The organism is Paenibacillus pinistramenti, from assembly GCF_005869875.1.
GTDB lineage: Bacteria > Bacillota > Bacilli > Paenibacillales > Paenibacillaceae > Fontibacillus > Fontibacillus pinistramenti.
Genome location: NZ_VAWG01000002.1, coordinates 57672 through 173014, shown reverse-complemented (window position 1 = coordinate 173014; position 115343 = coordinate 57672). Strand labels below are relative to the sequence as shown.

The window sequence follows — 115343 nt, the reverse complement described above, 5'->3', positions numbered from 1 at the left end:
CAAAGGGCCCGTTTATCGCCATGCCTTGGGTATGCTGGGAGATCGGGGAGAGGCGGAGGACGCAGCGCAGGACATATTTGTGAAGGTCTATCAGGCCATCGGGAAGCTGGAGGATGCTTATGCTTTCTATAGCTGGCTCATGCGCATTACTTCTAATTTGTGCAAAGACAAGCTCAAGCAGCGGGCCAAACAGGTAGAAACAGATGACATGCCGGATGAGAGGCTTCCCGATCTGTTGTCTCCCGATCCCGTTCTCAGGCTCTCGATGCAAGAAGCGTTAACCCAACTGTCCGTTGACCACCGAGAGATCCTGCTGCTGCATGATGTGCAGGGCTTCCGCTATGAAGAAATCGCAGAGCTGACAGGAATTCCGATGGGAACGGTGAAGTCCCGTTTATTTTCGGCTCGAATGTCGCTTCGAAAAATCTGGAACAAAGGGGAGAGATGAGGATATGCATCCAGAAGAACAATTGTCGGCCTACCTTGACGGAGAATTGAACCCTGGAGAACGTCTGCTGGTAGAGAAGCACCTTCAGATTTGTCCTTCCTGCAGATCGCTGCTGGAGGAAATGAAAGAGCTTCAGCTTGCTTTCTCCATGGAGATGTTCAGTTTATCCGAACCAGACCATCTTGAAACGAAGATTATGCAGGCGGTTGCAGCAGCGAATACGAGAAAAGGAATTGAAAAGTTAGGAATACTGATCCCGTCCATTGCCGGCATGATCTTGATCCTGCTCGCCATTTCAGTGGGGCCAATCCTTATTCATATTCTGCAAAGAGGTTGGGTTGTCGGAAGAGCGCTGTTATATACGTTATCTCAAGCACTGAATGATATGCCTGTTATTGCAGTCTCCTCTATGATTCTCTTGCTGGCCATTATTTTGGGATCGCTATTCATGCTACGCCGGTTACTGCACGCTGCGGCCGGTTCGGAAATGAGAGGAGACTGGTGATGAAGTCATTCATCGTTTGGATCGGGCTGCTGGCTTCCATGCTGCTGTTTCTGCTACCCCAAAGCGCATCAGCCAAAAGTTTGTTTGAACATTCAAAGACAGAAGTACCAGCAGGACAGACTGCCGAAAATGTTTATGTCATAGGCGGAGATGCAGACATCAAGGGGCATATTACCGGCGTCCTTGTGGTCATTAATGGCAATCTCCATCTTCGAGCAGCTTCACGCGTTGATGGCGCTGTAGTTGTTATTGGCGGCCGGGTGGAGCAGGAACCCGGTGCATCCGCCTCGGATGAAATTTATAACTTTGCATTAGATACCGGGACGCAAACCAGCCTCCTGATTGGAGGCGGCATGATTGCGGGCTTATGGGTGATCCAGCTGTGCGGCAGCTTATTATTGATTCTGCTTCCGGTACTGGTAAGGCTGATTGGCCGAAACAAAGCGGCAAAGTGGCTGGTGAAGAGTGAGGAGACCTCCTGGAGGAAAAATATTTATCTGGGAGCGGTCAGCACAGTTGTTCTGGCAGCCTTTAGTTTGCTCTGCATCATATCTATATTCGGCATCCCCTTGTTAATCGTAGTTCTCTTTCTTCTGCTGGCCGCCTTAATTTGCGGCTTAACCTCCATGAGCTATCTAGCCGGCGGTCTCTTCCGAGAGAAATGGATTGCAAATGAGTGGATTCGGCTCATCGCTGGCGCTGTACTTCTGGCGGCACTTGCTAATGTCCCCATTATAGGGGGGATCCTACTGTTCCTGCTTATGCTGTACTCCTTAGGCGGTTTCGTGCAGTGGGCATTTGGACGGCGGAAAAGGGCATGACAAGCATTGGATTTCCTCTTGAGCGTTTGGGCTTTTTTGAGAGAACAAGGCTCCATCCACAGTAATAAGCAGGCTGCCGCGGCAGCCTGCTTCTGATTGACCTGATATTAGTTCTATCTGACCCCACAAGTCACTTAATTCAGATACAGCTTCTTCAGCTGGTCGCGTTTCTCCTTCGTCAGGCCAATCCCTTTCTCCAGGAAGGAATCGATAGACCCGTATGACTTCTCCATTTCGTTAAAAGCAGCCTCAATATATTCCTTGCGCACTTCCATAAGTGCTTTAAAGACCTCGATCGTCTTCTCATCAGTGAGGTTCATTTGCTTCACGACACTGTCAAGAGCAGCTTGGTTATAGGCTTCCCTGTAGACGTTGCTGAGCATAAAGTCATCGACGACGGTCTCTTTGGGCACACCCAGCGCCAGCAGAACGAGCGCCGATCCAAATCCTGTCCGGTCTTTGCCTGCCGTGCAGTGCTGCACAAGTCCGGCTGTATCAGGATCCAGAAGCAGATCAAACATTTCTTTAAAAGCCTCTGGGGACTGCACCATCTGGCGGTTGGCATCCTCCAGCATTTCTCCTGGTTCGCCAAGCTGATCCAGGCCGCCGCTGCTCAGCAAGGACGTAAGATCCGTTCCGCTTCCCGTATCTTTGAAGGCTGGAATATGTAAGTTGGTAACTCCTGCAATAGTAGGATCAGGTTTGGCCTCGGCTTCGCTGTCCGTCCGGTAGTCGACGACCGTCTTCAGTCCCGCCGATTGCAAATAGGCTTTGTCTTCTTCGGTCAACCCGGCAAGCTCGTCGGAACGGAACAGCTTGCCCCATTTGACGGATTGGCCGTCCGTTGTCTTGTATCCTCCGAGATCGCGGAAGTTGGTTGCCCCTTTAAGCGGCAGCTTGCGTTCCGCCGTTACGACCGTCGAGCCGTCGCCTCCCTTGATCATAAAATATACGCGGCTGCCCGGCTCCGGATCCTGGGCCACAAATCCGTTAAACCGGCTGTAGGTCTTCGCAAGCTCGGTCCAGCCTCCGTCCGGCTGGGTGCTCCAGTAGACCTTGGCAGCGCCAAGATCGTGACTCGCCGACCACTTAATAACAAGTGTACCGCTGCTGCTGCGGACCACGCTGGCATCTGTGAAGCTGGCATGCTTCAAGGCTGCCGACTGAACGCTTGAAGAAGAAGCGGAACTTCCTGCAGCTGCATAGCTGGAAAGAGGGCTGCCGATCGCCGCAGCGGCGGCGGTGAGCAGAATGGCTTTTTTCAACATAAATGATGGACCTCCGACTTAGGATTCTATTTGTATACAACTTGAGTACAACTAAAATTATAGAATCCATTTGTTTGCTGCCGGTTAACCGTATATTAAACGTCAGTTAAGATTCCGGCCTTGCTTGCAAGGAAGGACGGCTCATTTTACAATTTATTTATCTAAACTTGGTAGAATGGGGAATTGACGCCGATGACAATGACAACCTCCTCCTTGTCCGATCAGATCTATGCGGGGATGAAGCGGAAGCTCGCGCAGGGGGATTACCTGCCGGGCATGCTGCTGTCTGAGAACGAGCTTGCGGCCGAGTTCGGCATGAGCCGGACGCCGGTGCGCGCGGCGTTGTCCCGTCTGGAGAGCGACGGCTATGTTGTCTCTTTGAAGAACCGCGGCATCCTGATCAAAGAATTATCCGGCAAGGAAATTCTGGACATGTTCGAAGTGATCTCGTCCCTGCAGGTCTTTATCATGGAGGCTGCGTCTCTGGGATTCGTGACCCTCGATCTGCAGGCTTTGGAACGAGTGCTGAAAGCTCAAATCGAAGCGACGGAAGAGAAGGATTATCCAGCGTACACGGGGCATTCCTTGGAGTTTACCCGACTGCTGATCGAGGCTGCGCACAATGAGGCCATGCTGGCAATGATCGACGGCTACAAGGAAAAATTAATGTGGGCCGCTGTCGTGAATTACAAGCGCACGCCCCTGCATAAGCATTATTCCGGAACTGACGTAAATACGCTGCTGTTTGAAGCGCTGCAGGCCGGCGACTACGCATTGGCTAAACGCCGGATTTTGGAGGGCTGGGCCGCCATCCGGCAAAGGGCTTTTTCCGGGATGATCGTTTGATAATTTAGAAGGGATTGAAAGGGTGGGAACATGCAAAAAGGATTAAAACTGCAAGGCTCGGTATTTGCTGCAGAGGGCGATCTTGACAGCGACGATTTCTGGGATAAATTTATCGACTTTCTTGAGGAGAACGGCTGGGAATTTGGAGGAAGTTCGCATCCTATTAATGAAGAAGGGAACAGGATAAAGGATAATCCCTCTTAAAGGAGAACACATTTTGCCGAGTGACTAGAAAAATCATTACGTGACCTTTAACCATAATAAGTCATGGATCACGCAGTTTGATAGAACAAAAATGAAGGGCGGTTCCGATAAGGAATGCCCTTTATTTTTCGTTAATTCAACTATTCCGTAATTTCCGTAATTTCAGTATTAATAAACTCCGGCATCGTTTTATCTTGAACCAAATTGTGCAGGGTGTTGATGACAGCTTGGCCCCAGTTCTGCTCGTTCTGGGAGATGACGCTGGTGATCTGGCCGTTTGCGATGGATTGACTGACATAGGGGGTAAGACCAAGCGAGACATTATAGCGATTGAGCCCTTTAGCCTTCCAGACCAGAACAGAGCTTGAGCTCGATACGTAATCCAAGTTGATCAGCGCACTGAAATGGGGGTGAGCCGTAATCATCTGTTCCAGCTGCACAATGGCATCTCCTTCGCTGCCATCATTATGCCGGACATCAAGTATGTCTATGCCGGTGTGCTCAGCCACATAATCCTGAAATCCCTGGAGCCGCTGGGTTAATCCCAGCATATGCGGCATCCCGGTTTGGACAAGGACCATGCCCTTGCCGCCAAGCAGCGAGTCTACGGCCTGACCGATCATCGTGCCGGTCTTGTAGTTATCTGCCCCAATGAACGAGTTCCGCTCACTGGATGGTGAATCAGACTCGAAACATACGACAGGAATCCCGCTCGATACCGCTTTGTTAATTACATTAATCAGCGCCTCGGAGTCAATCGGATCAATCGCTATGCCATCAACCTCCTGCTTGATCATCATCTCCACAATCCGGATCTGCTGCTCCAGATTGGCCTCATCCGGTGCCTGAACAATGAGCTTAATGTTTTGGTCGCTGGCTGCGGCTTCGGCATTCTGCGTTACCATTTCGTAAGTGTCGTTCACCATTGGATAGATGATGCCAAACGTTAGCGGGGCTCCGTCATTTGAAGCGTGGGGGAGGGGAGCCGCCTCATTCAGCTGGTGGACGTTTCCTTCATTATCGGGTTTCAGGCTGATACTGAGAATAATGGCAGCTCCCACTATCAACACCGCCAGCTTAACGGCCCGGGCTCGGAATCGGGAAGTCACCTAAATCTGTCCTCCTTTGGCGATAGTCACTGCCGGTTCCCCTGTATGTCCGTGCTTACGGTATTCCATGGGTGTCATGCCGGTCACTTTCTTGAAGAGGTTGGAAAAATAATGCTGATCACTGTAACCTACCTGGTAAGCAATCTCGAACGTTTTGCAGCGCGTAGTTTTAAGCAGTTCTTTTGCCCTGCCGATCCGTGCGGCTGTTAAGTACTCCGTCATCGTCTGCCCGGTTTCTTGACTGAAGACTTTGCTGAGATGGCTGGAGCTGACCCCGATCTGTTTGGCAATTTCATGAAGGGAGAGCTGGTCATCATGATAATTTTCCCGGATATACAGTCTGACTCTCTCGATTAACTCTCCATATTTGTCAGATCCCTCAGACCGCCATACCCAAAGCTGCTCCAAAACCTCAAGCCAATAATCCAGACACTCCTCAACATTTGAAATTCTCCGGATCTTCTTCTGCAGCTCCTGAATCAATTCCGCCTGATTGCCATCTGAACGAAAGGTCCGCTTGGCCGTCTGGACCAGTTCGAGTGTAATGTCGTTAATCAGATAGTAGGCATACATGGAATTCCAGCTTACCTTGTGAAGTCCGGCAGCAAACTGGCGGATAAAGCCGGGAGCCTCCTGAGGAGTGCCGAGCTTGAGGAAATCAATCAACCGATTACGGTCGAGCAGCACGCTGTCTGGAGAGTGGTCGATCGAGGCCTGGATTAATGCCTCTTTGTTCTGCCTCGCCAGCATCTTTAGCATTCGTTCGTTCTCGGCTTCCTGGAAGGACAGATGAATCCCCTGAAGACGTTCGTGGATACCTCCGCGGCTTACAGACAGCTGCAGGCCGAAAGGGGGAGCTGTCTGCTCCAGCCCCGAGATCAGCATTTCGATTTTGGCAGCGATTTGATCCGGATGGCTGTCCTTTAGAAGGACTACCGTTTCGGTGCGGCTTCTCCTGAAATGAGACAGCTCGGGATACCGGGTCAGTTCATTTGCCAGTAACAGCTCGGCTGCCTGAACCTGAGACTGGGCAATTTCGGATTCGTTCAAAGCTGAGGGAACAACAGACAGAATTAAGGCCGCATAATAAGGAGCCATAAGCTGCAGACCCAGCTGAGCCGCCGCCTCGACAGCAGCCCCGGTGCCAATCAGCCCGCCGCAAAGATCCGCATACAGTTTATCCGGGGTGAAGGTGTTCTTTTGTTTCCTTCGGTGCTCTTCATCCATTTTGGCGCTGACCGTCTTCAGCATCTGAATCAGTTCTGCTGCGCTGACCGGCTTGAGGCAATAATCCTCAACGCCGAGCCGGAGTGCCGTCTGGGCATAATGAAAATCATCATGGCCGCTCAGAACGATGATTCTGATATCCGGATATTTCTGCCTGACAATGGAAGTCAGTTCAAGACCGTTCATGAAGGGCATTTTAATATCTGTAATCAGAATGTCGGGCGCTTGTTCTTCGATAAGCGGGAGTGCGAGCTCTCCATCGGGAGCATCGCCTGAGTACAAGAAGCCCTCCTTGCCCCAATCAATCGAATCCCGGATGCTCTCCCGGATCAGTATTTCATCATCGACGAGCACAACCTTCTTCATGGCGAATTCCTCCTGTTCTTAGGGATCCGTACAGAGATTGTCGTACCGGAACCTGCAGTGCTTTCCAAGCGGACTCCATATTCACTGCCAAAATAAAGCTGCAGCCGCTGATGCACATTCTGCAGCCCGAAACCGCCTCCCTGAGCTTCCTCTTCCTGAGACTGGATCGGCTGCATGATCTGATGCCTAAGCAAGGCCAGCCGGTCTTCTGAAATGCCTATACCGTTGTCCGTAACGGTAAGAATAACGGCCGAGGCTTCCGCATATCCGCTAATGACGATTAAACCTCTGCCTCTTTTATTTTTAATTCCGTGGTATAGGGCATTTTCTATTAGGGGCTGAAGCGTCATATTCAGAATCGGATATTCCATGAGCTCAGGATCGACTTCAATGCGGTATTCCAGAATATCCCGGTAGCGCATCTGCTGGATGACAAGGTAGCTTTGGGCATGAGCCAATTCCGTGCGGATCATCACCCAGTCCCGTCCTTTGTTTAAGCTGATCCGGAACAAATCTGACAGCGCTTTCACGATTTGAATGACACCCTCGCTCTTGCCTGCTTCAGCCATCCATATAATGGAGTCAAGCGTGTTGTAGAGGAAGTGCGGATTAATTTGGGCTTGAAGCGTGCGCAGCTCCGCCTTTTGCAGCTGCTGCTGTTTCCTTATGCTTTGCTCCAGCAGCTCTTTAATTTTCTCAACCATGATGTTGAAGCTCTGGCCCAAATCCGCAATTTCATCCGTCCCGACCGGCTTGACCTTGGCCTCAAGATAACCGCCGGCGGTAAGCCTCATTTTATGCTGCAGCAGCTGGATCGGGCGGGTAAGCCGCTTGGTGAGCAGATAATGAAGCGTAATCGCAAATACGATGCTGAGCACCACGCTTACAATGATCAGCTGCCTGATGCTGCTCGCTTCGGCCACAATCTCCTGCAGCGGAGCCATTCCGATAATCGTCCAGCCGGTGGCAAGAGAGGCGGTGTGGACAATGAATTTGGGCTGCCCGTGTGTCTTCAGAACGAATCCGTCCTCCCCGGACGGGCCGGAAGAGGGGAGCGCAGTCTTTCGAATGATGCTCAGGTCATCGCTGTCAATGGGCGGGACATAGATCGCGCTGCCGTTCTGGTCAAGGATGTAGAAGAAGCCTGTCTTGCCGATCTTGACCTGATCGCAGAACGTTTTTATAAAAGCATCATCCAGATCAATCGTAATAAAGCCTATGACTTCATGGGTAATCTGCTGCTTGACGGCGGCCATAATCGAAATGACACCCCGGTCTTCATAGGTGAACCCGTCGATCTGATCCAGACTGGTAATCAGCGCAGGCGGAATCCGAAGTACAGAGTCAGGGTTCTGGGCGAGTGTCTGAAAGTGCTGGTTCCGCAAAGGATTGATTTGGGTCTGAAAAATCCCTCTGCGTTCGCTGATTCCTTTACCATAAATATTAATAAGGCTGATGTTGAGCACGTTCTCATATTTGTATGTGTCCCTGTAAAGAGCGAAAGTCCGGAGAATGTCTTTGGCATCCTCGTAAGTCTCAGACTGCGAGATGAGAAAATGAATAACCACGGGGTTCTTGCTTAACTCGAGGAGCCTCTCGGTATCTTTAAACAGATTATCGATATTCGTTCCAAGCATATCCGCCTGGAGCATGCTGGAGGCTTTAGCGTGGCTGGACACCGAATTGTAGGATTTCTGATAGGAAATGACTCCCACAGTCATCAGCGGTATGGTGGTGAGTACAATAAACAAGGCCAGCAGCTTAGCCCTCAGACTGGACGAAATCCAGCGCTTGATCCTCATCAGCATGTTCCTCTCATGACTAATATGGTTCCCTTACGATGGGTCGTGCAGCTTCTAGTTTAAACCAACCAGGGCCTATTCGGAAGCTAAAAAAGAAAGCGCAGCCAAAATTCACACTTTTTAATTAAAAAAGTACACCAAAGAAACCGGAGCTGCGCCAAAATCCAAAAAAATAGAATACAAACGCCAAAGACTCCCCATGTAAAGTTATTTTGTAAGCGTTTTATAATGAGGCAACACCAGGCGATGGTGATTGATAAAGGGGAGGACAACAGGACATGAAGAGATTTGGAAGAATGGGTGCAGTGCTCATGGTAGCTTTGTCCATGATGATGGTTGCAGCTTGCGGCGGTAACAACAGCGGAGGAGGGGCTTCAGCAGGAGACAGCAGTGCCCCGTCGGAGAGCGCTGGGAATTCCGCAGCGGCGCCTGCCAAGAGCATCACCCTCGGCTTCTCGCAGGTAGGGGCAGAAAGCGGCTGGCGGACCGCGAATACGAAATCGATCCAGGATTCGGCGAAGGATGCCGGCTTTACTCTGAAATTCTCGGATGCGCAGCAGAAACAAGAGAATCAGATCAAGGCGATCCGCTCCTTCATTCAGCAGAAAGTGGATGTCATTGCTTTCTCGCCGGTTGTGGAATCCGGATGGGATACGGTGCTTAAAGAAGCTAAGGACGCAGGCATTCCGGTAGTGCTGACTGACCGTGCCGTCGACTCGAAGGACACCTCGCTCTATGTGACGTTCCTCGGTTCCGACTTTGTGGAAGAAGGCAAGAAAGCCGGTCAATGGCTGATGGACCAGTACAAGGATACATCCGAAGACGTCAATATTGTCGAACTGCAGGGAACAACAGGTTCTGCTCCGGCTAATGACCGGATGAAGGGATTCAAGGATGCCATCTCCAGCAATTCTCATCTGAAGATTATCGCTTCCCAGACCGGGGATTTCACGCGGGCCAAAGGGAAAGAAGTCATGCAGGCTTTCCTGAAAGCCCACAAGGATATTGATGTTCTTTATGCGCATAACGACGACATGGCACTGGGCGCCATTCAGGCAATCGAAGCTGCCGGACTGAAACCTGGAGTAGACATCAAGATCATATCTGTAGATGCGGTTAAGGACGGCATGCAGGCGGCCAGTGAAGGGAAAATCAACTTCATCGTTGAGTGTAACCCGCTGCTGGGACCTCAGCTCATGAAGGTGGTTCAGGATGTTGTCGACGGCAAAACGGTCGAGACCCGTATTGTGACCGAAGAAACCACGTTTACTTCCGAGCAGGCCAAGGAAGCCCTGCCGAACCGTCAATATTAAGGGACACCGCCGCTCTGCAGGCGGGGTTAGGCTGCGGAGCGGTTTCATTTACAACAAGGAGTGGATGATGATATGAGCGATGCAGCGCCCATTCTGCAAATGACCCGCATCCATAAACGGTTTCCGGGAGTTAAAGCGCTTAGTGATGTTCGCCTCCGCCTCTATCCAGGAGAGGTGCACGCGCTTATGGGAGAGAACGGCGCGGGCAAATCAACCTTGATCAAGGTGCTGACCGGCGTGTACTCCGTTGATGAGGGAACGGTTGAACTGGAAGGGGTCCCCATCACGGTGCACAGTCCGCTGGAAGCACAAGCGGCCGGGATCAGCACGGTGTATCAGGAAGTCAATCTGTGCACCAATCTGACGGTGGCAGAGAATATTTTTATCGGAAGAGAACCCCGCAGGCTGGGCCGGATCCTGTGGAAAGAAATGAACCGCCGGGCGGAAGAGCTGCTGAAGGACCGCCTGAATCTGAATATAGACGTGACGCAGCCGCTGCACATGTACTCCGTTGCAGTCCAGCAGCTTATTGCGATCGCCAGAGCACTCAATATTTCCTCGAAGGTGCTGATTCTGGACGAACCAACCTCCAGCCTGGACAAAAATGAAGTCGACCAGCTGTTCCAGGTCGTAAGGAAGCTGAAGAGTGAAGGGCTTGCCATTCTGTTCGTTACTCATTTTCTGGACCAGATGTATGAAATCTCCGACCGGGTGACCATCTTGAGAAACGGGGAATTTGCAGGCGAATATCTGGCAAAAGATTTATCCAGACTGGAGCTCGTCCAGAAAATGATCGGCAAGGACCTCAATATGCTGGAGGAGCTGCCTGTCCTCTCAGAAGGGAAGCTGGACACAGCAGGGGAGGAGCTCGTCAAAGCGGCAGGCCTTGGCCGGAAGGGAGCAATCGAGCCGTTTGATCTCTCTATCCGGAAGGGGGAAGTGGTTGGTCTTGCAGGCCTGTTGGGATCCGGCCGGACTGAAATTGCGCGGCTGCTGTTTGGAGCAGATAAGCCGGACACCGGCAAGCTGACCCTGGGTGGCGGCAGGGGAACCATACATTCGCCGCGTGATGCCATTCAGCAGCGAATTGCATTTTGTTCTGAGAACAGAAAGACGGAAGGCATTATCGGAGACCTTACGATCCGGGAAAATATGATCCTTGCCCTCCAGGCCAAACAAGGCTTGTTCAAGACCATTCCCCGGAAGCGCCAGGAAGAAATTGCGGATCAGTATATCCGGCTGCTCAATATTAATCCGCCCAATCCCGAACAGCTGATCAGGAATTTAAGCGGGGGGAACCAGCAGAAGGTGCTGCTCGCCAGATGGCTGCTCACAGAGCCGGATTTGTTCATTCTGGACGAACCGACCCGCGGGATCGATATCGGAGCGAAAGCCGAAATTCAGAAGCTGGTGCTGTCGCTGTCACACCAGGGAATGTCGTTTGTGTTTATTTCCTCCGAGCTGGAAGAGGTGCTGCGGGTCAGCGACAAAATCGCAGTGCTGCGCGACCGGCACAAGGTGAAGGAAATATCAGACAAGGATATGAGCCAGCATACTATCATGCAGGCGATAGCGGGGAGCTGAGATTTATGAAGTCCATATACAAGCATCATCTGTTCTGGCCGCTGTGCGTACTGGCTGCACTGCTGCTGTTCAATCTGTTTTATTCGCCTGATTTCTTCTCCATTACGTTCCGGGACGGGCATTTATACGGCAGTCTGATCGATATTCTCAACTTTGGCTCCCCTTTGATTCTGGTGGCGATCGGGATGACGCTCGTGGTAGCCACAAGCGGGATTGATTTGTCCGTCGGATCAATTGTGGCTATATCGGGTGCGGTGGCCTGCCTTTCTATCAGCAAAGCCTCGGATCAGAATATGCTGTCCTTGATTCTGCTGTCGGTCCTGATGGCCATCGTGCTGTCTCTTCTCCTGGGAGTATGGAATGGGCTGCTGGTGTCAGCCGCCGGCATTCAGCCGATTATTGCCACGCTGATTCTGATGGTGGCGGGGCGCGGAATAGCCCAGCTCATCACCGGCGGTCAGATTATTACAGTGACGAGTGACAAATATGCCTATATCGGCTCAGGTTCATTGGCGGCTTTGCCGTTCTCCATCTTCGTAGTCGCAGCCGTTCTAATTGCGGTAACGCTGGTTACCCGCAAAACAGCACTTGGGCTGTTCATTGAATCAGTCGGCTGCAACCCGGCAGCAAGTCTGATGTCGGGCATACGTGCCAAATGGGTCTTAATATCTGTATATATGTTCTGCGGATTGTGCGCCGGCATCGCCGGATTGCTGCTGAGTTCAAACGTATCCAGCGCAGATGGCAACAATGCCGGACTATGGTATGAGCTCGACGCCATCCTGGCAGTCGTGATCGGGGGAACCTCGTTAAACGGCGGGCGGTTCTATCTGCTCGGAACCGTTGTCGGCGCCTTGATCATCCAGACGATGACCACAACGATCTACATGATCGGCGTCCCGCCGGAGATTACGCTGGTTGTCAAAGCCTTCGTCGTGCTTGCGGTATGCTTGGTTCAGTCGTCTGCCTTCCGGGCCGCTATAGCTTCGCGCTGGAAGACGCGGCATTATCCAGGAGAGAAGGAGATTACGCGCCATGTTTCTTAAACACAAGTATGTTCCGATTCTAGTAACGATTACGCTGTTTCTGGCCATGTTTGCAGCGGGTTCTTTCCTTTATACCGGGTTCTTCTCGCTGCAGGTGCTGATGAACCTTTTCGTAGATAATGCCTTTCTGCTCATCACTGCTATCGGCATGTCCTTTGTCATCCTGTCCGGCGGTATTGATTTGTCTGTCGGCTCGATGATTGCGCTTACTACAATGGTGTCCGCAAGCCTAGTTCAGCAGCAGGGATGGTCTCCTGCGGTCGTTATCCCTCTTGTGCTTCTGATGGGAGCCGTGTTTGGATCCGGGATGGGAGCCATGATCCACTATTTTAAAATTCAGCCGTTTATCGTGACCTTGGCAGGAATGTTTCTGGCCCGCGGATTCTGCTATGTGATCAGCATTGATACGATTACAATCGATAATGCGTTCTATACGAATGTGGCTCAAACCAAGATCACACTCCCGGGAGGAAGCTTTATCTCCATAAGCGCCATTATAGCTTTAGCAGTCGCAGCTGCCGCCATCTTCATCGCGCATTATACCCGGTTTGGCCGCAATGTGTACGCACTTGGAGGGAATGAACATTCAGCGCTCCTTATGGGGCTTCCGGTTGCGCGCACCAAAATCCTGGTCTACACATTCAGCGGATTCTGCTCGGCATTGGCCGGAGTTGTGTTCACGTTCTATATGCTGTCCGGATACGGGCTGCATGCAGTCGGTTTTGAGCTGGATACCATTGCTGCAGTTGTCATTGGCGGTACCTTGCTTACCGGAGGAGTGGGTTATGTCCTCGGAACCTTTTTCGGTGTGCTGATTCAAGGCGTGATCCAAACGATCATCAGCTTTAACGGGACACTCAGCTCCTGGTGGACAAAAATTGTTATCGGCCTGCTGCTCTTCACCTTTATCCTTTTCCAGCGGGTGCTGAGCGCAAGACGTTCTGTTTTGAAGCAATAGCAGCAGAAATAACGGTAAGAGTAACAGTTGCCATTTCCATAAAAAGGTTGTTACAATACTCTCGGGAATCCGATAAATTGGACTCCCGATATTTTTATTTCTCTATGTAACCGTTATCATGATGGGGGGAGTTCATTGAAGCTGGCGAAATGCTTAATTTGCCTATTGATCGTGCTGCTCAGCGGCTGTTTCGATTCAGGAGAGAGGAATGCCGAGCCTGCGGCTAAACCTGCTGAAGGCCCGGTCAACACCAATATCACGGTCAACACCAATACCACGGTCAACACCAATACCACGCTCAATACCAATACTCCCTCGTCAGCGGACCTGCCTTCCGCCAAACCCCTTGTGCTCGGCTTCTCTCAGCTTGGCTCAGAGAGCACCTGGAGAGAGGCAAATACGGAATCCATTCAATCGGCGGCACAGGAGGCAGGCATTACACTGATTATCAAAAATGCTGAGCAATCCCAGCACAAGCAGATCGAAGCCATCCGCTCGTTTATAGAAAGCAAAGTCGATATCATCGCCGTTGCGCCTGTCGTGCAGACCGGCTGGGATGAAATTCTGGAGGAAGCCAAGCAGGCCGGCATCCCCGTCATCATACTTGACCGCTCTATCGCAGTAAAAGATCCGTCCCTATATGTGACCTGCATCGGCTCTGACTTCTTTGAAGAAGGGGTCAAGGCCGCCAAATATATGCTGGACAAAATGCGCCGCCAATCAGGCCTGATCAAAATCGCTGAGCTGCAGGGGACGATCGGATCGACGCCTTCGATTGACCGCGGCCGCGGATTTCGGGATACGATTCAGGGCCGGAATCAGTTTCAAATTACGCTGACCGAGCCGGCGGATTTTACCAAGGAAGGGGGATACAAGGTCATGCAGGAATTTCTAAGCCTTCCTGAAAGCGAGTGGCCGGATGTGCTGTTCTCCCATAATGATGACATGGCGATTGGCGCGGTAACAGCAATTGAAGAGGCAGGGCTGAAGCCGGGTACAGATATTATCATTATTTCTGTTGACGGAACGCGGCGGGCCTTTGAGCAAATGATTGCCGGCAGCATTAATGCGGTCGTCGAATGCAATCCGCTTCTGGGTCCTCTGCTAATGCAGGCTGCCCAGGAAATTATGGCCGGAAGGACCCTTCCTAAACGCATGGTTCCTGCGGAAGATATTTTCACCCAGGAGCTGGCCGCCAAGGAAGTCGGGAACCGGATTTATTAACCTGAAGGCTTATACGGAAGGCTCATGCTGGATGCTCATGCCGAATGCTTACCCGTTCGAGCCGGTTATCTATAATTGTCCACTTTTGTATAGACATTTTGTCATTTTGTGCATCTATGGGAGACATGAAAGACCGCCGATCAGCAGGGCTGACTGGCGGTCTTTCTATTGGCTGTCGTAATCATAGTCAACAAGAAGGTGTTCAGAAAGGCTCTTACACCCGATTGCGCTCCATCCACGCGGCTGGTAACCGCCTTATCGTAAGCGGGCCAGTGCTCCCGGATGACCGGCCACCAAGCCTTCTCCGCATCCCAGTGAACGCTGGTAAGTTTTAGGAGGCAATGTGACTTACGTACAAGCGGCAGCACAAATTGAACTCTTAAACAAAATCAGGGGCCGTCTCATTGGACGGCCCCGTTTAAGTGTTTATAAGTTAATCAAGCACCCAGGAACATTTTCATGTCATCTTCCACAGTGGTAATGCCGCCGATGCCGAAGTTCTCTACGAGCACTTTGGCGACGTTAGGCGAAAGGAAGGCAGGGAGCGTTGGTCCCAGATGAATATTTTTAACGCCGAGATGGAGCAGGGCAAGCAGCACGATTACCGCTTTTTGCTCGTACCAGGCAATGTTGTAGGAAATCGGCAGCTCGTTGATGTCCTCCAGGCCGAAGACTTCCTTCAGCTTCAGGGCAATGACGGCCAGCGAGTAAGAGTCGTTGCACTGACCGGCGTCCAGCACCCGCGGAATTCCGCCGATTTCGCCCAAATCCAGCTTGTTGTATTTGTATTTAGCACAGCCTGCAGTCAGGATAACCGTATCCTGCGGAAGCTGGGCCGCAAAATCAGTGTAATAGTTCCGGGACTTCATCCGTCCGTCGCAGCCGGCCATGACGAAGAAACGGCGGATCGCGCCGGTTTTCACAGCATCGACCACTTGGTCAGCCACGTTCATTACAGCCGCATGAGCGAAGCCGCCGATGATTTCGCCGGTTTCAAGCTCGGTTGGAGGCTGGCAGCCTTTGGCCTGCTCGATCACAGCGGAGAAGTCCTTGGCAGCGCCGTCTTTGCCCTCCGGAATATGGCGGACGCCCGGGAAGCCGGTATTGCCCGTTGTATAAATGCGGTCCTTGTAGCTGTCTCTTGGCGGTACGATGCAGTTGGTCGTCATCAGGATCGGGCCGTTAAACGATTCGAATTCGCTGTTCTGCTTCCACCAGGCATTTCCGTAATTGCCTACAAAATGATCATATTTCTTAAACGCCGGATAGTAGTGGGCTGGCAGCATTTCACTGTGCGTATATACATCCACGCCGGTTCCTTCTGTCTGCTTCAGCAGCTCTTCCAAATCCTTCAGGTCATGGCCGCTGATAAGAATGCCGGGCCGGTTGTGAACCCCGATATTCACCTTCGTAATCTCCGGATTACCGTAAGCTGTGGTATTCGCATTATCAAGCATGGCCATGGCATTCACGCCGTACTTGCCGGTCTCCAGCGTCAAAGCAACCAGATCCTGCACCTCAAGGGTGTCGTCAAGTGTAGCCGCAAGCGCCCGGCGCATGAACCGGTTCAGTTCGGTGTCGTCTTTCTCCAGGTGCAGCGCATGGTACGTATAAGCCGCCATCCCCTTCAAGCCGTAAGTAATCAGCTCACGGAGCGAACGGATGTCTTCGTCACGGGTGGAGAGAACACCGACGGTGCGGGCTTTTTGATCAAATTCAGCCTCGGTATCCGCTTCCCAAACCGCAGCATCAGGCAGATTGGCCGTTCCTTCCGGGAATTGCTCGTTAAAATAAGCGCGGACCTCGCCGCGGAGCGCGATGGCGTCCCGGACTTTTCCTATAAATACCTCGCGGTCAAAGTTAGCATTCGTAATGGTAGCAAACAAAGAGTCCATGATAAACAGCGATACGCGCTGTTCAAGCACTTCCGGCAGCCGGACATCCAGACTCAGATAAGCGATTCCTTTCAGCAGATAGATCAGCAGGTCCTGCAGGTTGGCCACGTCATGCGGCTTGCCGCATACCCCGGCGATGGTGCAGCCTGTTCCTTTGGATGCTTCCTGGCATTGAAAGCAGAACATGGACGGCTGTTGGCTTAAAGTCTGTTCGGTCGCGTTGTTATTCATTCTTGTTCCTCCCGGTTCCTGTGTTCTTGTGTTCTTGTGTTCTTGTCATTAGAGTTCGTTATTATTAAAAAAGTCAGCACAAGTCCGTCTTGCAATTAGACTGTTAGAACGCAGTATAACCCGGTGCAGACGCCGGACTTGTGATTGAAATCACATTTTTAAAGGGCTGTGAGAAATATCACTAACCAGGTTCGTTACTTCTTTTAAACTGGAGTTATTACTCTATAGAACAAGAAGAAATGAGGAGTGAACGTGTCGATTTTACCTCAACAAAATGAACTGGGATTTTACGAGATCCGTCTCGAATCCATCGGCGGGCTTGGTGCCAATTTGGCTGGAAAAATGCTGGCCGAAGCCGGGGTGACCGGCTCAGGACTTAATGGTTCTAACTTCTCAAGCTATGGCTCGGAGAAAAAAGGATCACCGGTGAAGAGCTTCGTAAGGTTCTGCGATTCCCAGGTGGAAATCCGCGATCACAGCCCTATTGAGCAGCCGCATGTTGTCGGTGTTTTTCACGAAGCGTTATATAAGACGATTGATGTTATAAGCGGGCTGCGGCCTGGCGGGACTGTGCTTGTGAATACAGCCCGGGATCTTTATGAAGTTGCCGCGGATTTGAACATGACGCAGGGGACCCTGGCCGCGATTGATGCCCTTCGGATAGCCGTCGAGGAGAAAACCAAAGTCAATACGGCGATGCTTGGCGCCTTGTTCCGGATCTGCAGCTTCCTTAATCCGGACGATATGCGGCAGGTCATCCGCAAAACCTTTGAGAAGAAACTGCCTCACCTTGTAGAAGCGAACCTGCGGACGTTTGACCGGGGCTATAATGAAGTGCAGTTCCTTACGTTAGAAAATCCCGCAGCGCTTATGAGCCAGGCGGCCTTCTCCAGACCGCAGCCGCTTCTCGGCTATGAAACGCAGGAGCCGGGCGGGATTCTGACCGTTACGGCCAACAGCGTGCTGAAGGATCTCAGCGGCTCCCGGCAGGGGTATCTGCCGCAGTATAAAATGGAGGACTGCATACACTGCGCGGCCTGCGATACGGTATGCCCGGACTTCTGTATTGTCTGGGAGCAGAAGCCGGATAAGCGCGGCAACCCGCAGATGTTTATGAAAGGCATCGATTATCAGTACTGCAAAGGCTGCCTGAAATGTGTGGAAGCCTGCCCGACCACAGCGCTGGCCGCCATGCTGGAGGAAGCGCAGTATGCAGAGCAGCACCGGGTGCCGCAGTCATTTCCTTATATAACAGCGGAGGGGGTCAGATCATGAACGTGCAGATCAAGGAAACAACGGAGGAACAAGTACCGGTAATGGCCGCCCAGCAGGCCGTCTTCGAATCGGGCAACGAAATGGCAGCCATGGCAGCTGCCCAAATTAACTATCACATTATGGGGTATTTCCCGATTACGCCATCTACGGAAATCGCCCAATATCTCGATATGATGCGTACGCGCGGCGAGCACGACATCAAACTGATTCCGGCTGACGGCGAGCACGGCTCGGCGGGCATCTGCTACGGCGCAGCCGCTGCCGGCGCGCGGGTATTTAACGCCACCAGCGCGAACGGCTTCCTATATATGATCGAACAGCTTCCTGTGCAGGCAGGCACCCGCTTCCCGATGGTCATGAATCTGGTAACGCGGGCAGTCAGCGGCCCGCTCGATATCCGCGGCGACCATTCGGATCTGTACTACGGCCTGAACACCGGCTGGGTCATTCTGACCGCCCGTTCACCGCAGGCCGTATATGACATGAATATCATGGCGCTGCGCATTGCCGAGCATGAAGACGTTCGTCTGCCGGTCATCGTGGCTTATGACGGCTTCTTCACGTCGCACCAGAAACGCCGGGTGCAGATCTTTACGGACCGGGACACCGTCCGCGACTTTGTAGGCGAACAGCCCGAGTTCCCGCATGTGCTGGACGAGAATAAACCAATCGTCGTCGGTGCTTATATGAACGGCGAGGACCTGATGAACAACCACTTCCAGCAGTCGAACGCCATGTACCGTGCAGGCGAGGTCTTCAAGGAAGTGGCCGAGGAATATGCGGCTTTGTCCGGAAGATCCTATTCGCCGCTTGATCTGTACCGCATGGAAGACGCAGAGGTCGCTTTGTTCCTGCTCAATTCGGCAGCCGAATCCTCTAAGGATGTGGTAGACCGGCTGCGGGCGCAGGGGATCAAAGCGGGCGTAATCAGCCCGAATATCATCCGGCCGTTCCCGGCCAAGGAGATCCGCGAAGCGCTGGCAGGCGTCAAGGCGCTCTTGGTCGGCGAACGCGCCGATTCTTACGGCGCTGAAGGGGCCAATTTGACGCATGAGGTCAAAGCCGCCCTGCAGGAAATCCGCGGCCCGCAGCCGATTGTCCTGTCCCGCATCTTCGGACTTGGCGGGAAAGACTTCTACGCAGATGACGCGGAAGCCTTCTTCGCCCTGACGCTTGAGGCGATGGAGCTGGGCTATGCCAAGGTGCCGTTTGATTACTACGGCCAAACGCCGGGCAATGAAGCGCAGAAGCTGCAGCCGGTCATTGCGCCGATGAATGGAGACAGCTTCAAATCCGGCCTGATCACCGTGAAGGTGGATGAGGCGACCAGCAAGCTGTCCGTGAAGGTGCCGCCGATGCGGGCGCTTGCCGCCAAGCCGAAGCGGTTCGCTTCCGGGCACGGCGCCTGCCCGGGCTGCGGGATTTTTCCAGGGCTGGAGCTCTTCTTCAAGGGGATTGAAGGCAATGTTGTCACGCTGTTCCATACGGGCTGCGCGTATATTACGACAACCGGTTATCCGTACAACTCGCATAAGCAGAGCTTCATTCATAATTTGTTCCAGAACGGACCGGCTACCCTATCCGGCACAGTAGAAGCGTTCCTTGAGCGGAAACGCCGCGGGGAGATCGAGGTTCCCGAGGACTTCACGTTTGTCATGGTGACCGGAGACGGCGGCATGGACATCGGAATGGGCTCGGCCATCGGCACAGCGCTGCGGGGCCATAACCTCATTATTCTGGAGTACGACAATGAAGGTTATATGAACACCGGCGCTCAGCTTTCGTATTCCACGCCATTAGGTCATATGACCAGCACATCCGGCGTCGGCAAACAGCAGCAGGGCAAACCGTTCCACCACAAGGATACAGTGCAGATGATGGCGGCAGCGCATATCCCGTATGTGTTTACAGGGACAGAAGCCTTCCCGCAGGATCTGGTGAAGAAGGCGGCGAAAGCGCAGTGGTACGCCCAAAATGTCGGGACCGTCTACGGCAAGCTGCTCATTACCTGCCCGCTGAACTGGAAGTCCGATGACAAGGAAGGCGAGAACATCGTGCGCGCGGCCGTAAATTCCTGCTTCTTCCCGCTTTATGAAGTGGAGCAGGGACAAACGAACATCACGTATGATCCGGATGGGAAGAACAAACGGGTCGCACTTGGCGACTGGCTGAAATATATGGGCAAATCGAGACACCTGCTGAAGGAAGAGAACAAAGAGCTGCTTGGCGAATTCGAACGCGAAGTCGAGCGGCGCTGGTCCATCCTGAAAGCGAAACACGAGAACCCGCTTCTTTAGGGACCAGGAAGCAGGAAGCAGGGATCAGGGACCGGGAATTAGAGACCAGGAACTAGAGACTTGCGAAATTCCGGTGCCGCTCTGAAAAAGTGTGCTAAGACAACTTACAGCATGAATACCTGGTAATAGGGGAGTGATTAGGTGTGGCGAAACCCAGAAAGGTATTTGTGCTGTATATAAACGGAAAAACCCTCAAGTCTGTGAAATCACTGGTTTTGATTGATCTTCTCCTGGGCACCGGCTTTTATTTTGCAGCTAAGATAATGACTTCAAGTCTGCTGATCGCTTCCCTTGGAAGCATGGCAGGCAGCGAAGGGGTGAAGTGGCGGTTAAGGCGCCAAAGAACGCGGGTGATCACCGTTCCTGTCAAGAAGCCTGGCTAATTGAGTTTAGTCAGGCTTCTTCCTGCTGCTTCTTCCTGCTGCTTGTTCCTGCTAATTGAAGCGCTGTTAACCGTCGATAATAAATGTAAGGCTCCAGTTATTTTACGAATACAGTCGGTTTTGTCTTTATGGAAGATCAACTTAGGATAAACAATGGAGGTTTTTACATTGGCGAACATTAAAGTGACCATCTGGAACGAGTACCGTCACGAACGGAATAACGAGAAGGTGGCGGCGGTCTATCCTTCCGGCATTCATAACGCGATCGCCGGTTATCTGGGAGCGGATCAAACGCTTGAAATCCGCACGGCTACGCTCGATGAGCCGGAGCACGGACTGACAGATGAGGTGCTTGCAGATACGGACGTTCTCATCTGGTGGGGACACGTTGCGCATCATGAGGTTCGGGACGATATCGTACAGAAAGTCCGAAACCGGGTGCTTGACGGCATGGGGCTTATTGTCCTGCATTCCGGCCATGCTTCCAAAATCTTTGAAGCTCTGCTCGGCACGCACACCGGCCAGCTGAAATGGCGGGAAGCCGGAGAGAAGGAACGCTTGTGGGTGATTGAGCCCAATCATCCAATCGCCGCGGGCTTGGGTGAATATATTGAGCTCCCTCATGAAGAAATGTACGGCGAGCGTTTCGAAATCCCGGCTCCGGACGAACTCGTATTCATCTCCTGGTTTGAAGGAGGAGAAGTGTTCCGCAGCGGCTGCTGTTACCGGAGAGGCAAGGGCAAGCTGTTCTATTTCCGTCCAGGACATGAGACGTTCCCGACCTATCACCACCCGGACATCATCAAGGTGCTGAACAACGCGGTGCATTGGGCCGCTCCGGCACAGGGCGTAACGGTGACTTACGGGAATGTCCAGCCTTTGGAGCCGCTTAAGATGGCCGAGCCCGTGTAAGAAAAGAAACAGCCAAAAGGCCGCTCTTGAGGCTTTTTGGCTGTTTTAGCGTCATAAGGAACCCGCCCAGTTCTGATTTCTTCATAAATTCTACACAATTTAAGTTTATTTTTTAGTGGAAATTATTATGGATAAAATCGGCAGCTGAAGAAATACTACTCAAAAAAAGTTCTAAACAGAAAGGTGGAATAACAAATGAAAAAATCTTTGCCTATCATTATGTTGTCACTTGTTTTGATTCTAAGTGCGTGCAGCAAAGGAAATCAAAATGCGCAAAACCAAGCCACTGTCGCCAGTCAAGGAAACATGAGCTCAGGAGAAATGGCTTCTGCTCAAATGAATTCTGGAGAAATGAATCATTCGGATTCTGAAGAGCTGCCTAAAGGGATGATAAATGCCCAAAATCCTAAATTCCCTGTTGGGAGTCATGCTTTGATTCAGGCTGACCACATGCCAGGAATGAATGGAGCTGATGCAACAATTGTTGGTGCTTATGATACCATGGTTTATGCGGTATCCTATGAGCCTGTTACGGGTGGAGATAAAGTATCCAATCACAAATGGGTAGTTCAAGAAGACATCAAGGATGCAGGTGATCAGCCACTTTCCATAGGAGACAAAGTAACCCTGTCGGCTAACCATATGGAAGGTATGAAAGGCGCTAAAGCTACGATTGATTCAGCTGAGAAGACTATCGCCTATATGGTTGATTACACACCTACGACCGGAGGGGAACCAGTGAAAAATCATAAGTGGTTAATAGAAAGTGAATTATCTGCAAAATAACCAGAATCCATCATGATACCGGACAAGCCGATCAACCGGCTTGTTTTTCATTTCTTCTGCTGCAGCTCATGCTTCCCACATGCTTTCTCCACAAATTAATCTTACAATTCTTAATATCAAAGCTAAGGAGGAAAAGAAAATGGATTGGTCCTGGTTATTAGTACTTGTTTGTCCATTGATGATGGTATTTATGATGGTGTTTGGAATGAAAGGACACGGACACGGACACGCTTCCCATTCCAAACATTCAAAGGATGATCATGAGATTCAAACACAAATCAACGAATTAAAAATGCAAAATGAAGAATTGAGACAGGAACTTCAAAAGATTGCTAAGTAATCCTGACTGAAATCAGCATTTTTTGTGATATTAATTATTCCATAGGGATACTATGCAAAATGATAAAGGTGGTAAGGGTATGTCCAGACTACAGGTGCTTGTCGTAGACGATGAATGGAATATGCGGAATCTGCTGCGGATCTTCCTTTCGAAAGAAGGTTTTGAAGTCAAGGAGGCTACGAACGGAACAGAGGCTTTAAAACTAGCTGGCCAACACCATTTCGATCTAATTATACTCGATCTTATGCTTCCGGATGTGGATGGCTGGCAGGTATGCAAGAAAATCCGGGAACAGAATCAAGTGCCGATTTTGATGCTTACCGCTCGATCGGAAACGAAGGATAAAGTTTATGGACTAGGGATCGGAGCCGACGATTATCTCACCAAGCCATTCGAGCCTGACGAGCTGCTTGCCAGGACTTACTCCTTGATCCGCCGTTCGGTGATTACACAATCTAAAATTCAGAAAGATCCTGTCCTTGAGTTTCCAAACCTGCGAATACTCCCGCAAAGCAGAGAAGTTTATATACACGATCAGTCTGTTGAATTCACACACAAGGAATTCGACCTTTTATTAACGCTTGCTAAATCTGAACAACGCGTGTTTGGCAGAGAAGAAATCGTACTTTTAGTATGGGGAGCCGATTATGAGGGGGAGCCACGGGTGGTAGACACTCATATCAAAAATATCCGGGACAAATTATTAAAGGCTGCTCTCGGGTATAACCCCATTCAAACCGTGTGGGGAGTTGGATATAAGTTTACTGGAGCTGGGATCCCGCATGATTAGAAATAAAATCGGCTTCCAGCTTGGATTGGTTATACTGATTGCGTTTGTTGTTGTTATCAGTGTCCTTGGTTTGACGATTGATCGTATGTTTACTAATTTTTATAACTCGGAAACGAGAATGGAGGTAGATGAGCTTACCACACATTTGACAACTATGAGCGAATCTCCGGAGATGTTATCCAGGGAAACGCTCCTTCAATTTGCAGACTTTTCCAATGTGAGTATTTTATTAGTAAACCGGCAGGGAAAGATTCTGGCAAGCTCCAGGGGATATGAATTTTTAGACCGAACGTTTATAAAAGCTGAGGACTTGCAAGTTTTATTCAGCGGAAAGAATATTGAGCAAAAGTATACCGATTTGAAGCGGAATCACTATTTTATTGCGGCAAGGCCTGTAATCAGCCCTGGACAAAAAGACATACAGGCTGCTGTATATGTACTCGCCTCTGCTCAGCACATGGATGAATCCATTTCAGCTGTCCGGAGCGTCCTACTATTGGCTGGAATAGGGGCATTTTTATTAGCAATAGGAATTACCTGGATCATCGCGCATCTGTTATCACGACCGCTTTTACAGATGCAGGCGGCCACCCGAAGAATTGCCGCTGGTGAGCTGGAGACCCGATTAAACATAAATCGTGATAACGAAATTGGACTCTTGGCTGATTCGATCAATCATCTGGCAATTGAGTTACAGCGGTATCGGGATACCAGGCAGGAATTTTTTGCAAATATATCCCATGAGCTGCGGACTCCTATCACATACCTGGAAGGCTATGCTCAAGTCCTTAGAAACCAACTGTTTGAGACTGAAGAAGAGAAGAACAGATACTTGGACATTATTCACGAGGAGGCTATTCGGCTACAGCACTTGGTTAACGATTTATTCGAATTGGCCAAGATGGAGGAAGGCAAGATTACCTTGTCACTGGAGTGGATTGATTTATCTGATATCGCAGATCATGTGGCTCAAAAAATTAAGCTTAAAGCAGCTAACAAGAAATTGTCTATTGAGACAAAAATTAATCGTGAAATCCCGTTAATTTACGGCGATGGGCTGAGGATAGAGCAGATCCTGCTGAATTTATTAGAAAATGCTGTGCGTTATACAGAGCAGGGCGGGATCACGATGGAACTCGATCAAAACACTTCTTATGTATTCTTATCCGTAGAAGATACAGGTATTGGTATTCCGGAAGATGAGCTTCCTTATATTTTTGAGCGATTTTACCGGGTGGAGAAATCACGGTCTAGATTGCACGGAGGAACAGGGCTGGGCTTGCCAATCGCTAAAAAGCTGGTTGAGCTGCAGGGTGGAGAACTGCTTGTCTTTAGCAGGCTGGGCCAAGGAACCCGATTTGAAATCCGTTTTGTACCTGAGGAGCAGGAGGTGCAAAGATGAAAAGGGCGGATTGGTTCGTTGTTGTCGTTCTTATGATGATGGGTATAGCCTGTTTAATCTCGGCTGCTTCATTCCGCGGGATGTTTATGTCTCGAATAGGTATGGGTATTTCTGTTGGCTGGGCCTGTTTCCTTATTCCTGTCCTTGGAGCTCTTGTATGGGGCATTTATTGGTTCATAAATAGAAGAAAACAGTAAAGGGGAAGCTTGGTGAGTCCCCAAATCTGACCAATCAGAAACACCTTCAAGGCTGCCAATCCTCACGATAGGGCGGCAGCCTTGAAGGTGTTTCTGTGTTGGAGTTTACATCCCAGGCATGTTAGACATTCCGCTTATAATCTCGGGATTCACCATACCGAAAATCATAGCAATGTGAGCGACGACCAGGAAGCCGCTGACCAGCATAAAGTGCAGCTTCATCTTCTCTTCTTCCGTACGCTTCCGTCCGATAATGCCAAGATCCAGAAGGGCGAGAGGGAGAAGGAAAATAACTCCGCTGAGATAAAAGCCCACGGCTACAACATCCACCCAGGTATGCCATCCACCGTTAACCGTAAGAGGCATGAAAGCGGTTGGAAAGAGATACAGGAAGATGCCAGTGAAATACAGACCGGCAATAATGCTGCAAGCCCGGTTGAATGCTCTCAGACTTCCGTGAGTGTTCTTGCTGAACAGAATGATGAATTCTGTTACCGTAATCGTTTCTGCAAAGATCACGGGGATCGCCATGAATATAATGAGATTCCATGGCTGGTTGTCAGCTAAAAGAGACATGTAATGCGTCATGTTCATCGATTGGTTCCCCCAATACCTGTATTTATTACAGAACCAATCTTACGAAAAATGTGTGTAGAAAGTATGGAGAGCCGGACTCATCTCTACAATCTTATATAAAGATTAATGGCAGAACTGATTGGACAAATGAAGTAATCAATAGTAAAAACAATATAATAGAGCAGGTTCTTTAGTATAAGACTGCTTGTCTCTATACTCATCCAAACGGAAGCCGTCAACATAATATTTAAAATTTAATCAGGCAGTTTGGGTTATTATGCGATTAATCTCCGGAGGGTATTATGTTAATTATTGCGATTGCTATTTTTCTAGTTACGCTAACCTTTGTCATTTGGCAGCCTCGAGGGTTAAGCATTGGCTGGTCTGCAGCAGGAGGAGCCCTGCTTGCTTTAGGCTTTGGGGTTGTTCAGCTCTCAGATGTATGGGACGTAACCCTGATCGTATGGAATGCTACCTTGACCTTTGTGGCCATTATTCTGATTTCACTCGTCCTAGATGAAATTGGATTCTTTGAATGGGCAGCGCTGCATGTCGCCAGGCTCGCAAGAGGCAATGGCCGCTTGATGTTTGTCTGCGTCATACTGCTCGGAGCGGCCGTATCCGCCCTGTTTGCCAACGATGGCGCAGCCTTGATTCTGACCCCTATCGTACTGGCGATGGTGCGGGGACTTCATTTCAACGAGCGGATGGTCCTGCCTTTTATTATGGCAAGCGGCTTTATCTCTGACACGGCCTCCTTGCCTCTTATCATCAGTAACCTGGTGAACATCGTTTCTTCGGATTTTTTTGGTATCTCCTTTGCAGATTATGCCGGCAGGATGATCGTTCCAACCTTATTTTCCATAGCTGGAAGCCTGTTCATGCTGTACCTGTTGTTCAGAAAAAGTATCCCTGCCCACTATGAAGTCCGGCAGCTCAAGATTCCTTCGGAGGCCATCCGGGACCAGCGCTTGTTCCGCATATCCTGGATTATTCTTAGTGTTCTGCTCGTCGCCTACATGTGCAGTCCGTTTATGCATATTCCGGTGTCCGTCATCGCCGGGCTTGCCGCTGTGGTCTTTATCGTATTCGCCCAAGCCAGCCCTCGCATCCAAACCTGGCAGCTTATTAAGGGAGCCCCATGGGCCATCGTCGTATTCTCCATCGGTATGTATGTCGTCGTGTACGGGCTGCGAAATGTCGGCCTGACAGATGAACTGGGCAAGCTGTTTGAAGCAGTCAGCCAGCATGGAATGTTTATCTCGACGATCGCATCCGGCTTTATTGCAGCCATCCTGTCCTCGATCATGAATAATCTGCCCACAGTCATGATTGATGCCCTTGCGATCAAATCCGCGTCAGCGGAGGGCTTTATCCGGGAGTCGCTTATTTATGCAAACGTGATCGGCTCAGATTTGGGACCTAAAATTACGCCGATTGGTTCGTTGGCAACTCTGCTGTGGCTGCATGTTTTGGTTCAAAAGGGGGTCAAAATCGGCTGGGGAGCCTATTTCAAGACGGGCATCCTGTTAACGGTTCCGACGCTGTTCATTACATTGTCTGGTCTTTATCTGTGGCTGTCTTTGATCCGCTCCACTTCGGTCAATATTTGGTTTGTCATCGCGGGGATTGCTATCGGTCTCTTGGCAGCAGGGTGGGGATTAATAAAACTCACGAATAGACAGAGCCGGAAGGGTAAACGCCAAATTTAAAGCTAAATCTAATATTTAAAAAGGAGATTTATAACATCATGGAAAAGAAACCGCTCGTTTACTTTCTCTGCACGGGGAATTCCTGCCGGAGCCAAATGGCCGACGGCTTTCTAAAGGTGCTTGGCGGAGACAAATTTGAAGTGAAAAGCGCCGGTCTGGAAGCTCACGGGTTAAATCCGCGGGCTGTGCAGACGATGAAGGAAGCCGGGATTGATATCAGCAGCCATACCTCGGATGTGATTGACACTGATATTCTAAATCGCGCTGATTATGTGGTTACGCTCTGCGGCCATGCGGATGAGCACTGCCCGGCGATTACCAGCCCAAATGTAACAAAGTGGCATTGGGGATTTGAGGATCCGGCGAAAGCCACAGGCACCGAGGAGGAAATTACGGCTCAGTTTAATCAAGTTCGCGATGCTATCAAGAACCGGATTGCCCAGTTTGTTGAGACCGGAAAATAAGGGTTTGATGGCGCAGCTAGCGCCCAGAGATTTCAAAGAGAACAGCCGCTGCCATCTGCTCTTCATACCGTGCCGGATGGCAGCCTTGCTACATAACCCGCTCCAGCAGCGTCCCTAATTGCTCAGCCAGGACAGTATGCGGAACCTTCTTGCCTTCATGAGAAGAAGGAATTTACGAGAACTTAAACGTGCAAAATAGATAAATAAAGCAGCTTGACTTAGAGTGAACTATAAGGATTAGCATGAATATACGGATGAGAATGATTTAACGAAAGGCGGTTTTCCTCATGAACATGAGTGAATTTATAGATTTTTGCAGGCAGGGCAACCCGATTTCAGGCGAAGATAAAGAATTGCATGGGCTGTTGGTGCAGTGCAGTTATGAAGCTCAAAGGATCACAATGGAATTGAATACCTCCTGCCATTCACAAGAAGAAATTGTACAGATTTTTAGTGAGCTTACTGGCGCAGAGGTAGATTCGTCATTCATGTGTTTCCCGCCATTTTACACAGACTTTGGCAAGAATATTTCAATTGGGAAAAATGTATTTTTGAACACGGGCTGCTCCTTCCAGGATCGAGGGGGAATCATGATCGGAGACGGGACTATGATCGGGATGAATGTTACCATTGCTACCCTTAATCATGGTTTACCTGCAGAAACCAGAAACACAACCTATCCGTCTCCCGTGGTGATTGGCAGGAATGTATGGATCGGATCCAGTGCCACGATTCTCCCCGGTGTGACGATTGGGGATCATTCTGTTGTAGCGGCTGGAGCAGTCGTTACCAAGGATGTTCCTGAAAATACCGTTGTTGCGGGAGTACCGGCCAAATTCCTGAACAAGATTGAGGATAAACAGGACTAGAAGTTCCGGTCCAGCAAAATACCAACTTGCTCAGCAATCACTTCGGTTGGCTCTGTTAATCCCTTTGTAAGCCATGCTGCGACAATTTCTACGATTGCTGCGCCAAAGAACCTGAGGGTCAGCTCCCTGCTTAAGCCTTGATTTATGCCTTGGCTAACATCCATTTCTCCTTCTAATTCTTCAATGACAAATTCAAGCAGCTGCTGCCGGAATACCGGGGCTCCTTTGCTGGAGAGCAGAGTGGAGAAGAAGGAAGCATGACGCTCGAAGTATTTGAACCACATCAGATTTCCTTCCGCAAAAGTCAGATCAGCTGCTGCTTCGCACAGCTTTCTTAGTTCTTGGATATGCTCTTCGATCAGCTTGTCTAGCAGGTCATATTTATCCACATAATGATCGTAAATCGTTCTGCGGCCGACGTTGGCGCGATCAGAAATGTCTTGAATCGTGATTTGATCCAGATTTTTCTCGGATAATAAAGCAATGAAGGCATTTTTAATGGCTTGCTGCGATTTCTGTACTCTTCGATCCCATTTGGGTACTGACTTTGACACGGACATATTTACCAGACTCCCTTAAGTAATCGTACATTTTTGCGGATTTGTGCGGTATCGATCACATTTATAACCTTTGTTTATTGAAAACCGCTAGTTTTGTATTATATTATACACGTGTGCGATAACGTATCAATATGTATTTTTAATGCGTGAGAAAGAGTTGTCCGAAATCTTCAGGTGATTCGGGCCGTTTATTGCGGACAAGCTCCTGCCCAAAATAAAACCTTATCGAAATATCAACACTATACGGAGGAGACTAACCATGTTTAATGAAACCTTTAAATTGTCAAATGATTTAGAAATTCCGAAATTAGGACTTGGTACATGGCTGCTTGATGACAAACAGGCCGCACAGGCCGTGAAGGACGCGATTTCGCTCGGGTATCGTCACATTGATACTGCACAGGCTTATGCGAATGAAGCAGGTGTAGGCGAAGGAATCCGCAGCAGCGGGATCGCAAGAGAGGAGCTGTTCATCACGACCAAGGTGGCTGCCGAATTGAAGACCTACGAAGCAGCTTCCAAGTCCATTGACGAGTCTCTGGCCAAACTCGGACTGGATTATATCGACCTGATTATCATCCACAGTCCGCAGCCTTGGAACGAATTCCGGGAGGAGAAGCGTTATTTCGAGGAAAACAAAGAAGCATGGAGAGCACTGGAGAATGCTTATAAGGCAGGCAAAGTTAAGGCCATCGGCCTATCCAACTTCCTGCAGGACGATGTGGAAAATATTCTGTCAAGCTGTGAGATCAAGCCTATGGTCAACCAAATCCTGGCCCATGTGAGCAATACTCCTCATGAGCTGATTGCGTTCTGCCAGGAGAAGGACATTCTGGTTGAAGCCTATTCCCCTATTGCCCATGGAGCTGTCCTTGATCATCCTGAGGTCAAGGTAATCGCTGATAAATATGAAGTCTCTGTTGCCCAGCTGTGCCTGCGCTATGATCTCCAGCTTGGTCTTGTAGTCATTCCTAAGACGGCAAATCCTGAGCACATGAGAATCAACGGCGAGCTTGATTTTGTAATCAGCGATGCAGACATGGAGACCCTGAAGAAGATAGAGCACATTAAGGATTACGGCGAGCACAGCTTCTTCCCGGTATTCGGCGGAAAATTAAAATAAGGCGGACAAATAAATAAATTGGAGGAATAAAGATGGCAAAGCATGAAGAAGTCAAGAATGGCGTTATTTTCCCGGTTGGTAATAAAAATGAAGCCTTTGCCCAATATTTTGTTGGTCAAAGCTATCTCCAGACCTTAGTTGCAGACCCTTCCGTGAACGTTGGAGTGGGCAATGTAACCTTCGAACCCGGCTGCCGGAACAACTGGCATATCCACCGCGATGGATTCCAGCTGCTGCTGGTCACCGGTGGAGAGGGCTGGTACCAGGAGGAGGGGAAACCCGCACAGTTCCTGAAAGCCGGCGACGTTGTTGTCACTCACGATGGAGTTAAACACTGGCATGGCGCAGCCAAGGACAGCTGGTTTGAACACATTGCCATCACAGCGGGCAAACCGGAATGGCTCGAGCCAGTATCGGACGAGGAATATAATAAGATTCACGAATAGATCATAATGAGGGAGTCCTTTATTTTCCAAAAAAATAGGGGGCTCCCTCTCGTTACTTACTAGACTAAAGGCTGCACCGTCTTGGATATCTTATCCAGCACATTCAAATCGGAACCAAACCTGCAAATGGCTTCGCAGTTTTGCCGAAGCTCGGAAAATAAGATATAAGAGACCAGAAAATGAACGCCTTGTTGAAAGGATGGTCTTAATAATTGGGCCATGATTTCTTTCTCTCTCTTATCAGGAGCGACAAGAAATAAGCGGCTTTCATGGCTGTTAACCGAAAGCGACAGATCATGCAGTCTTAGAATTCCCGAATAAATCGAAGTGCTTTTCTCAACTTCAAACGCACTTACAATTTGGTTTCGTTCATCGACCCACAGAACGTCAATCAGGGCAATGGTCTGGGCGGTTTGTTTTGGCCAATTCGGCTAATCTTTCTTCATTGTTCAGGAACCATATCTGATAAACAGATTCTTGATCTTCTTTATATTCAGCAGCCAAATTCGGAATAAGTGCGTTCATATGACCATCCATCCATTTACCCTCCATCATTATGCCAGCTTATTCCATTCTAAAACTCTTAGTATGATAAAGGCATGACATAAATCAATAGACCGCTGGTTCTTACTCACAAATCCTTTCCAGCAGCGTTCCCAGCTGCCTGGCCAGCTCTTGATGGCTGACAGGTCTGTCATTGGTAAACCACCATTCCACTACTCCGGCATAGGAGGAAGCCAGAAACTGAACGATCAAATCCTTATTTAGACCTTGATTGATTCCCTTTGTAATGTCGACTTCATTGTTAAACTCTTCAATAAGAAATTGCTGAAACCGGCTGCGGAAATGGGGGGCTCCTTTGCTTGCGAGCATCATGGAGAAGAAGGCGAAATTCTGTTCAAAATATTCGGTCCAAACTTCTGAGCCAGTCACAAAATCTAAATCTGCCGAAGCTTCGCATCTTTCCCGAAGTTCATTGATATGGGTTTCAATAAGCTTATCGAGCAGATCGTATTTATCCAAATAATGCAGATAAATCGTTCCGCGGCTGACGTTAGCGCGATCCGAGAGATCCTGAATCGTAATCTCATCGAAATTTTTTTCGGACATAAGCTCAATTACAGCTTTCTTCAGGGCCTCCTGTGTTTTTAAAATTCTTCGATCTATCTTGGGCACTTCATTCACCTTGCTTTCCTCTGAAATATTAAACAATTTTGCCTCAAAAGTTCATTAATAAACAAATCATCCTAAATCAACAATAGTAAATTTCTTAGAACTGTTTATAATAATAGACATGAGTCTAATAAAATAATACAGAATAATTAAGCTCCGCACAAGCTCTGAAATACGGCTTGCCGAACTTGTTATTGATATGGCCACTTTGTAATACTTCTGGCTCTAAAACGGCATTTTATTAATATAAAGCAGGAGGAATAAACCATGAAAATTACAGAGGCAGCCCAGAACTACCATGAAAAATTGTTCCCGGGCTATCAATCCACTTTTCTCGAGACTGATCCTGAATTTATTGAGCGTTTTGACAATTTTGCATTTGATGAGGTGGTCAGTCAGGATGACCTGGATGACCGGACGCGGATGATGGCCATTTTATCGGTTCTTCTAGGTTGTCAAGGGATTGACGAGTTCAAAGCGATGCTGCCGGCCGCGCTCAACTTTGGCGTTACTGCGGTAGAAGTGAAAGAGATTGTGTATCAATCTGCTGCTTACCTTGGCATAGGCAGAGTATTTCCTTTTCTCCACGCGGTGAACGAGATTTTGACTGCCCGAGGCATTAAATTGCCTTTGGAAGGACAAGCGACGACCACGATGGAAAATCGTCTGGAAGCCGGAATTCAGGCCCAGGTAGATATTTTCGGAGACAGCATGCGTGACTTCTGGAAGTCCGGACCCGAGGAGAGCCGTCACATCAATCACTGGCTGGCAGCGAACTGCTTCGGCGATTACTATACGCGCAAAGGACTCGACTACAAGCAAAGAGAAATGATTACCTTTTGCTTCTTGCTTGCCCAGGGAGGGTGTGAGCCGCAGTTAACAAGCCATGCTGCTGCCAATATGAGGCTTGGCAATGACAAGTCGTTTCTGATTAAAGTCATCTCCCAATGCCTGCCTTTTATCGGATATCCGAGAAGTTTGAATGCTCTTCGTTGTGTCAATGAGGCAGCGGCAAAGTCAGAATAAGGGGGGAAGTTTCATGCGAACACGGACTTGGCTGATTACAGGGGTTAGCAGCGGATTTGGTTATGAGATGACCCGGCTGCTGCTGGAGAAGGGGGAGAAGGTCATTGGAACGGTCCGTAATAGGGATAAGGTCTCCGGTCTGATCGAGCAGTATCCGGATACTTTTATGTGCGAACTGCTTGATGTTACGGATGTTCCCGCTATCCGGAAATTAGTCGACCGTTCTTTTGAACAGTTCGGCCGTATTGATGTCATTGTCAGCAATGCAGGGTATGGTCTCTTCGGAGCAGCTGAAGAATTGTCCGACGAGCAGGTCGATCATATTATCGCTACGAATCTGACGGGCTCCATCCAGCTCATCCGCTCCGTCCTTCCTCATCTGCGTACCCAGGGCGGGGGCCGAATTATTCAGCTGTCTACCTATGGCGGGCAGGTCGCCTTTCCGGGCAACTCCATGTACCATGCCACCAAGTTTGGCATAGAGGGTTTTTGTGAGTCAGTCGCCCAGGAGGTCGCGCCATTTAACATTGGGATCACGTTGGTGGAACCTGGAGGAGCCCGTACGGAGTTCCGCTGCGGCAGCGCAAAGGTGGCAAAGCTTATGCCCGAGTATGAGGGGAATCCTGCTCACGGCTTTCTGAAAATGCTGGACGCTTCAAATGGCCTGGCTCCTGGAGACCCTGTGCGGATGGCTGAACGAATCATTGAGAGCGCCGATATGGAACCCGCTCCTATGCGTATGGTTCTTGGTTCCCAAGCACTGGCCGTCACCCTTACAGCACTCAAAGCCCGTGTGGCCGATTTCGAGAAGCAGACCGAACTGGCCGCTTCCACGGACTTTCCTCCGGGAGAATAAGGGCAAGCTCTAATTAGAATTGGAGGTTTTGGCTATGGATTATATCAAATTCGGAAATACCGGTATGGACGTTTCGCGTATTTGTCTGGGTTGTATGAGTTTTGGTGAGGCTCGGCCCGGCTGGCACCAATGGGTGCTGAATGAGGAGCAAAGCCGTCCCTTGATCAAGAGAGCGCTTGAGCTCGGCATCAACTTTTTTGATACAGCGAATGTATACGCAGGCGGGACAAGCGAAGAGATTGTGGGACGAGCTTTGAAGGATTTTGCGAATCGGGATGAAATCGTTCTCGCCACCAAGGTATGGGGCCGGATGCATGAAGGTCCTAACGGGGCGGGGCTGTCCCGGAAGGCGATTATGAGCGAGATTGATAAGAGTCTGCAAAGATTAGAAACCGATTATGTGGATCTCTACATCATTCACCGCTGGGATTATGATACCCCGATTGAAGAAACGATGGAAGCTATGCATGACGTGGTGAAATCCGGCAAGGCCAGATACATCGGCGCTTCTGCCATGTATGCCTGGCAGTTTCAGAAGGCGCAGTATACAGCGGAGAAGCATGGCTGGACCCGCTTTGTATCTATGCAGAATCACCTGAATCTGATCTACCGCGAAGAGGAAAGAGAAATGATGCCGCTGTGCAAGGATCAAAAGATTGCGGTAACGCCTTACAGCCCTCTGGCTTCAGGCCGGCTGATCCGGGATTGGTCCGAATCCACTCACCGGTCCGAAACAGATGCCGTGCAAAAATCGAAATATGACGCAACTGCCGATGTCGACCGGCTGATTGTGGAGCGTGTAGCGTCGGTTGCCGAGAAACACGGCGTTCCGCGCAGTCACATTGCGCTTGCCTGGCTGCTGCAGAAGGATTCGGTAGCTGCCCCTATTGTAGGCGTTACAAAAATGGCCCAGCTCGAAGAATCGGCAGCGGCATTATCCGTAAAGCTTACTCCAGAAGAGGTTGCATTCCTGGAGGAACCGTATGTTCCTCACCGGGTAGTCGGAGCGCAGTAAGGATTAGCAGTCATGATTAATAGATATAGAGGAGGCAAACAAATGGAATACGTAACTTTAAATAATGGCGTCAAGATGCCTATTTTAGGCTATGGGGTTTATCAAATCCCTGACCAGGAAGAGTGTGAAAAATGCGTACTGGACGCCATTGATGTTGGCTATCGTTCCATTGATACGGCCCAAGCGTACCGGAATGAGGAAGCAGTTGGCCGTGCAATTAAGCGCAGCGGAATTGCCAGAGAGGAATTTTTCATTACGACGAAAGTTTGGATCTCCAATGCGGGTTACGACAAAGCACAGGCTTCCATCGAGGAATCCATGAGAAAGCTGCAGCTGGACTATCTGGATTTGGTTCTGATCCATCAGCCATTTAATGATTATTACGGAACGTACCGCGCGATGGAAGAGCTCTATAAGGCGGGCACAATCAAAGCGATCGGCGTAAGCAACTTTTACCCGGACCGGTATATCGATCTGGTTCAGTTCAGCGAAGTGGTTCCGGCCGTTAACCAGGTCGAAACGCATGTCTTTAACCAGCAGGTCAAAGCACAGGAAATTATGAAGAAGTACAATACCCAGATCGAATCGTGGGGGCCGTTTGCAGAAGGGAAGAACGACTTCTTTACTAATCCGACCCTGCAGGAAATTGGCGCAAAATATAACAAATCGACTGCCCAAGCCGCCTTGCGTTTCTTGATCCAAAGAGGCGTGGTGGTCATTCCGAAGACGGTCAATAAGGATCGGATGGAGCAGAACTTTGATGTCTTTGACTTTGTGCTGAGCCCGGAGGATATGGAAAAGGCAGCTGCACTAGACACAGGCGAAAGCTTATTTTTCTCCCATTATGATCCTCAAACCGTGGAGTTCCTTACCGGGTACGGAAAGAAAGGTTTGGAATAACAACAGGCTTAGGCCGAATACGCAAAGAGATGACCCTGAATAATGAAAGGGCCGTCTCTTTTTTTTGGTACAAATAATGGAACACAGAATAAATCACTATGTTATAATCTTGTGTCCAAGGGAAAAACAAGCAATAGGTCGGCGTCCGGTACAGAACGGTTGAAACAGGCCAGGATCAAACAAACTGCAGTGATTAGGAGAGATGTGGAATGAATACACTGGTTCTCGATTTTCAGGAAATGGATAACACTCAGCTGTTCCTTGTCGGAGGTAAAGGGCTGCACTTAGGGGCATTATCCAAAATGGAAGGAATTCATGTGCCGGAAGGATTTTGCGTGACAACGGCGGGTTACCGGAAAGCCATTGAGCAGAACGAATGGGTTCATTCCTTGTTGGAGCGGCTGGCTGTGCTTCGTGCGGAAGATCGAGATCAAATTCATGAAATCAGCACAAAGCTTCGCCAGGCCATTTTGGAAGCAGCCATTCCTTCCGAGGTTGTAAAGGCTGTGACTCACCATCTCTCCCGGTTCGGCGAGGAACATGCCTATGCTGTGCGCTCCAGTGCAACTGCAGAGGATTTGCCGCATGCTTCTTTTGCCGGCCAGCAAGACACCTACCTGAATATTATCGGTAAACAGTCGATCCTGGACCATATCCGTAAGTGCTGGGCTTCTTTATTTACGGAACGCGCGGTAATTTACCGAATATTGAACGGATTTGATCACAGACAGGTTTATTTATCCGTCATTGTTCAGAAGATGGTGTTCCCATACGCTTCGGGAATCTTATTTACTGCGGATCCCATCACTGGCAGCCGAAAAGTGCTCTCGATTGATGCCGGCTTCGGACTTGGCGAAGCACTGGTCTCTGGTTTGGTATCTGCCGACGGTTACCAAGTCAAGGATGGGGCCATCGTCAACAAGAGGATAGCAGCTAAACAAATAGCCATTTACGGACGTGAGGAAGGCGGAACGGATACGCAGAAGATCAATCCTGATCAGCAAGCGGCGCAAACCCTTACGGATCAACAGATTTTGCAGCTGGCACGCATCGGACGGCAGATCGAAGGACACTTCGGCTGTCCCCAGGATATCGAATGGTGTTTGGCTGATGGTGCTTTCTATATAGTCCAGAGCCGGCCGATTACCACTTTATTTCCAATCCCTGAAGCCAATGACCAGGATAATCACGTGTATGTTTCGGTTGGGCATCAGCAAATGATGACCGACCCCATTAAGCCGCTGGGCATATCGGTTTGGAAATTAACGGGTGCCCCTCCCATGTTTAAAGTCGGTGGTGGAAGGCTGTTCGTGGATATTACGATGGGATTGGGAACAACTGCCGGCAGGCAGAATTTACTGGATGTCCTTGGGCATTCCGATCCGCTCATCAAAGATGCGCTTATGACCGTCATAGAGCGGGATTTTATACAATTGAACCCCAATGACAACAGCGAACAAGGGCCAGTTAAAGGCCATAAGGGGATGTCGTCTGCGGATATCCTTGCAGAGGCAGGAAGCAATCCGGACATTGTTGCCGACTTAATCAAGAGCAGTAAGACGTCGTTAGCTGCGTTAAAACAAAATATTCAATCGAAATCAGGATTAGAGGTAATGGATTGTATTCTGGAAGATATGCAGCTGCGGAGGCAGCGTGCATCAGATCTGAATCAACTTAGTGTGATAATGGCCGGCATGCACGCCTCCGCATGGATCAACGATAAAATGAATGACTGGTTGGGTGAGAAGAATGCGGCAGACACACTTTCTCTCTCCGTACCCAACAACGTCACATCCGAAATGGGCATGGAGCTGTTGGATGTTGCAGATGCCATCCGTCCTTATCCGGAAATCATCGAGTTTCTGCAGCAGGTGACGGATGAACATTTTCTTGATGAGCTTGTTCAATTCGAAGGCGGGCGGCAGGTACAGGATGCAATGGCTGCTTATCTCGATAAATATGGGATGCGGTGTGCCGGTGAGATCGATATTACAAGAACCCGCTGGAGTGAACAACCGAGTATACTGATCCCCATGATCCTCAGTAACATCAGAAACCTTGAGCCTGGCGGCAGCAAGCGGAAATTTGAACAAGGCCGGCTTGAAGCTTTGAGTAAAGAGCAGGATTTATTAGCCAGATTGAAACCATTGCCGGAAGGTGAACAGAAAGCGAAAGAAACCAAACAAATGATCGACCTGATCCGGAGATTCATCGGTTACCGGGAATATCCGAAATACGACATTGTCAGCCGCTACTTCATTTATAAGCAGGCATTACTGAAAGAAGCGGAGCAGCTCGTTCAAGCTGGCGTGATTCCTGATAAAGAAGATATCTACTATCTCACGTTTGAAGAACTGCAAGAGGTCATGCGCACCCGTCAACTGGATAGCAGAATCATCGACAAACGAAAAGTCGAATACAAGAATTATGACAAACTGACGCCGCCTCGCGTGATCACATCTGATGGCGAAATCATTACCGGTCAGTACAGACGGGAAAATATCCCCGCCGGAGCCATAGCAGGCCTCGCTGTATCTTCAGGCGTTGTAGAGGGACGGGCACGTGTTATCCTGAAGGTGGAAGATGCTGATCTCGAAGAGGGCGATATCCTGGTTACCGCCTTTACCGATCCCAGCTGGACTCCGTTGTTTTTATCCATCAAAGGGTTGGTTACGGAGGTGGGCGGACTGATGACGCATGGAGCCGTTATCGCACGTGAATACGGCTTGCCAGCCGTTGTGGGAGTCGAGAATGCCGCCAAGCGGATCAAGGACGGGCAGCGCATTCGTATACACGGGACCGAAGGGTATATCGAGATATTGTAATTGTAATGGCTGTTCAGCATAGCGCGAGGCGTCTATCTAGACATAATTTAATTGCCATGAGACGCCGAAGCGGTCATTCAGCCAACCGAACTTTTTACTGAACCCATAATTACCCAATGGCATTAGCGCATGTCCGCCTTCTTCAAGTTGCCTATACAGCTGGTCAATTTCTTCCTCGGTATTGCAAGTAACATAGATCGAGAATGAAGGTGTAAAGGAAAATGCATGCTTGACATTACTGTCAATGCACATAAACTCCTGCCCTTTTAATATAAAAACAGCCTGAAAAACGGTTCCTTCTGCTCCAGCTTCGTTGGGTCCATACCGAACAATGCTTTTAATTTCAGAATCCTCGATAAGAGAGGTATAAAACTGCATTGCTTCTTCTGCCTTGCCATCTTGAAACATTAAGAAGGGTATTACCTTGTCCATGAAATGCTCCTCCTTATTACAATCTTGCTTCCTATTATATCCTATCTTATATGAGTCTGCCCGACAGCTTAGCCTTTAGACCCCGTCAACCTAGAAAGTACTGGAAACTAAATATAAAGATGTGATAGCCTGTGTTTGTTAACGTTATTAAAAAAAGGAGCGTTCATATGGAAGAACAGCTGAACTGGGCCGGGAATTACCGCTATAGCTCGATGGAGCTGCTCGAGCCTGAAAGTCTGGAAGAGATCCAAGACCTTATCGCCAGCCGTCCAAGCATCCGCGTGCTTGGCTCGCGTCACTCCTTTAACGGGATTGCCGACACAGGCGGGAGCCAGCTTTCGCTCCGAAAGCTGAACCGGATTATCAATCTTGACGGAGTCCATAGAACCGTAACCGTAGAGGGCGGCATCCGGTATGGCGATCTGTGCCGCTATTTAGATGAGCATGGATATGCGCTGCATAATTTGGCATCGCTGCCGCACATCAGCGTGGCAGGCGCTGTTGCGACCGCCACTCACGGCTCGGGCGATCAGAATGCAAGCCTGGCCTCTTCGGTACGAGCTATCGAACTGATGAAAGCAGATGGAGAAGTCAAGGTACTGAAGCGCGGGATCGATCCCGAGTTTGATGGCGCTGTTGTCGGACTTGGCGGGCTGGGTGTCGTCACCAAGCTGGAACTGGATGTAGTCCCCTCGTTTCAGGTAAGCCAGACCGTTTATGATCGTCTTCCTTTTTCTGTGCTGGACAGCGGCATAGACGAAATATCCTCTGCTGCATACAGCGTCAGCCTGTTTACGGATTGGGCAGAGCCCGTATTTAATCAAGTGTGGGTTAAGCGAAAGTTGGGAATAGACGGGGAGCATGAGGCACCCTCCCATTTCTTCGGGGCATTGCCGGCTCCGGAGAAACGGCATATGGTTCCCGGCCAATCGGTGGTGAACTGCAGTGAGCAGTTAGGCGCTCCTGGCCCCTGGCACGAACGGCTGCCCCATTTTCGGATGGAATTCACCCCCAGCGCGGGCAACGAGCTGCAAAGTGAATATTTCGTACCCCGGCGGCATGCGGTCGAGGCGCTGCGTGCGTTAGGTAAACTGAGTGACAAAATTGCGCCTTTGCTCTTCATCTCCGAGATCCGAACCATTGCCGCAGACACCCTTTGGATGAGCCCGTGCTGCGGGCAGGACAGTGTCGGCTTTCATTTTACGTGGAAGCAGGATTGGGAGCGCGTGCGCCAGGTACTTCCGCTTATAGAACGTGAATTGGAGCCGTTCGGAGCACGCCCGCATTGGGCAAAGCTGTTTACGATGGAGCCTGGTCAGATACAGGCCCGCTATGAGCGGTTAACGGATTTCCGTCAGCTGCTGCTTAAATACGATCCTGCAGGGAAGTTCAGGAATACGTTCCTGGATCATTACATTATGAATTAAAGTCATGACGATCTGTCTTATAGAATCAAATAACTCACTAGAAGCTTCACGTTATCCTTATATGTCTGTCGAGGCTTTCTCGCAGTCAGAGCCGTCATTGACGGCTTTTTTTTATTTCATGCGATTCTTTATTCTCTAGTTACGCCACCAAAAAGAGTGAAAATTTATAAATATAGGTTGTGATAACCGCTTTTTCATAAAAAACTTCGAGTGATATAGTGTGAAGTAAGCGCTTTCCAATGAAGATGAGAAAGAAAGGAGCAGGGAGTATGGATAAATAATGCGGAAAGCGGTGCCGTAAATAAGTTTATGCCTAACCCAAAACACCTGGACTTCATGTTACGCAATCTACAATTGATCAACTAAAGAGGGAGCTTTTGAGGATTTGCAAAATATGTAAACGGGAGGCTATACAAAGCATGAGGATAAAAAAGCTGATGTCATCGACACTCGCGATGCTGCTGCTTTTACAAATGTCGCCGCTCCAGAGCGGCGCGGCCCCTTCGGTAAGCTTAGTAAAAAATGATATTTCCAATCCCAGTCTTTCAGCGAAGATCGGTGATTTAGGACAGATTGAAGAACTATATATCAATAATAATCCTGCTAATAAACAAGGCGAACCTATCAATTTTGTTCTGCCCAACGATACTTCCCCACAGAACGATATCCAGCACCAATGGATGGGCGAAATGATTTTTTCTTACCGCACCAGTGACAGTGGACAATTTCCGGACAACCGGGATGGCTTCATAGAAGTGGATACCAATAAAACATTGGCAGCAGGCGGATCAACCACAACCTCTGCAATCAATCCTGATAACCCCTATATTGAGAAAACGGCTTCTTCGGACGGCAAGAAAGTAGAAGTCGACTTTATCGGACAGAATCTTGACTCAACAGCTCAGCGGGCGATGAAAGGCTTTGACGTGAAGTCTGTATATGATATGGATACTGCAGATGGTTCGATGCTGTGGGAAATTACCGTCAAGAACAAAAGCAGCAAATATATGGAGTTTGGTGATATAGGCTTGCCTATGCCTTGGAATAATAAATACCAGACTCTATCAGATACTTATGACGACCGGGTTACCGTGCATAATTTTGCCGGCGCCGACAGCGGGTATTCCTATGCCATCCGCACCAGCGGGGAAGGAAACTTTATGCTGTTTACCCCAGTGCCGGAAAGTGACGCACGCATTGAATATGTAGATTATTGGATGCACGAAGATGGTGAACTGCGTTCCGCTGATACGTATTCAAACTGGACTGGCGACAGCGGAGGCTGGTATCCAGGGCTTAATGTTCTGTATATTCATTCCAAGGACATCCAACAAACCGGACGCGGATATTTTACCGATGCCACCAGCCTGGTTTTGGGACCGGATCAGGAGAAAACGTATACGTTTAAATTTTCAGCGGTTCGCGCAGGCGACAACACGCCGCAGGAAAATGCTCAGAGCCCTAATAATGCTTCAACTTCCATGGAAGACCGCGAGACAAACCTTCGTTCCATCCTCTACAACTCAGGCATGATTGATGCAGTAGCGGTGCCCGGCTTTCAGACAGCCATCAATATGCCCGCCAAGCTGGATCTGCACTATGACGACAGCCTCATTGATGTACAGTCCATAGATATTCAAGGTGTTGATGAAAATGATCCGTTTGACGAAGAGCATATCCCGGATATCAAACCTGGAGAGAACAGGGACGATATGGTCAACAACTCCCGTACCGGCCGCGGACTTTCTGACGGGAATCCGGGATACACAGAAGCTTATCAGTATGTGGAGACCAAGACGGTGAACGGTGAGCAGCATCATATCTATTCGCTTCAGTTTGGCTCTATCGGCAATAACAGCGTTCGTGTGAATTATAAGCTTAAGGTCGGCAATGAGTGGGTGGATAAGTTTACTCAATATGAATTTAATGTTCTGGCCGAGCTTGATCAAACTTCGGAAGCCCATTCCGAGTTTATGGTTGAGCAGACGCAGGATAAGGATCCGGACAGCCCTACTTACGGCAACTATCTTGACTGGTATCTGACAGGCGGTCTTGATCAGAACACTAGCCACTGGGGAGATGACTGGAGCCACGATAACATTAACTTCATGACCATGAAGAACTATCTGGATCCCAATCCGGATGAGATTAAATCCATTGAAACGTACTTGATCGACTTTATGTGGGAACAGTATATGAAAAATACTCAGGCCAGCTATATAGTGGCGAACTGGCTCAAAGATTCGGGAGCTTACACCGACAAAGACAAACCCTACACACGCACATTCTCTGAGGTGATGGAAGCCACAGGCTTTTTCAACATGTATCGGATTCAAAAAGCTTATCCCAATCTGATCGAATACCGCAAATCCCCGCAGTACTATCTGGAGAAGGCCTATGGAATCTATTACAACCGTGCCTCCAGTGGAGCGGTCGGATTCTATGGGGAACAGCAGATTCCAGACATGATAGAAGCGCTGATAGAAGAAGGAATGCTGACTGAGGCTGATAATTTGAAAAAGATGTTCGCGCTGGACAAAGGGCGGAATATGACCTTCGCCGATTATCCTTACGGGTCCGAATTTGAATATGACAATACTGGCGAAGAAGGAGCCTATGCGGCATCCAAGGCACTGCGGTCCTACTACCCAGAGGACGGGCGGGCAGCCGCAGCCGAGAACAGCATGGAAATGGCTGACTGGAAGACCCGGGCCATGCGTGGAATACAGCCTACCTGGTACCATTACTCGGTTCCGGTATTCCGCGGCGGCGAGGGCTGGTGGAATTTTCAATACAGTTCCTCTTTAGCAGGATATATTATGGATGACTGGCTCCGCTATGAGGATGACGGAAGATCAGGGGATCAGACCGCAATCGCGCAGCAGCGCAGCTATGCGGCAAAGATCTCGAACTTTAACGCCATTAATATGGGCCAGATTGCAGCGCAGTCTGTAGGAAGCACCTCCTGGAGATATTCGATGTACAAAGGGGGAACCGGCACCAAGAACGTAAACGACGGGGGTTCCCGCGTGATGAATAACGGCTGGAATGATTTTTCCGGCGAAGCAGAAGAAGGTCTTTATGGTTCTCTGTTGAGTATCAGTTCCGATATCGTTACAGATCCGGTGTTTGGACTATTTGGGTATGGAGCATTGGTCACTGACGATGGCAGCAGCTACCATATCACGCCCAAAGACGGTTTTGGCAAGCGCATTAACCTGATGGATGAGAAAATGTACCTGGTCTCGGAAAGCGATAAAATGGAGAGTGCGAAAATTCGGAAAGACGGCAGTGCTTTCACCCTGCAGCTGTTAAACTCCACAGAAAAGGAACATGCTTCAAGGATTACATTTGACGGGGCCGGAATGAAGAATGGCTACTATACCATCAAGCTGAACAATGTTGAGGCTGGTCAGTTCTATGTTAAAAATAATAAAGGTGTTGCTATGTTCCAAATGAGCAGTTCTCCAACGGCTGAACTGACCATTGAAAAGGAAGATACTGGCGTAAATGAGGCTCCACAGGTAACTGCAGAGACTTCAGCGCAAAACCCGCAAGCACTGATTCCGTTTACGCTGAACGGCATTGTGACCGACGACGGCGCGCCGGATGGCACTCTCACCTACAAATGGGATGTGATTAGTACCCCGGAGGGCGGCAAATTAAGCTTTACAAATCCTACGGCAAGCATCACACAGGCAGTTGGTACAAAAGAAGGATCCTACACGGCGGAGCTCACCGCTAATGACGGGCAAAAGACCAGCTCCGGTCAAGTGACCTTCAGGCTGGCTGCACCACCGGACAAACAGCCTCCGGAGATTGGCCAAGTGACTGTTACCCAGGATGATACAAACAACAGTATTCTTGTCCTATTCGGCGAGGCGGTTCCGGATCCGCTGTACAGCGCAGATGTTGAGCAGAAATTGGAATATACATGGACTGTCAAGCAACAACCGGACGATACAGGAGAGATCTCTTTTGTAAACGGCGACAAAGCAGCTGCATATGCTCGTATAAGCACAGCAGGCACCTATGTGTTCACCTTTACAGCAGCTGACGGGGATAAGAAGGCGAGTAAGGATGTAACGATTGAGATCAAAGGTAACATCGTTGACTCCTACCGGGCCATCAGTGTTGTGACAAACAAGGGAACCGCGCCGGCACTTCCAGACCAGATCCATATTCTCTTTGATGACGGGTACAGGGAAAGTCAAATTGAATGGAATGAAATAGATCCGGATAACTATGCGGACACAGGTACTTTCGAAGTCATAGGTCAGGTAAAAGACAGCGATTTGGAGGTGCGCGGCACGGTATTTGTCGTGGATGAGGAGCCTCAAAATGCGGCGCTGACTGCAAAACCTTCTGCTAGTTTCTCCGGCGGTGACGGCTACCCTGAGGCCATGAACAACGGCTTCGAACCCAAAAGCTCAGGCGATTTCTCGCCGGTCCGCAATGCTCCGAACAGTGCATGGCACAACTGGGGAAGAGAAGGAGATCCGGCATGGGTCACGTATGAATGGGATCAGCCATTCCTGGCCTCATCGATGGATGTATATGTGTTCCAGGACGGTGGCGGTAATTTCCGTCCCAAGGATATGACGCTCATGCTGCGTAATGAGGATGGAGAATGGTATACACCTAGAAACGTGAAGGGACTTGGAAATGAGCTGAATCAATACAACACGACTACCTTTGAACCTGCCTATATTACGGGCGTCCGGATGGACATGAAACCTTCTGCTAATGGAGTTGGCATTCTGGAATGGAAGGTATATGGATATACGGGGGCGACAGACAAGTCAGAGCTGATCAAGATTTACAACTATGCAAATGCATTAGACCCTGCGAACTTTATGGATCCAGGCCTTGCACCGATCGAAGCGGCGAAAGCAGAGGCTTCCGCAGTGATCAAAAATGTGGATGCCACTGAAGAGGAAGCTGCACAGGCACTTGACCAGCTGCTGTCCGGCCTGCGGCTGCTCAGTCCGCGTGATCACAATATGGCCTTTCTAGCCAGTGTATCCTCCAGCTACACTTCGCCTTGGGAAAATCTCACCGCGGTTAATGACGGAGATAAGGAAGGCAGCAACATTACCCATTGGGGTACATGGGGCAATGAAAGCGCAGAGGAATGGGTGCAATATGAATGGCCGCAAGGCGCAGCAATCCAGAGCTCTAATTTAGTGCTGTGGTCAGACGCAGGCGGTATAACAGCGCCTACAAAATATGTGTACTCCTACATTCCAATGAATAGTGTTACCGATGAATGGGTCACGTTGGAACCTATCACTGAAGGGATCAACGTAGTTGACCATAATCCGGCAGAGTCCTCAAATCCATATCCGTTTGCTCCAACACTGGATGTTAAAGCGCTGCGGGTTACAATGACTAAGCAGTCACCAACAGGTGATAATGGAGTTGGCTTATGGGAATGGGAAGTTGTCCAATCCGAATCCAATACGGATCGGCCGGCACCGACAACACCGACTGGGGTTGCGCCGACAACCATCAATGCAAATGATGGAAAGATCATTGGTGTGACAACTGAAATGGAGTATAGGGAGGAAAGCGCGGATGAATATACTGCAGTCACGGGGAAAGAGGTGACAGGACTCTCCGCCGGCAAGTATTTTGTCCGTTATATGAAGACAGATTCACTGAACGCCAGTCTGGATAAGGTAGTGGTGATTCCAGAAGGGCAGGAACAGGAACAAGAGCAGACGCCACCGGATAAAAGTCAATGGACGATTACAAACGCCAATTCAGATACCCGCACAATGGGTGCGATAGAAGGCGTTAATGACACCATGGAATACCGGAAGCTGGGTGATGAGAGTTATGTGCCAGTTACCAGTACTAGGATCGAGAATTTAGAGCCTGGCAGCTATCAAATCCGGTATGCAGCGACTGACGAGTTAAAGGCAAGCCAGCCGGTGACCGTCGAGATTATTAATGAAGCCAAGGAAGATAGAGAGGCGCCATCAGCGGATGATCTGGTCGTCACGCCGCCTTCAACAGCAGGAGGACATGACGGGAAAATTGAGAATGTGACTTCCGATATGGAGTACCGGAAGCTGGATGGAAGCACATACTCTGCAGTCAGCGGCACCAGCATAGAAAATCTTGAAGCCGGCAGTTACGAAATCCGGTATGCTGAGACTGATGCCACGAATCCAAGTCCAGCAATCCTTATTGTTATACCTGACGGAACCAAGCAGGAACAGAACCCGCCGTCTGACACCGATATTATTGGCGTGAATGTCAGTGTGATCGGCGCTAATGATGGAAAGATCATAGGCGTAAATTCCCTGATGGAATACCAGGTACAAGGAGCTGATCCTGACGACTGGACGGCCATCACAGGAACAGAGGTTGCAGATCTTGCCGTTGGAACCTACTATGTAAGGTTTAAAGAAACTGCAGTTCATTACGCTAGTCAACCACTGACGATCATAATAAGTAACCCAGCTGTAGACCCGGCCGAACCTACACCTACACCTGAACCAACTCCAGAGCCTAGTTCTGAACCTACACCTGAACCTACTCCAGGACCTACACCAACGCCTACACCTGAACCAACACCAACGCCAACGCATACATCAGCACCTAAGCCTAAGCATACTCATGCACCTGTGTCTATAGCAGCTCCTGTGACCAACATAGTTGAAGGAGCTAAGATTAATACGGCTCCGCCAACGGTGAACAAGGAGACCGGCATAGCACTAGCAGTATTGATCACGCAGGAAGAAATAAATAAAGCGCTGGAGAATGCAAAAGCTGACAGCGCTGGTGTAAAAACGGTACTAGTCGAAATACCGGAAATAGAGGGAGCAGCCGCTTATGCGATTGAGCTTCCTCAAACCGCTCTAATCTCGGATAAAGGCAATATGAAGATAGAAGTGGCTACAGAATTCGGAACGATACGAGTACCTTCAAATCTTCTTCTAAAGACAGCATCAACGGGTACTCAAAGTGTCGAATTGATGATTGGAATGGCTGACATTTCAAAGCTTGATCCTGACTCTAGAAGCGTTGCAGGCAGCAGACCTGTCATAGACTTTAGTGTCAAACTAGCTGGAGTGGAAGTAACAGAAAGTAACTTGAATGCACCGGTTGAGATAGAGATCCCTTATACTCCAGCTGCTGAAGAACAGGCAAACTCCGAATACCTCGCTGCTTGGTACATTGATGAAACCGGAGAGCTTGTTCGGATTAGGAATGCTGAATATGACACTGCCCAAAAAGCTGTGGTATTTACAACGACTCATACCGGTAAATATGCTGTTGCCTACACTAAAATGAGTTTCAATGACGTAACACCGAATTCATGGTACAAAGCGGCAGTTGAAACGTTGGCATCTAAGGGCTTTATAGAGGGTACATCATCTGCCAGCTTCAATCCTGACAACAAAATTACAAGAAGTGAATATCTGGGATGGCTGGTAAGAACACTTGGACTTTCAGCTGATTTAAACGGTAACTTCAACGGTAACTTCAACGGTAACTTCATTGGTAACTTCATTGATATGAAGGAAACCAACCCGTATTATACCGAAATTGGAATTGCTAAAGCTCTTGGTATAACTCTAGGCTCCAACGGCTATTTCAATCCTGAAGCAGAAATTACAAGGCAGGACATGGCCGTCCTGACGATGAGGGCATTACGGGCAGCTAATAAAGAAGTGCAGAACGGTGCAGCTGATGATATTAAAGGATTTAAAGATGCGAACAAAGCAGCAAACTACGCATCCGGAGATATCGCTGCTATGGTTATGATGGGCTTCATGAACGGGCGGGGCGATATGACCCTGAATCCTGCAGGTTCGACAACCAGAGCAGAAGCTGCACAAGTTCTGTATAAGATTTATTTAAATTTTGATGAGTAACTGTGATTAAAAATGAACAGGGCTAGCATGTAAGATTCAAGAATGGTACGGGAAAAACAATGTTTTTCCGTACCATTTTTCTTTTTCATTGTTCCCCTTTAGCAGGGTTAGAGCGCTGTCTTGGAACATCATCCGCCCGCTTGAGCAAACATTAGCGCTCTATGGCAAATTTATTACGAAAGGCTGAAGGAGAAAGGCCTTCTTTCTTGGAGAAGCAGGAGGAATAATGGGAAACATGGTTGAATCCGACCTCTTCAGCAATTCGCGCCACGGACCAAGAAGTCTGAAGAAGCAGCCGTTTGGATTGCTCTATGCGAAAATTTTGCAGATACGCCATGGGGGTCATGCCAAAGACCTTAAGCATGCTTTTCGCCAGATAATTAGGATGGTAATTTAACTCCTTCTTCAACACGGAATTAGTCAGATCGTGCATATAGTTGCTGCGGATGTACAGTTCGATTTGTTCCGCCAGCTGAATCGCGGTTACATCGCTCGGTGAAGCTAAGTCTCGATCGAGAAGCTGCAGGAAAGATTGAAAGGTAAACTGCCGCCGCCAGTTTCGCATCGATTTCGGCTCCGATTCCTGCTTAAAGAACAACTCGAGCAGTTCCATTGCTTTCACGGTGATCTTCATATGCTTTGGAATAAAAATAGAACAGACGTCGGCGTGATTGAGATATGCTTTTTGTTTGTGTTCTTCTATCAGCGTCTGCTGAGTGCTCAGACATTCGTTCATATCCGGACATTCCTGCCAGCTGCCAAAGGTCTGGAAATGGATCCAGATAATCTCTGTATCTACGGTGCAGGGAGCGCTGCCGTAGTGATGACCGTCCGGAAGGAGGAACAGGCATTCGCCTTCATGGAGATTCCATAACCGGTTATTTTCCCCAATCGGAAGAACGCCCTTAACAACAACGATCAGATCAAATACGCCGATGCAATTGCGGTCGATATGATAATCGCCGGCCTTGTACGAGGCATACCCGCAATCGACAAAGTAGGGGATAGGCGGGGAAATGAAATGAAGGATGGACGTAGTCATACTCAAGATACCCCCATAGGTTGAAAATATTAAAAATTCGGTTGAATAACGATGTTTTTTTCAATGGTAGCGCATGTCATATTATTAGTAAAGCGCTTTCCAATCAAGTGAAATTATTAAAATTGCTAACAAGTAAAGAGAGGAGAGTTCCATGAAATGATTCACATTCAAGATGAGTTCTGGTCCGAATATGTGCGTCTGGTGCGAGAGGTAATGGTTCCGTATCAATGGGAAGCCCTTAACGATAATGTTGAAGGAGCTGAGCCGAGTCATGCGATCGCCAACTTCCGGATTGCAGGGGGGTTAGAACAAGGAGAGTTCTATGGAATGGTATTCCAGGACAGCGACGTTGCCAAATGGCTGGAAGCGGTCGCCTATCTGCTTGAGACCCGGCCCGATCCGCAGCTGGAAGAAGTGGCTGACAGTGTAATCGACATCGTCGTTAAAGCCCAGCGGGAAGACGGCTATATAAATACGTATTTTACACTGAAAGAGCCTGGACACGAGTGGACTAATCTAGCAGAATGTCATGAGCTCTACTGCGCCGGACATATGATTGAGGCGGCAACTGCCTATTACCGTGCTACCGGCAAACGAAAACTGCTGGATGCCGTCTGTCGTTTTGCTGATTATATGGATAAGGTTTTTGGGACCGAACCCGGCAAACTTCATGGTTATGACGGCCACCAGGAGATTGAACTCGCTTTGGTAAAATTGTTTCAGGCCACCGGCGAGGAAAAATACTTGCAGCTCAGCCGTTATTTCCTCGATCAGCGTGGTGCCAAGCCTCATTTCTTTGAAGAAGAGTGGGAAAATCGCGGACGGACCGTGCACTTTCCGCAGCTCTCTATGGCTCATGACCATCTGTACAACCAATCGCATCTTCCAGTGCGGGAGCAGCACCAGGCGGAAGGCCACGCAGTCCGGCTCGTCTATATGTGTACGGCGATGGCAGATATCGCTGCCGAAACCGGTGACATTGAAATGCTGGCCGCCTGTGACCGGTTATGGAATAGCATTGTGAATCGGCGGATGTACATCACCGGCGGCATCGGCTCCATGGAGCAGGGCGAATCTTTTACCGCTGACTATGATTTACCGGGAGATCTTGCTTATGCTGAGACCTGCGCTTCGGTTGGCTTGATCTTCTTTGCCCGGAGAATGCGTAAACTCCGCCGCAGCAGCACATATGCGGATATTATAGAACGGGCACTCTACAATACTGTGATTAGTGGAATGTCGCTGGACGGCACCAAATTCTTCTATGTCAATCCGCTGGAGGTTTACCCGGATGTCATCGGGAAGAACAAGAATTACGATCATGTGAAGCCAGAGCGGCAAGGGTGGTTTACCTGCTTACCTGCGCCTGCTGTCCGCCGAATGTCGCCCGATTGCTGGCTTCATTAGGAGAGTATATTTATTTTGAAGAAGAGGATCGATTATCCGTTGAGCTGTACGTTGGGGGAACAATCCGAACGGAGCTCGCCGGCATTCCGGTAACTGTACGCCAAGATTCGTCCTATACCTCGGAGGGGCGTGTACAATTTACCATTGATCCGGAATCTCCGGGATCATTTACATTTGCTTTGCGCATGCCCGATTGGTGCGAGCAGGCAAGAGTTACCGTAAACGGAGAGATGCAGGAATACGCTGCTGGCGATGAAGACGGTTATATTACACTCGAGCGCATTTGGCAAGCAGGAGATCAGGTAGAGGTATGGTTTGCCATGCCGGTGAAGGCCATGGAAAGTCATCCGCTCGTCCGCCAAACTTTTGGAAAGGCTGCACTGCAGCGCGGTCCATTCGTCTATTGTCTGGAGGAGGCCGACAACGGAAAAGGATTGTACCAATTGCGGCTGTCCGGAGTGGACAGTCATGAATGTGAAGCTTCAAACTGGATTCCAGGGGGCGTGAAATTAATCTCTGTTCCAGGTTATCGATTGGTGCCTGGAGAGCAGTGGAGGGATGGTTTGTACCGGCCTAGTACCTCTCAAAGGACTGAAAGCATTAAGCTTTCCTTTATTCCTTATTTCGCTTGGGCCAATCGGGGAGTCGGTGAAATGTCAGTTTGGGTTAGCACTAAAATGGTATAGAAATTTAAGTAGGTTAAGGTGTTGCATCAAGCCCGGCCGACCAAGGATGAGTCCTTTGGACGGTTGGGTTTTGTTTCTTTTAAAGGTATATGAAGTTGAGGGATCAATTAAATGAGATGCTATAGGGGTAATTTAGATTTCAGTTATAGCTTTTAGCTATGACTGGATATTATTTTTAAGTGTTAGGTATAATGGGTTCCTTAATGCTAGAATCAAACCATTACAAATGACAGGTGCTGGATTGAGGAGGACTAATTATGTGCAATAGATTTCAAATTGTAGGCAGCTTGTTGCGTCCATCAAATTTATTAGAATATAAGCACGAAATTGAACACCGGGATGATATCCGTTATCCCTTTTACCAAGATTTCCAAGGGTACGAGCAGTGTGAATCTGATGCGATTCGGGCTGTAGTTGATCAAGAAATTAATAATGGCTTGTCCGTTCTTACAGATGGAGAATATTCCAAATCGATGTGGCATCTGGACTTTGTCTGGGGTTTCCAAGGTATTAGCCGCTATATTGCGGATCATGGCTATTTTTTCAGAGATACAGACGGAACTTCAAAATATGAGACACGGAAAGACATCGGTTTGCGCATTACCGGCGAACTAAGTGGAAAGAACCATCATTTTATTGAGGTATTCAAAAAGCTTCAATCCCTTGCCGGCGGCCGTGAAACGAAGCTGTGCGTACCCTCTCCATCCCATATTTTTGGTGAGTTGTCATGGTCGGATAACATTGGCGGCAAAGAAGCCGTGTATAAGGATAGACAGGAGCTTAAAGCCGGCCTTGTTAAAGCTTATAAGGAATTTGTAGAGGATTTTGCTGCTGCGGGTGGAAAAATTCTGCAATTTGACGATTGCTTATGGGAGCTGTTTGCAGATGATAACCCGAACTCTCCATATACAGGCAAGAATATTAATCAAGAGGAAGTGCAGGCTTTAGCAGCGGAGTTTATTGACATTAACAATACAATTATTGATTTTGGTCATGATTTAGGCCTGAAGATGTGGACTCACAACTGCCGCGGTAACTATGATTCCCGTAATATGGGCGGCGGCTCCTATGCTAAGATTGCTAACCTATTCTTAAAGCAGCTTAAATACGACCGCTTTTTCCTTGAATGGGATGATGAGCGAGCAGGCTCGCTTGAAGCGCTTGCGGTATTCAAAGATAAACCGGAAACAGAAATTGTACTTGGGCTGTTGTCCTCCAAAACCAATACGCTTGATGATGAAGCCCGTGTAGTCAGAATGCTTGATGAGGCATCAAAAATTATTGATAAGGATCGCTTATTGCTCTCTCACCAATGCGGCTTTGCATCCTGTGATGGCGGCAATGAATTAACAGAAGAGGAACAATGGGCGAAAATTAAACAAGGACAACGTATTGCCGAGCAGTATTGGGGTAAGTAATCCACTATAACAATACAACTATACCAATAAAGATTGAATATAAAGACTGAATAGAGCTGAATCCCACTCCATTAAGGTGGGATTTTTTGTTTGACTCATACACATTGACTCATACACATTGAAGCGGCCTTTATTTGACCTTTTTTGCGGGCATAAAATTGCACCCCTAGACTTTCATCGGATTCACCAGAGATTCTATTCAATGTCTCTATTCTAAGGGTGCACTCAATAACTGTTCCGGGGGTTTTAGATTCTACCATCAAGAGTTTATTCACTTAACTCTTCTAAATACAGCGTGTACGTATTGGATTGGACCTGACCGGAATAAATCCGGCCGTCAACCGAGAACGAATAGCGCACATCACCGAAAGCCCGAATCGACCGGGCCAGCAAACGACCGCTGATCCGGACCACATAGCGTATGTTCATGGTTTCCCCCGGCTGAACCATACCCAAAGCATAACCGGTATCAGGAGTTCCGGAAGGCAAAAGCGTACCGTTAACCCGAATAGAAGATGGATCGATGTGGGTTCCGTTCGGGGCAAGCCCAAACAAGGTTACTTCGGCGGCGATATTGCCTGAATTGATCAAGATCCCGTCCACCTTCACGCAATCCCCTGGTTCAACTACGTCAGTATCCGGCGTTAAAGTGAGTGATATATCCGGAGAGAAGAGAGCTGTTTCGGCCTGGTTGGAGCGGGACTTCTGCTTGACGATCCGGCCGTCAGGGATCAAGTAGGTGTACTGCAGGGAAGCCTGATTCGCAAGAATCGGTGTCTTATGGACGTCCGTCGATTCAGGTATGGCAGCCTGGAATTGAACGACAGCCGCTCGGCCCGCCAGCAGGGTACCGACCGCAATTCCGGTGGAAGGATTGGCCCCATAAAGGGGAGAGCTGTTAAGCCGTACACTGTCCCATACGAACAGAGTCCCTGAAGGAAGCGCGTCCTGGACCACGGCGTCTACAGCGATCTGGCTCGTATTTCTCACGGTAATCTGGTATTGCAGCTGATCTCCCGGAACGGCGGAGGGCAGGCTGACATTTTTCTCAAGAGAAATCTGCGGCTGAATGAGGGTGACCACAGTGGTATTGCTTTCCGCATAAAGCAGTTGAAGGCCTGCCTGACCAGCCTGACCAACATGACCAACATAATAGGTAACGGAAGCTGTATTCAGCAGTTCGTTCTGCCCCGTCACGTTTGCGACCTGCACCCGGAAGGAAACCTCGGCGCCGGCGCCGGCTGCCAAACCGCCCAGCTCGACCCCGGCAAGGGGATCGGCATCATAATAATAAACCCCGTCTGCAATGACGCTGCCGGGAACAAACGAACTGCCCGGAGGGATAGGAATAACCGCCGTCAATTGGGTTAAAGGGTAATTCCCATCGTTCTGCATAAGCAGGGTATACGTAAGGATATCCCCCCGGAAAGATACGGGCGTGCTGACTTTAAGCAGCAGAGCTAACAGATGGGACTGGACGTCTACAGCTGCCTCGTTGGATAAAAGAGCACCTGAAATGCTGCGTCCTTCAGGTGTTGTAAATTGATAAACCAGCTCTGCCCTGTTCACAAAGATCAAATTCTCGGGCAGGGATACAACCATCGCCTGGAATAGAACCGCCACTTTCGTTTCTCGCTGCAAAGTATCCAGGGGGATCCCGGAGACAGGAGAAGTGCCTGGAAGCGGAACTCCGTCCCTAAGAACGCTGTTAGGGATAAAGGTTAAACCCTCAGGCAGAGCATCATATAAAGTCGCGGCAGCCGAGGCATTTCCGGTATTCCGGACAACAATCCGGTACACCAGCGTCTCCCCGAGGGAAACGCTGGTGCTGTCCGCGTTTTTTTCCAATGAGAAGACCGGGCCTGTCACAGGAGTGTTCACCGTATTGGAATAAGCGACTCCACTGGTTCCCTCTGCCGAGCTGTAGATCACCCGAGACTGATTCGTCACGACAGGAATCCGGCGGGGATCGGCATTCATACGGCTGCCACCTCAACCTGGAAGGTAACCGTTGAAGATCCGCTTACGGCAAGTGTCCCGATCGGGATGCCGGCGGAAGGACTGGCACCCGGCCGTGTTCTGCCGTCTACGTTCACACTGCCAGTAACAAACTGGCTGCCGGCTGGAATCGGGTCTATCAAAACTACGTTGTCAACCGCAGCAATACCATTATTGGTAACAACGATGGTATACGTAATAACGTCTCCGACAACAGCGTCTATGGAAGAAGTGCTCTTGACTACGGAGACATCTGGCGAGGATACCGGTATGACCAGCGTATTGGACAGTGCTGACCCGCTCAGCGTCCGGCCGTCCGGCGGCGTAAAAGTAAAGGCGGCTGACGCCTGGTTGGTCAACTGCTGAGACGTTGGCAGAGAAACAACGGTCACCTGCAGCGAGATCGTTACCTGGACGGTATCCCCCGGCTGCACGATCCCGATGTCGATTCCGGAGGCCGGATCAGCTCCAGGAACGGGAACCTGATTGACGAATACGCTGTTCGGCACAAATACGGCGCCTGCAGGAACGGCATCCGATACGGTAGCGGCAGCCGGGTAGTTGCCGGTATTGGTCACGCTTAGCGAATAGGTAAGGGTGTCTCCGACGGTGGCATTTGCGGTATTAGCACTTTTAACAATAGCCAAGATGGGCTGGTAAACAGGGATAACCAGCGTATTCGAGAAAGCCGCGCTGGATAAAGCCCCGGAATTAAAGCTTACGGATGCCGTGCTGGCCAGTACTGACGGATTTGGCAGGGTATTGACCACCGTGTTGAAGGTAACCGGAATCGAAGCGCCAGGCCCCAGCGTACCTAAAGCAATTCCGTTGGCCGGATTTGCGCCGGGCCGCAGGGCGCCGTCAACGAATACGGTTCCCGGCACAAAGCTTGAGCCTGCAGGAATCGGATCGCTTAGAATCGCATTATTGATAGCGGAGATCCCGCTATTTGTAACGGTTATTGTATAAGCAACCGTATCGCTTACTACCGCATCACTTTGCGGTGAACTGAGCACGATGGAAACGTTGGGCGAAGAAACCGGTGTCTGCGTAATGTTGGATGCGATGGACTGGTTAAAGGTCCGGCCGTCAGGCAGCGTATAGGCGGTGGCGATAGAAGCTTGATTCGCGAGCAGCTGGCTGGCCGGAAGAGTATTAATGACTACGGAAAATAATACAGTTAACGTGGCCCCCTGGTCGATGGTTCCCAAAGGCACGCCGGCTGATGGATCTGCCCCGGCTGCAGGAAGCCCGCCGATAATGACGCTGTTCGGAACCAGTGTTGTACCCGGCGGGGTCGTATCGGTTAAAGTAGCGGAAGCTCCGTAGTTACCCGTATTGGATATATCAATCGTGTAGGTTAAGGTGTCCCCGACGGTAGCCCGCGGCAAGCTAGCGGTTTTATTAGCGTTAAGGGTCGGCAAATAAACAGGCGTAGTGACGGTATTGGAAAAGGCGGCACCCGCAAGTGCACCGGACGTAAAGCTGGCCGAAGACTGGTTATTCAGCAGGCCGGATGGCGGAAGTGTGTTGACGGCTGCTGTAAAAGCCACCGTGGCCGATGCTCCCGGCGCAATGCTGCCCATGGTGATTCCGGTTGCGGGGTTAACCCCCTGCCGCGCTGTGCCGTCTACCAGAACGCTGCCGGCAACAAAGGAGATTTCGGAAGGCAGCGCGTCATTGAAGACGACATTGTTTATGGCCGCAATCCCGTTATTGGTTATCGTGGTGGAATATACAATCGAGTCCCCGATCGTTGTGGCCGTTCTGATTGTAGATTTAACAACCGATACATTGGGGGCGGAAACCGGGATGCTGACCGTGTTGGATAAAGAAGTGCCGGCGAGTGTACGTTCGTCAGGCAGAGTAAAGCTGAAGGCAGACACGGCCTGGTTGTTGAGAAACTGAGGCGAAGGCAGGGATTCGATTAACACAGAGAAGGTGACAGCAGTTGTGGTCCCGGCAGCCACAACCCCTGCGGGAATCCCCGCTGTGGGATCCGCCGCGGGCAGGGGCCGTCCGTTGATCAGCACGCTGTTGGGTACAAAAGAGGTACCGGATGGAATGTTGTCCGTAACCGTAACATTTGCTCCGTAGTTGCCGTTGTTGGATACTTTCAGGGTATAGCTGACCGTGTCTCCGACTGTGGCGTTTGCTGTGCTGGCAGATTTAACGGTGTTGATGCTCGGCTGGAATACAGGGACCGCGACGGCGTTTGATAAGGTGGAGCCAGCGAATACACCGGAGGTAAACGTAACGGTCGCCTGATTGTCGAGTGAGGCATTAGACGGTACAGCATTCACGGTAAATCGAAACGCAACCGTCGCTGATGCTCCGGGGGTGAGACTGCCAATTGCGAATCCGACCGCCGGATTTGCGGACTGGAGCGGACTGCCGTTTAAGGTAACGCTGCCCTCAACAAAAGAAGCTCCGTCCGGCACGGGATCGCTCACAATAATGTTATTAATTGTATCAGCGCCCTCATTGGTAATCTGGAGGGTATAAGGAATAATGTCGCCAATGGCAGCAGCCGTAAAGGAGGTGCTTTTAACTGCCGAGACATCCGGTGCAGAGACCGGCAGAGTAAGCGTATTGGAAACGGCGGTTCCATTCAGAAGCCGTCCGTCAGGCGGTATATAAGTATAAGCGGCTGAAACCTGGTTGGAAATTTGCTGAGGCGAAGGCAGGGATATGACATCTACGGAAAAGCTTACGAAAGAACCGGTTCCCGGCGGCACGCTGCCAATGTTAATCCCCGCGTCTGGAGTTACGCCGGGGAAGGGTGTTCCGTTGACGATTACGCTGTTCGGCACAAAAGCGGTATTCGGGATGAGAGGATCGGTAAGCGTTACATTGGCTGCTAAATTGCCCGTGTTGCTGACCAGAACATTATAAACGACCGTATCGCCTACGGTAATGGTTCCGGTTATATCTGCCGTCGAGCTTTTGACAATCGAAATCTGCGGCTGGGTCACGGGGGTCGTCGTAACGTTTGATGCCGAGGAACCCGAAAAGACGCCGGAGGTAAAGCTTACTTGTGACTGGTTGTTAATCTCCGATGGGATTGGCATGGTAACATTCACCTCAAATGTAACGGTAACCGACGCTCCTGGGGCCAGTGTACCGACTGGAATGCCGGCAGACGGAACTGCTGACGGCTGGGATACGCCGCCTGCAATTACGGTTCCGGGAACAAAAACGGTATTTGCGGGCAGCGGATCGCTTAGCACAACATTATTGACTGCAGAAGTGCTGTTATTGGTAACTACTGTCGTGAAAGTCAAAACATCGCCCGTGACGGCAGAGGGAGCGTTAACGCTCATTACAGTGCTTACATTGGGGGCAGATACCTGGACGTTTAAGGTATTGGAGACTGCATTTGCACTCCTGTTCCGGCCGTCCGGCAGCGTAAAGCTGTAGGCCGCCGCCGCAGTATTACTGAGCTGCTGGGACGGGGGGAGACCGGTTATTGTAACGAGAAAGCTGACGTTTACGCTTTCGCCGGGCGAAAGCGGACCTACCGGTATGCCGGTCAGCGGACTGTACGCCGGCAGCGGTGTACCGCCGATAATCACGCTGTTTTCCTGGAAAACCGCCTGCGGAGGCAGGGTATCGGTCAAAACAAGCGTGGAAGCAATATTGCCTGCATTGCTGATCAAGATATTGAACGCCAGCAGGTTTCCGACGGTTAGCTGCTGGAGATTGGCGCTTTTGACCATCGTGATGACCGGTGTGAAAATCGGCGTAGTCAGAATATTGGAAATCGAAGACCCTGTAAAACTGCCGGAGGTAAAGGACGCACTCGCCCGGTTGTTAAACAGTGCAGCATTAGGCAGCGAGGAGACATTCACCTGAAAAATAAGCGTGGATGAAGCTCCTGGAGCCAGCGTTCCGATATTGATCCCATTATTCGGATTGGCGTTTGGCAGTGCAGTTCCGTTGAGAAGGACACTCCCAGGGATAAATGCAGCTCCGGCAGGGACAGGATCGGATACAAGAATACCGCTGATCGCTGCGCTGCTGGGATTCGATACGGTTAAAGTGTAGGCCAGGTTCTCGCCGACCGCCGCAGAAGCCAGGTTAGCGGTTTTGACGATCGTAATGCTTGGTGAGGAAACAGGAAGACTGACCGTGTTAGAGACCGCGGAGCCTGAAAGATTCCGGCCGCTTGGCAAGGTATAAGTGTACGCTGCGGTTCCCTGATTATTTAGTACTGGAGGAGAAGGAAGCGACTGGACATTTACCTGAAAAGCTACCGCTGCAGAACCTCCGGGAGGCAGACTTCCCAGTCCGATCCCGGTAACCGGCGAAGCAGCAGGCTGAACGGCACCATTTACCGTAACCGTACCTGGCGCAAAGACTGTGCCGGCAGGAATGGTATCCGTCAGCGTAACAGAGGCGGCAAGGTTCCCCGTATTTCGGACGGTCAGATTATACAAGAAGCTGCTGCCGACCGTCGTGCTGGTTACGGAGGAACTTTTGACCACACTGATCACCGGCTGATAGACCGGTGTGTTGACTGTGTTGGACAATACGATGGCGGAGAAACTTCCCGAATTATAGGAAACGGAGGAGCTGTTGCTGAGCTGGGAAGAAGCCGGCACCGCATTAACCGTGACAAGGAAGGTAACGGCAGCGCTTCGGCCGGGCGAGATCGATCCGACCGTAATTCCGGTTGCAGGGTTAGCGGACGTTCTTGCCGCCCCGTCAACCGCAGCACTTCCGGCTACAAACGAACTGCCCTCGGGAACCGCGTCGGAGAGCACAACACTGGTAATAGCTGAACCTCCGCTATTGGTAATTACAGAAGTATATTGCAAGGTTTCGCCTACCGCGGCGTCAGATAGATTTGCACTTTTTACGACCGCTACATTAGGCAGGCTGACCGGAACCGTCAGAGTGTTGGACGATGCGGAGCCAGACACCGTTCGTCCATCGGGAACAGTAAAGGTATAGGCGGCAGCCGCTTGGTCGGTGAGCTGAGGAGGGCTGGGAAGACTGCCTATCAGCACGCTGAACTGCACGGTTGCTGTACCGCCGGCGGCAATCGTACCGATGGCAATTCCTGCAGCAGGATTTCCTGCAGTTGGGGTCCCGTTCACGGTGAAGCTTCCAGGCACATAGGTGCTGCCAGCCGGTATATTGTCCGTGAACGTAGTGACGGCGCCAATGTTCCCGGTATTGGTGATTTGTACCGTATACACGACGGTATCCCCAACCGTCGCATTGACGGTGCTTGCACTCTTAACCATTCCTAAGACAGGCGAATAAACGGGCAGCGTAACCGTATTGGAAGGAATGACCCCTGAGATCGTGGAACCGCCGGCAACACTCTGGAAGGTGAACGCCGCATTGGCCTGATTCGGAATGGTCTGCGGGGTAGGAAGCGACGTCACTCTGGCTTGATAGGTGACGGTTACCGAGGTCCCGAATACCAGCGTGCCGATCGGTATGCCTGCCGTGATGTTATAAGAGGGCCTGGTCACGCCGGCAACAACCACACTGCCAGCTACAAAAGTCGTACCGGCCGGAAGCGCATCTGAAAGAACGACGCTGCTTGCCGAGGCCGTGCCAGTATTGCTTAGAACGACCGTATAGGTAATGAGGTCACCGACAATGGTGCCCGCAGTATTTGCACTTTTGGTTAGAGCCACGTTTGGAGCATTGATATTGATTTGGATCGCATTAGCGTTAACTACATAAGCGTCACCCGAAGTAGTCAGCTGCAGCACAGCGGAGCTCTGATTATTAAGCAGGCGGGCAGAGACGTCCACATTGGTGATGTCCCATCCCTGTCGCCCCCCGACAATATTGCTTCCCGGACTGCCGTTGGTCTGGTTTCGGGTTCCGAACGTCCCTGTGGTGTTGAGGCTCCCCGCATCATTATTGATCTGGGATGCAAAAAAGTTGTTGGCAAAATTGTTAGGCCCCGATAAAGCGACCAGCGAGGAGGTATTTGGGCCAAACAAGGCCTGGTCCCCTGAACGATTGGCGTCTCCCTCCTGCGCACTGAACAGCGCCCTGCCGCTCAGCAGCCCTGAGGTTGGGGTAGCAAACCCTGTAATGGTGGTGTTGACCGGGTCGGAAGTGGATTGAACCAGGATGGCTCCTGCCCTTAATGACATGTTGCGGAACGGCAGGGAAGGATTCGAATAAATGACGGCAAGCGTCCAACCGGCATGATTGCCTGTAGGGTCGGATGGAATAACGATTGTACCGACTACGCCTCCAGTTATGTAAGTGCCTGCTCCTCCCGACCGAACAATGCTGGTAACGTCTGCAGAACGGACATATGCAAAGGTGCCGCTGCCCAGGTTGACGGTATTCGCTGTGGCCGTATCCGGAGTTACGGTATACACCGTTCCGGAAGGGACGGTAAGGGACACCGTTTTGTTGATAGCCGAGCTAAGGTCAACCGAGCCGTTGATGTAGGAACCTCCCCAGATCAGCTCCGCATAAACGACTGTACTTCCTGACGGGAGCGTAAGGATAGCGGAGGAGCTGTTGCTCTGGTAAGCGCTGGTTGTGCCGGACGGGTAGGAGCCGAATACAGACGAAGTGCTGACAGTGGAAAAAGCGCCAATGCTGTCCTGAGTGCCAGGTACACCTGCAGTATCGGAGCGGCTAAGCCCGAGTGTGTTCCCCGTAAAAGTAATGGCGCCAGTTGCATTTACTTGGGCACGAACGACTAATGGAATAAGATTCACCCCCTGCTGCTGGGCCGTGATTCCAACGGCAGCTCACAAACAGCCTTGCAATAGGAATCCCGGCCGGATACCGCGAGCCAGTGCTCAACATTTAGCTTATTCCGCCGCAGAGGGATTTTGTTTGTCCATCTTAAATTTTTGAGTCAGGCACAGCGTCTTTAAGCGTCTTTGCTGCGGTAACCCCGTACTCCCTTAGGCTCCTGATAGCACCTCCGGCTCATCGCCTCAAGCTCCTCCTGGCTTATCTCCTTCTTGATGACCACGAGATGGTACATAATTTCATGAACTACATTGGCCTGCAGCGTCTTTAGGACTTCCAATTCTTCCACCTCATATAACGAGTCATCGAAAGGGTATTGATAAAAGAGCTCCATGCGAAGCAGCCGGAAATCAAACGGGGGGGCGGGGGGAGCATAGTCAGGGATTTCCGGAATAAGCGGGCTGTTTAGCGGCTGGAAAAAATACGGCGTCAAATATCGGGGGGTATATTCATCAAATTTCTGCTTCAGGTAGGGATTGGACATATGCCGAAAGCTGTGCGCATAAGGGGCAAGGATACAAACGACTGCCTTATGAACACAGATCCGGTAAATTTCCGATAAAGCTGCAAAGAGGTCGTCCACGTAAGGCAGCACCCGGCTGGCCATAACAAACTCAGCTGTATCATCGGGAAGCGGAATCCCTTTTGTAATATCACAAATCAGATTGACTCCCGGTCCTCCGACACGGTCAACCCCAAAAAATCCTTCCTCTTTGCTGCTGCCGCAGCCGATGTCAATTCTCAAGCTGCTCACTCCTATCCGCTAATATCAGGCTTAACACATAGTATTAAATAGCAGGGGGCGTGCAACAGACGTCAGCCTATGCGCTTTAGGCGGTGGGGGTTTTTACTATATCTTAAGGTGCAGATAGACCGGTCGCAGTAACAGGATTCAGCCGTGTAAGCGAATGACAGAATGAGCCTAACTGGGTTGATTCCGACGATGATGATAAGACTAAGGGGAATTTAATATGGGGTGTTTTAGCCCGGTATTCAAGATCACTTAATGAAGAAGAGTCAATAGCACTTTTATCTAATAAACATCTTGCTGCTAAGGGAATGTAAAAATTTGGATTATTTAAGAGAAAAAATGGAGAATTGTCTCTCCCAATTTACACTACAAGATCAGAGGATATATTTAAATTAAAACAAATTGCGAAGGAGTTGGATGAGAGCTAGATTTGCGCAATCTTTGGTATGCGTATCAAGCAAGAGGTTATTTGGTTGCTTGATTTGTATGCAATAAACATATGTACAAAATACGAGTTTTGTGAAAAAGTACTAACGTTTAATTTAAACCAGCTTAATCCTGGCCAAAAATTCATCCGAAACTTCCTCATATATTTATCCACCACTAATTATCTCCATGTATAAATAATCACCGCAGTTTAGTTTTCCGAGCGTCCGCTTACTTCTGTTTTTCTATTCATTCCTCAATCGCTGCGGCGTTAATCATAATTTCCATGATGCCATGATTGATCACAAATCGTGTGCTAGTCAGCGATGATCAGCGGCTCCAGCTCGGCTGGCCAACACAACTTTATGGCAGCTGCAGTTCGTTCCGGAAATGTCCTCGACCAACAGCCAGTCCATAAAGCGCTTGTAATCCTGATCGTTATTCGGCGGCGGCTGCTTTAGGACTTTGGCTAGGATTTGGCTTCGTAAGTAAAATTTTCCGCTGCGACTATTCATGTATCCATATACAGTTGTTTAAATCGGTATTCTAGCACGGTATTCCGGCTAATTTTTCCTCTGCATGCGTCATAAAGTCCAGGCAGAATTACACCGTATCTTGAGATATGATCAAACTTTTTCCAGCCTTAAGTGTTGACTTTCTAAAAATTTAAGAAGTATAATCAATTCTAATTGATAACGATTATCATTATCATAACATACTTTTTCACATTATCACACATTAATACATAACTAACTGGAGCCAAAGATTATGAAACTCTCTTACATGCTGGGATTGCTGGTGGTTCTCTCCGCCATTTATCTGTTTATTGGGAACTCGGATTTGTCGCCACTGGATTTACTGCACCCGACCGCTATTCAGCTTCAAGTACTGACGGTTAGCCGGATTCCAAAGCTGGTCAGCATCCTGCTGGCGGGAATGAGCATGAGCGTGATCGGCTTGATTATGCAGCAGCTGACAAGGAATAGGTTCGTCTCTCCTACTACTGCAGGAACGATGGATTCGGCTAGATTGGGAATTTTGGTCACCTTGATGTGGATGCCCGCCGCCCCGCCGCTGCTAAAGATGCTGGTTGCTTTCGCTTTTGCCTTGGGGGGAACGCTTCTATTCATGAGGATTCTGGAACATGTGAAGTTTAAGGAACCGATATACATAGCTCTGCTTGGATTGATGGTAGGCAATATTATCAGCTCTGTGACTACCTTCTTCGCCTATAAAAATGACCTGCTGCAGAACGTCTCTTCCTGGCTGCAAGGCGACTTCTCCACAATGATGAAGGGCCGTTACGAGATGCTATACATCAGCCTTCCGCTGCTGGTGATCGCCTATCTCTACGCGAACCGGTTCACTGTGGCCGGTATGGGAGAAGATTTTGCCACTAATTTGGGCTTGTCCTACCGGAAGGTCGTGAATATCGGGCTCATTCTGGTATCGTCCATTTCGGCGGTTGTTCTGATTACGGTAGGGTCGATTCCGTTCCTGGGACTTGTTGTTCCCAATCTCGTGACCTTGTACAAGGGCGACGATCTGCGGAGCACCCTTCCCCACACCGCTGTACTTGGGGCCGTCTTTGTTCTCTGCTGCGACATTCTGGGCCAGCTGATTATTTATCCTTATCAATTACCGGTCAGCTTGACGGTTGGAATCGTCGGCAGCGTTCTCTTCTTATATTTGCTGGTGCGCAGAAAGGCTGACCAAACATGAAACTGAAAATATCTGCTGTCTCCTTGAAGTTTATCGTTCTTATTGCAGCAGCTACATCCTTAATCGCCATCTTTATGGTGATTCAGTCAGGCGGCAGCTGGGACTACATCCTACCGCGCCGCGGCAAGAAGATTATAGCGATCGTACTGACAGGGACATGCATTGCTTATTCGACTGCTATTTTTCAAACCTTAACCAACAACCGGATTCTGACCCCCTCCATTATGGGACTGGATTCGCTGTATATGCTGTTTCAAACCTCAGCGGTATTTGCCTTTGGCAGTACAAATCTCAGCTTCCTGAACAAGAATCTCAACTTCGCCATTTCGATCCTCCTGATGTCAGGCTTTGCGTTCTTGCTGCATCAGTTCCTGTTCCGCAAGGAAGGCAGAAATATTTATTTCCTGCTGCTGGTTGGCCTGATTCTGGGGACCTTGTTCCAAAGCCTGTCCTCCTTTATGGAGGTGCTGATTGATCCGAATGAATATCTCATCTTACAAGGGAAAATGTTTGCGAGCTTCAACAATGTGAATACCGATTTGCTGATGATCGCTATAGCGGCCATTGCCATCGTCACTTTATATGCTCAGCGTTTCAACAAGTACCTCGATGTCCTCGCTCTGGGAAGAGACCATGCTGTAAATTTGGGCATTGATTACCCTTATGTCGTCAAACGGCTGCTTCTTATTGTGATGGCACTCGTATCCATTTCCACGGCATTGGTTGGCCCCATTATGTTCTTGGGTCTTCTTGTAGTGAACCTGGCGCATCAAGTGTTCGGAACCCACCGCCACAAGGTGCTGATATGGGGAGCTATCTTGATCAGTGTTGTTGCTTTGGTTGGCGGGCAGCTCATTGTTGAGAGAGTGTTTACTTTTGCAACGACGGTGAGTGTCATCATCAACTTTGCAGGCGGTGTGTACTTTATCTTTCTACTATTAAAGGAGAATAAATCGTGATTAACGTCAGAAATGTAACGAAAAGGTATGGAGACACTTCTGTAGTGAATGACGTCTCGCTTGAAATTAAACTTGGAAAAATCACCTCTTTTATCGGGCCTAACGGCGCCGGCAAGAGCACGCTGCTCTCCATGATGAGCCGTCTGGCAGCTATAGATGAAGGTGAAGTGGTCATTGAAGGCAAGAATTTGGCACAATGGAATACCAAGGAGCTTGCCAGGAAGCTGTCCGTGCTGAAGCAGACCAACCAGATCAGCATCAGGCTGACGGTTGAGGACTTGGTTGCTTATGGCCGCTTCCCTTACTCACAGGGCAGGCTGAAAGCTGAAGACCGCAAGTTCATTGAAGAAGCGATTACCTATATGGAGCTTGGCCCCTTTAGAGGAAAATATCTGGACCACCTGAGCGGCGGCCAGCGCCAGCGTGCCTTTATCGCCATGGTAATTGCGCAGAATACGGACTACATTTTTCTCGATGAACCGCTTAATAATCTCGACATGAAGCATTCTGTCCAAATAATGAGAGTGCTGCGCCGGATGGTAGATGACCTTGGGAAAACGATTGTCCTGGTCATTCATGACATTAACTTTGCTTCCTGCTATTCCGATTACATCGTGGCCCTCAGAGAAGGTGCCATAGTAAGCCAAGGCACAACTGAAGAAATGATAGATACCCGGGTGCTCAAAGAGATTTATGACATGACGATTCCCGTTGAAACAGTGGGCGGGCAGAAAATTTGTGTTTACTTCTCCTGACAGAATAAAGGTCAATAATCATTCATTAATTTATCCTATTAAATATTTATTCGATTAAATTCGGTTATCCATTTGAACCGGCTGGACAAGGAAGGCGCCAAAGCCGCCGGAGCTCAAATTTTTTATACAACCCATACATTTATCTTAGAGGTGAGTCAAAGTGAAACAAAAAGGCTGGTTTATTCTATCTATGGTGCTCGTTCTGACGATGATCATGACCGCTTGCGGCCAAAATAAGAACACTGCCGGGCAGAAGAGCAATAACAACGGTTCAACTCAGGAGGCTGCAGCTGCTGCTGCTCCGGCTGAGTCTGCCGCAACTACGGAAGAGATTGTCGTTAAGCACCAGCTTGGCGAAGCTCACATTCAGAAGAATCCGCAGAAGGTAGTGGTCTTCGACTACGGCGCTTTAGATACGCTGGATAAATTAGGCGTAGAAGTGGCCGGGGTTCCGCGTGATAATGTCCCTCCTTATCTGAAGAAATATGAGGACTCGAAATATGAAAATGTCGGCAGCCTGAAAGAAGCAGATTTTGAGAAGGTGAATGCCCTTAATCCTGATCTGATCATCATTTCCGGCCGGCTTCAAGATTCCTATGACGAATTAAATAAGATCGCTCCAACCATTTATATGCAGCTGGACACTGCCAACTATATGGCTTCGTTTAAAGAAAACGTTGAAACGCTGGGCCGCATTTTTGGCAAAGAGCAGGAAGCAGAGCAGGAATTGGCCGCACTGGACAGCAAAATCAAGGCCCTTCATGATCAAGTTACGGCTTCCGGCAAGAACGCTTTGATTGTGCTGGCTAATGAAGGCAAGATCAGCGCCTTTGGAGCCGGCTCCCGTTTCGGCATCATTCATGATGTATTCGGCTTTAAGCCGGCTGATGCAGACATTGAAGCCTCAACCCATGGGCAAAGCGTTTCGTTTGAATATGTAATGGAGAAGAATCCGGATTATCTGTTTGTAGTGGACCGCAGTGCGGTGGTTGCCGGTGAAGGTGAAGCGGCTCCGGCTAAACAAGTGATTGAGAATGATCTGGTGAAGAACACCAATGCATATAAAGAGGGACACATTGTTTATCTGGACCCTAATTACTGGTATCTATCCGGCGGTGGACTGGAATCGCTTGCGGAAATGCTGCAAGAGGTTGAAAGCAGTCTATAAACCCTTCGCAAGGATCAGCAGAAAAATATAGAAACAGCAGCCCTCCGTTCTGGAGGACTGCTGTTTTTCAGTTTAGCCTAAACGCCTTTATAACCCTCAGCTTAGCAATGAAAAATATCCACTTCATACGGTGTAAACTCACTCTCACCGCTTCGGTCCCTGCCCGATAACAGTCCAAACGACCCGGCTGGTAAGGTCAGCTTGCCTGCCTCCCGAGATAAATTCAAGACAAACATCATCTTCTCCGGGCCTTCCCCGCGGAAAGAAATCTGCATCCCCAGCGGCAAATCCGGCACATGAAAAAGATCCAGCTGCTCAGCCAGGCTGGTGAACAGCTCGCGGTAGTATGCTTCTTCAGGCTGCGTTCCCAGATAATAGGCAGCTCCGCTTCCAATATTATTCCGCGTAACGGCGGGAATCCCTTTATAAAATTCGCTGCTATACCACGCCACGGGTTCTGCTGTTGTTACCTTCAGCAGATCATTCCACTGCATGCATCTGTAAGACTGCCCCGATAAACCGCTGACCATCCCGGCAGTTTCATGTCCGAGTGCGTCATACTCTTCAACTACCACGCCCAAAGTCTCGGCAAGTCTGCCTGGCAGCTGAGCCATGATGCACTGGTTATTCCGTTCCTTGACCCCTGTCCGGTTCGTCACAACAAGGGTGCCGCCGTCTTCTGCGAACCTTTGGAGCTTGTCTGCAAGATGCTGATCAAGGACAAACAGTGAAGGTGCAATAACGAGATCGTACTGACTGATGTCGGCGCTCTCATCGACAACGTCTGTTCCGATTCCCAGCTTGGTCAGCGCTCTATGGATGGTTTTGAGATTCTCATAGTAATCCATCCCTTCCGCCTGCGGCTGAAGATCCAGCGCGGTGTGGCTCTCAAATGAATAAAGAATCGCAGTGCGATGATGTACTTTTTTTCCAAACAGCTCAGAACTTAAACGGTTCGCTTCACCTGCAAAAGCCGCAAACTCCTTCAGCCTTCGTCCCGGCACACCGCTGTGATCCATCAATCCATGCCAGAACTGCTCTGCTCCCGCCGCGCCGCTGCGCCACCTGAAGAAGACCACGCCGTCTGCGCCCCGGGCAATGCTCTGCCAGGCGAATGCCCGGATAAATCCGGGAACCGGAGTCCGCCAGACCGGCATCCAGCTCCCCGGGGAACCCGCAAGCTGCTCCATGATCCAGAAACCCGGATGACCGGCCGTTTGCGCTTGTCCGCCAGCTTCTAATAAATTGCCGCCGGATTGCTGTCCAGCCGCTTCCCCGGTTTGCCGTTTAAAGCCTCTGGTCCGGTCCAGAGACAAAGCGCCGCTGTACAGATTGGTTTCCGTTTTGTCAGGGCTGGTATTTGGATAATAATCAAAGGAAGCAAAGTCCAGATTCCGGAACAGAAGATCATGGTCAAGGGGAACCGGAGCCCCCCAGGCATTATGAGTAATAAATTGATGCGGGTTCGCGGCTCTGATCTCATCTATGAGCAGCTGCTGAAAAGCTGCAACCGATTCACTTTGAAACCTGCGGTAATCCAGCAGAAAGGAAGGATTGAAATATCGGTGTGAGGTTTCTTTTGGCAGCCTTATTTGGGACCATGCACTGAATTCACCGCTCCACACTGCCGTTCCCCACTCTTGATTAACTCGCTCAAGCGTACCGTACTTTTTGTTCAGCCAATTGTGAAACGCCTCTGTACAGCTGTCACAAGCACACATATGTAAAGAGAATTCATTATCTGTCTGCCAGCCAATGACGGCTTCTTCATTCCCGTAATGGCCGGCTAACTTGTTGGCAATGCGCACCGAAAATGCTCTCATAGAACGGCTGTTATAGCACCGGTGTCCTCTTACACCCGGACTGGATAAATGCTGCCCGGCCAGGACCGGAAGCACATCCGGATAATTCTCGGTAAGCCAGTTAGGGGGTGTCATGGTCGGAATCCCGAGGACAACTTGAATATCGTACCGTTTAAATACCTGTATGGCTTCGTCCAGCCAGTCAAATTGAAAATGGCCTTCACTCGGCTCCATCCGGCTCCACGCAAATTCAGCCAGACGGACTACATTAACGCCGCTTTCTTTCATTAAGGCGGCATCCTTTTCCCAATAGGCTTGCGGCCAGTGCTCGGGATAATAATCTACGCCAATTCTAATCATGGCAAGCATCCTCTCTAGTTAAATCAGAAATTGCCCTGTATGACGGAAGCTTTCAATGGATCCGGAGCCAACCGCCGCGCATAAAGCCGCCCCAACCGCCGCTTCCTCCGGTGAAGCGCTAAGCTTCATCTTCATTCCGAAAATTTCCTCCGCTTTGGCGCATAACACCGGGTTCGCCCGGAGAGCGTTGCCGGATCCGGCTAGTTCGGTAAAGGTGCAGGAGGTGCTAGCCTTAAGGCTAAGGCAGAACTCGTACAGCTCCTCGACCATCCCACTCAAGAAAGCATGGGTTAAGGCCCCGGGGGTGAAATTGCCAAGCGATATCTGCTCAATGCTGCCCCGAAGCTCCGGATTGGCGCGGGTCCCGTTAAAGAAAGGCAGAACCCTTAGGCTCTCTTCACAGCCCGGCGTACTGTGCAGCATCTGATCCATCCAGGCATAGATCTCTTTGGGCAGGACGGTTTGTCCGGTAAAGCCCTCAATAACGTCCCGGAAAAATGACTGCAGCATCGCATACGATTTGCCGCCGCTAAGTGCAGCCCCGACGAGCAGCAGGCCGCCGCCGGGATAAGGCCGTGCCTCCATTCCCTTCGGCACCTCGGCGATTTCCGGCACATAGGCCGATAGCTGGCTCCCCGTTCCGACATTCATCAGCAGCGTTCCTTCCGGCCGCGGTACACTGCCTAGAAAGCTCGCCTGATTATCGCCCAAAGAGACATAGACCGGAATCCCCTGCGGGCTGTGTCCGGCCAAAGTCCCTGAAGGCACAACCTGGGGCAGAAGCGCAGCGTCCATCCCGGCTTTACCAATGGCGCTCCGGTCAAAATCATGAAGCTCCCTCCGGTAGCCCCCAATAGCAGCAGCCTGAGTGGCATCCATTACAGGAACGGGCTTACCGGTAAGCCTAGCTCCTATGTAATCGGCGATGCTGCATATTGACGCTGCTTCAGCCGGCACAAGTCCATGATCCGTATTGTAAGCATGCGTAGCCAGCCCGTAGCCTGGTGACAGATTCATTCCAAATTGCTCGGACAACCGTTCCGCGTAAGTTCGGGATGCTCCGGGAATCATCTGCCCGCCGCGACCGTCCTGCCAAGTATACAGCGGGCTGACGGCCATGCCTTTTATATCCATATAGACGATGCCGTGCATCTGTCCGGTTAATCCGATCCCCGCAGTCTCACTCTCTCTGCTGAGCAGCTCTTCCACCATGCTCAAAGTCTGACCATAAATGGCCTCGGCGTCCTGCAGCCGTTCCCATTCCTGTTCACTTACCAGAAATCCGTGAGCGTGATCTGCCGTAATCCGGTGTAAAATTTTCCTATCTTCAAGGTCATAAATCAAGCCCGAAATCGTGGTGGTTCCGATATCCAGTCCCATAAATTTAGCCAACAGAATTCCTCCCTCGATGGTATTTCCCCTATAAAAAAAGTCTATTGCAAAAGGAAATGAATGCGATTGCAGATTTGAACAAATCGTGTCTATTTCTATGGACGCGCTTTCATGAATAACATATACTAGAAGTGAATTGAATCGCAATGATAAAGCCTGACGCATCAAATACAGCAGCTTTGCTCCACAAATTCTGAGGAGGTACGATTCATGAAGATAGCAGTAATTGGCGGAGGACTTGCCGGCTTAACCGCTGCGGCTTACCTGTCTGAACATCCCGATGTAGAGGGAGTTGTATTTGAGCGCAGCCCGCAGCTCGGCGGGCGTGCCTTTACGTACCAGAAATCCGGTTTCACCCTGAATTACGGCGCGCACGCCGTATACGGCATCGACCGCAACACCATCTCTCAATTAAAACAGGAGCTTGGACTCAGCTTTGAAAGCAGACAGGTCGAAAAGCGTAAAGTGTATTACGCCAAACATAACCAGCTTACGCTCGCTCCTCTCGATTTCATGAACATTGTTAAGACAGGCGTGCTTACCGCTATGGAGAAAGTGCGCTTTGTCGGCGATGTCGCAGCCATTATTGCTAACATTCATCAGCTGAAGAACTACCCGACACTTGGCGAATATCTCGACCGCTCCCACGCTGCAGGCGATGTCAAAGAGCTCTGGGAGCATCTCGTCTGCTCCAACTTCTTTATCACGCCGGAAGAAGCACGCAAGGTGTCCGGTACCGTAATTGCCGATTATTATCATAACCTGTTCCTTTCTTCTAAGCCAGTCAACTATATACTTGGCAGCTGGGCCGTCATCACCGATCAGCTGCAGCAGAAGATCGAAGCCAGCGGACGATGGACCATTTCTGTCAAAGAACCGGTAGAATCCTTCCGGCAAGAAGGAAGCTCTCTCATCCTGAATACCAAGACAAGAGAGAATCTGGAGTTTGACGCCGTAATCTTCGCTATTCCCGTACAGCAGGTCAGCAAGCTGATGGAAGACACCCCTTGGGAAGCTTCCCTTGCTCCTTATGCCGATAATACGTCAACCGAGGTTATGGTCTACGACGTTGGCTTCTCCAAGGTAGTAGCGCGTCCGTTCCACTATATCAGCGATATGGACAATAAAATGTTCATCAGCGACGTGTCTGCTACAGACCACACCGTCGTACCGGAGAATGGCCAGCTGCTCCAAGGCATCGCTTATTTGAACGACCATTTCGAGACGGACGAAGAACGCAAGAAGTATATGGACCACAAAACGGCCAAAATGGAAGAACTATTCGATCAATACTATCCAGGCTGGAGAGAATCCGTAGAGGTCAAGCGCGTCTCCAAGAAAGCCATGGTCTCAAGTGTGAAAAATATCGCCTCCAACAAGCTTCTGCCCAATACGCTTCCCGAGGTTCCCTTCTACTTCTGCGGAGATGGATGTGTCGGCAAAGGCGAGCTTGCTGAGAGGGCTTTCTCAAGTGCCCGCGGCGTTGCCCAGGCATTGATTGCCAATCTGAACAAACCGGAGGCGCTTTCCTCTTAAACCAGGTGCCTGGTGCCTCATCATCATGCGACAGCCCCGCAAGGATCCGTTCAGGAACCCTGCGGGGCTGTTGTTGTTTAACACAAGACTTAATGACTTCGGTGAATATCCGGATAGTTCCGGACATACCCGTGCATATGACGGCGAAACCCCAAATATCTGCTGCCCTGGAAGGTCAGATTCCCTTGGTCGCCTTCTGCAGTTTGTCCGTATTCGTCGCCGTGAACCTCGAACTCCAGCCGGTCTCCGCTTTCCACTTCAAAGGTAACATAGTAGCGGGTGACCGAACGATGAGAATCGGAATCGCTGCTCTGACGGTAGCTGACCACCGTCCTTTTGCTTGTAACCGTCGTAAGCACCGTAAGCACTGGCTGCTTGTTATCCTTAAGCCAGCGATAGACTCCGCTGAAGGCCGAAATCCCAATGATGCCCAGAACGACAATTAAGAACACTGGAATCACTGAACCCGTCATATCTAACATGTCTAATCCGGTAAGCATGCCCACTCCCCTCCTTGACTTTGGAAACGGTGAATACCTGCCTCCCCCGCTTGTTCTAAATATATGCGCCTGAAATCGAAACTTGATAGGCCGGGTATACGGGAAATTCGGCTGCTTGTCTAAATGCAAAAAAAATAACCTTCCTCCGCGGTTTCCGGAAGAAGGTTATTTAAAATTGCTGCTGCTTGCGCTGCTTCTCTTATGCATAATAGTTCATTAGCAGCTGTTTGGTTTCGTCCACTTCTTCAGTTTCCTCTTCAAGCAGATTGTGGGCTGCCCAGCATTCTCTGCAGATCTCTTCAGTGGTGCATTCATGAGCATCTGTACAGGTGTAGCAGAATTGAAGCAGATTTCTTGTAGTTGCAGTATCGAATAATTGAGTTTTCATGATCGTTCACTCCTTGAGTTTGTTAGTTTTTTTAGTGGTGTTCCTCTTTACAAGTTAAATATATCACAGGGGCTGAGATCAGTATGTGATTTATTTCACATAATATAATAAATGCATCACATCATACAGCGGACCCGGCAGTTGAGAAAAAGAAGGCCGCAGCCGGCACGCTCCATCAGAGCATCTGCCAGCTGCGCCCTCCATCTTTAGTAGACAGCAAGCGGGATGTCTTCTCCCCGCTGTTCTGCACCAGAATCCAGCCATACTCCGGCGTGATGAACTGGAGCTTCACAACCTCCGGATAATCCTGCAAGGTAGCGGTCAGCTTAGGACTTTCCGGCAGCGCCGTCCAGATTTTTCCCTGGTTGTCGGTATGGTAGATCAGATTGCCCTGCAGGCTCCAGCCTTCTTGTCCATTTAGAAAGAATGGAACCAGGGCGGCATTCTCACCGGACTGCCACTGCAGAGCGAAATCGACAAACTGAAAGGTCTTACCTCCGTCAGCAGTAAAATAGCCGCTGTACTTGGAAGAATTCGAAGGATCCCCCTTGATGCACCTGACCGGTATGTAAGCCGACTGTCCGTTACCCGGGAAGACGTTTATCTCTTCGGCGGTATATTGGCTGCAGTTCTCCAAATCCAGCTTGCTGAAGAAGCTGCTGTTAGCTGACCAGTGTTCTCCGCCGTCGCTCGTGGTATAAAGATCCGGCTTCGTTAACTGCTGAACAAGAGTGAACCCTTTCTGCTCTGTCGTATAAGCCATATCTTCAAAGTAGCCGTACTGCGGCAGACCGGGCAGCGTTCCGTCAGCGTCAGCGCCGGTGCTGGACGCTTCCTTCGTGTCCGATGACCAGGTCATCCCTCCATCATAAGAATTGTACAGCGTTTTGCTCTGGCTGCCGGACGAGCTGAAGCCTTTGGACAAGATCCAGCCCCGGTCAGGCGTAGCAAAATAGATGCTGCTGGGATCTGCATTTGACGGAAGCGAAGAAATGCTCCAGTGCAGCCCCCCGTCTTTGGTATACAGCAGAATCCCTTCTGTAGAGCCTTGTGCCTTACGCATAATCCAGCCATGGCTTTGATCAAGAAAGTACATTTCCTTGCCGTATCTGATGGCGCTTGGAAACTGCACCGTTGCTGCCGGCGAAATATTGGTCCACGTCCTGCCCTTGTCTTTGGTGGTGTATAACCTCAGTTCTCCCCGGGTAATCCCCCAGGCAATTCCAATTGTATCTGAAAAGAGTTTGAAGTCGGTTAATCGGGTTTGAATCTGATACTTTTTAGCGGTTTCTTCAGAGCTGCTTTCTGTTTTGGCCGTTTCCGGATTCACGACAGTGAGCACCTGGCCATTCTCCTGATTGTCCGCTTCCTGCACAGGCGCAGAAGCCGTTGTGGTTTCTCTAGCTGTACAAGCTGATAGCAGCAGGGAGCCTGCTAACAGGACAATCCACGTAAATTGCCATTTACTCAAACCGTTCTGCCTCCTTTGTTAAGGTCACTTGATTTCATTATAAAAAAAACGGGCATTGAAGTCTATGAAAGCGCAAACAAAGAGGTTAAAGCCGCTTGTCATCCGCAAAATTAACGACAAGATGCTGGGACGGCTTATATACCGCAAAGGAATAGCCTTGCTGCTTCAGGTAGGCAATCACCTGCGGGAGCGCTTCAACGGTCTGCTTGGTTTCGTGCATAAGAATAACGTTAAGATTGCCATGGACCTGGCGCTTGACCTGGGCAATGATTTTTTCAGGGTGGTTCTTATAGCTCCAGTCCTCGGAATCCACTGTCCAGTCCCACATTCTGAATCCGGCTGCCGCTATATCGTCCCTGAAGGTTTTGCTGATCTGCGGAGCACTGCCATACGGGGCGCGGATGAGGTCCACCTCCTGGCCGGTGATTTTCTTATACAACGCTTGCTCCTGCTGAAATTCCTTAATGAAGTTCGCGGAGCTTCCGCTCTTATACAGTTTGCTGTAGCTGTGGGTCATGCTGTGAAGCCCGACGTAATGGCCCTGCGCCAGCAGGCGGGTAACCTTCTTCGAATATTCGGTCAAATTGCTTCCGATTACAAAAAAAGTGGAGTGAATCTTATTTTTAGCGAGAATCGCTGCGATTTGATCGGTATACCGGCTCGGCCCGTCGTCAAAAGTCAAATAGACCGTCTTGCTCTTTACATCTTTAGGCAATAAAGGCTGATCCGCCGATTCATTGGCCTTCGGAGCTGCGGCTGTCTTGCTGGCTGTCCCGGGATCAGCTGAAGGTGAGGCTGCAGACGGTGATGGTGCCTGCGGTTTCTTGTCGTTCACTACTTTAATAGTTGAAGAAGACGCGGAAGATGCAGCTGGAGATGAAGGCTTCTCCACTGTCTGATTAAGACTGCCGGCGTCCTTCGGATTCGCTCCCAAAGCAGGTGAGCTGACGGTTATTGCTCCGCTTGAGCTTGACTCCGTGCGAGCCGTTTGAATTGAAAAGGCCGCCAAAACAACGACCGCTGCCCCCAAGAGAATATTGATTCTAGTTAAACTGATGCGATTCCGTTTCTTCTTCCCTCGCTTGCTATGCTTCTCCATGCCTCACCAATGCCTCTCTCTATTTCTCCCAATTCTCTCCTTACTCTTACTAGGATAATATAAATAATCCGTACGTTTCTTACAGAATGGTTACATCTCAGGGACAAACTTCTCACAATTTGGCGATTTCCATCATGAATTGGCGATTTGAGAGAAAGCAGGAGATTGTTAAAAAGGAGGATTTTGGATTTTGAACTATTGAGGTACAATAGAGGTTAGTTTGGTAAATAGGCCGGAGAAGCCTGACCGTACATATATTTTTAGCAAACTTGGGGGAATAATCAATCGGGATTGGGTAAAATAATGAAAACAGGTCTCGGCCGCCTGCCTGATTTACCAGACAAACTCATAATCAATGCTTAATTTCAATTGAAAAGGAGAAATGAACAATGGCTAAAACGGCACAGCGCGCAAGCCGCGTAGTTGTGATCGGAACAGGCGCTGTTGGCGCTACTACCGCTTATACCTTATTTTTGAGGGAACGGGTCTCCGAGCTGGTTCTGATCGATGCAAACCATGAGAAGGCTCTGGGAGAAGCGCTTGATATGAATCACGGCTTGCCGTTCACGGGCGGCGTGAAGCTTTGGGCTGGTGATTACAGTGACTGCCAAGGCGCCGATATTATTGTGATTGCAGCCGGCTCCAACCAGCGTCCGGGTGAAACAAGAATTGACTTGCTGAAACGAAACGCCGCAATCTTTGATGATATTATCAAGAACATTACCAAATACAACCAGGATGGCATTATTCTCGTGGCAACCAACCCGGTTGATATTCTTTCTTATGTTTCTTTGAAAAAGAGCGGTTTCCCGGTTAACCGTGTTATCGGCTCCGGTACACTGCTGGACAGCGCCCGCTTCCGTTATCTGATCGGTCAGAATCAGAAGATCAATCCGCGCAGCATTCATGCCCATATTGTGGGCGAACACGGAGATTCCGAGCTGCCGCTCTGGAGTCTGGCTAACGTAGCCGGCGTAAATCTTGAAATCAGCGACTCCGACAAAGAAGATATCTTTAACCGCACCAAGAATGCAGCGTATGAAATTATTAACGCCAAAGGTTCAACCTCTTACGCAATCGCCTTGGCGCTTGACCGGATCATTGTGTCCATTCTGCAGGACGAAGGCTCGGTTCTGAATGTGTCCACCCTGCTGAACAATTACAATGGCGTCTCCGATGTATACCTGGGTGTACCATGTATTGTCGACCGTTCCGGCGTCCGGGAGGTTCTCGACATCGAGCTCAATGAGAAAGAGTTGGCACAGTTCCAGGCTTCGGCTAGCAAGCTGAAGGAGCAGATCGCCGGTCTTGAACTGTAAAATCGCTTCTGATCTGCAAAGCAATGATCTGCTTGGCTGAATAAAGAACGAAATCCCGCTGTCCATTGGACGGCGGGATTTTTCTTTTTCGAAATAGGATAGTTAACGGCATTAAACAAAATGATTAACGGCATAAATTATCGAATGTTGTTTAACATTTTGGTTAACATAATATATTTACTGTAAACTCATTGCTTCTAATTGCAGATTCGCTTCTTATTAATAAGGAATTCCATCGTCCGGTTCTTCCGTTTGCTTCTCAATCAACCGTTTGGCAACCGACTCAAAGGATTCCGGCTGGAGCAGCTCGACTGGGGAGAAGCCTTTATCAAACACGAACGAATCCCCCTCCAAAATGACCGCGTAACGGCCGTTCAGCTTGGAGAAATGGATCGTACCGCCGAAATCAGCCAGCTTTCCTTTCACAATGGTATCGCCGATTTTGAACTTCAGCTCGATTTCAGGCTTGATCTCAATAATTCTTTCGGCTGCTTCCACCACTTCTGCAGGCTCCCATTTCTCCTGGATGTCCCGTTTCTCGCTGGCCGCCCAGAGCTCAATATCCCTTTCTATCTGCTGCCGCTCTTCATGAGTCTCATCCGGCCATTTCGTCTCGACATACTGCTGAACATATCCCATGACATGGTCGTTTACGATCTCAGGAATGGACTGTTCGTAGGTAACGAATTTCAGAAAATCCTCAAAATAACGGGCATGAGAAGTCTGATGAATCTTCAGCTCCCATTCGTCAACCATGCCTTCCTCCAGCATATAAGGATACATGATGGATTTCATGCTCCGCGCGCTAATGGCCATTTCCACCTGATTGACGAGGCTGCGTTCATCCGAAATCCGGGCGATCTTCTGCTCGAAATCGCATTTCAGCAGAAAAATAAACGGGTCCTCCGAATAATTTTCCAGAGTCGCCTGAACGATTATTAAAGCGCCGCCGCGGACAGCGCTGGTGTCCAGATAAGCACGCACGACGTCGTCACACGCATATTGGAACCCCTGCTTGTCGCTGGCTGCCCGGATGCGGGCAAACATATTGAAATTGGGATTGCTGTCCAGGCCATAATCAGGCTCAACAATAAAACGGCCGATCTTGGTCGGCGCCTGTTCTGCAGAAGGATTTTTCTCCACCTTCCGTTTCGCAATCCGGTTAAATTCGCCGCTTAAGAAGCGCTGGATCTCACTGTCAATATACTCTTCCCCGTCCAGAGTCTGAAAATGCTTGTAAGACAGATTGGTGCTGCTCGCACCGGATTGCTCTGAACCTTCGGTTTGAATAACGAAAAAGGATAACATTTGAACCAAAAATTTCATGATGGCTTCCCCTTTAATATGGATGAATAGATTAGATTCTTACGCTGAGCTCCAATTTGGCCATCGCTTCCTCTTTCTCCCTGTTCGTAATGTGGGTATAAACGGTAGTGGTCTGTATGGAAGAATGGCCAAGCAGCTCCTGCACCGTTCTCAAGTCAGCGCCCCGGCGCAGCAGCATTGTTGCGAAAGAATGGCGCAGCTTGTGGCTGGAGTAGGCAATTTTGCGGGAGTCCGGCACGCCGGTTTGAAACCGGTCGAACGTCTCGGCAGCGATCTGCTGGATGCAGCGTATGGAGAGTCTTTTTCCTTTCTGGGAGATGAACATCGCTTCCTCTTTGCTTCTCCAGGGACTTAAACGCTTGTCCACCGCGGTCTCCAGATAAGGCAAAACCGCTTCAGGGATCGGGATTCCCCTCCACTTTCGTCCCTTACCAAGAACGCTGAGCGTCTTCTGATCCGGATTGAAATCCGCCAGATTCAGGGCATGAACCTCTCCAACCCGCAGGCCCATATAGCCCATCAGCAGAAAAATCGCGATGTTCCGCGTCTTATATTTGCCGCCGATATGCTGAAGAAACCGCTCCAGCCCCTGCTCATCCAGAAACACCGGCAGCCTGTTCTTCTCCGTCTTGGATTTCTTAATGCCCGCGGCCGGATTATGGTCCAGCAGTTCGAGTTCACTCAGCGCTTTAAAGAAGCAGTTGATGGACGCATGCTTCCTGTTTCTTGTTGTATCGGACACGCCCTTCTCCCGGACGGAGGTCAGATAACTGACAACGTGCAGCTTCTTCACCTGATCCAGCGGCTTTCCGCTGAGCCTGTCCAAAAATTCGCGGACATCGCTTAAATAGGATTTTTGCGTATAAGACGTGTAACCCGCATCCTTAAGCCATATCAGAAAGGCCTCAAGCGGTTCATCGTAAAGCTCGGGGAGATGTTTCATTCGGCAGCCTCCTTGTCAAAACAAAACCGGCCTTAACAGCCGGCAGCTCTTAGCCTTATTGTATCCTTAGTAAGCCTGTGCGGGGGGAAGAGCTTTTGTAAGCCGCTTCGCCGCCCATCAGCCGGACACGTTCTTTCGCAAGCTTTCTGTACGTTACACTGACTTCAAATGGATCGGAGAACAGAAATGGCCGGACCTCAACAAATTCGCGTTCCCTCCAGTAAGCCGTAACCGGTGTATCCTCGGCGGGATTCAAGAAGGAGGTATGGGCAAAACCGTCCCGAAACCAGGGATGCTCCGCTTCTTTGTCTGCTCCCGGCTCATTGAGGCATACATATAAGGAAAGGTCATCACATAACTGTAATAAGCGAAAATGTCTGAGCAGGGCGGGATGCTCCGCTTCAAGCCCCAATTCTCTCCTCAAACGGTCCTGCCTGTTCTCTTCATGCCTCAAAAATCGCTTCCAGGCGGTTTCATGCGCCTGCTGGGTGAAGGACGCAAAGTGCATGCTGCAAATTAGAGAAGCGTACGGGCTCATGTCCTCGACTTCATCAAGCCCCTGCTGATAGGCCGCCAGCTTTGGTTCAAGCGGATAGTCGACAAAGGTATACGGCTTGCCGGTCTCCTCGTTCCAAAGAGGCTTTTTGTCTAAATAGATCCAGCCCCGGTCATGTTCATATATCGCAGTGATCAAATCTGAAGCATATGGCTCATCCGGAGCCAAAACGGCGCTGCTCAGCTGCTTGGCAAAATCTCCGGCCAGCTTCCCGTGCTCGTGCTGCTCGATCATCACCAAACCCATGTCATGTTCACGAACGATCATTAACGGCTGCTCCTTCGCATTTACGTAAGTATTTATTTGGATCAAAAATAAAGCGCTTCTAACGTTTATTTTAACATATCTCTGATCGAATTCCGATTGTTTAAATGCTTAGAATCAAAACTGCGTATAATTTATGTTATACGCAGTTTTTTTGGGCGTTAGTAGCAGGATTCGATTCATCCCCGTCAATAACAAAAAAACCACCCAAAAGGTGGTTTTCTCTACATCTGATAGGGATACGAGTTAATTGCCTGCTGATTCGTTTGATACTAGAGCGCGTTTCGTCTTCAGTCTGTGAAGAGCCATAGCTCCTGCCAGCAGTCCAATACATGCAATCGTAATCGGGCCGGATATTTTATGCAGGATAAAGGTTTCAACTACGGCGAACGAGACCGCTAGTGAAATCACCGGAGAAAGAATCCAGACTTTAATGACCCTCTTCACGATCGGACTCCGCCAGAAGCTGCTGCCGTGATTGGCGGTTCCGATGCCAAAGATCGACATGGTGGTTGCCTGGGTCAACGGGACAGGAATTCCGAATAATGAAGCGATAATGACGAGTGTTCCCGAGGTTAAGGAGACAGCGCTGCTCTTCATCAAGGAGAGCTGGGTAATCTTGGTTGCGTTCGTCTCCAGAACCCTTCCTCCAAGCAGAAAAGCCCCAAGTGCCACGAACAGACCTCCCCAGAAAATAGCACTGGACGTATCAATCAGCTTTGCGCCGACGAGCGGGCCAACAGCGTTCGCCACGTTGTTCATCCCGGCTGAGAACGCCTCATAACAACCGGCTCCAATCAGCAGCAGGGTGAAGAACCATTTTCCAAATTTCGAACGGGTCACACGCTGTTCAATTGGAGAAATAAGGCGTCCAAGTCCGTAGGAAATGACGTAAGACAGGAAAGGCATGACGATCCATACGCAGGCAATGAACAGCACTTCTCCTATGTTTATCGACTGATACGCGATCCCGACGCCGACAACCGCTCCTACAGTTACCTCGCTTGTCGAGAGAGGAATCCCAAGCAGGTTGGCAATAAACAGTGTTAAACAGGCAGAAGCAAGAATGCCAATTGTGATCTTAACGTTCAGCAGATCCGATGGAATAATGCCTCCCGAGATCGTCTTGACGACCTCCCCTCCTCCGAGGTAAGCCCCCGCAAATACGGAGACAGCAGCCAGAAGCAGGGCTACCCATTTTATACGAATGGCGCCTCCGCCATAAGCCGCCCCCATCGAAGCAGCCGTTCCGCTCGCGCCTATATTAGCAGCAAAGAAAAAAGCGACGATCAACGCAATGCTCAGCAAGTTAATCAGTCCTTCCAATTCCGAGTAATACAATGAGTTTTTAATATTATAAGTGTGATTGATGAAATAGTAAAGAGAAGATTATATCTATTTTCTATATGCACAGCAGCCCGCCTGTGTGCTTGTTCCTAAGAACGCAAAGAGCTGCCGCAAATGGGCTCATTCTTTGTCAAATGGACGCCTGAAGCGCAAAAAGTCTTTGCCGACAGCGGCTTCCGCTCGGTCGATCCGGATATTGAGAAGCAGTACGCGGATAAATATTGGGAGAAAGTCAACAAGGAGCTGTATGGGGACGGAGGTATTTGGGATCAAGTGGTTGTAAATCAATAAGCTTTAGCCAAATTGGACATCTGGGCTGATAATGGAAAGAGGAGGATCCGGCAGCGGATACCTCCTTTTTTTTGCACGCTATCAATATCTGGGCTTTATGCTTCACTATCTGATATTGCTGCCTTCTAACTCACTCGTAGCTTACTGCATCCCTGGCCGACTGCAGGCGCTCCTTCTCTTCATTCAAAGCGGCTTCAAGCAGATCCACGCCCTGTCCGTCAGCGGAATGCTCCTGTGCTTCGGAAACCGCTTGTTCCGTATGAACCAGACGGTTCTCAGCCTGTTCGATCATTTGTTCCGTTGGATGGCTCAAAGCCTGGGAAACGGCATTTGTAAGCTTATTAATGGAAACCTGGGCCCTGGAGTTCGTATTGTTGGTATGCAGACTGGAATCATAATGTTTCATGGATGAATAACTCCTCCCTTTCATGCCTTAGTCCCCATTAGCTTGCTTGAGTAAGGAATTTCTTATTCATCCTCGCCAGCGGAAGCTTTAATCCATAATTTAGAGAAATCCAGATAGCCGAAGCTTGTTTTGCTTAAGCCTTGAAAGCTCTGGTCATAATGCGCTCTTTTGTTCAAATGGCAGCCATAAAGAAGCCAATTATGATCCCTTAAGTGCTGCTCCACCCTGCTCAGCATGCTTTGTCTGGTGCTTTCAGGCTGCTGCAGGAAGTCGTGAACGAGGTTATCTATAATGTGCTTCCGCTCTTCGTTCAGAAACAGATGAATCGAGCTTTCATTTTTGAAAAAGTTAATCAAATCCCATTCCCAATCATCTTCCAGCGTCTCTTCAGCAAGAATGAAATGCGCCTTGTCCGGGACGGATCGAAGCCCAATATTCTCATAAAAGATCCGGGTAACCCGTATTCCAATATGGGCACACCGCTTTATGATCCACTCTGACTCCTCTTCCTCCTCCTTCGAACTTCGGCAGGCCAGAACCACTTCTTCACCTTGATAACCGTTCTGCTCGAGCAGACGCCGTGCCTCTTCGAGGGTACCATATTCAAGAGAATGCGCACCGAATTATGTATCTTGGAAAAGGGTGAAATAAATATCCGGTTGTTTACACTTTTACTTCCCCTTTTTCCAGTTACAATTATAATAGAAATCTAGCAGAAGGAGAACGCTTATGATTCAGTCATTTCGTCAGATTCACCCTTTGGCCTGGACGATCATTATCGGGACCATGTTCGGCCGTCTTGTCACTTCAATGAGCATTCCGTTTCTATCCATCTACTTAACCCAAGTGCTTGGCGCTTCCTCTGCGGAGACAGGCATCACTGTTGCTGTCAGCTCTCTGGCCGGCGTGCTTGTCAGCTTCTATGGCGGTTATATTTCCGATCAGCTTGGACGCAAAAAAGTCATGCTGGCCTCCGTATTCGGCTGGGCCTGTGTATTCTTCGGATTTGCTCTGGCTCATCAGCTTTGGGTCTTCTTCGTGGTAAATACGCTGAACGGACTGTGCAAATCTGTATTCGAACCGGCCTCACGAGCCCTATTGTCTGATGTAACTCCAAGAGAAGAAGCTTCTCATCTTCAACATGAGATATTTTGCTGTAAACCTCGGGGTTGTGTTCGGCCCGCTGATCGGTCTGATGCTTGGCTCGTCCCGTTCTACTTTTCCATTCGTTGTTGCTGGTGCGGTTTATGTCCTATATGGCCTGGTTATTTTTATGCAGTTTAAGGTCCACCCGGTTCACGGGGCCGCGCCCCAGCGGACAGCCTCTCCGCGGATGAGGGAAGCTCTGCAGACGACCAGCCGGGATAAAGTCTTTCTGCCTATTCTGCTCGGTACTATATTCTGTGTGCTGGGTTACGGGCATTTCAGCTCAACGCTTGCCCAATACGTTGCCTTAAATCCTCATTTTGAAAATGGCAGCCGATTGTTCTCTTACATGCTCACTCTTAACGCTGTAACCGTCCTCGTCATGCAGTATCCGCTGGTAAAGACCGCCAGCAAGCTTCCTCCTGTCGTGCCTCTTATAGCAGGAAATTTCTGCGTGGCCGGAAGCCTCCTGATCTTTGGTGCGGCCAATCAGATAGGGATGCTAATGCTGGGCGTGGTTGTTTTTACAATTGGAGAAGTCCTTATGTTTACAATGATGGACGTGCTTATCGACCGGGTTGCCAAACCGGAATGGCGCGGAACGTACTTCGGAACGATCGGCTTTAATAATATCGGCAATGTTCTTGCTCCCATTCTGGGCGGGTTTCTGCTTGACGGGGCAGGGGCGGGGAACGGGCTGATGATCTTTGTTCCGCTTGCAATTACAACCGCATTCGGAATTCCGCTGCTTCTAATCGCCCATCGCCGGCTGTCAATACGAGAGACTGCAATAAAACAGACACCCGCTGCCTAAGCGAGTGTCTGTCTCTTTTACCAGGCTATTCGTCCGCAATTGGAATATAAATGGACATTACCATATGATCCGGATAACGGGAGTTCCGCACATCGGTTATTTCAAAATCCGGTCCTTCACGCCGCTCATAGCCGGATTGCAGCAGCCATACGCCATAAATGTATTTGCGGGCCTGCTGGGTTTGCTCTGCTGTGCCGTCGGCTTTAAATACCGCATATTTCTCTCCGGGAAGCTGCATATGAATCAGGTCAGGATCAAGAGACTGCGGAACATCAGCAACCTGTTCACCAATCACAAAAGAGAAATCCCCCTCTTCCCCAAAGTCGCAGGCAATTCCGTAGGACATATCCGGTGCAGCTTTGTTTGCAATCCTCATAAAATATTCTTTGCTGCCAAAGTCAAAATAAAACCCCGGAATTTCCTGAAAATACGCTCCGTCCTTTAAATTTGTCCGGTATCTGCGTCCAACGATTACTCTCGGCTGCAGCTCCTCGATCACTGGCTTGTGCATGATCAGACCCTCCCCTGCGGATTGGATATAATCCATAAACTGCATTGGCTGCTGAAGCTGAGGCTTCGGCGCAGCATCCGGATTCCGGCGGAGCTTCGCAGGAGTCACCCCTGCATAACCGGCAAAGGCACGGGTAAAAGCTTCCTGTGAGCCATACCCGGCTTCAAGTGCAATATCCAGAATAGAAGCCCGGCTGCTAACCAGCCGCGTATAGGCCGCGGACAGCCGCCTGTTCCGGATGTATTCTTGGACGGAATAGCCGGAAATGGTATGAAAGATTCTTTGAAAATGAAACGAAGAAAAGCCAGCTCGAGCCGCTACCCTTATCATGGTCAGCTCTTGATCAAGATTGTGTTCAATATATTCCAGCGCCTGCTGGATACGGGAGTAGTATTCCATTCTTAACTCCTTATTCGGTTGGATTGGGAGCGATCGCAGCCCTTATTTCTGCTCCCATCATACAACAGATTAAGGCGGCGGATTTGATCGTGCGTGCTATTTTTAGTTAAGTTTACATAATTAATATTATGTTGAAAGACTCTCTTTTTTCAGAGTTAGAGTACTAGAGTTGATCGAAGCATGTGGAAGCTAGGTTCGTGAGATTAATTTTTATTGTGAATTTTTCAGGTAATGTAATTAGGCGAATAGAAGATTATCGTTCGCTTTAAACAGCCAAATCTACGCCGACCACTCCCACAATTTCTCCATTCCGGTTGACAATAGCTCTTGAAAGCGTGATGCACGACCGTTTCGTGATTGCGGAGACGTATGGCTTGGATACAAAGGCGCCGTCGCTCATAGCCCCTGCCCACCAGTCACGTCGTTTCGCATTCAGCAGCCCGGCAGCGGGCTCTGAGAAAATAAACGTTCCGTCCGTACGGTTGGACCAAATCGCCTGCAAGTCACCTACTCGGGACAGATAGGAGGTTAACACCGACTGATGGCGGTCTTCATTTTCAACCTGCAAAGCTTCATTTCCTGCTATCGCTGACAGGATCTCCTGCATTTCCTGAATCTTGTTGGTGTAGAGGGTCTCGTCTGCCCTGTCTGCTCCGGTAATTTCCAGCACCGAGCGCTGAAGGGCCTCTGACTCTTGCAGCAGTTTGGCGCTTACGACATTTAGCTGGTTGATTTGACCACGCTGTTTGGTCACCTGCTCCAGGGTCAGATCCACGTTGCTAATCGTTACGTTCACTATCTGCACGGCTTCGTTCAGCTTGTATGAAGTCTGCTCAATCAGCTCCCGCTGGCTTCCTGCCGCGCCCAATGTTTCGCTGACCGCACCTTCCACCTCTTTGACCCGGCCCGCAACTTTCTCCAGTCGAGCATTTACGGCTTCCACTTCTTTCACACCGTCTTTGACCGCAGACTGCTCGAGATTAACCGATTCAGCCGCTTCTTTTACTTTAGTCGTAATATCTCTCAATAGTGAAGTGGACTGGTCAACAGACTGCTTGCTCTGATCCGCCAGCTGCCGAATCCGGCCTGCTACAACAGCAAATCCCCGCCCTTCTTCTCCGGCCCGTGCTGCTTCAATGGAGGCATTTAAAGCCAGCAGGGAAGTTTCCTCAACGATTCCGTTTATGAGGCTGTTGATCTCCTCGACCTTGGTTATCCGGTCAGCCAGATGGCCAAATTTCTCCCGCATCAGACCGCCTTGCTGCTCGAGCTGATCCATAACGGTCCGTGTGTTATGTATAGATTCTACAATCTCCTTAACACCTTGACTTGTTTCCTGCATATTGGCGCCCAGCCGGTCGGTAAGCCTGGATATATGCTCACTTGCTTCAGAAGCTTCATTCATTTTGGAAAAAGCGTCCTCCAGCTTCGCGTTCGCCTCATAGCTTCGTTCTCTAAGATCCATTTCGTAGGCGTGTGAATAATCGGCGCTCTCCTGGAGCATGTCTGTATGCCGGCTGATCTCCTCCAGTGCCCCGTATAGTCTGTCAGCTGTAACCTGAATCTCATTCCCTAACTGCTTCACTTCACCTTCAGCAAGCCCTAAATCGGAGTGCAGTTTACGCATTCCCAGATGCGTCCGAAGCGATATCCAGCCAAGAACCAGCAAAGCAGCTCCCAGGATAACCTTGTGAATCCAGTGCATGCTGATAAACATCGAATAAGCGAACAGTACGGCCAGACTTACAGTTAAACCACCTATCAAACGATTTGACTTCATCTTGTCCCCTTCTCTCTTCTAGGCTAATCTGCTTTTCTGTCTGATCCTTCAAGATGTTTTATGTCAGATTTCCTCACATTATATCAGTTTGCCTTCTAGGAGAAAATACTTTCCTGATCGTTTTATGCTATAAAGCTTTAAAGTTTTATAGTTTTGGACTTAGGATGCCAATCAAGGAATGGGGGGATTTGAATATTAGTTAACATAATTATTATTATGTTGGTTACCTTTTTTCTTAGTTGTATAGCTAAAGTAGAAGATTTGCAGGGAGGAACTAGACGGCTTTGTGTTTTCTATTATGAATTTTTCATATGTTGTTTTTTTAGGATATTTTTATTCAGTTATTGTTCTTAAACATAAACTAATGTCGAAGAAGAATAAATAAACGTACGATCCTGTACGCACCCGGTGGACAATATAGACAAGCTGTAAAAATGTCGAGAACAGAACCGGCTGCTGTTCCAAACAAGGCAGCACAAAAAAGGCTAAAGATCACGGCAATCCGTGTCTTTAGCCTTTCTAAATGACTATTGTTGCTTATTCGGCAAATTCAACATTATGATAAACCTGCTGTACGTCTTCCAGGTCTTCAAGGGCATCGATGAGCTTCTCAAATTGAGTCAGCGCATCTCCTTCCAAAGTGACATAGTTCTGAGCCAGCATGGAAAGCTCCGCAACGGTAAACTCGCTGACTCCGGCTTTCTTGAGCGCCTCCTGCACAGCATGGAACTGATCCGGATCGGCATAGACGATAACAGCCTCGTCTTCTTCAAGCACATCACGCACGTCGACATCCGCTTCGATCAAGATCTCCATCACTTCATCAGCTGTTTTGCCTTCCAGACCGATAACGGCCGTTGGATCAAACATATAAGAAACCGATCCGCTGACCCCCATGTTCCCGCCGTTCTTGTTAAACGCGGAGCGAACCTCCGGTGCGGTACGGTTAACGTTATTTGTCAGCGCATCTACAATGATCATAGAGCCGCTTGGGCCAAATCCTTCATAACGGAGCTCGACATAGGTCTCATCCCCGCTGCCCTTCGCTTTATCAAGCGCACGGTCAATGATGGCTTTAGGGACGTTGTACGTTTTGGCACGTTCCAGAACAACCTTCAGCGCACGGTTCGACTCCGGATCAGGCTCGCCTTTCTTGGCCGCTACATAGATTTCAACGCCGAATTTGGCATAAACACGGCTTGTATTTGCGTCTTTCGAAGCTTTCTTCTCTTTAATATTGTTCCACTTGCGACCCATACTAATCCCACTTTCTTATCTTGTGATTATATAAATCCTGCTTCTTCATAACCAATATACCTCGTCCATTATATCCTTTCCGAGGGGGTTCGAACAAGTCTTGAGCATTAGAATCATGATAATGATTATGACCATACTTATAATACGGATGCTCTAATGCTCAGCAGCCGGCGCGTGTATCAAACAGCTGCAGTGTATTGCCGCTGCCTGCCCGGATCCGCTCTTGATAGCGGCCCGCCGTGTACTCGTCCACAACTGCCCTCCAGAAAGCCTGGGCGGGGGTGTTGGTCTTCAGCTGCGAGATGTACCAGCGCCCCGGGAACCGGTCAAAGAGAGCGTACGCAGCCGTGCGGCCCACGCCGGTGCGGCGGAATCTTTTTAATACAAAGAACTCAGCCATATAATGCTCTCGTCCGGGTTCTCCTGAGGATGATCAATCAATGCGAATCCGGCCAAATGCTCGCCGCAGCGGATCAGAAACGCCTGATATTCCGCATCTTCATTCCTATAATACTTGTCCAAACCGGGATAAGGCTGAAACTTCCCCGTTTCCTCAACCTGAATATCCAAATAAGCCGTGAAATCGTAGAAGTAGAACTGCATCAGATGATGCAAAACTCCGGATTGGCTGGCTGTAACAGGCTCCAGAATGACATTCATACTCTCCCGCCTCTCCTTAAGCAGATCCATAAATTATGATAGAATAGGATGACCGATGAACGAAAAAAGGTGATCAATCAGATGAATATCCAAAAAACCATCGACCGCTCCAAGTTGGACGAAAAGGTACTGCATATGCCCTGGTACGTGCAGCAGTTTATTGACTACAAGCTTCCGGATTTATCGCCTTCCACGCTGCTCGAATACGTCAGAGACTATGAACAGTTCTTCAGCTGGCTTAGAGCCGAGGGCTTAAGCGCCGGCCAAGACAACAAAGATGTGACGCTGCAGGAGCTCGAAGTACTTCATATGGAGAGCATTGTCGGCTATCGGATTTATCTCAGCACGCGCACCCAAGGAACGAACAGCCGGGTGACCATTTCGCGCAAGCTCTCCTCGCTTCGATCCTTATTCCACTACCTCAGCCAGATCGCTGAAGACGAGCAATTTTATCCCCTTCTGAAGCGGAATATCATGGCCAAGGTGGAAGTGAAACGGATCCATAAACCTAAAGATACCGCGGCCAAGCTGAAGGGCAAAATTCTGGAGGATGACGAGCTGAATGAATTTGTTGCCTATATCCATGAGCATTACCGCCAAGATATCGAGAACAACAAACAGGCCCTGCATGCTTATGAAATGAACCGTGAAAGGGATGCCTGTATCGCCAGCCTGATCCTGAATTCCGGCCTTCGCGTCTCCGAGGTGGTCAATCTGAATGTCGACGATCTCGATTTGGCGAACAAGATGCTCCACGTGTACCGGAAAGGCAACAATGAAGAGACCTTCAAAACCCCTGTCTATTTCCGGGAGCAGGCCCGGGATGACCTCATGGAATACATGAATTTGAGACAAAACCGTTACCGTACGCCAAAAAGGGAAAAAGCCCTCTTTATCGCCCTGCCCAACGGGGCATCGGAAGGGAAGCGGATGACCAAACGGGCCATCCAGGCCATGATTATCAAATACGCCAAGCGGTTCGGCAAACCCTTCCTGACCGTTCATAAACTGCGGCATTCTTTCGCGACGGATTATTACCTGCAGAACGACATTTACAAAACCAAAGAGCAGCTTGGCCACGCCTCGACCGAAACGACCGAGATTTACGCTCACCTGACAGACAAGACGATGTCCGAGGCGATTGAACGCCGGCATGATTCTTAAATGCTTACACTCTGAGATACTCTTGCAGCCACTCCGCGATCCGCTGATGCTCCCCGCGCTTAAAGGAAGGGAGCTCTGCGGATACCGCGTCTGTCTGCTCCTCCGCTTCTGGTGCAGTTCCCTTTGCAAAATGTACTGCTTCCGCACAAACGGCGGCGATCACACGGCTGCAGTCCTCAAGGAGAGTCAGGTCCTCTGGGGAACGAAGCATCACAATCTTCGGGTAATGCTCCTGTTTGAAGCCCTCTACAACAATCAAATCAGCGGCTCCCAATCTCGTAATGAGCTCCTCCAGACTGCTTGACTGTTCCTCTATTAGAGCCGTTCTGGCGGGAGAAGAAATCGCTACAGCTGCTGCTCCGGCCTGCGTCATCCGCCAAGTATCCGTGCCGGCATGGTCCATTTCGAATTCATGGGCGTCATGCTTAATGACCGCTACCTTAAGCCCCTTCTGTGAGAAAAACTTCACCAGATACTCAGCAAGCGTGGTTTTGCCGCTGTTCTTATAGCCTATGATCTGTATAATCTCCGCCATCCCGGCACCCGACTCCCTTCCCGTCTATAACCATTTCTGCAGCCGGATTGCCTTGACTTTCTCACCGGCTTTAACTCCGGCCGTTGTGGGAGGAATCACGATTAATATGTCGCTGTCTTTAATCGTGATCATCACTCCGGACTCGTCGAGTTTAGCGGGCCGGACATAAACCCGCCCGTCTCTGATCTCCATACTGCCGCGGACAAACCGCGTAAAGTTGTTAATTTTGGGATAATCATCAGCCAGCAGTGCTTCAAATTCAGGCAGGAAAGGCTCAGATGCCCCCTGCATGCTGCGGATTGCCGGTCTGACAAACAGCTCGAACCCAACGAAACAGGCCCCGGGATTACCGGATAGTGCAAACAAAAGCTTATCTCCGCTGACAGCAGCTGTAGTTACACTGCCAGGCCGCATAGCGACTTTATTAAACAGCATGTTGAGACTGCCTTCCTGCATGAGGTCCGCCATAATATCAAAATCCCCTACCGAAACGCCGCCGGTAGTGATGACCATATCGTACTCTGCGAGCGCCTGTGTGACCCGCTGCTTGGCCAGCTCAAGGTCGTCCGCAATCGGTTCGAGAATATACGGCTCGCCGCCTGCGTCCTGAACCTGGCATGCCAGCGTATAGGTATTGCTGTTCCGGATCCGGCCGTCCTGCAGCGGCTCCTCAACCCTCAGCAGCTCAGAGCCGGTAGAGCATATGGCGATTCTCGGCCGCCGGTATACTTTTACCTTGTGAAAACCAAAGGTTGCCAAAACGGTTGTTTCGCCAGCGGAAATCAGCCGTCCTGCCTTTAGCAGCGTCTCCTGTGCCTGAAGCTCACGTCCGATCGGCGTCATATTGGTGCCCGCTGCGATCTCTCTTTTTACCGTTATAAAGGTTCTTCCGTCCTGCTGGTGAGTGTCTGTCATTTCGAACATGACCACAGCATCCGCCTCATCCGGCACCTTGGCGCCTGTCATAATCCGGGCGGCTGTCCCAGGGCCAAGTTCAGCCTGCGGCAGCGAACCTGCCGGAATAACATCAATCACCTCAAATCGGGCCGGATGGCTGGACGAAGCGCCCTTTGTCTCCTCACTGCGGACAGCAAAACCATCCATCCCCGAGCGCCGGAAATGCGGAAATGGATGGGGGGAGAGCACATTCTCGGCTAAAATGCGGCCCCGGACTTCCGTAAGAGGAACCTCTTCTTGGTCCATAGGCTTGATAGAGGCTAGAATCAGCTGCTGCGCCTGCTCCGGCTGCATTACGCTGCGCTTAAACTTAGGGTTATGTAAATTTTCCTTGTCCATAGGCAATTCCATTCCTCCTGGTTCATTGAAGTACTGGCTTTGTTACCCTGATTTAGCTTGATTCAAACCAGACTTGGACTATAAGCTTTATTTCTATCCTATTTGGAATTTCCTGTGATTGCAAGGAGAGCGGTATGCCGCACAAAAAAGCAAAAAAACCGCTGGCGGCGGTTTTTTCAAGTAAGGCGACTGCTTAGGCAATAGTTTACGCCATAGCTTTGCTTGGCAACCGCATTGACAATAGCCTTGGCATTAGCTTTAACAATCGCTTTGGTCTTAGCTAAAACGGCATCTAAGGACGGCGGAGATCTCTACTCGCCTTTCTGCTTCCTGATGTATTCCTCCACCAGGTGTTCGGAGATTCTGCCTACTTCCCGGATTTCCTCTTGATCAAGATTGTCATAATGGATTCCCATGATGATCACAACCGTGCTGCCGAGCTGCGCGGCGGCTTTGTGCGCAAGACTGTCTGTAAGCACATGCTCCTTGTGTCCGGGTACGGCAGACGTCTGGGTGAGCACCCCGTCCTCAGATTGGGAGGATACTGAAGCAGCTCCGATATGTGCGGCTCCTCCGGTAATCACGAGGAGATGATCTTGTCCCAGCCGGCTTGCATGCAATTCGATATCATCCAAATTCCTCATCTATATAATCCCCCTTATCTCCTGCAGCGACTTGATTCCTTCCTGACGCATAAACGCGCTGATGCCTTCTACAAGCTCTTCTCCTGCCCGCAGACTGACAAAATTATGGGTTCCCACCTGTACCGTCTCCGCTCCAGCCATTATAAATTCAATCGCATCCTCGGCCGAGCTGATGCCTCCCATGCCCATAACGGGTATGGAAACAGTCTTGCACACCTGATGAACCATACGGAGCGCGATCGGCTTGATTGCGGGGCCGGATAAACCGGCATAGAGATTCTGAAAAACACTCCTCCGTTTATGGATGTCAATCTTCATAGCGGAGAACGTATTCACAAGCGAAATGCCGTCCGCTCCCTCTTCCTCGCACATGGCAGCCATGCCCGTCAGATCCTCTGCATTGGGCGAAAGCTTGACTACAAGCGGAAGAGACGTCGCTTCGCGCACCAGCCTGACCACTTCACGGGCCGTTTCCGTCCGGATTCCGTAAGCCATTCCGCCCTCTTTGACATTCGGGCACGAAATGTTCAGCTCAATCATGTCGTAGGCAGGCCGCTCATCTGCAAGGCTGCGGACCGAGAAATTTTCCAATATTTCCGCACCTTCCTCATAGTCCGATAAACAGCCGCCGCCCAGATTCACAATACGCACGGTGTCTAGCTGCTGCCAGAAGGGAGTCTCCTCTTCCAGGAAGCCCATGATTCCCGGGTTCTCAAGCCCCACACTGTTCAGCATGCCGGCCGCCGTTTCCCAGACCCGCAGGCCTTCGTTCCCCTCTTTCGCCTTTAGGGTGAGGCCTTTGCCTGATATTCCGCCGAGCTTGTTCAGATCATAAAATTTCGCATATTCACGTCCAAAGCCAAAGGTTCCTGAAGCCATGACAACCGGATTCTTAAACAGAACGCTGCCGATTCTGCAGGTTGTATCAACCACCAAAGACCACCTCCTCCACCGGAAAAACAGGACCGTCCGCGCAGGCCTTCCTGCGCCCGCCGCTGGTTTTGGTGCTGCAGACTAAACACGCACCTATTCCGCAGGCCATCCGGTTCTCAAGCGAGACAAATACCTTGCCTGCTGCTCCGGCAGCTTCATTCTTCCGCTGCATCGCCTTCATCATGGGCTCCGGTCCGCACACCCAAACCTGGTCATACGCCGTTAAGTCGATTTGATCCGTAATGTAGCCTCCGATATCAACGGTCACACGTGAGCTTAGCCGCTCGAACTCAGCAACAAGGTAAGGCTCCCGGCTGAATCCCAGGTAAACCTCTGCCTGGGGCAGGTGTTTAAGCGCATAGTATAACGGAGCAATACCGATCCCTCCTCCTGCCAGCGCGATTTTGCCGGAGGCGGCAGGGAAGCCGTTGCCAAACGGCCCTTCAAGGCCAATCCGGTCTCCAGCCCGCAGCTGCGACAGCAGCCTTGTTCCTTCTCCTGCCGTTTGGTACAGAAAATGAAGCTGATCGCCTTCTATGTCAAAGATACTGATCGGACGGGATAACAGCGGCGACGTGCTCCACGCCCTGAGCATATAGAACTGCCCGGGGAGACCGCCGCTTTCACTTCTGACCGTCATCCGAAAGATACCGGAACTTAACTGGACATTGTCCAAAATTACCGCGTCTGCCATAAGCTCCTCCTACGATTTAAGCTTTGTACTTGTACTTACGATGCCTGTTTTACGGGGCATAGTCTGTGAAACATATCACACCAGGAAGCAGCCGGATAATTTCGGTTCAAACAGGAAACAACAACAGTAACCTACACCGAAGGAGAGATCAGCTATGCCGGGCCGAAGCCGTACTGCCGCCGTCTTGTTCATGGTGCTTCTGTTCATGTTTGCCTGCCCTGCTTACGGCAAAGAGCCAAGCCGTGAACCCTCCCGGCCGGAAGACACCCCTTCGTTCCAGCAAAGTCAAGCACACACGCTGACACTGGCGGAGCTGCGGCGCAAATACGCGGACACCTTTAAATTCAAAGGCCCTCATGCCCGAACGAAAGAAATTGCCCTGACCTTTGATGATGTGCCCGATCCCCGGTTTACTCCTGAGGTTCTAGCCGTATTAAGACAGAAAAAGGTGAAGGCCACCTTCTTTGTGGTCGGGAACCGCGCCCGGCAGCATCCGGCTCTTCTTAGAGCCATTCAGCAGCAGGGCCATGCGATCGGCAATCATTCCTACGACCATCCTCTGCTGAAGAAACAAAATATGAAGGATTTCAAACGCGAAATTCTGATGACCGAACAGGTGATCTATCACATAACAGGCCAAAAGCCTCTGCTCATCCGTCCACCCTACGGGGAGATCAACGAACAGCAGGTAAGATGGGCGCGCCGGAACGGCTACAAAATTGTGAACTGGAATGTGGATTCGCTGGACTGGACCGGAATAGGCCGTATAAATGTAGAACGAAACGTGCTTTCTCATGTCGTCCCCGGCTCAATCGTGCTGCAGCATGCGGGCGGCGGCGTTACTTCGGATTTGACTGGAACTATTGAAGCCCTTCCCTTCATCATCGATGAACTTAAGGCACGCGGTTACCGCTTTGTTACCCTGCCGACCATGCTGCATACCCCTGAGAATAAAAGGCCAAAATAAATGACTGACCTTACTAAAACCGTACTAAAAAAGCCAAGCCGAATTTCGCCGGCCTGGCCTCATTTCCCGCTATTGCAAAATATAAAGAGTAACGTCCTGCAGGCCGAACTGATTGACTTCCGATTTGGAGCCAGGGACAAAAATATCAATCCGGTTGCCTTTAATGGCACCGCCCTGATCGGAAGCTGTTGCAACAAAAGCGTTCTTAGGCAGTCCGTTAAAGCTGTGCCCGGTTACCAGCACCTTGGTGCCCATTGGAATTACGCTGGGATCAACGGCAATTGTTCCGAGCTTCAGAGGGTTGCCGAAATAGTCCACAGCGCCCCACTGACCGTTCTCGTCAGCTGCTGATGAGTAAGCAGAAGCAACGACATCAATCTTCTTGTTATAGTTAAAGGATTTGCCCCACGCTTGTACAATTTTGCTTTCTGCCAATTCTTTAAGCGAGCTGGCATCAGCCGTAATCTCCTTGCTGCTGGCGGAGGCAGACGTATTTGCGTTTAACAGGGTTACAGCTTGTCCGGTGGATGCTGTCTTGACTGAGTCCGGGATGTTCAGCTTTAGTCCTTCATAGATATTGGCTGCCTTAACATTTGGATTTGCTTGCATAAGAGCGTTTACAGTAATTCCGTAGCGCTGAGACAGCGAATAGAAGGTGTCACCGTCTTTAGCGGTATAGCTAGCGGCGAAAGCAGGTACCTGCAGGGAAAGAGATGCCCCCAGAATAAATGCTGCGGTTCTTACAAACAAAGATTTACGTTTACCGGTTAACATTGATTTCTTCTTCATGTTCTTCTTCATGGCTTATGTATCCTCCTTAGTCAGCGGGCCAGGCTGCAGCCCCCTCTGCTTTGGTTGAGTAAGTCAGTTACTAATATATCACAACTTTGTAACCTATGGAGATGTAATTGTTACCATTTTGTTATCATCCATCAAAATTATAGAAATAACTTTTATTATGTTAACCAATTTTACGGAATTCAGGATAAAAAGCATGAAAAAAGACCCTCTAAAGGGTCTTTTTTGTGAATTTTTCAACTCTTCCATGCAAGTGAGAAGTTTACAAAGTCTTAACCAATGGATTCTTCAGGCTGTTATAACACTTTGCTCAAGAAATCGCGGGTGCGCTCCTGCTTCGGATTACCGAACAATTCATCCGGTGTCCCCTGCTCCAGGATGATGCCTCCATCCATAAAGAGAATGCGGTCGCCGACTTCGCGCGCAAAGCCCATCTCGTGCGTCACAATGACCATCGTCATGCCCTCTTTGGCAAGGCTCTTCATGACGTCCAGCACCTCGCCGACCATTTCCGGATCAAGCGCCGATGTAGGCTCGTCAAACAGCATGACGTGAGGCTCCATGGCAAGGGCGCGTGCAATGGCGATCCGCTGCTTCTGCCCGCCTGACAGCTGGGAAGGATACGCATCCCGTTTATCCTCCAGGCCCACCGTTTTAAGCAGCTCCAGCGCGTGGCGCTCCGCGTCTGCCTGACTCTTCTTCTTCACCTTGATCGGCGCAAGCGTAATATTCTCCAGTACCGATTTATGAGGGAACAGGTTAAAATGCTGGAAGACCATGCCCATCTTTTCCCGCGCTTTATTGATGTCATAGTTCTTATCGGTAATCAGCTGGTTCTCAAACCGGATTTCCCCGGAGGTCGGCACTTCCAGCAGATTCAAACAGCGCAAGAAGGTACTCTTGCCCGATCCGCTCGGCCCGATCAGCACAACCACTTCCCCCTGCGAGATATCCAGATCAATGCCTTTCAGGATATGAAGCTGGCCGAAGCTTTTATTCAAATTCTTAACGTTTATCACGGTTGCTCAGCTTCCTTTCAAATGCATTCAATATTTTAGACAACGTAAACGTCAGAACAAAATACATAATAGCTGCAATTAAGTTAGGTGTCATACCGTCGTAAGTCATCGTAATTATCGTATTCGTCTGGTACATAATTTCACCGGCACCGATCACGTATACGATCGAGGATTCTTTAATAACGGTTACGAATTCGTTACCAATAGCCGGAAGAACACTCTTCAAAGCCTGCGGAAGGACAATATGACGCATGGTCATCGGACCGGTCATTCCCAAGGAACGAGCCGCTTCCGTCTGCCCCCGGTCGACCCCTTGAATACCGGCACGGAAAATTTCCGCCAAATAAGCCGAGCTGTTCAATATAAGAGTAAGAGAGCCGGATTCAAACACCGTAAACTTAATATTAAATGCCGTAGCAAAGCCGTAATGAATAATGAGCAGCTGGACCAGCATAGGCGTTCCCCGGAAGATTTCTACCCACGCCGTTCCGATGAACCTCAGAATTGACCATCTGGACATCCGCAGCAGCGAAATAATGATGCCCAGGATAAAACCTCCGACTACAGCGATTGCGGCTAGAAGCAGTGTATTTTTCAACCCAACAAAAAAATAATCGCGGTACTCCCAAAACATATCAAAAATTTTCATTCGTTATCATCTGCCCTCCATTTAACCTTAACTATTCTCCCGCAAAAAAACAGAAAACAGCGCCGAAACGCTATTTTCTGCAGGTATAACCTTACCCTCAATTTCCATTATTGACTTTGCTGATCGGCAAGCTCATTCGCTTTGGTAACAAATTGGTCGATCATATTCGCTTGCTGCAAGCGGTCCAGCGTAGCATTGACCTGATTCAGAAGATCGGTATTCCCTTTCTTAACGCCGATCACATAGCCATCATCTTCTGTTACCGGTTTGGCTGCTGTAATGGCCAGGCCTTGAACATTTTTCACATAAGAGTCAGCAACGGGCCCCTCAATAATCGCCGCATCTACACGCCCGGATTTGAGCTGCATGACAATATCGGAAATTTTGCCAAGCGAGGTCAATTTAGCCCCTTTGATGCCTTTGGCTACCTCTTCTTGAATCGAACCGGTCTGCACGCCGATTGCTTTGCCTTCCAGAGATTCCATAGTCGCATATTTGTCCTTGTCGTCTGACTGCACTACTACCGCCTGCTCGGCTTTGTAATAGACGTTGGACAGATCAACCTGCTCAGCACGTTCTTTGGTCGGACTGAGACCGGAAATTACGAGATCTACGCGGCCGCTGCTCAGCTCGTTCAGCAGAGAAGAGAACTGCATGTCCTTGATTTCAACCGTTTTATTCATATCCTTGGCAATTTCGTTAGCGATGTCCACGTCAAAGCCGACAATTTGGTCATTGCCATCCGAGCCTTTAATGTGGAACTCGTAGGGAGGAAAATCGGCGCTCATGCCTACGATCAGTGTTCCGCCGCTGGCGCCAGTGTCCGTACTGGCTGGAGCTGTGCTGGCATTTCCGCTGCCCGTGTCTGCACTGGAAGCTGCTCCTGAGTTGTTGTTATTTTGACCGCATGCCGCGAGAACAACTGTTGTCAGCAGCAGGCAGACCGTGAGGAATCCCCATTTTTTCTTCATTCTGATCTCTCTCCTAATTATAAAATAGTCTTTCACAGATAAACACTCGCTATAGCAGGACTAATTATAGGACAAACTGCATAGTTATGCAAAGACTTTTGCGTAAAATTTTTGCACACTTTCAATTTGATTTACATTCTATGGAAGTGACCGGCCGATTTTTGTTTCATTTGCCTCCGGTTTTGGTTAATAAACGGCTAATCCTATTGGAGGTGATCAGATGCAGTTAGAAGCTTTTTATCATGTATCCCGGGATAAATGGGCCTATGCATATGATCCCGAAACCATACATTTGCGAGTACAGACCAAACGGGACGACGTGGATCAGTTGCTGATTTGGACTGGAGACAAATACGACTGGGACGGGACATTTGAAGAGCTGGCACTTGAGAAAGCCGCTCATGATGATATGTTTGACTATTGGGAAATTGAAGTCCGTCCTAAGTTCAAACGTTTATCTTACTTATTTAAACTGATATCGGGCGATGAAACGGTCTATGCGAACGATAAAGGGATTCATCCCGCCCCGCCTTATCCTCCCGGAGGCAATTATGAATTTGCGTATATTCACGACATTGATGTATTCAAGGTTCCGGAATGGGCCAAGGAGGCGGTATTTTACCAGATCATGCCTGAACGCTTCGCCAACGGTGATCCGGCCAATGACCCCGAAGGAACCGTCCCCTGGGGAAGCAGCTCGAAGATTGACAATTTCTTCGGCGGTGATCTAAAGGGAGTGCTCGACCACCTGGATTACCTGGGTGAGCTGGGGATCAACGCCATTTATTTTACGCCGATCTTCCAATCTCCTTCGTATCATAAGTATGATATTGTGGACTACAAGCAGGTGGATCCGCATTTCGGGGATAACCAGCTGCTCAAAGAGGTCGTGCAAGCCTGCCATCAAAGAGGAATCAGAGTCATTCTTGATGCAGTCTTTAACCATTGCAGCGAGCAGTTTCCGCCTTTTCAGGACGTGCTGAAGAACGGTAAACAATCCCCCTACAAAGACTGGTTCCACGTTAACGAATTTCCGCTGAGAGTCGAAGATGGTATTCCTACCTACGATACCTTCGGGTTTTACGCTAATATGCCCAAATTTAACACCTCCAACCCGGAAGTCAAAAAATACCTGCTCGGAGTCGCCGAATACTGGATCCGGGAAGTGGAGCTGGACGGCTGGAGGCTGGATGTGGCTGATGAGATCGACCATCATTTCTGGCGGGATTTCCGCGAGGTTGTCAAGACGGCGAATCCGGAAGCTTATATCGTAGGGGAAGTCTGGAGCGATTCGCTTATGTGGCTTCAAGGCGACCAGTTTGATTCCGTTATGAATTATCCTTTTGCCGACAAGGTACTGGAGTTCTTTAACGGCGGTATGGACGGCTACAGCTTCGCGAATTCCATGGGTGCCCTGCTGATGCGGTATCCGCAGCAGACCAACGAGGTCATCTTCAATATGCTGTGCAGCCATGACACCCCCCGCCTTCTGACCCGGCTTGGACTCGACAAAAGAAAGCTGAAGCTCTCGGTCGTATTTCTGTTCACCTATATCGGAACTCCTTGTATCTTCTATGGCGATGAAGTGGGAATTACAGGAGAAGGCGATCCGGACTGCCGCAAATCGATGGAGTGGAACACCCATTTGCAGGACCGCGAGCTGTTCGACTTCTATCAGCTGATGATTGCCCTTAGAAAAAAATACGCGGCCCTGCGCAAGGGACGCTTCCGCTTCCTGCAGGCGGAACCGGATAATCCGTGCATCGTGTATGAACGGGCCGATCAGAAGACGCACTTCACGGTCTGGATGAACAATACTCCAGATTACCAGGTGTTAAGTCATCCTATGGAGACTTCTGACTGGCGCGACGCGTTATCCGGAGAAGAGGTCCGGCCGCATAACGGCATGATGAACGTCGGCCTCGATCCTTACGGCTACCGGATTCTGTTCCGGACAATCAAAGCTTAGCAATGAACCACCAGCCATCCTTTAAAAAATAAAGCAAAGCGCCAGCCCGGGAAGACCCTTCTCGGCTGGCGCTTTGCTGTTGTACTTATCAGGAGCCGTCTATTGAAGACGGCCCTTGTCACTTATTTTCCCCGTAATCTGGTTGTAAATCTCCAGGTATTCCCCAGCGGACACACTCCAGCTGTAATCGCCCGCAAAGGCATTCTTGACAATCTTCTTCCAGTGCTCAGGCAGATGATAGAAGTGAACTGCCCTGCGAATCGTGTAGAGCAGATCATGCGCATTATAATGTGTAAACGTGAAGCCGTTGCCTTCGCCGGTGAATTCGTTATACGCCTTCACGGTATCGTTCAGGCCGCCGGTCTCGCGGACAATCGGGATGCTTCCATACCGCAGCGCAAGCAGCTGGCTGATGCCGCACGGCTCAAATTTGGACGGCATCAGGAACATGTCAGTACCCGCATAGATTCTGCGGCTCAAGCTGTCGTCAAACATGATTTTGACGGATAATTTCTGCGGCTGACGGTAGGCAGCTTCGCGGAACCAGTTCTCATAAGCCGGATCCCCTGTCCCCAGAACAACGACCTGCACCTCGTCGAAAAACAGCAGCTCATCCAGAATGCGAAGCACAAGATCAAGCCCCTTTGGTTCTACCAGCCTGGTCACCATCCCGATCAGCGGGACATCCGGAGCGGCCGGCAGGCCCAGCTCTTCCTGCAGCTTCGTTTTGTTCTCGCGCTTCTTGGCCAGGTTGCTCCGGTACGTTACAGGCAGCGCCTGATCCGTCGCCGGGTTGTACAGCTTGGTGTCAATCCCGTTCACAATCCCGGATAACCGCCCGTTGATGGAGCGGAGCAGCCCGTCAAGCCCATAGCCGTAGAAAGAGGTTTGAATCTCACCCGCATAGGTCGGACTGACCGTCGTTACATGATCCGCGTATACCAGGCCGGCTTTCATATAGTTGACATTCCCGTAATATTCAACGCCATCCGGAGTGAAATAGCTGTCCGGCAGCCCCAGCAGGTCACCTAGCACTTCATACGGGAAAATCCCCTGATAAAGCAGGTTATGTATGGTGAACACCGTCTTCATGTCCTTGTAGAACGGCTCATGGGCATAATGATGGCGAAGGAGCAGCGGAACAGGACCCGTATGCCAGTCATGAACATGAATGACATCCGGCTTGAACCCGATCAAAGGCAGAATCTCAAGCACTGCGCGGCTGAAAAAGGCAAACCGTTCACCGTCGTCCCCATAGCCGTAAACACCGTCACGCCCGAAATAATCTTCATTGTCAATAAAGTAGACTTTGACGCCTTCGTATACCAGCATTTCGATGCCGCAGTACTTCTCCCGCCACCCCACATAGACACTTGTAGTCCCCTGGGGGCTCATGTCCTCCTTAAAGCTGCCGTGGATCGCCTTGTATTTGGGAAGCACGACCCGAATGTCATGCCCTTCCTTCAGCAAAGCCTTTGGCAGTGCGCCAATAACGTCGGCTAGGCCGCCGGTTTTGATAAAGGGAGCCCCCTCGGCTGCAGCAAATAAAATGTTCATGACCGTCTCTCCTTTGAAAGATTTTCCGGCAGAACTGCCGGATTTACTGGATCTCCTATTCAATGGGTGGTGCTGTTTCTCTTGGGTTGCTGTCGCTTAAATCGAGTTGCTGTCGCTTAAATTACTTGATTCTTTTGTGATGTTTGTTTTGCTTGTGTTACTTGAATTGCCGGTTTGTCTGCTGCGCGGTTTGCGTTCAGTCTCCGGTTTGCTTGCCAAACGAGCTGAAGGCGATCTTTTCCATATCGAGACACTCAAAGGCGGCAGCTTCAGCTCTATACTGTGCGTCTGATCGTGCCACTCCATCTTCTCCGCTTCAAGCGGCAGCTGATTCGGCGAGCCTGCTCCTCCAAATACACTGCTCTCACTGCTGAATACCTCCGTATACAGCCCTGCCTTAGGAACACCAATCCGGTAGCGGTCGCGGTACACCGGCTGGAAGTTAATGACGATCAGCAGCGTATCACTGCTCTTCTTCCCGATCCGCATGAAAGCAATTACGCTCTGCCCGGCGTCATGAGGCGTCAGCCACTGGTAGCCGTCCATCCCGTGGTCGTGCTCCCAAAGCGCATTCTCCTGCAGGTAAAAATGATTCAGCAGCTTCGTATACTCCAGCATATGCCGGTGCGAATCATAGTCCAGCAGGAACCAGTCCAGCTGGTCCTGATCTTTCCATTCGATAAACTGACCGAATTCTCCGCCCATAAAGAGAAGCTTCTTGCCCGGGGAAGTCAGCTGGTAAGCAAGCAGAACGCGAAGGCCGGCAAACTTCTCTTCATAGCTGCCAGGCATTTTGTCCAGCAGCGACTTCTTGCCGTGAACGACCTCGTCATGGGACAAGGGCAAGGTGTAATTTTCCGAGTAGGCGTACACAATCGGGAATGTCAGCAGATTATGCTTGGAAGGCCGATCCCAGAACGGCGTTTCTACATAAGCCAGCGTATCGTTCATCCAGCCCATGTTCCACTTGTAATTAAAGCCGAGTCCGCCCTCCTCTACCCTTCCCGTTACCATCGGCCACGCACTTGACTCCTCAGCCATCATCAGGGCGTGCGGGTAATACTCGGCAACAGTTTGATTCAGCTCTTTAAGGAACTGGATGGCCTCCAGATTATCGGTGCCGCCGAATTCGTTCAGCCGGTATTGACCGTAGCCTTTTTCAAAATCCAGCTTAAGCATACTCGTTACAGCATCCACCCTCAAGCCGTCAAAATGGTACTTATCCAGCCAATACAGCGCATTGGAGATCAGGAAAGACTTTACTTCCCCCTTGCCGAAGTCGAAGCTGAGCGTCCCCCATCCCGGTTTATCCGCCTTGAGCGGGTCACTGTATTCAAACAGCGGCGTTCCGTCGAACAGCCGGAGTCCGTGGTCATCTCTGGCAAAATGGCCCGGGACCCAGTCCAGGAGCACCCCGATATTGTTCTGGTGGCACTGATCCACAAAGTACATCAGATCCTCAGGCTTGCCATACCGGCTTGTCGGCGCAAAGTAACCGGTCGCCTGGTATCCCCAGGACAAGTCATAAGGGTGCTCTGTCAGCGGCATGATTTCGATATGGGTATACCCCATCTCCTTGACATAAGGAATTAGAATTTCCGCCATTTCCCGGTATGTATAAAAGTCTCCGCCTTCCTTCTGCCGCCAGGTTCCGAAGTGAATTTCGTAAATATGGAGCGGCTTGCGGTAAGGAATCCGGTTCTTCCGCCGCCACGCCCCGTCGCCCCATTTATACCCTTCGATCGAAGCAACGACTGAGGCCGTATTCGGTCTTACCTCAGCGTGAAAAGCGTACGGATCGGCTTTGAGATAGACGCTTCCGTCCGGTCCTGTAATTTCGTATTTGTAAAAAGTTCCTTGGCCGATTCCTGGAAAAAAACGAGTCCAAAAGCCCGATTCGGGTATCTTATATAAAGAGTCGTTCTCTCCCCTCCAACCGTTCCAATCTGAAGCAATCCCGACATGGCGGGCATGTGGTGCCCAGACGGTAAAGCGAACACCGCTCACCCCGTCCTCAACGGTCAGATGAGCTCCGAGCGAACGATAGCTGCGATATAAAGTTCCTTCACGGAACAAATAAATATCATGTGGTGAAATCGTTACTGCGTGGTTATCTGCGGCCATGTCCGACAAGTCATCACATCCCATCTTCATATTCACTTAATATATTTACTTTATTACCCTTATTTAAAAATATTGAAAAGGATAACGAAAAAGAAATGATAATCTTGTAATTTTTCATTTTCTCTCAAAGTAAAATGGTTTCAACATCAGTATTTCTCGTTTATTTATGTACTACACTGATCCAAACAAATTCGGGAGGGAAACGACATGAGTAATAAACAATGCATTGCCATGCTGCTGGCGGGGGGAGAAGGCCGCAGACTGTCTCCGCTTACGTCAAGTCAAGCAAAACCGGCGGTGCCCTTCGGCAGCCGATATCGTATAATCGATTTTCCTCTCAGCAACTGCGTCAATTCCGGAATTGATACAATCGGCGTATTAACGCAATATGAGGCGGATTCCCTGCACAATCATATTGGTGACGGTACGGCCTGGGGCCTTGGCAGGACAGAGAACGGCGGCATTTCCTTACTGCCTTCTTATGAGACCGGGTCTGATGAATATTTAGGAACTGCTGATGCCATTTATAAAAATATGGAGTACATTGACAGCCAGGACCCTGAGCATGTCCTGATTCTGTCCGGCGACCATATTTATCATATGGATTATCGCGAAATGCTTGAAGAGCATGTTAAATCAGGCGCCCCTGCTACCATTTCCGTTATGCCTGTCCCTTGGGATGAAGCCCACCGTTTCGGTGTAATGGTAACAGATGATCAATATCGGATTACGGAATTTGCCGAGAAGCCGGCACAGCCTCAGAGCAACCTCGCTTCGATGGGTATTTACTTGTTCAAGTGGAGTTATTTAAAGCAGCATTTGATCGAGGACGCAGCAAACGATACGTCGTCTCATGACTTCGGTAAGGATGTCATTCCAAAAATGCTGGCGGGCGAAGAGTTCCTTCAAGCATTCCCGTTTAGAGGCTACTGGAGAGACGTTGGTACCGTGGGAAGCTTGTGGGAAGCCCACATGGATCTGCTGTGTGAAGACAATGAGTGGAAGCTTCATAAAGAAGCATGGCCGATGTATACCAATGAGAGCGGTGCAGCCATTCTTGCTGCCAAAACAAGCCCCCTCCCTGCCAAGAGCTCAATGATCCATGATAACTGCGCTATGGAAGGTTATGCGGAACGCTCTGTTATCTTCGGCGGTACGACCGTGGGCCGTTTTGCAAAAATCAAAAACAGCGTTGTCATGCCCAATGCCAAAATCGGCCGGAATGTTCTGATTGAATGTGCCATCATCGGAGAAGGAGCTGTCATCAAGGATGGTGCCGTCATCAAGGGCACTGAGGATCAAGTCTTGGTGATCGGTCCTGGCGAGACGGTAGCAGCCAGACCAGCAGGCCGCAATCAGCCGGCACGCATGCTTAAGGACGTTTATGATAATACCGCTCCTCTTCGCGCCGGGGGCATGTCCTCTTAATAGCTGTCTTGTTAATAGATAGCTTGTTAATAAATGTATTCTAACACAAAAAGCAGCCGTCAAGGCTGCTTTTTTCATGTTGCCGCGAAAGCGCGGATATGGCTATGATTCAATTTATCGCTCATACAAATTCGCCAGGTGATCCGCCTGTTCGGAAATGCCCTTAAACCTGAAGCCTTGATTCTGGTAAAAGCTGTTCAGCTTGCCGCTGATCCTTCTGCAGTCCAATCGCAGCCCCTTTTTGCGGTCACGGCCGGCTTTCTCCACTGCCCACTCCAGCATCGCTTTCCCTAGCCCGCAGCTGCGGTAAGGAACACTCACCGTCAGACGATGCAGATAATAGTAATCGGGATCGTCGTTCTCTTTCCAGTACCCCGGATCGGAATTCTGCAGGGTGAACATTCCGGCAGGCGTCCCTCTGTCATAGGCGACGAAGATCCTGCGGTGATTAAAGTAAGCCTGAACCGCCTGGAGGCTGAAAAACTCCGGCTTCCACTGGTCGATGCCGCTGCGCTGCATCCACTCCGCTGCTTCTACCAGCAGCTGGCGGACGACTTCAGCCTCAGCAGGCACGGCTTCGGCCAGCTGAAAGCTTTGTCCAGAGGCTGTCGTTAGCTCGACATGCTCTATTGCTGACATACCTGGCCCTCTCCCCTTCTAATCTTCAGATTTCATTAAAGGAAGCGATACATGAACCGTCGTCCCGGCGCCCAGCTCACTTTCCATCTTAAGCTCCCCTTTATGAAGCTCAACCAGCTGCTGAGTAATCGCAAGCCCGAGTCCGGTTCCCCCGCCCTGATGATTGACCTGGAAGAATCGGTCTTTGACCCGGCGAAGGTTCTCCTCACTGATCCCGATGCCTGTATCCTTCACGCTGATAAAGGCCATTTCCGCCGACTTGGCGACGATCAGGTAGATGGTCGAATTTTCATGCGAGAATTTGATGGCATTATCGGCAATATTCAGGAATACCTGCTTCAGCCGGTTGGCATCTCCCGACACGACTACCGGCTCGCTGATCTCGCCCTCCAGCTTCAGCTGGATCTGCTTCAGCTCTGCCTTCGCCCACACGTTGAGCATGATCTCCTGAAGCAGCTCTACGATGTTAACACTCCCGATCACAAGCTTCATCTCATTCTGCTGAAGCTTGCCGAAATCCAGCATTTCTTCCACCAGACCGATGAGGCGGTCGGTTTCTTTCGAAATAATCTTCATGCCGATCTCCGTCTCCTCGCGGTCGAATCCGCCCATGGTGAGCGTTTCGCTCCAGCCCTTGATGCCGGTAAGCGGCGTCCTCAATTCATGCGAGATCGAAGATATAAAATCATCTTTGATCTGATTGCTGCGCACAATCTCCTGTGCCATAAAGTTCAGGGTGGCGGCCAGCTCACCGAGCTCATAGGCATAGTCGCCCTTGACCCTGACATCGAAATCGCCTTTCGCCATTTGGGACGAAACCGCCTGAATATTGTTGATCGGCTTCACAATCGAATTGGCCAGGCCCATGCTGAACAGCAGGACAACAGCCAGAACGATAACGCCCACGACGATCGACAGCAGCGTAATGTTCATCAGCCTCTCATTCACAAGCTCAAGGGATGTGACGTAGCGGATAATAAACTTGTTCGTCCCGTTTACCTTCAGCGGGCTGGAGACAGCCATGACGAGTTCTCCTGTCCCCGGCTGCCTGCCGATCCATTTGCTTATATTACCGGCTTTAGCCTGCAGCACATCGCTTGTCTGTACCGGCTTATCAACCTGAAAGTCCGTGCTGTTGGTCAGTACCACACCGTCGCCGTTGACGATCTCAACCTCGGTATTCACAAGCTTAAAGGTCTGGATCATATCCGGCAGATAGCTGAGCTCGTCATCTTCATTCTGCTTGACATACTTCTGGAAATAATCCGAAGCCCAAGCCGCGTAATTCTCCAAATGAGTGCTTATGCTGTTGTAGTAATAAGAACGGATCGCAAACATGAAGATGACTTCAACGAGCAGCAGCGTAACAAACACTACGATGAAATAGTGCATGACGATCTGGCGGCCAATGCCCTTCTTGATCATTTAATATCGCCTTTCCATTTGTAGCCGTGTCCCCATACCGTCTGCAGATATTCAGGCTCCGACGGGTTGTTTTCGATTTTCTGCCGCAGTCTGCGGATGTTGACGTCCACAATTTTGGGATCGCCCATATAATCCTTGCCCCAGACGTGATCCAGCAGGACATCCCGGCTCAGAGGGGTATTCTCCTGCTCAAGGAAATACTGGATCAGTGAAAATTCAGTCGGCGTAAGCTCAACGAGCTGGCCGTCCTTCTTAAACTGCTTCGAAATAAGATCCAGGGAGAAAGGCCCGGATGTGAACGACACCTTCGCACTGCTCTCCCGGTAAACGTTGACCCGCCGCAGCAGGGAATGAATACGGGCGATCAGCTCCGTTGGGCTGAACGGCTTGCTGACATGATCATCCGCGCCGACAGACAAGGCATAGACCTTGTCCTGCTCCTGGACTTTTGCCGTCAGAAAAATAATCCCGATCCGCTCGTTAGTCTCCCTTACCCGGCGGCACACTTCAAAACCGTCAATGCCTGGCACCATTACATCCAGCAGAGCGATATCAATGTCCGGTATGGTGGTGAGCTTATTCAGCGCCTCATGCCCGTCAGCCGCTTCCACTACCTCAAAACCGTTCCGCTTCAGATTGATCACAATAAAGCTGCGGATCGATTCCTCATCTTCCAATATCAAAACTTTGCTCACAGCTCATTACCCTTCCTTTCCAGCACTTCTATTGTTCGCCCAACCCGTTCTTGGAGCCTGTGTTTGTGCCCCGGTACCCGATTACGCGGTCGCTGGTACGCTGCAGCAGCTTCCAGTCCTGATTCCGCCGGTCCCACTGGGACAAGGTAAAATATTTGACTTCCAGCACGGTATGGCCGTTGTCCGTTCTCACGAATTTGATATATTGATCCTTCACGGATTTGGTATCAATCGTTACTTTGCCGATCAAGTCGGTTGGAATCGACAGGCCGAGAAACTCTTCCCAAACCGGTTTATCGGCGTCGCCGACATGATAGTAGGTATAGAGCCAGGGGATATCCTCCAGCGCAACGCCATCCCAGCCGGCAGGCTTCTGCAGGAGCCCGTATTCAAGAATGCCGTCGCCGTTAACGTCCGCGCTTGGAATACGGTCATCCTTGTAGGTTTGATCCTGGCCAAGCACCTGGACAAGCTTGCCCGCCTCCATCGTAATGACCAGGGTATAGGACGAATTGCCGGCAGCGTTTAAGGAGACATCCAGCATGATTCCCTGCTCCCCTGCGGCCGATATTTTTCCGGTAACCATATTGTAATACCCGTTGATATTAGAATCGAGATCAAGCTTATCCAGCTCGTCGAACGTTTTTCCATCGAACTGATAGGTCATAATGCTGGAAAATTCATTCTTCTTGAAATAAACGACAGACAGATCATTCTTCCCGTCCGCATTCAAGTCATTAACCACATAATAGCTGTACGGCAGCTCAACCATGATCTTCTCCAGCTTCTTATGCGAATAAGTATAAACGGAGAGGCCTTTCTGCACCTGCTGCTCTCCGTTGGAATAGCCGGCAATGATATCGATCTTCCCGTCATTCGTCAAATCGGCGAGCTGCAAAGATTCGAGCACCTGGCCCTCGCCGTCTATTGTAGCCTGAGGCTCCCAGGTGTCCCCCTGATAGCCGAAGACAACCCCATGAATGGGCACGGGATCATCTGCCGTTTCATAGAAGATCAGCGCTTCGTTCTTCCCGTCGTTATCGAGATCCAGAACACGGATCAGGCTTGTCGTCCCGTCATCGGTCGGCCGGATCAGAGATCCGCCGCTCGGAAGCTGGGCCAGATATTGATTGACAACGCTCTTTAAGGATTCATTGTCCGATGAGAGCTGGGGCGTCTTCATGGAAGCCTTCGGATCGAAGTCCAGGTTACAGCCGCTCAGCATCATTGAGGTAAGAAGGAACAGGACTATGCCCAGACTGGATTTGCCTTTCAACAGCATCACTCTTTTCATTGCTGAATCAACTTCTCCTCCCCGCTGGTCAGTCTTCTTCCCGTTATATCAAGACTCAGCCTGCCGTCCGTAATCCCCCAGATGCGGGTGCACCAGCGTTCCGCCAGCTCAATCGGAAGGGCCGCAATGACGGTCTTCCTCTGCTCCTGGCACACTTGTTTGAGGGTACTCAGGACATGGTCTGCAGAATGCGGATCCAGCCCGACTACCGGCTCGTCTGCCGCAAGCACGGAGGCTCCGTGAACGAGAGCCATACAAATCGCTATGCGCTGCTTCTCCCCGCCGCTGAGCTTGCCGGCAGGAAGCTTCGCTTTGTCGAGCAGGCCGAAGCGTTCAAGCTCGTCCATAGCTCCCATATAATCATCCGAACGGACCGAGCCGGTCAGCCGGCGCCACCACGGCGTTTGACCCGCCTGGCCGATTAACACGTTCTTGTGGGCGGTTTTGTTTGGATTGAGCTGGGGATTCTGCTCTAAATAGGCAAACTTCGATTTATTCTTCATGGAAGCTCCGCCGCCGCTTGTAATGAGGCTTTCGCCCCGATTGGTATAGGCTCCGCTGTCCCAGCGCGTGCGCAGTGCCAGGCAGCGCAGCAGCGTGCTTTTTCCGCTACCGCTTGGACCTATAACCCCAATCATTTCCCCTTCCCCAAATTCGGCAGAAATATGGTCAAGGACCGTCCTGCCGTCTGCAGTCAACCGTTTTGTCAAGTCTGTTACTTTATACATGGACTATTCTCCTTTTGACTATTGCAAGCCGTAACTCCCTAACCTTTAGTGTAGGGGAAACAGCCTATAAAATCCAGCGGCAGAAGAGATCTAGGGGGTTTCAGGTTTGTTACTTTTAAAGAAGATCCCAGACAAGGCAAACAGAAGATAACCGGCACCGAGCAGCCAGAACAGCGCACTCGTTATCCCGCTTTCCATCAGTGCCCCGCTTATGTTCGGTCCTACCATGCTGCCTAAATTAAAATGGAAGGATGCAATGACATTGGCGGCCGGAAGCAGGCTTTTGGGCAGAATATCCGCCGCGAAAGCCAGGCCGAGCGAGAAGAAAGAGCTTACCAGTCCGCCCGCCAGCATAAAGAGGATCAGCACAGGCCAGAACGAACTGCCTGCGAAAGGAGCCGCCAGGAACAGAAGGCCGCCGGCGAGGCCTGCCCCCATCAGAACCTTTTTCCGGCCAATCCGGTCGCTCAGTAAGCCTAACGGCAGCTGCAGAATCAGCCCCCCGATGCCGAAGAAGGGCAGCAGCGTGGAGATATCACCCGAATTCATGCCGATCCGCAGGCCGTATACCGGGAAAGTTCCGCTCATCCCCGCCTCCATGTACCCGTACAGAAGCGCCGGAATCAGGGCAAACCAAGCCAGACGGTAAACCTTGACGAATCTCTTTCCCCCTTTATCCTCATGGTGCTCCTGACGGACCGGATTAGTGTTCTCGAGCCTGAACATAATAATAAAGACAAGAACCAGGAACAAGCCGGACAACAGAAGGAATGGCGTCATATTGCCAAAATGAAGCAGCTTAATGCCCAGCGGTCCAAAGCTGAAGCCGATTCCATAGAACATGCCGTAAAGGGAGATGATCCTGCCCCTCTGATTAGGCGGCGTCACAAGCAGCAGCCACAGCTGGGCGGCAAAATTAATGGCGCTGTCCCCCATCCCGACAATCAGCCGGAATACAAACCATAACGACAGGCTTGATGTTAATGGGAATAGGGGAAGTACGACTGTGACGGCAATAAGCCCGGCGATAAGGAGCTTTTTAAACCCGGATGCTTTAAGAATCCGTTCTGCCATGATTGACATGGAAAAGGAACCGATATATAACGCAGCGGCGTGAAAACCGTTAACCGAGGAAGGAATCCCCCTATTCTCCATAAAAATCGACAAAACCGGAAGCAGCAGCCCTTGGCTGAGTCCGGTTACAATCACCACTGAGATGAGAATGGCGACAGGTCCGCCGGATGAGCCGCCCCGCCCAAAGCGGGACCAGAATGAAGTAATCCATGATGTCACTTGCATAACCTCCAATAATTCAAAACCGCACCGGTCAGCCAAACGGCTCAGCCAGCAGAGCGGCAAAAATGATTCAAACCTAAACATTATAGTGGACAAGCCCGAAATGAACAAGCCATAATGAAAATAGTGCTAAACCGTCATTTCTTATTTCATACCGGGAGGTATTTCAGTCATGTCCTTTAAGGTAAGGGTGGACGTTTCCTCGATCTATGAATTTCTGAACAGCTTCATCATCTTCAGCAATCCCCGCTGGATCAACAACCTCGATTTAGGCCAGGACTGGCTGGATGAATCCCGGAGCAGACTGTCACTGGAAGAAGCGGAGATGTTCAAGGATACCGCCCTCTGGAAGTTCTCAGACTTCGATATTCTTCTGTCATGGGTGATTCAACGCAAGCCCAAGATGCGGATTCCTGACTTTCTGGATCATCTGGAATTCAGCGATGCCCGCCAAGTCCATCATGAAGCTTTGGAGCTGCTGCCGCATTTGAGCCATGAGGAGATCGAGCAGGTGCGGGAACGTTATACTCCGCTGCTCCGGATTTGGTATAAGCGCTATTTTAAAGATGTGGAGCTTGAACATGAGCATTATCTGCGTGAGGACGTTCTGGAGAAGAAGACGCTTGAGGATAAAATGGAGCCGGCCGATCTGATTGAAATTTCAACAAGCGGCATCCGTGTAGGCGAGCATCTTCCGATCGATCAGGTTGTCCTGCTGCCGACGCTTCATCTTCGTCCCTTAAATACATACTGCTTCTATCACCGTCTGCTGGTGCTTCAATATCCGATTGATTTCCCAGAGAAAGAAGGCCAGCCGCCCAATCTCCTGCTCCGCATGACCAGGGCATTGGCCGATCCGCTGCGCCTGAACCTGCTCCGGTTTATATCCGAACAGGGTCCCCTCTCCTTCTCTGAAATGAAGAAACAGCTGCCTGATCTGTCCGATACACTGACCCACCATTTGATGCTCCTAAGGGTAGCGGGCCTGCTGCTGATTCATCTGGATGTGAACCAGGTGGAGAATCAGCATGAAACGTACAGCTTGCGCAAAGACGGGATTGCGGACCTGCAGATTTTTCTTGAATCCTATATTCGGGTATAATAATTCCAGATCATCAGCGCCTGCGCATTACATGCATCATAAAGGAGTGGCTTGAGTGGCAAATAATTCCCATCTTCATCAGCACATTATCTTTGATCTTGATGATACCCTGATTTATTGCAATAAGTATTTTGAAGCGGTTCTCGATGAATTCACACGGCTGCTGCAGGTCATGCTCGGAGAAGACAGACTGACGGCAGAAGAAATCCGCGCGAAGCAAATTGAGATCGACGTGGCCGGCGTGCAGCAGGTCGGCTTTGCCAGCCATCATTTTCCCCATTCGCTGGTCGAGACCTACCGTTATTTCGCCTCGCTGCTCGGGCATCCCTCCAGCCAAATGGAAGAAGCGCGGATTTCGAAGCTTGGTCTCAGTGTTTATGAACAGCTGGTCGAACCTTATCCGGGCATGATCGAAACGCTGGATGTCCTAAAGGCACAAGGCCACGATCTATATTTATATACCGGCGGTGAAACAGCGATTCAGCAGCGTAAAATCGATCAAATGAAGCTGGATGTCTATTTTGAGGACCGGATCTACATCCGCCAGCATAAAAATGTTGAAGCGCTGGAAGAGATTATTTCGAACCATCAATTTGACCGCAGCCGCACATGGATGATCGGAAACAGCCTGCGTACGGATATTGAGCCCGCCATCAAAGCTGGAATTAACAGCATTTATATCAAGCAGCCTGATGAGTGGGTTTATAATATTATTGAACTGAAGCCGGCAAAGAACACCACCATGTACACCGTTTCCTCACTTGTAGAGGTGGCAGATGTGATTGCAGAGAATATCACTTCCAAACATAAAAGGAGCCTATAAGGCTCCTTTTATGTTGAATCCTTCTTCAAAGCGTGTCCTGACCCGCCATTCTTCCGCCCCGTCCGCCAGTCACAGACACTCAGCCCCAGCTGCAGAGATCAGTCTGCCGAATCCGGCTCATTTGCCACATCCCAGCGGTGCTTGAACTTCTCCAATACCGGATGCAGCATTTGCGGCCTGCTGGACAGGATCAATCTCACCCTCGTAATGATCTCTTCAAAAGTGGAATAGCCGGCCAGCTTCACAGCCATGTCCGGAGTCATGTACAGAAATAACGGATGACCGTATATTTCCTCAAGATGTCTGACAGCCGCCTCAAACGGCGTATACTTCTTGCGCCTGCCTTCCCAGCTTTCGAGCGTCACCAGCGAGCTGCCGGACTCCTGCTTCCAGGCGATCAGCTGCTTCTCCCGTTTGTGATAAGCAGATACGGGTTCCTTTGACATCCTTCTTAAGGTTTCTTCATGCAGCGGATAGAGTACCAGCTTGGTAAACAATCGTGCTCTGGCGGTTGCCAGCGCCATCTCCAGCTCAGGCTCCGAAATCTGTTCAAAGCTGTCATAGAAGACAAGCACGCCTTTAACCGTCCGCTCCGGCCGCTCATACCCGAATGGCACTTGTGTGGTTTCTCTTCTCATCGTTCCTCCTGGCTCTGCTCGTGACATGAAATGATGATGTATAGTTTACCCTTATATTAGGGAGTGTACGCAAAAGCCTCCGTTATTCCCGCTGCAGACTAAGCCGGCCTGAACTGGCATCAGCAAGGATCATTCGGCCCTTGAATTCTTCACCTGTTTCACTTTTGAACGTGAGCAGCTGAGTTTGGCCTTTTTGGACGAGGGCATTCAGCATCGGCTTGCTCACGCTTTTTCCCGCAAAATCCTTCCAGACCACAAACCCGCAGCCCTGTTTAAAATGCGTACACCCATACCCTTTGCGTCCCTCAATCAGCTGGCCGCCGCAGCCAGGCCGGGGACAGGTCCCCAGGATCTCCCTTGCACCAGTGCCTTCCGCAGCAGCCGGTTTGACCCGCGTTTTGACGGCCTGCGCCGTGCCTGCGCCTTCTGCTGCACCTTCTGCGGTCCTCGTCCTCCTTGCGCCGGTTCCGCCGCGCTTGGCTGCATTTTGCCGGCCTTCAAACAGGGAAGCATCTGCCTTCTGCTGCGTCCGCACTTTGTCTACAATGGAGACCGTGAACCGTTTAACGTTGTCCATGAATTTTTCTGCCGCGGCTTCGCCTTTGGAGATCTGGTTCAGCCTGCGCTCCCACTGGCCGGTCATTTCAGGAGAGGTGAGCAACTCGACGCCTGCTTTACGGATAAGCTCAATAGCCGTCCGGCCCTTCTGAGTGACGGTAATCTTCTTCCCCTGCATCGCAATATAGCCGACTTTCTTCAGCCGTTCGATCGTCGCTGCGCGGGTCGC

At 49.9% G+C, this 115343-nt stretch carries 97 protein-coding genes and 1 pseudogene (2 of these 98 cut by a window edge); 48 read left to right on the top strand and 50 right to left on the bottom strand.

The genetic code is table 11. The annotated features are described in order from the left end of the window. The 3 genes in view from FCN15_RS03560 to FCN15_RS03550 are tightly spaced (at most 4 nt apart) and all read left to right on the top strand, a layout consistent with a single transcriptional unit that may run on beyond the window. Nucleotides 1-448 carry the 3' portion of an RNA polymerase sigma factor gene (locus FCN15_RS03560; RefSeq protein WP_138493578.1) on the top strand. 89 nt of this gene lie to the left of the window's left edge, so only the last 448 of its 537 coding nucleotides appear in the window; its start codon lies beyond the left edge, outside the window; the stop codon is at nt 446-448. A gap of 4 nt (nt 449-452) precedes the next feature. Further along, nucleotides 453-953 carry an anti-sigma factor family protein gene (locus FCN15_RS03555; protein WP_138493577.1) on the top strand — a complete coding sequence of 167 codons (501 nt, stop codon included), beginning with the start codon at nt 453-455 and terminating at the stop codon, nt 951-953. After that, entirely contained in the window at nt 953-1774 is an 822-nt protein-coding gene (locus FCN15_RS03550; protein ID WP_138493576.1) for a hypothetical protein, read from the top strand. The genes FCN15_RS03555 and FCN15_RS03550 overlap by 1 nt, the downstream gene beginning before the upstream one ends. A gap of 134 nt (nt 1775-1908) precedes the next feature. Here the strand turns inward: FCN15_RS03550 and FCN15_RS03545 are convergent, their stop codons facing one another. Then, complete coding sequence (locus FCN15_RS03545; protein ID WP_138493575.1) at nt 1909-3042, bottom strand: tyrosine-protein phosphatase; 1134 nt, start codon at nt 3040-3042, stop codon at nt 1909-1911. A 192-nt stretch (nt 3043-3234) separates the two neighbouring features. On the opposite strand from FCN15_RS03545, the gene FCN15_RS03540 reads away from it, so the two are divergent. Then, on the top strand, nt 3235-3888 hold the full coding sequence (locus FCN15_RS03540; RefSeq protein WP_138493574.1) for a GntR family transcriptional regulator: 654 nt from the start codon (nt 3235-3237) through the stop codon (nt 3886-3888). A 30-nt stretch (nt 3889-3918) separates the two neighbouring features. After that, on the top strand, nt 3919-4092 hold the full coding sequence (locus tag FCN15_RS19270) for a hypothetical protein (RefSeq protein ID WP_203232074.1): 174 nt from the start codon (nt 3919-3921) through the stop codon (nt 4090-4092). A gap of 140 nt (nt 4093-4232) precedes the next feature. Here FCN15_RS19270 and FCN15_RS03535 read toward each other — a convergent pair whose 3' ends face one another. Genes FCN15_RS03535 through FCN15_RS03525 form a run of 3 tightly spaced genes read right to left on the bottom strand, consistent with a single transcriptional unit; the run spans nt 4233 to nt 8596 of the window. Continuing rightward, nucleotides 4233-5201, bottom strand: coding sequence for a sugar ABC transporter substrate-binding protein (locus FCN15_RS03535; protein ID WP_138493573.1), 969 nt, complete (start codon nt 5199-5201; stop codon nt 4233-4235). Continuing rightward, a complete protein-coding gene (locus tag FCN15_RS03530) occupies nt 5202-6794 on the bottom strand; it encodes a response regulator (RefSeq protein WP_138493572.1) in 1593 nt (530 codons plus the stop codon). Then, nucleotides 6791-8596: a cache domain-containing sensor histidine kinase gene (locus tag FCN15_RS03525; protein WP_138493571.1), complete on the bottom strand. Its 1806-nt coding sequence runs from the start codon at nt 8594-8596 to the stop codon at nt 6791-6793. Before FCN15_RS03525 ends, FCN15_RS03530 begins: the two co-directional genes overlap by 4 nt. Nucleotides 8597-8874: 278 nt before the next feature. Between FCN15_RS03525 and FCN15_RS03520 the strand changes: the two genes are divergently transcribed. The 5 genes from FCN15_RS03520 to FCN15_RS03500 all read left to right on the top strand — a co-directional run bounded on the left by FCN15_RS03520 (nt 8875) and on the right by FCN15_RS03500 (nt 14721). Further along, nucleotides 8875-9909, top strand: a complete 1035-nt coding sequence (locus tag FCN15_RS03520) for an ABC transporter substrate-binding protein (protein WP_162515279.1) — start codon at nt 8875-8877, stop codon at nt 9907-9909. A 72-nt stretch (nt 9910-9981) separates the two neighbouring features. Then, nucleotides 9982-11493 (top strand): sugar ABC transporter ATP-binding protein, encoded by a 1512-nt coding sequence (locus FCN15_RS03515; protein WP_138493570.1) that lies wholly within the window; start codon nt 9982-9984, stop codon nt 11491-11493. 5 nt (nt 11494-11498) lie between these two features. After that, nucleotides 11499-12539, top strand: a complete 1041-nt coding sequence (locus tag FCN15_RS03510; protein ID WP_138493569.1) for an ABC transporter permease — start codon at nt 11499-11501, stop codon at nt 12537-12539. Then, nucleotides 12529-13497 carry a galactofuranose ABC transporter, permease protein YjfF gene (gene yjfF, locus FCN15_RS03505; protein WP_138493568.1) on the top strand — a complete coding sequence of 323 codons (969 nt, stop codon included), beginning with the start codon at nt 12529-12531 and terminating at the stop codon, nt 13495-13497. The genes FCN15_RS03510 and yjfF overlap by 11 nt, the downstream gene beginning before the upstream one ends. Nucleotides 13498-13632: 135 nt before the next feature. Continuing rightward, complete coding sequence (locus tag FCN15_RS03500) at nt 13633-14721, top strand: ABC transporter substrate-binding protein (protein WP_238996491.1); 1089 nt, start codon at nt 13633-13635, stop codon at nt 14719-14721. A gap of 437 nt (nt 14722-15158) precedes the next feature. Here the strand turns inward: FCN15_RS03500 and hcp are convergent, their stop codons facing one another. After that, nucleotides 15159-16847, bottom strand: a complete 1689-nt coding sequence (gene hcp, locus FCN15_RS03490) for a hydroxylamine reductase (protein ID WP_238996490.1) — start codon at nt 16845-16847, stop codon at nt 15159-15161. A 252-nt stretch (nt 16848-17099) separates the two neighbouring features. Here hcp and FCN15_RS03485 point away from each other — a divergent pair, with 252 nt between their 5' ends. From FCN15_RS03485 to FCN15_RS03445, 9 genes are all read left to right on the top strand, one after another. Then, entirely contained in the window at nt 17100-18122 is a 1023-nt protein-coding gene (locus tag FCN15_RS03485) for a 2-oxoacid:acceptor oxidoreductase family protein (protein ID WP_138493567.1), read from the top strand. Beyond that, the gene (locus FCN15_RS03480; RefSeq protein WP_138493566.1) at nt 18119-20419 is read left to right on the top strand and encodes a thiamine pyrophosphate-dependent enzyme; all 2301 of its coding nucleotides are present in this window, start codon (nt 18119-18121) and stop codon (nt 20417-20419) included. The genes FCN15_RS03485 and FCN15_RS03480 overlap by 4 nt, the downstream gene beginning before the upstream one ends. 143 nt (nt 20420-20562) lie before the next feature. Further along, nucleotides 20563-20802 carry a hypothetical protein gene (locus FCN15_RS03475; RefSeq protein ID WP_138493565.1) on the top strand — a complete coding sequence of 80 codons (240 nt, stop codon included), beginning with the start codon at nt 20563-20565 and terminating at the stop codon, nt 20800-20802. 168 nt (nt 20803-20970) lie between these two features. Next, on the top strand, nt 20971-21714 hold the full coding sequence (locus FCN15_RS03470; protein WP_138493564.1) for a ThuA domain-containing protein: 744 nt from the start codon (nt 20971-20973) through the stop codon (nt 21712-21714). A gap of 195 nt (nt 21715-21909) precedes the next feature. Next, the gene (locus FCN15_RS03465; RefSeq protein WP_138493563.1) at nt 21910-22500 is read left to right on the top strand and encodes a YdhK family protein; all 591 of its coding nucleotides are present in this window, start codon (nt 21910-21912) and stop codon (nt 22498-22500) included. Nucleotides 22501-22639: 139 nt separating this feature from the next. Next, entirely contained in the window at nt 22640-22840 is a 201-nt protein-coding gene (locus FCN15_RS03460) for a DUF2933 domain-containing protein (RefSeq protein ID WP_138493562.1), read from the top strand. A gap of 79 nt (nt 22841-22919) precedes the next feature. Then, entirely contained in the window at nt 22920-23630 is a 711-nt protein-coding gene (locus FCN15_RS03455) for a response regulator transcription factor (RefSeq protein ID WP_138493561.1), read from the top strand. Further along, nucleotides 23623-25032: a sensor histidine kinase gene (locus tag FCN15_RS03450; RefSeq protein WP_138493560.1), complete on the top strand. Its 1410-nt coding sequence runs from the start codon at nt 23623-23625 to the stop codon at nt 25030-25032. Before FCN15_RS03455 ends, FCN15_RS03450 begins: the two co-directional genes overlap by 8 nt. Next, on the top strand, nt 25029-25229 hold the full coding sequence (locus tag FCN15_RS03445) for a hypothetical protein (protein WP_138493559.1): 201 nt from the start codon (nt 25029-25031) through the stop codon (nt 25227-25229). The genes FCN15_RS03450 and FCN15_RS03445 overlap by 4 nt, the downstream gene beginning before the upstream one ends. 105 nt (nt 25230-25334) lie before the next feature. Here the strand turns inward: FCN15_RS03445 and FCN15_RS03440 are convergent, their stop codons facing one another. Continuing rightward, nucleotides 25335-25823, bottom strand: a complete 489-nt coding sequence (locus FCN15_RS03440; RefSeq protein ID WP_138493558.1) for a DUF6803 family protein — start codon at nt 25821-25823, stop codon at nt 25335-25337. Nucleotides 25824-26107: 284 nt separating this feature from the next. On the opposite strand from FCN15_RS03440, the gene FCN15_RS03435 reads away from it, so the two are divergent. From FCN15_RS03435 to FCN15_RS03425, 3 genes are all read left to right on the top strand, one after another. Continuing rightward, a complete protein-coding gene (locus tag FCN15_RS03435) occupies nt 26108-27517 on the top strand; it encodes an arsenic transporter (protein WP_138493557.1) in 1410 nt (469 codons plus the stop codon). A 38-nt stretch (nt 27518-27555) separates the two neighbouring features. Beyond that, nucleotides 27556-27981 carry an arsenate reductase (thioredoxin) gene (gene arsC / locus FCN15_RS03430; protein WP_138493556.1) on the top strand — a complete coding sequence of 142 codons (426 nt, stop codon included), beginning with the start codon at nt 27556-27558 and terminating at the stop codon, nt 27979-27981. 287 nt (nt 27982-28268) lie between these two features. Next, the gene (locus FCN15_RS03425) at nt 28269-28850 is read left to right on the top strand and encodes a sugar O-acetyltransferase (RefSeq protein ID WP_138493555.1); all 582 of its coding nucleotides are present in this window, start codon (nt 28269-28271) and stop codon (nt 28848-28850) included. Here the strand turns inward: FCN15_RS03425 and FCN15_RS03420 are convergent. Next, on the bottom strand, nt 28847-29410 hold the full coding sequence (locus tag FCN15_RS03420; protein ID WP_138493554.1) for a TetR/AcrR family transcriptional regulator: 564 nt from the start codon (nt 29408-29410) through the stop codon (nt 28847-28849). The two genes, FCN15_RS03425 and FCN15_RS03420, sit on opposite strands and share 4 nt — an antisense overlap. Nucleotides 29411-29669: 259 nt before the next feature. On the opposite strand from FCN15_RS03420, the gene FCN15_RS03415 reads away from it, so the two are divergent. Then, nucleotides 29670-30533 carry an aldo/keto reductase gene (locus FCN15_RS03415; RefSeq protein WP_138493553.1) on the top strand — a complete coding sequence of 288 codons (864 nt, stop codon included), beginning with the start codon at nt 29670-29672 and terminating at the stop codon, nt 30531-30533. Between the two features lie 32 nt (nt 30534-30565). Further along, nucleotides 30566-30979 (top strand): cupin domain-containing protein, encoded by a 414-nt coding sequence (locus FCN15_RS03410; RefSeq protein ID WP_138493552.1) that lies wholly within the window; start codon nt 30566-30568, stop codon nt 30977-30979. Between the two features lie 387 nt (nt 30980-31366). On the opposite strand, the gene FCN15_RS19110 is transcribed toward FCN15_RS03410, so the two are convergent. Continuing rightward, entirely contained in the window at nt 31367-31531 is a 165-nt protein-coding gene (locus FCN15_RS19110; RefSeq protein ID WP_162515278.1) for a hypothetical protein, read from the bottom strand. Nucleotides 31532-31606: 75 nt separating this feature from the next. Beyond that, a complete protein-coding gene (locus FCN15_RS03400) occupies nt 31607-32155 on the bottom strand; it encodes a TetR/AcrR family transcriptional regulator (RefSeq protein WP_138493551.1) in 549 nt (182 codons plus the stop codon). Between the two features lie 264 nt (nt 32156-32419). On the opposite strand from FCN15_RS03400, the gene FCN15_RS03395 reads away from it, so the two are divergent. From FCN15_RS03395 to ppsA, 5 genes are all read left to right on the top strand, one after another. Then, nucleotides 32420-33178 (top strand): carboxymuconolactone decarboxylase family protein, encoded by a 759-nt coding sequence (locus tag FCN15_RS03395; RefSeq protein ID WP_138493550.1) that lies wholly within the window; start codon nt 32420-32422, stop codon nt 33176-33178. A 13-nt stretch (nt 33179-33191) separates the two neighbouring features. Continuing rightward, the gene (locus FCN15_RS03390) at nt 33192-34034 is read left to right on the top strand and encodes an SDR family oxidoreductase (RefSeq protein ID WP_138493549.1); all 843 of its coding nucleotides are present in this window, start codon (nt 33192-33194) and stop codon (nt 34032-34034) included. A 34-nt stretch (nt 34035-34068) separates the two neighbouring features. Then, on the top strand, nt 34069-35049 hold the full coding sequence (locus tag FCN15_RS03385) for an aldo/keto reductase (protein ID WP_138493548.1): 981 nt from the start codon (nt 34069-34071) through the stop codon (nt 35047-35049). Between the two features lie 42 nt (nt 35050-35091). Then, the gene (locus FCN15_RS03380) at nt 35092-35949 is read left to right on the top strand and encodes an aldo/keto reductase (RefSeq protein ID WP_138493547.1); all 858 of its coding nucleotides are present in this window, start codon (nt 35092-35094) and stop codon (nt 35947-35949) included. Nucleotides 35950-36158: 209 nt separating this feature from the next. Continuing rightward, nucleotides 36159-38774 carry a phosphoenolpyruvate synthase gene (gene ppsA, locus FCN15_RS03375; RefSeq protein ID WP_138493546.1) on the top strand — a complete coding sequence of 872 codons (2616 nt, stop codon included), beginning with the start codon at nt 36159-36161 and terminating at the stop codon, nt 38772-38774. A 36-nt stretch (nt 38775-38810) separates the two neighbouring features. On the opposite strand, the gene FCN15_RS03370 is transcribed toward ppsA, so the two are convergent. Further along, nucleotides 38811-39206 carry a VOC family protein gene (locus FCN15_RS03370; protein ID WP_138493545.1) on the bottom strand — a complete coding sequence of 132 codons (396 nt, stop codon included), beginning with the start codon at nt 39204-39206 and terminating at the stop codon, nt 38811-38813. A gap of 167 nt (nt 39207-39373) precedes the next feature. On the opposite strand from FCN15_RS03370, the gene FCN15_RS03365 reads away from it, so the two are divergent. Continuing rightward, nucleotides 39374-40633: an FAD-binding protein gene (locus FCN15_RS03365; protein WP_138493544.1), complete on the top strand. Its 1260-nt coding sequence runs from the start codon at nt 39374-39376 to the stop codon at nt 40631-40633. A gap of 419 nt (nt 40634-41052) precedes the next feature. Then, the gene (locus tag FCN15_RS03360) at nt 41053-48522 is read left to right on the top strand and encodes a DUF5695 domain-containing protein (RefSeq protein WP_138493543.1); all 7470 of its coding nucleotides are present in this window, start codon (nt 41053-41055) and stop codon (nt 48520-48522) included. Nucleotides 48523-48673: 151 nt separating this feature from the next. Here FCN15_RS03360 and FCN15_RS03355 read toward each other — a convergent pair whose 3' ends face one another. Then, nucleotides 48674-49564: an AraC family transcriptional regulator gene (locus FCN15_RS03355; protein ID WP_138493542.1), complete on the bottom strand. Its 891-nt coding sequence runs from the start codon at nt 49562-49564 to the stop codon at nt 48674-48676. A 156-nt stretch (nt 49565-49720) separates the two neighbouring features. Between FCN15_RS03355 and FCN15_RS19645 the strand changes: the two genes are divergently transcribed. The 3 genes from FCN15_RS19645 to FCN15_RS03345 all read left to right on the top strand — a co-directional run bounded on the left by FCN15_RS19645 (nt 49721) and on the right by FCN15_RS03345 (nt 53075). Continuing rightward, nucleotides 49721-50971, top strand: coding sequence for a glycoside hydrolase family 127 protein (locus tag FCN15_RS19645; protein WP_338044359.1), 1251 nt, complete (start codon nt 49721-49723; stop codon nt 50969-50971). Continuing rightward, nucleotides 50956-51657: a glycoside hydrolase family 127 protein gene (locus FCN15_RS19640; RefSeq protein ID WP_338044358.1), complete on the top strand. Its 702-nt coding sequence runs from the start codon at nt 50956-50958 to the stop codon at nt 51655-51657. The genes FCN15_RS19645 and FCN15_RS19640 overlap by 16 nt, the downstream gene beginning before the upstream one ends. A 257-nt stretch (nt 51658-51914) precedes the next feature. After that, on the top strand, nt 51915-53075 hold the full coding sequence (locus FCN15_RS03345) for a cobalamin-independent methionine synthase II family protein (protein ID WP_138493541.1): 1161 nt from the start codon (nt 51915-51917) through the stop codon (nt 53073-53075). 267 nt (nt 53076-53342) lie between these two features. On the opposite strand, the gene FCN15_RS03340 is transcribed toward FCN15_RS03345, so the two are convergent. The 3 genes from FCN15_RS03340 to FCN15_RS03330 all read right to left on the bottom strand — a co-directional run bounded on the left by FCN15_RS03340 (nt 53343) and on the right by FCN15_RS03330 (nt 62565). Then, nucleotides 53343-55055, bottom strand: a complete 1713-nt coding sequence (locus FCN15_RS03340) for a DUF11 domain-containing protein (protein ID WP_138493540.1) — start codon at nt 55053-55055, stop codon at nt 53343-53345. Next, entirely contained in the window at nt 55052-61780 is a 6729-nt protein-coding gene (locus tag FCN15_RS03335) for a DUF7507 domain-containing protein (RefSeq protein WP_138493539.1), read from the bottom strand. Before FCN15_RS03335 ends, FCN15_RS03340 begins: the two co-directional genes overlap by 4 nt. 158 nt (nt 61781-61938) lie before the next feature. Beyond that, nucleotides 61939-62565, bottom strand: a complete 627-nt coding sequence (locus FCN15_RS03330) for a methyltransferase domain-containing protein (RefSeq protein WP_138493538.1) — start codon at nt 62563-62565, stop codon at nt 61939-61941. Between the two features lie 1200 nt (nt 62566-63765). On the opposite strand from FCN15_RS03330, the gene FCN15_RS03325 reads away from it, so the two are divergent. The 4 genes from FCN15_RS03325 to FCN15_RS03310 all read left to right on the top strand — a co-directional run bounded on the left by FCN15_RS03325 (nt 63766) and on the right by FCN15_RS03310 (nt 67601). Beyond that, nucleotides 63766-64719 carry an ABC transporter permease gene (locus tag FCN15_RS03325; RefSeq protein WP_138493537.1) on the top strand — a complete coding sequence of 318 codons (954 nt, stop codon included), beginning with the start codon at nt 63766-63768 and terminating at the stop codon, nt 64717-64719. Continuing rightward, a complete protein-coding gene (locus FCN15_RS03320) occupies nt 64716-65678 on the top strand; it encodes an iron chelate uptake ABC transporter family permease subunit (RefSeq protein WP_138493536.1) in 963 nt (320 codons plus the stop codon). Before FCN15_RS03325 ends, FCN15_RS03320 begins: the two co-directional genes overlap by 4 nt. Next, nucleotides 65675-66433 (top strand): iron ABC transporter ATP-binding protein, encoded by a 759-nt coding sequence (locus tag FCN15_RS03315; protein ID WP_138493535.1) that lies wholly within the window; start codon nt 65675-65677, stop codon nt 66431-66433. The genes FCN15_RS03320 and FCN15_RS03315 overlap by 4 nt, the downstream gene beginning before the upstream one ends. 190 nt (nt 66434-66623) lie before the next feature. Then, the gene (locus tag FCN15_RS03310; protein ID WP_138494002.1) at nt 66624-67601 is read left to right on the top strand and encodes a siderophore ABC transporter substrate-binding protein; all 978 of its coding nucleotides are present in this window, start codon (nt 66624-66626) and stop codon (nt 67599-67601) included. A 101-nt stretch (nt 67602-67702) separates the two neighbouring features. Here the strand turns inward: FCN15_RS03310 and FCN15_RS03305 are convergent, their stop codons facing one another. Beyond that, nucleotides 67703-69763: a beta-galactosidase gene (locus FCN15_RS03305; protein ID WP_238996489.1), complete on the bottom strand. Its 2061-nt coding sequence runs from the start codon at nt 69761-69763 to the stop codon at nt 67703-67705. Between the two features lie 18 nt (nt 69764-69781). Then, nucleotides 69782-71155, bottom strand: a complete 1374-nt coding sequence (locus FCN15_RS03300; RefSeq protein WP_162515277.1) for a sedoheptulokinase — start codon at nt 71153-71155, stop codon at nt 69782-69784. A 210-nt stretch (nt 71156-71365) separates the two neighbouring features. Between FCN15_RS03300 and FCN15_RS03295 the strand changes: the two genes are divergently transcribed. Then, a complete protein-coding gene (locus tag FCN15_RS03295) occupies nt 71366-72691 on the top strand; it encodes an FAD-dependent oxidoreductase (protein ID WP_138493532.1) in 1326 nt (441 codons plus the stop codon). An 89-nt stretch (nt 72692-72780) separates the two neighbouring features. On the opposite strand, the gene FCN15_RS03290 is transcribed toward FCN15_RS03295, so the two are convergent. From FCN15_RS03290 to FCN15_RS03275, 4 genes are all read right to left on the bottom strand, one after another. Continuing rightward, the gene (locus FCN15_RS03290) at nt 72781-73191 is read right to left on the bottom strand and encodes a DUF2500 domain-containing protein (RefSeq protein WP_138493531.1); all 411 of its coding nucleotides are present in this window, start codon (nt 73189-73191) and stop codon (nt 72781-72783) included. A gap of 199 nt (nt 73192-73390) precedes the next feature. Then, nucleotides 73391-73579, bottom strand: coding sequence for a hypothetical protein (locus FCN15_RS03285; RefSeq protein WP_138493530.1), 189 nt, complete (start codon nt 73577-73579; stop codon nt 73391-73393). A gap of 175 nt (nt 73580-73754) precedes the next feature. Next, nucleotides 73755-75050, bottom strand: a complete 1296-nt coding sequence (locus tag FCN15_RS03280) for a hypothetical protein (protein WP_138493529.1) — start codon at nt 75048-75050, stop codon at nt 73755-73757. 85 nt (nt 75051-75135) lie between these two features. Beyond that, the gene (locus tag FCN15_RS03275) at nt 75136-76149 is read right to left on the bottom strand and encodes a polysaccharide deacetylase family protein (RefSeq protein WP_138493528.1); all 1014 of its coding nucleotides are present in this window, start codon (nt 76147-76149) and stop codon (nt 75136-75138) included. A 389-nt stretch (nt 76150-76538) separates the two neighbouring features. On the opposite strand from FCN15_RS03275, the gene FCN15_RS03270 reads away from it, so the two are divergent. Then, nucleotides 76539-77468, top strand: coding sequence for an L-lactate dehydrogenase (locus FCN15_RS03270; RefSeq protein ID WP_138493527.1), 930 nt, complete (start codon nt 76539-76541; stop codon nt 77466-77468). Between the two features lie 219 nt (nt 77469-77687). Here the strand turns inward: FCN15_RS03270 and FCN15_RS03265 are convergent, their stop codons facing one another. The 4 genes from FCN15_RS03265 to FCN15_RS03250 form a co-directional block, all read right to left on the bottom strand. Next, nucleotides 77688-78794: a DUF3900 domain-containing protein gene (locus tag FCN15_RS03265; protein ID WP_138493526.1), complete on the bottom strand. Its 1107-nt coding sequence runs from the start codon at nt 78792-78794 to the stop codon at nt 77688-77690. A 31-nt stretch (nt 78795-78825) separates the two neighbouring features. Further along, nucleotides 78826-79737, bottom strand: coding sequence for a tyrosine-type recombinase/integrase (locus FCN15_RS03260; protein ID WP_138493525.1), 912 nt, complete (start codon nt 79735-79737; stop codon nt 78826-78828). Between the two features lie 55 nt (nt 79738-79792). Further along, nucleotides 79793-80560 (bottom strand): DUF3891 family protein, encoded by a 768-nt coding sequence (locus tag FCN15_RS03255; protein ID WP_138493524.1) that lies wholly within the window; start codon nt 80558-80560, stop codon nt 79793-79795. A gap of 243 nt (nt 80561-80803) precedes the next feature. Further along, complete coding sequence (locus tag FCN15_RS03250; protein WP_203232073.1) at nt 80804-81865, bottom strand: inorganic phosphate transporter; 1062 nt, start codon at nt 81863-81865, stop codon at nt 80804-80806. 153 nt (nt 81866-82018) lie between these two features. Between FCN15_RS03250 and FCN15_RS19105 the strand changes: the two genes are divergently transcribed. After that, nucleotides 82019-82195 carry a hypothetical protein gene (locus tag FCN15_RS19105; protein ID WP_162515276.1) on the top strand — a complete coding sequence of 59 codons (177 nt, stop codon included), beginning with the start codon at nt 82019-82021 and terminating at the stop codon, nt 82193-82195. Between the two features lie 130 nt (nt 82196-82325). Here FCN15_RS19105 and FCN15_RS03245 read toward each other — a convergent pair whose 3' ends face one another. Together FCN15_RS03245 and FCN15_RS03240 are read right to left on the bottom strand one after the other, a co-directional pair. After that, nucleotides 82326-82601: a hypothetical protein gene (locus tag FCN15_RS03245; protein ID WP_138493523.1), complete on the bottom strand. Its 276-nt coding sequence runs from the start codon at nt 82599-82601 to the stop codon at nt 82326-82328. A gap of 62 nt (nt 82602-82663) precedes the next feature. Beyond that, the gene (locus FCN15_RS03240) at nt 82664-83143 is read right to left on the bottom strand and encodes a periplasmic substrate-binding domain-containing protein (protein WP_138493522.1); all 480 of its coding nucleotides are present in this window, start codon (nt 83141-83143) and stop codon (nt 82664-82666) included. 187 nt (nt 83144-83330) lie between these two features. Here FCN15_RS03240 and FCN15_RS03235 point away from each other — a divergent pair. Further along, nucleotides 83331-84561: pseudogene (locus tag FCN15_RS03235) on the top strand (MDR family MFS transporter). A 25-nt stretch (nt 84562-84586) separates the two neighbouring features. On the opposite strand, the gene FCN15_RS03230 reads toward FCN15_RS03235, so the two are convergent. The 5 genes from FCN15_RS03230 to FCN15_RS19395 form a co-directional block, all read right to left on the bottom strand. Then, nucleotides 84587-85471: an AraC family transcriptional regulator gene (locus FCN15_RS03230; RefSeq protein ID WP_138493521.1), complete on the bottom strand. Its 885-nt coding sequence runs from the start codon at nt 85469-85471 to the stop codon at nt 84587-84589. 265 nt (nt 85472-85736) lie between these two features. Beyond that, nucleotides 85737-87251 (bottom strand): methyl-accepting chemotaxis protein, encoded by a 1515-nt coding sequence (locus FCN15_RS03225; RefSeq protein WP_138493520.1) that lies wholly within the window; start codon nt 87249-87251, stop codon nt 85737-85739. A gap of 537 nt (nt 87252-87788) precedes the next feature. Beyond that, nucleotides 87789-88508 carry a YebC/PmpR family DNA-binding transcriptional regulator gene (locus FCN15_RS03220; protein ID WP_138493519.1) on the bottom strand — a complete coding sequence of 240 codons (720 nt, stop codon included), beginning with the start codon at nt 88506-88508 and terminating at the stop codon, nt 87789-87791. Nucleotides 88509-88668: 160 nt separating this feature from the next. Continuing rightward, the gene (locus FCN15_RS19400; protein WP_238996488.1) at nt 88669-88908 is read right to left on the bottom strand and encodes a hypothetical protein; all 240 of its coding nucleotides are present in this window, start codon (nt 88906-88908) and stop codon (nt 88669-88671) included. Further along, nucleotides 88887-89168: a hypothetical protein gene (locus FCN15_RS19395; protein WP_238996487.1), complete on the bottom strand. Its 282-nt coding sequence runs from the start codon at nt 89166-89168 to the stop codon at nt 88887-88889. The genes FCN15_RS19400 and FCN15_RS19395 overlap by 22 nt, the downstream gene beginning before the upstream one ends. Nucleotides 89169-89249: 81 nt before the next feature. On the opposite strand from FCN15_RS19395, the gene xerS reads away from it, so the two are divergent. Then, nucleotides 89250-90332: a tyrosine recombinase XerS gene (xerS, locus tag FCN15_RS03210; RefSeq protein ID WP_138493518.1), complete on the top strand. Its 1083-nt coding sequence runs from the start codon at nt 89250-89252 to the stop codon at nt 90330-90332. Nucleotides 90333-90336: 4 nt separating this feature from the next. On the opposite strand, the gene mobB is transcribed toward xerS, so the two are convergent. The 5 genes from mobB to FCN15_RS03185 form a co-directional block, all read right to left on the bottom strand. Then, entirely contained in the window at nt 90337-90867 is a 531-nt protein-coding gene (mobB, locus tag FCN15_RS03205) for a molybdopterin-guanine dinucleotide biosynthesis protein B (RefSeq protein WP_138493517.1), read from the bottom strand. Between the two features lie 24 nt (nt 90868-90891). Beyond that, on the bottom strand, nt 90892-92163 hold the full coding sequence (locus FCN15_RS03200) for a molybdopterin molybdotransferase MoeA (protein ID WP_138494000.1): 1272 nt from the start codon (nt 92161-92163) through the stop codon (nt 90892-90894). Between the two features lie 311 nt (nt 92164-92474). Continuing rightward, complete coding sequence (gene lpdD / locus FCN15_RS03195) at nt 92475-92807, bottom strand: prenylated flavin chaperone LpdD (RefSeq protein WP_138493516.1); 333 nt, start codon at nt 92805-92807, stop codon at nt 92475-92477. Beyond that, nucleotides 92808-93740: a dihydroorotate dehydrogenase gene (locus tag FCN15_RS03190; RefSeq protein WP_138493515.1), complete on the bottom strand. Its 933-nt coding sequence runs from the start codon at nt 93738-93740 to the stop codon at nt 92808-92810. Beyond that, a complete protein-coding gene (locus FCN15_RS03185; RefSeq protein ID WP_138493514.1) occupies nt 93733-94434 on the bottom strand; it encodes a dihydroorotate dehydrogenase electron transfer subunit in 702 nt (233 codons plus the stop codon). The genes FCN15_RS03190 and FCN15_RS03185 overlap by 8 nt, the downstream gene beginning before the upstream one ends. A 154-nt stretch (nt 94435-94588) precedes the next feature. On the opposite strand from FCN15_RS03185, the gene FCN15_RS03180 reads away from it, so the two are divergent. Then, nucleotides 94589-95401: a polysaccharide deacetylase family protein gene (locus tag FCN15_RS03180; protein ID WP_138493513.1), complete on the top strand. Its 813-nt coding sequence runs from the start codon at nt 94589-94591 to the stop codon at nt 95399-95401. Nucleotides 95402-95470: 69 nt separating this feature from the next. On the opposite strand, the gene FCN15_RS03175 is transcribed toward FCN15_RS03180, so the two are convergent. From FCN15_RS03175 to FCN15_RS03160, 4 genes are all read right to left on the bottom strand, one after another. Further along, nucleotides 95471-96175, bottom strand: a complete 705-nt coding sequence (locus FCN15_RS03175) for a 3D domain-containing protein (protein WP_420819543.1) — start codon at nt 96173-96175, stop codon at nt 95471-95473. Nucleotides 96176-96495: 320 nt separating this feature from the next. Beyond that, entirely contained in the window at nt 96496-97218 is a 723-nt protein-coding gene (locus FCN15_RS03170; protein ID WP_138493511.1) for an amino acid ABC transporter ATP-binding protein, read from the bottom strand. Next, entirely contained in the window at nt 97205-97867 is a 663-nt protein-coding gene (locus tag FCN15_RS03165; RefSeq protein WP_138493510.1) for an amino acid ABC transporter permease, read from the bottom strand. Before FCN15_RS03165 ends, FCN15_RS03170 begins: the two co-directional genes overlap by 14 nt. Nucleotides 97868-97974: 107 nt before the next feature. Next, nucleotides 97975-98838: a transporter substrate-binding domain-containing protein gene (locus tag FCN15_RS03160; RefSeq protein WP_138493509.1), complete on the bottom strand. Its 864-nt coding sequence runs from the start codon at nt 98836-98838 to the stop codon at nt 97975-97977. Between the two features lie 220 nt (nt 98839-99058). Between FCN15_RS03160 and FCN15_RS03155 the strand changes: the two genes are divergently transcribed. Continuing rightward, nucleotides 99059-100807 (top strand): alpha-glycosidase, encoded by a 1749-nt coding sequence (locus FCN15_RS03155; protein ID WP_138493508.1) that lies wholly within the window; start codon nt 99059-99061, stop codon nt 100805-100807. Between the two features lie 99 nt (nt 100808-100906). Here the strand turns inward: FCN15_RS03155 and glgA are convergent, their stop codons facing one another. Together glgA and glgB are read right to left on the bottom strand one after the other, a co-directional pair. After that, the gene (gene glgA / locus FCN15_RS03150; protein ID WP_138493507.1) at nt 100907-102364 is read right to left on the bottom strand and encodes a glycogen synthase GlgA; all 1458 of its coding nucleotides are present in this window, start codon (nt 102362-102364) and stop codon (nt 100907-100909) included. A 96-nt stretch (nt 102365-102460) separates the two neighbouring features. Beyond that, on the bottom strand, nt 102461-104512 hold the full coding sequence (glgB, locus tag FCN15_RS03145; RefSeq protein WP_420819542.1) for a 1,4-alpha-glucan branching protein GlgB: 2052 nt from the start codon (nt 104510-104512) through the stop codon (nt 102461-102463). A gap of 183 nt (nt 104513-104695) precedes the next feature. On the opposite strand from glgB, the gene FCN15_RS03140 reads away from it, so the two are divergent. Next, nucleotides 104696-105916, top strand: coding sequence for a glucose-1-phosphate adenylyltransferase (locus FCN15_RS03140; protein ID WP_138493506.1), 1221 nt, complete (start codon nt 104696-104698; stop codon nt 105914-105916). A 114-nt stretch (nt 105917-106030) separates the two neighbouring features. On the opposite strand, the gene FCN15_RS03135 is transcribed toward FCN15_RS03140, so the two are convergent. From FCN15_RS03135 to FCN15_RS03110, 6 genes are all read right to left on the bottom strand, one after another. Beyond that, nucleotides 106031-106555: a GNAT family N-acetyltransferase gene (locus FCN15_RS03135; protein WP_138493505.1), complete on the bottom strand. Its 525-nt coding sequence runs from the start codon at nt 106553-106555 to the stop codon at nt 106031-106033. Nucleotides 106556-106573: 18 nt separating this feature from the next. Beyond that, nucleotides 106574-107980, bottom strand: coding sequence for a HAMP domain-containing sensor histidine kinase (locus FCN15_RS03130; protein ID WP_138493504.1), 1407 nt, complete (start codon nt 107978-107980; stop codon nt 106574-106576). Further along, nucleotides 107977-108675 carry a response regulator transcription factor gene (locus tag FCN15_RS03125; RefSeq protein WP_138493503.1) on the bottom strand — a complete coding sequence of 233 codons (699 nt, stop codon included), beginning with the start codon at nt 108673-108675 and terminating at the stop codon, nt 107977-107979. The genes FCN15_RS03130 and FCN15_RS03125 overlap by 4 nt, the downstream gene beginning before the upstream one ends. 28 nt (nt 108676-108703) lie before the next feature. After that, entirely contained in the window at nt 108704-109969 is a 1266-nt protein-coding gene (locus tag FCN15_RS03120; RefSeq protein WP_138493502.1) for a hypothetical protein, read from the bottom strand. Further along, nucleotides 109966-110697 (bottom strand): phosphonate ABC transporter ATP-binding protein, encoded by a 732-nt coding sequence (locus FCN15_RS03115; protein ID WP_138493501.1) that lies wholly within the window; start codon nt 110695-110697, stop codon nt 109966-109968. Before FCN15_RS03115 ends, FCN15_RS03120 begins: the two co-directional genes overlap by 4 nt. A gap of 90 nt (nt 110698-110787) precedes the next feature. Next, on the bottom strand, nt 110788-111990 hold the full coding sequence (locus tag FCN15_RS03110; RefSeq protein WP_275259471.1) for an MFS transporter: 1203 nt from the start codon (nt 111988-111990) through the stop codon (nt 110788-110790). A 175-nt stretch (nt 111991-112165) separates the two neighbouring features. On the opposite strand from FCN15_RS03110, the gene FCN15_RS03105 reads away from it, so the two are divergent. Both FCN15_RS03105 and FCN15_RS03100 read left to right on the top strand, forming a co-directional pair. Next, nucleotides 112166-113095 carry an ArsR/SmtB family transcription factor gene (locus FCN15_RS03105; protein WP_138493499.1) on the top strand — a complete coding sequence of 310 codons (930 nt, stop codon included), beginning with the start codon at nt 112166-112168 and terminating at the stop codon, nt 113093-113095. A gap of 55 nt (nt 113096-113150) precedes the next feature. Next, on the top strand, nt 113151-113918 hold the full coding sequence (locus FCN15_RS03100; RefSeq protein WP_138493498.1) for an HAD family hydrolase: 768 nt from the start codon (nt 113151-113153) through the stop codon (nt 113916-113918). A gap of 98 nt (nt 113919-114016) precedes the next feature. Here the strand turns inward: FCN15_RS03100 and FCN15_RS03095 are convergent, their stop codons facing one another. Further along, nucleotides 114017-114556, bottom strand: coding sequence for a hypothetical protein (locus tag FCN15_RS03095; protein ID WP_138493497.1), 540 nt, complete (start codon nt 114554-114556; stop codon nt 114017-114019). Nucleotides 114557-114638: 82 nt separating this feature from the next. Next, on the bottom strand, nt 114639-115343 hold the end of the coding sequence (locus FCN15_RS03090) for a type IA DNA topoisomerase (RefSeq protein ID WP_138493496.1). Its footprint extends 1557 nt past the window's final position; the window shows 705 of its 2262 coding nt (coding positions 1558-2262); its start codon lies beyond the right edge, outside the window; the stop codon is at nt 114639-114641.

What these genes read in the sequence shown, in the direction of transcription:
- FCN15_RS03555 (WP_138493577.1), top strand. Translation starts at nt 453, where the DNA reads ATGCATCCAGAAGAACAATTGTCGGCCTACCTTGACGGAGAATTGAAC.
- FCN15_RS03550 (WP_138493576.1), top strand. Translation starts at nt 953, where the DNA reads ATGAAGTCATTCATCGTTTGGATCGGGCTGCTGGCTTCCATGCTGCTG.
- FCN15_RS03545 (WP_138493575.1), bottom strand. Translation starts at nt 3,042, where the DNA reads ATGTTGAAAAAAGCCATTCTGCTCACCGCCGCCGCTGCGGCGATCGGC.
- FCN15_RS03540 (WP_138493574.1), top strand. Translation starts at nt 3,235, where the DNA reads ATGACAATGACAACCTCCTCCTTGTCCGATCAGATCTATGCGGGGATG.
- FCN15_RS19270 (WP_203232074.1), top strand. Translation starts at nt 3,919, where the DNA reads ATGCAAAAAGGATTAAAACTGCAAGGCTCGGTATTTGCTGCAGAGGGC.
- FCN15_RS03530 (WP_138493572.1), bottom strand. Translation starts at nt 6,794, where the DNA reads ATGAAGAAGGTTGTGCTCGTCGATGATGAAATACTGATCCGGGAGAGC.
- FCN15_RS03525 (WP_138493571.1), bottom strand. Translation starts at nt 8,596, where the DNA reads ATGAGGATCAAGCGCTGGATTTCGTCCAGTCTGAGGGCTAAGCTGCTG.
- FCN15_RS03520 (WP_162515279.1), top strand. Translation starts at nt 8,875, where the DNA reads ATGAAGAGATTTGGAAGAATGGGTGCAGTGCTCATGGTAGCTTTGTCC.
- FCN15_RS03515 (WP_138493570.1), top strand. Translation starts at nt 9,982, where the DNA reads ATGAGCGATGCAGCGCCCATTCTGCAAATGACCCGCATCCATAAACGG.
- FCN15_RS03510 (WP_138493569.1), top strand. Translation starts at nt 11,499, where the DNA reads ATGAAGTCCATATACAAGCATCATCTGTTCTGGCCGCTGTGCGTACTG.
- yjfF (WP_138493568.1), top strand. Translation starts at nt 12,529, where the DNA reads ATGTTTCTTAAACACAAGTATGTTCCGATTCTAGTAACGATTACGCTG.
- hcp (WP_238996490.1), bottom strand. Translation starts at nt 16,847, where the DNA reads ATGAATAACAACGCGACCGAACAGACTTTAAGCCAACAGCCGTCCATG.
- FCN15_RS03480 (WP_138493566.1), top strand. Translation starts at nt 18,119, where the DNA reads ATGAACGTGCAGATCAAGGAAACAACGGAGGAACAAGTACCGGTAATG.
- FCN15_RS03465 (WP_138493563.1), top strand. Translation starts at nt 21,910, where the DNA reads ATGAAAAAATCTTTGCCTATCATTATGTTGTCACTTGTTTTGATTCTA.
- FCN15_RS03460 (WP_138493562.1), top strand. Translation starts at nt 22,640, where the DNA reads ATGGATTGGTCCTGGTTATTAGTACTTGTTTGTCCATTGATGATGGTA.
- FCN15_RS03455 (WP_138493561.1), top strand. Translation starts at nt 22,920, where the DNA reads ATGTCCAGACTACAGGTGCTTGTCGTAGACGATGAATGGAATATGCGG.
- FCN15_RS03450 (WP_138493560.1), top strand. Translation starts at nt 23,623, where the DNA reads ATGATTAGAAATAAAATCGGCTTCCAGCTTGGATTGGTTATACTGATT.
- FCN15_RS03445 (WP_138493559.1), top strand. Translation starts at nt 25,029, where the DNA reads ATGAAAAGGGCGGATTGGTTCGTTGTTGTCGTTCTTATGATGATGGGT.
- FCN15_RS03440 (WP_138493558.1), bottom strand. Translation starts at nt 25,823, where the DNA reads ATGAACATGACGCATTACATGTCTCTTTTAGCTGACAACCAGCCATGG.
- FCN15_RS03435 (WP_138493557.1), top strand. Translation starts at nt 26,108, where the DNA reads ATGTTAATTATTGCGATTGCTATTTTTCTAGTTACGCTAACCTTTGTC.
- arsC (WP_138493556.1), top strand. Translation starts at nt 27,556, where the DNA reads ATGGAAAAGAAACCGCTCGTTTACTTTCTCTGCACGGGGAATTCCTGC.
- FCN15_RS03425 (WP_138493555.1), top strand. Translation starts at nt 28,269, where the DNA reads ATGAACATGAGTGAATTTATAGATTTTTGCAGGCAGGGCAACCCGATT.
- FCN15_RS03420 (WP_138493554.1), bottom strand. Translation starts at nt 29,410, where the DNA reads ATGTCCGTGTCAAAGTCAGTACCCAAATGGGATCGAAGAGTACAGAAA.
- FCN15_RS03415 (WP_138493553.1), top strand. Translation starts at nt 29,670, where the DNA reads ATGTTTAATGAAACCTTTAAATTGTCAAATGATTTAGAAATTCCGAAA.
- FCN15_RS03410 (WP_138493552.1), top strand. Translation starts at nt 30,566, where the DNA reads ATGGCAAAGCATGAAGAAGTCAAGAATGGCGTTATTTTCCCGGTTGGT.
- FCN15_RS19110 (WP_162515278.1), bottom strand. Translation starts at nt 31,531, where the DNA reads ATGGAGGGTAAATGGATGGATGGTCATATGAACGCACTTATTCCGAAT.
- FCN15_RS03395 (WP_138493550.1), top strand. Translation starts at nt 32,420, where the DNA reads ATGAAAATTACAGAGGCAGCCCAGAACTACCATGAAAAATTGTTCCCG.
- FCN15_RS03390 (WP_138493549.1), top strand. Translation starts at nt 33,192, where the DNA reads ATGCGAACACGGACTTGGCTGATTACAGGGGTTAGCAGCGGATTTGGT.
- FCN15_RS03385 (WP_138493548.1), top strand. Translation starts at nt 34,069, where the DNA reads ATGGATTATATCAAATTCGGAAATACCGGTATGGACGTTTCGCGTATT.
- FCN15_RS03380 (WP_138493547.1), top strand. Translation starts at nt 35,092, where the DNA reads ATGGAATACGTAACTTTAAATAATGGCGTCAAGATGCCTATTTTAGGC.
- ppsA (WP_138493546.1), top strand. Translation starts at nt 36,159, where the DNA reads ATGAATACACTGGTTCTCGATTTTCAGGAAATGGATAACACTCAGCTG.
- FCN15_RS03370 (WP_138493545.1), bottom strand. Translation starts at nt 39,206, where the DNA reads ATGGACAAGGTAATACCCTTCTTAATGTTTCAAGATGGCAAGGCAGAA.
- FCN15_RS03365 (WP_138493544.1), top strand. Translation starts at nt 39,374, where the DNA reads ATGGAAGAACAGCTGAACTGGGCCGGGAATTACCGCTATAGCTCGATG.
- FCN15_RS03360 (WP_138493543.1), top strand. Translation starts at nt 41,053, where the DNA reads ATGAGGATAAAAAAGCTGATGTCATCGACACTCGCGATGCTGCTGCTT.
- FCN15_RS03355 (WP_138493542.1), bottom strand. Translation starts at nt 49,564, where the DNA reads ATGACTACGTCCATCCTTCATTTCATTTCCCCGCCTATCCCCTACTTT.
- FCN15_RS19645 (WP_338044359.1), top strand. Translation starts at nt 49,721, where the DNA reads ATGATTCACATTCAAGATGAGTTCTGGTCCGAATATGTGCGTCTGGTG.
- FCN15_RS03345 (WP_138493541.1), top strand. Translation starts at nt 51,915, where the DNA reads ATGTGCAATAGATTTCAAATTGTAGGCAGCTTGTTGCGTCCATCAAAT.
- FCN15_RS03340 (WP_138493540.1), bottom strand. Translation starts at nt 55,055, where the DNA reads ATGAATGCCGATCCCCGCCGGATTCCTGTCGTGACGAATCAGTCTCGG.
- FCN15_RS03325 (WP_138493537.1), top strand. Translation starts at nt 63,766, where the DNA reads ATGAAACTCTCTTACATGCTGGGATTGCTGGTGGTTCTCTCCGCCATT.
- FCN15_RS03320 (WP_138493536.1), top strand. Translation starts at nt 64,716, where the DNA reads ATGAAACTGAAAATATCTGCTGTCTCCTTGAAGTTTATCGTTCTTATT.
- FCN15_RS03310 (WP_138494002.1), top strand. Translation starts at nt 66,624, where the DNA reads ATGGTGCTCGTTCTGACGATGATCATGACCGCTTGCGGCCAAAATAAG.
- FCN15_RS03305 (WP_238996489.1), bottom strand. Translation starts at nt 69,763, where the DNA reads ATGATTAGAATTGGCGTAGATTATTATCCCGAGCACTGGCCGCAAGCC.
- FCN15_RS03295 (WP_138493532.1), top strand. Translation starts at nt 71,366, where the DNA reads ATGAAGATAGCAGTAATTGGCGGAGGACTTGCCGGCTTAACCGCTGCG.
- FCN15_RS03290 (WP_138493531.1), bottom strand. Translation starts at nt 73,191, where the DNA reads ATGCTTACCGGATTAGACATGTTAGATATGACGGGTTCAGTGATTCCA.
- FCN15_RS03285 (WP_138493530.1), bottom strand. Translation starts at nt 73,579, where the DNA reads ATGAAAACTCAATTATTCGATACTGCAACTACAAGAAATCTGCTTCAA.
- FCN15_RS03275 (WP_138493528.1), bottom strand. Translation starts at nt 76,149, where the DNA reads ATGGAGAAGCATAGCAAGCGAGGGAAGAAGAAACGGAATCGCATCAGT.
- FCN15_RS03270 (WP_138493527.1), top strand. Translation starts at nt 76,539, where the DNA reads ATGGCTAAAACGGCACAGCGCGCAAGCCGCGTAGTTGTGATCGGAACA.
- FCN15_RS03265 (WP_138493526.1), bottom strand. Translation starts at nt 78,794, where the DNA reads ATGAAATTTTTGGTTCAAATGTTATCCTTTTTCGTTATTCAAACCGAA.
- FCN15_RS03260 (WP_138493525.1), bottom strand. Translation starts at nt 79,737, where the DNA reads ATGAAACATCTCCCCGAGCTTTACGATGAACCGCTTGAGGCCTTTCTG.
- FCN15_RS03255 (WP_138493524.1), bottom strand. Translation starts at nt 80,560, where the DNA reads ATGATCGTTCGTGAACATGACATGGGTTTGGTGATGATCGAGCAGCAC.
- FCN15_RS19105 (WP_162515276.1), top strand. Translation starts at nt 82,019, where the DNA reads ATGGGCTCATTCTTTGTCAAATGGACGCCTGAAGCGCAAAAAGTCTTT.
- FCN15_RS03245 (WP_138493523.1), bottom strand. Translation starts at nt 82,601, where the DNA reads ATGAAACATTATGATTCCAGTCTGCATACCAACAATACGAACTCCAGG.
- FCN15_RS03230 (WP_138493521.1), bottom strand. Translation starts at nt 85,471, where the DNA reads ATGGAATACTACTCCCGTATCCAGCAGGCGCTGGAATATATTGAACAC.
- FCN15_RS03225 (WP_138493520.1), bottom strand. Translation starts at nt 87,251, where the DNA reads ATGAAGTCAAATCGTTTGATAGGTGGTTTAACTGTAAGTCTGGCCGTA.
- FCN15_RS03220 (WP_138493519.1), bottom strand. Translation starts at nt 88,508, where the DNA reads ATGGGTCGCAAGTGGAACAATATTAAAGAGAAGAAAGCTTCGAAAGAC.
- FCN15_RS19400 (WP_238996488.1), bottom strand. Translation starts at nt 88,908, where the DNA reads ATGGCTGAGTTCTTTGTATTAAAAAGATTCCGCCGCACCGGCGTGGGC.
- FCN15_RS19395 (WP_238996487.1), bottom strand. Translation starts at nt 89,168, where the DNA reads ATGAATGTCATTCTGGAGCCTGTTACAGCCAGCCAATCCGGAGTTTTG.
- xerS (WP_138493518.1), top strand. Translation starts at nt 89,250, where the DNA reads ATGAATATCCAAAAAACCATCGACCGCTCCAAGTTGGACGAAAAGGTA.
- mobB (WP_138493517.1), bottom strand. Translation starts at nt 90,867, where the DNA reads ATGGCGGAGATTATACAGATCATAGGCTATAAGAACAGCGGCAAAACC.
- FCN15_RS03200 (WP_138494000.1), bottom strand. Translation starts at nt 92,163, where the DNA reads ATGGACAAGGAAAATTTACATAACCCTAAGTTTAAGCGCAGCGTAATG.
- lpdD (WP_138493516.1), bottom strand. Translation starts at nt 92,807, where the DNA reads ATGAGGAATTTGGATGATATCGAATTGCATGCAAGCCGGCTGGGACAA.
- FCN15_RS03185 (WP_138493514.1), bottom strand. Translation starts at nt 94,434, where the DNA reads ATGGCAGACGCGGTAATTTTGGACAATGTCCAGTTAAGTTCCGGTATC.
- FCN15_RS03180 (WP_138493513.1), top strand. Translation starts at nt 94,589, where the DNA reads ATGCCGGGCCGAAGCCGTACTGCCGCCGTCTTGTTCATGGTGCTTCTG.
- FCN15_RS03175 (WP_420819543.1), bottom strand. Translation starts at nt 96,175, where the DNA reads ATGTTAACCGGTAAACGTAAATCTTTGTTTGTAAGAACCGCAGCATTT.
- FCN15_RS03165 (WP_138493510.1), bottom strand. Translation starts at nt 97,867, where the DNA reads ATGAAAATTTTTGATATGTTTTGGGAGTACCGCGATTATTTTTTTGTT.
- FCN15_RS03160 (WP_138493509.1), bottom strand. Translation starts at nt 98,838, where the DNA reads ATGAAGAAAAAATGGGGATTCCTCACGGTCTGCCTGCTGCTGACAACA.
- FCN15_RS03155 (WP_138493508.1), top strand. Translation starts at nt 99,059, where the DNA reads ATGCAGTTAGAAGCTTTTTATCATGTATCCCGGGATAAATGGGCCTAT.
- glgA (WP_138493507.1), bottom strand. Translation starts at nt 102,364, where the DNA reads ATGAACATTTTATTTGCTGCAGCCGAGGGGGCTCCCTTTATCAAAACC.
- glgB (WP_420819542.1), bottom strand. Translation starts at nt 104,512, where the DNA reads ATGGGATGTGATGACTTGTCGGACATGGCCGCAGATAACCACGCAGTA.
- FCN15_RS03140 (WP_138493506.1), top strand. Translation starts at nt 104,696, where the DNA reads ATGAGTAATAAACAATGCATTGCCATGCTGCTGGCGGGGGGAGAAGGC.
- FCN15_RS03135 (WP_138493505.1), bottom strand. Translation starts at nt 106,555, where the DNA reads ATGTCAGCAATAGAGCATGTCGAGCTAACGACAGCCTCTGGACAAAGC.
- FCN15_RS03130 (WP_138493504.1), bottom strand. Translation starts at nt 107,980, where the DNA reads ATGATCAAGAAGGGCATTGGCCGCCAGATCGTCATGCACTATTTCATC.
- FCN15_RS03120 (WP_138493502.1), bottom strand. Translation starts at nt 109,969, where the DNA reads ATGAAAAGAGTGATGCTGTTGAAAGGCAAATCCAGTCTGGGCATAGTC.
- FCN15_RS03115 (WP_138493501.1), bottom strand. Translation starts at nt 110,697, where the DNA reads ATGTATAAAGTAACAGACTTGACAAAACGGTTGACTGCAGACGGCAGG.
- FCN15_RS03105 (WP_138493499.1), top strand. Translation starts at nt 112,166, where the DNA reads ATGTCCTTTAAGGTAAGGGTGGACGTTTCCTCGATCTATGAATTTCTG.
- FCN15_RS03095 (WP_138493497.1), bottom strand. Translation starts at nt 114,556, where the DNA reads ATGAGAAGAGAAACCACACAAGTGCCATTCGGGTATGAGCGGCCGGAG.